Annotated in this window: 106 protein-coding genes and 1 pseudogene (2 of these 107 only partly in view); 48 read left to right on the top strand and 59 right to left on the bottom strand. The window is 61.5% G+C overall.

All coding sequences use genetic code 11. The features are described 5' to 3' along the window. Positions 1-267: the beginning of an ABC transporter permease gene (locus AEYBE204_RS26515; RefSeq protein WP_023461465.1), read on the bottom strand. It extends 864 nt beyond the left edge of the window; the window shows 267 of its 1,131 coding nt (coding positions 1-267); the start codon lies at positions 265-267; its stop codon lies off the left edge, out of view. A gap of 216 nt (positions 268-483) precedes the next feature. On the opposite strand from AEYBE204_RS26515, the gene AEYBE204_RS26520 reads away from it, so the two are divergent. The 6 genes from AEYBE204_RS26520 to AEYBE204_RS26545 all read left to right on the top strand — a co-directional run bounded on the left by AEYBE204_RS26520 (position 484) and on the right by AEYBE204_RS26545 (position 6,160). After that, on the top strand, positions 484-1,434 hold the full coding sequence (locus AEYBE204_RS26520) for a bifunctional helix-turn-helix transcriptional regulator/GNAT family N-acetyltransferase (protein WP_023461466.1): 951 nt from the start codon (positions 484-486) through the stop codon (positions 1,432-1,434). Positions 1,435-1,605: 171 nt separating this feature from the next. Continuing rightward, complete coding sequence (gene flgF / locus AEYBE204_RS26525; protein ID WP_023461467.1) at positions 1,606-2,355, top strand: flagellar basal-body rod protein FlgF; 750 nt, start codon at positions 1,606-1,608, stop codon at positions 2,353-2,355. A 13-nt stretch (positions 2,356-2,368) separates the two neighbouring features. Next, the gene (flgG, locus tag AEYBE204_RS26530; RefSeq protein ID WP_023461468.1) at positions 2,369-3,157 is read left to right on the top strand and encodes a flagellar basal-body rod protein FlgG; all 789 of its coding nucleotides are present in this window, start codon (positions 2,369-2,371) and stop codon (positions 3,155-3,157) included. Between the two features lie 11 nt (positions 3,158-3,168). Beyond that, the gene (gene flgA / locus AEYBE204_RS26535; RefSeq protein ID WP_023461469.1) at positions 3,169-3,930 is read left to right on the top strand and encodes a flagellar basal body P-ring formation chaperone FlgA; all 762 of its coding nucleotides are present in this window, start codon (positions 3,169-3,171) and stop codon (positions 3,928-3,930) included. A 10-nt stretch (positions 3,931-3,940) separates the two neighbouring features. Next, the gene (gene flgH / locus AEYBE204_RS26540) at positions 3,941-4,663 is read left to right on the top strand and encodes a flagellar basal body L-ring protein FlgH (RefSeq protein ID WP_023461470.1); all 723 of its coding nucleotides are present in this window, start codon (positions 3,941-3,943) and stop codon (positions 4,661-4,663) included. Between the two features lie 186 nt (positions 4,664-4,849). Further along, positions 4,850-6,160 carry an O-antigen ligase gene (locus AEYBE204_RS26545; protein ID WP_023461471.1) on the top strand — a complete coding sequence of 437 codons (1,311 nt, stop codon included), beginning with the start codon at positions 4,850-4,852 and terminating at the stop codon, positions 6,158-6,160. Between the two features lie 212 nt (positions 6,161-6,372). Here AEYBE204_RS26545 and AEYBE204_RS26550 read toward each other — a convergent pair whose 3' ends face one another. Further along, complete coding sequence (locus AEYBE204_RS26550) at positions 6,373-7,449, bottom strand: quinone-dependent dihydroorotate dehydrogenase (RefSeq protein ID WP_023461472.1); 1,077 nt, start codon at positions 7,447-7,449, stop codon at positions 6,373-6,375. Next, positions 7,450-7,953, bottom strand: coding sequence for a histidine phosphatase family protein (locus tag AEYBE204_RS26555; protein ID WP_023461473.1), 504 nt, complete (start codon positions 7,951-7,953; stop codon positions 7,450-7,452). A 373-nt stretch (positions 7,954-8,326) separates the two neighbouring features. Here AEYBE204_RS26555 and AEYBE204_RS26560 point away from each other — a divergent pair, with 373 nt between their 5' ends. Further along, the gene (locus tag AEYBE204_RS26560) at positions 8,327-10,555 is read left to right on the top strand and encodes an outer membrane beta-barrel family protein (RefSeq protein ID WP_023461474.1); all 2,229 of its coding nucleotides are present in this window, start codon (positions 8,327-8,329) and stop codon (positions 10,553-10,555) included. Between the two features lie 145 nt (positions 10,556-10,700). Here AEYBE204_RS26560 and AEYBE204_RS26565 read toward each other — a convergent pair whose 3' ends face one another. Beyond that, positions 10,701-11,456, bottom strand: a complete 756-nt coding sequence (locus AEYBE204_RS26565) for a class I SAM-dependent methyltransferase (RefSeq protein ID WP_023461475.1) — start codon at positions 11,454-11,456, stop codon at positions 10,701-10,703. A 127-nt stretch (positions 11,457-11,583) separates the two neighbouring features. Between AEYBE204_RS26565 and gloB the strand changes: the two genes are divergently transcribed. Further along, positions 11,584-12,348, top strand: coding sequence for a hydroxyacylglutathione hydrolase (gloB, locus tag AEYBE204_RS26570; RefSeq protein ID WP_023461476.1), 765 nt, complete (start codon positions 11,584-11,586; stop codon positions 12,346-12,348). 209 nt (positions 12,349-12,557) lie between these two features. Here the strand turns inward: gloB and AEYBE204_RS26575 are convergent, their stop codons facing one another. The 3 genes from AEYBE204_RS26575 to AEYBE204_RS26585 all read right to left on the bottom strand — a co-directional run bounded on the left by AEYBE204_RS26575 (position 12,558) and on the right by AEYBE204_RS26585 (position 15,639). Beyond that, on the bottom strand, positions 12,558-13,322 hold the full coding sequence (locus AEYBE204_RS26575; RefSeq protein ID WP_035441756.1) for a DUF4908 domain-containing protein: 765 nt from the start codon (positions 13,320-13,322) through the stop codon (positions 12,558-12,560). A gap of 243 nt (positions 13,323-13,565) precedes the next feature. Beyond that, positions 13,566-14,291 (bottom strand): acetoacetyl-CoA reductase, encoded by a 726-nt coding sequence (phbB, locus tag AEYBE204_RS26580; protein WP_023461479.1) that lies wholly within the window; start codon positions 14,289-14,291, stop codon positions 13,566-13,568. Positions 14,292-14,445: 154 nt separating this feature from the next. After that, positions 14,446-15,639 carry an acetyl-CoA C-acetyltransferase gene (locus AEYBE204_RS26585; RefSeq protein ID WP_031230078.1) on the bottom strand — a complete coding sequence of 398 codons (1,194 nt, stop codon included), beginning with the start codon at positions 15,637-15,639 and terminating at the stop codon, positions 14,446-14,448. A 408-nt stretch (positions 15,640-16,047) separates the two neighbouring features. On the opposite strand from AEYBE204_RS26585, the gene phaR reads away from it, so the two are divergent. Both phaR and AEYBE204_RS26595 read left to right on the top strand, forming a co-directional pair. Beyond that, positions 16,048-16,695 carry a polyhydroxyalkanoate synthesis repressor PhaR gene (gene phaR / locus AEYBE204_RS26590; protein WP_023461481.1) on the top strand — a complete coding sequence of 216 codons (648 nt, stop codon included), beginning with the start codon at positions 16,048-16,050 and terminating at the stop codon, positions 16,693-16,695. A 73-nt stretch (positions 16,696-16,768) separates the two neighbouring features. Further along, positions 16,769-17,023: a hypothetical protein gene (locus tag AEYBE204_RS26595; RefSeq protein WP_023461482.1), complete on the top strand. Its 255-nt coding sequence runs from the start codon at positions 16,769-16,771 to the stop codon at positions 17,021-17,023. A 237-nt stretch (positions 17,024-17,260) separates the two neighbouring features. On the opposite strand, the gene AEYBE204_RS26600 is transcribed toward AEYBE204_RS26595, so the two are convergent. Beyond that, entirely contained in the window at positions 17,261-17,713 is a 453-nt protein-coding gene (locus AEYBE204_RS26600) for a hypothetical protein (protein ID WP_023461483.1), read from the bottom strand. Between the two features lie 100 nt (positions 17,714-17,813). After that, on the bottom strand, positions 17,814-18,545 hold the full coding sequence (locus tag AEYBE204_RS26605) for a glycosyltransferase family 2 protein (protein WP_023461484.1): 732 nt from the start codon (positions 18,543-18,545) through the stop codon (positions 17,814-17,816). Between the two features lie 206 nt (positions 18,546-18,751). On the opposite strand from AEYBE204_RS26605, the gene AEYBE204_RS26610 reads away from it, so the two are divergent. From AEYBE204_RS26610 to AEYBE204_RS26620, 3 genes are all read left to right on the top strand, one after another. Continuing rightward, on the top strand, positions 18,752-20,485 hold the full coding sequence (locus AEYBE204_RS26610; RefSeq protein WP_023461485.1) for a glycosyltransferase family 39 protein: 1,734 nt from the start codon (positions 18,752-18,754) through the stop codon (positions 20,483-20,485). Between the two features lie 63 nt (positions 20,486-20,548). Continuing rightward, entirely contained in the window at positions 20,549-22,030 is a 1,482-nt protein-coding gene (locus AEYBE204_RS26615; protein WP_023461486.1) for a DUF1800 family protein, read from the top strand. 1 nt (position 22,031) lies between these two features. After that, complete coding sequence (locus AEYBE204_RS26620; RefSeq protein WP_023461487.1) at positions 22,032-23,222, top strand: DUF1501 domain-containing protein; 1,191 nt, start codon at positions 22,032-22,034, stop codon at positions 23,220-23,222. Positions 23,223-23,441: 219 nt separating this feature from the next. Here AEYBE204_RS26620 and sugE read toward each other — a convergent pair whose 3' ends face one another. Then, on the bottom strand, positions 23,442-23,759 hold the full coding sequence (gene sugE / locus AEYBE204_RS26625) for a quaternary ammonium compound efflux SMR transporter SugE (protein ID WP_031230082.1): 318 nt from the start codon (positions 23,757-23,759) through the stop codon (positions 23,442-23,444). 811 nt (positions 23,760-24,570) lie between these two features. Next, entirely contained in the window at positions 24,571-25,131 is a 561-nt protein-coding gene (locus AEYBE204_RS39405) for a PH domain-containing protein (RefSeq protein WP_023461489.1), read from the bottom strand. A gap of 121 nt (positions 25,132-25,252) precedes the next feature. On the opposite strand from AEYBE204_RS39405, the gene AEYBE204_RS26635 reads away from it, so the two are divergent. Continuing rightward, positions 25,253-26,410 carry an AAA family ATPase gene (locus tag AEYBE204_RS26635; RefSeq protein ID WP_023461490.1) on the top strand — a complete coding sequence of 386 codons (1,158 nt, stop codon included), beginning with the start codon at positions 25,253-25,255 and terminating at the stop codon, positions 26,408-26,410. 55 nt (positions 26,411-26,465) lie between these two features. Here the strand turns inward: AEYBE204_RS26635 and fumC are convergent, their stop codons facing one another. Further along, positions 26,466-27,860 carry a class II fumarate hydratase gene (gene fumC, locus AEYBE204_RS26640; protein WP_031230086.1) on the bottom strand — a complete coding sequence of 465 codons (1,395 nt, stop codon included), beginning with the start codon at positions 27,858-27,860 and terminating at the stop codon, positions 26,466-26,468. Between the two features lie 460 nt (positions 27,861-28,320). Between fumC and AEYBE204_RS26645 the strand changes: the two genes are divergently transcribed. Next, complete coding sequence (locus AEYBE204_RS26645; RefSeq protein ID WP_155908280.1) at positions 28,321-29,370, top strand: DUF262 domain-containing protein; 1,050 nt, start codon at positions 28,321-28,323, stop codon at positions 29,368-29,370. A gap of 721 nt (positions 29,371-30,091) precedes the next feature. After that, entirely contained in the window at positions 30,092-30,694 is a 603-nt protein-coding gene (locus tag AEYBE204_RS26650) for a hypothetical protein (RefSeq protein WP_155908282.1), read from the top strand. 96 nt (positions 30,695-30,790) lie between these two features. Here AEYBE204_RS26650 and AEYBE204_RS26655 read toward each other — a convergent pair whose 3' ends face one another. Beyond that, on the bottom strand, positions 30,791-32,635 hold the full coding sequence (locus AEYBE204_RS26655; protein WP_023461494.1) for an ABC transporter ATP-binding protein: 1,845 nt from the start codon (positions 32,633-32,635) through the stop codon (positions 30,791-30,793). Positions 32,636-32,725: 90 nt separating this feature from the next. Between AEYBE204_RS26655 and AEYBE204_RS26660 the strand changes: the two genes are divergently transcribed. Further along, positions 32,726-33,154 (top strand): MAPEG family protein, encoded by a 429-nt coding sequence (locus AEYBE204_RS26660; RefSeq protein ID WP_023461495.1) that lies wholly within the window; start codon positions 32,726-32,728, stop codon positions 33,152-33,154. A 257-nt stretch (positions 33,155-33,411) separates the two neighbouring features. Here AEYBE204_RS26660 and AEYBE204_RS26665 read toward each other — a convergent pair whose 3' ends face one another. After that, positions 33,412-34,239, bottom strand: coding sequence for a hypothetical protein (locus AEYBE204_RS26665; RefSeq protein WP_023461496.1), 828 nt, complete (start codon positions 34,237-34,239; stop codon positions 33,412-33,414). Between the two features lie 94 nt (positions 34,240-34,333). Here AEYBE204_RS26665 and AEYBE204_RS26670 point away from each other — a divergent pair, with 94 nt between their 5' ends. Together AEYBE204_RS26670 and AEYBE204_RS26675 are read left to right on the top strand one after the other, a co-directional pair. Then, positions 34,334-35,203: a 50S ribosomal protein L11 methyltransferase gene (locus AEYBE204_RS26670; RefSeq protein ID WP_031230088.1), complete on the top strand. Its 870-nt coding sequence runs from the start codon at positions 34,334-34,336 to the stop codon at positions 35,201-35,203. A gap of 65 nt (positions 35,204-35,268) precedes the next feature. Continuing rightward, entirely contained in the window at positions 35,269-36,201 is a 933-nt protein-coding gene (locus AEYBE204_RS26675; protein WP_023461498.1) for an SHOCT domain-containing protein, read from the top strand. Here the strand turns inward: AEYBE204_RS26675 and AEYBE204_RS26680 are convergent. Beyond that, positions 36,198-36,728, bottom strand: a complete 531-nt coding sequence (locus AEYBE204_RS26680) for a hypothetical protein (RefSeq protein WP_155908284.1) — start codon at positions 36,726-36,728, stop codon at positions 36,198-36,200. The genes AEYBE204_RS26675 and AEYBE204_RS26680 overlap by 4 nt on opposite strands. 76 nt (positions 36,729-36,804) lie before the next feature. Here AEYBE204_RS26680 and AEYBE204_RS26685 point away from each other — a divergent pair, with 76 nt between their 5' ends. After that, positions 36,805-38,634, top strand: a complete 1,830-nt coding sequence (locus AEYBE204_RS26685; protein WP_023461500.1) for an aminopeptidase P family protein — start codon at positions 36,805-36,807, stop codon at positions 38,632-38,634. Between the two features lie 118 nt (positions 38,635-38,752). Beyond that, complete coding sequence (locus tag AEYBE204_RS26690) at positions 38,753-39,019, top strand: hypothetical protein (RefSeq protein ID WP_023461501.1); 267 nt, start codon at positions 38,753-38,755, stop codon at positions 39,017-39,019. Between the two features lie 267 nt (positions 39,020-39,286). Here AEYBE204_RS26690 and ligA read toward each other — a convergent pair whose 3' ends face one another. From ligA to ruvC, 19 genes are all read right to left on the bottom strand, one after another. Then, positions 39,287-41,377: an NAD-dependent DNA ligase LigA gene (gene ligA / locus AEYBE204_RS26695; protein ID WP_023461503.1), complete on the bottom strand. Its 2,091-nt coding sequence runs from the start codon at positions 41,375-41,377 to the stop codon at positions 39,287-39,289. Positions 41,378-41,520: 143 nt separating this feature from the next. After that, the gene (recN, locus tag AEYBE204_RS26700; protein WP_023461504.1) at positions 41,521-43,230 is read right to left on the bottom strand and encodes a DNA repair protein RecN; all 1,710 of its coding nucleotides are present in this window, start codon (positions 43,228-43,230) and stop codon (positions 41,521-41,523) included. Positions 43,231-43,279: 49 nt separating this feature from the next. Continuing rightward, the gene (locus AEYBE204_RS26705; protein ID WP_023461505.1) at positions 43,280-44,185 is read right to left on the bottom strand and encodes an outer membrane protein assembly factor BamD; all 906 of its coding nucleotides are present in this window, start codon (positions 44,183-44,185) and stop codon (positions 43,280-43,282) included. A gap of 110 nt (positions 44,186-44,295) precedes the next feature. Then, a complete protein-coding gene (gene lpxC, locus AEYBE204_RS26710) occupies positions 44,296-45,189 on the bottom strand; it encodes a UDP-3-O-acyl-N-acetylglucosamine deacetylase (RefSeq protein ID WP_031230090.1) in 894 nt (297 codons plus the stop codon). Between the two features lie 249 nt (positions 45,190-45,438). Then, the gene (gene ftsZ, locus AEYBE204_RS26715; protein WP_023461507.1) at positions 45,439-47,100 is read right to left on the bottom strand and encodes a cell division protein FtsZ; all 1,662 of its coding nucleotides are present in this window, start codon (positions 47,098-47,100) and stop codon (positions 45,439-45,441) included. Between the two features lie 478 nt (positions 47,101-47,578). Further along, positions 47,579-48,937 (bottom strand): cell division protein FtsA, encoded by a 1,359-nt coding sequence (gene ftsA, locus AEYBE204_RS26720; protein ID WP_023461508.1) that lies wholly within the window; start codon positions 48,935-48,937, stop codon positions 47,579-47,581. 22 nt (positions 48,938-48,959) lie between these two features. Further along, entirely contained in the window at positions 48,960-49,796 is an 837-nt protein-coding gene (locus AEYBE204_RS26725; protein WP_023461509.1) for a cell division protein FtsQ/DivIB, read from the bottom strand. A 307-nt stretch (positions 49,797-50,103) separates the two neighbouring features. After that, positions 50,104-52,014, bottom strand: a complete 1,911-nt coding sequence (gene ftsH, locus AEYBE204_RS26730) for an ATP-dependent zinc metalloprotease FtsH (protein WP_023461510.1) — start codon at positions 52,012-52,014, stop codon at positions 50,104-50,106. A gap of 70 nt (positions 52,015-52,084) precedes the next feature. Next, positions 52,085-53,443, bottom strand: a complete 1,359-nt coding sequence (gene tilS, locus AEYBE204_RS39410) for a tRNA lysidine(34) synthetase TilS (protein WP_023461511.1) — start codon at positions 53,441-53,443, stop codon at positions 52,085-52,087. A 29-nt stretch (positions 53,444-53,472) separates the two neighbouring features. Continuing rightward, positions 53,473-54,372 (bottom strand): tetratricopeptide repeat protein, encoded by a 900-nt coding sequence (locus AEYBE204_RS26740; protein ID WP_031230096.1) that lies wholly within the window; start codon positions 54,370-54,372, stop codon positions 53,473-53,475. Between the two features lie 194 nt (positions 54,373-54,566). Then, positions 54,567-55,130, bottom strand: coding sequence for a peptidoglycan-associated lipoprotein Pal (pal, locus tag AEYBE204_RS26745; protein ID WP_023461513.1), 564 nt, complete (start codon positions 55,128-55,130; stop codon positions 54,567-54,569). A 276-nt stretch (positions 55,131-55,406) separates the two neighbouring features. Then, the gene (gene tolB, locus AEYBE204_RS26750; RefSeq protein WP_023461514.1) at positions 55,407-56,726 is read right to left on the bottom strand and encodes a Tol-Pal system beta propeller repeat protein TolB; all 1,320 of its coding nucleotides are present in this window, start codon (positions 56,724-56,726) and stop codon (positions 55,407-55,409) included. A 69-nt stretch (positions 56,727-56,795) separates the two neighbouring features. Next, positions 56,796-57,596, bottom strand: a complete 801-nt coding sequence (locus AEYBE204_RS26755; protein ID WP_155908286.1) for a hypothetical protein — start codon at positions 57,594-57,596, stop codon at positions 56,796-56,798. A gap of 8 nt (positions 57,597-57,604) precedes the next feature. Continuing rightward, positions 57,605-58,084 (bottom strand): ExbD/TolR family protein, encoded by a 480-nt coding sequence (locus AEYBE204_RS26760; RefSeq protein WP_023461516.1) that lies wholly within the window; start codon positions 58,082-58,084, stop codon positions 57,605-57,607. A 15-nt stretch (positions 58,085-58,099) separates the two neighbouring features. Beyond that, the gene (locus AEYBE204_RS26765; RefSeq protein WP_023461517.1) at positions 58,100-58,807 is read right to left on the bottom strand and encodes a MotA/TolQ/ExbB proton channel family protein; all 708 of its coding nucleotides are present in this window, start codon (positions 58,805-58,807) and stop codon (positions 58,100-58,102) included. A 257-nt stretch (positions 58,808-59,064) separates the two neighbouring features. Beyond that, positions 59,065-59,562 (bottom strand): tol-pal system-associated acyl-CoA thioesterase, encoded by a 498-nt coding sequence (gene ybgC, locus AEYBE204_RS26770; protein WP_023461518.1) that lies wholly within the window; start codon positions 59,560-59,562, stop codon positions 59,065-59,067. A gap of 120 nt (positions 59,563-59,682) precedes the next feature. Beyond that, positions 59,683-60,729, bottom strand: coding sequence for a Holliday junction branch migration DNA helicase RuvB (ruvB, locus tag AEYBE204_RS26775; RefSeq protein WP_023461519.1), 1,047 nt, complete (start codon positions 60,727-60,729; stop codon positions 59,683-59,685). Next, on the bottom strand, positions 60,729-61,340 hold the full coding sequence (gene ruvA / locus AEYBE204_RS26780; RefSeq protein WP_023461520.1) for a Holliday junction branch migration protein RuvA: 612 nt from the start codon (positions 61,338-61,340) through the stop codon (positions 60,729-60,731). The genes ruvB and ruvA overlap by 1 nt, the downstream gene beginning before the upstream one ends. Next, positions 61,337-61,921, bottom strand: coding sequence for a crossover junction endodeoxyribonuclease RuvC (ruvC, locus tag AEYBE204_RS26785; protein WP_023461521.1), 585 nt, complete (start codon positions 61,919-61,921; stop codon positions 61,337-61,339). The genes ruvA and ruvC overlap by 4 nt, the downstream gene beginning before the upstream one ends. Before the next feature lie 199 nt (positions 61,922-62,120). Between ruvC and AEYBE204_RS26790 the strand changes: the two genes are divergently transcribed. From AEYBE204_RS26790 to AEYBE204_RS26805, 4 genes are all read left to right on the top strand, one after another. Continuing rightward, positions 62,121-63,752: a hypothetical protein gene (locus AEYBE204_RS26790; protein WP_155908288.1), complete on the top strand. Its 1,632-nt coding sequence runs from the start codon at positions 62,121-62,123 to the stop codon at positions 63,750-63,752. A 124-nt stretch (positions 63,753-63,876) separates the two neighbouring features. Then, a complete protein-coding gene (locus AEYBE204_RS26795) occupies positions 63,877-64,236 on the top strand; it encodes a hypothetical protein (protein ID WP_023461523.1) in 360 nt (119 codons plus the stop codon). Between the two features lie 77 nt (positions 64,237-64,313). Next, complete coding sequence (locus tag AEYBE204_RS26800; RefSeq protein WP_023461524.1) at positions 64,314-64,673, top strand: DMT family protein; 360 nt, start codon at positions 64,314-64,316, stop codon at positions 64,671-64,673. Positions 64,674-64,677: 4 nt separating this feature from the next. Continuing rightward, entirely contained in the window at positions 64,678-65,349 is a 672-nt protein-coding gene (locus AEYBE204_RS26805; protein ID WP_023461525.1) for a GNAT family N-acetyltransferase, read from the top strand. Here the strand turns inward: AEYBE204_RS26805 and greA are convergent. Then, positions 65,346-65,825, bottom strand: coding sequence for a transcription elongation factor GreA (greA, locus tag AEYBE204_RS26810; protein ID WP_023461526.1), 480 nt, complete (start codon positions 65,823-65,825; stop codon positions 65,346-65,348). The two genes, AEYBE204_RS26805 and greA, sit on opposite strands and share 4 nt — an antisense overlap. Before the next feature lie 136 nt (positions 65,826-65,961). On the opposite strand from greA, the gene AEYBE204_RS26815 reads away from it, so the two are divergent. Then, the gene (locus tag AEYBE204_RS26815) at positions 65,962-66,600 is read left to right on the top strand and encodes a hypothetical protein (protein WP_023461527.1); all 639 of its coding nucleotides are present in this window, start codon (positions 65,962-65,964) and stop codon (positions 66,598-66,600) included. A 19-nt stretch (positions 66,601-66,619) separates the two neighbouring features. Next, positions 66,620-66,985, top strand: coding sequence for a hypothetical protein (locus tag AEYBE204_RS26820; RefSeq protein WP_023461528.1), 366 nt, complete (start codon positions 66,620-66,622; stop codon positions 66,983-66,985). Positions 66,986-67,172: 187 nt separating this feature from the next. Here AEYBE204_RS26820 and ettA read toward each other — a convergent pair whose 3' ends face one another. Beyond that, entirely contained in the window at positions 67,173-68,840 is a 1,668-nt protein-coding gene (gene ettA, locus AEYBE204_RS26825) for an energy-dependent translational throttle protein EttA (protein ID WP_023461529.1), read from the bottom strand. Positions 68,841-68,989: 149 nt separating this feature from the next. Between ettA and AEYBE204_RS26830 the strand changes: the two genes are divergently transcribed. Then, complete coding sequence (locus AEYBE204_RS26830) at positions 68,990-70,135, top strand: FAD-dependent oxidoreductase (RefSeq protein WP_031230103.1); 1,146 nt, start codon at positions 68,990-68,992, stop codon at positions 70,133-70,135. Here the strand turns inward: AEYBE204_RS26830 and AEYBE204_RS26835 are convergent. Then, positions 70,132-70,620, bottom strand: a complete 489-nt coding sequence (locus AEYBE204_RS26835) for a GAF domain-containing protein (protein ID WP_023461531.1) — start codon at positions 70,618-70,620, stop codon at positions 70,132-70,134. The genes AEYBE204_RS26830 and AEYBE204_RS26835 overlap by 4 nt on opposite strands. 354 nt (positions 70,621-70,974) lie before the next feature. On the opposite strand from AEYBE204_RS26835, the gene AEYBE204_RS26840 reads away from it, so the two are divergent. Both AEYBE204_RS26840 and AEYBE204_RS26845 read left to right on the top strand, forming a co-directional pair. Beyond that, a complete protein-coding gene (locus AEYBE204_RS26840) occupies positions 70,975-72,534 on the top strand; it encodes a tetratricopeptide repeat protein (RefSeq protein WP_023461532.1) in 1,560 nt (519 codons plus the stop codon). 11 nt (positions 72,535-72,545) lie between these two features. Then, the gene (locus AEYBE204_RS26845; protein WP_023461533.1) at positions 72,546-73,853 is read left to right on the top strand and encodes a hypothetical protein; all 1,308 of its coding nucleotides are present in this window, start codon (positions 72,546-72,548) and stop codon (positions 73,851-73,853) included. 71 nt (positions 73,854-73,924) lie between these two features. Here the strand turns inward: AEYBE204_RS26845 and AEYBE204_RS26850 are convergent, their stop codons facing one another. The 5 genes from AEYBE204_RS26850 to AEYBE204_RS26870 form a co-directional block, all read right to left on the bottom strand. Continuing rightward, the gene (locus tag AEYBE204_RS26850; RefSeq protein ID WP_023461534.1) at positions 73,925-74,305 is read right to left on the bottom strand and encodes a hypothetical protein; all 381 of its coding nucleotides are present in this window, start codon (positions 74,303-74,305) and stop codon (positions 73,925-73,927) included. 135 nt (positions 74,306-74,440) lie between these two features. Then, entirely contained in the window at positions 74,441-75,199 is a 759-nt protein-coding gene (locus tag AEYBE204_RS26855; RefSeq protein WP_031230109.1) for a YebC/PmpR family DNA-binding transcriptional regulator, read from the bottom strand. A 168-nt stretch (positions 75,200-75,367) separates the two neighbouring features. Further along, positions 75,368-76,201 carry a TIGR00282 family metallophosphoesterase gene (locus AEYBE204_RS26860; protein WP_023461537.1) on the bottom strand — a complete coding sequence of 278 codons (834 nt, stop codon included), beginning with the start codon at positions 76,199-76,201 and terminating at the stop codon, positions 75,368-75,370. Beyond that, positions 76,201-76,920, bottom strand: coding sequence for a 5-formyltetrahydrofolate cyclo-ligase (locus tag AEYBE204_RS26865; RefSeq protein ID WP_031230111.1), 720 nt, complete (start codon positions 76,918-76,920; stop codon positions 76,201-76,203). The genes AEYBE204_RS26860 and AEYBE204_RS26865 overlap by 1 nt, the downstream gene beginning before the upstream one ends. Next, positions 76,917-77,405 (bottom strand): methylated-DNA--[protein]-cysteine S-methyltransferase, encoded by a 489-nt coding sequence (locus tag AEYBE204_RS26870; protein WP_023461539.1) that lies wholly within the window; start codon positions 77,403-77,405, stop codon positions 76,917-76,919. The genes AEYBE204_RS26865 and AEYBE204_RS26870 overlap by 4 nt, the downstream gene beginning before the upstream one ends. A gap of 478 nt (positions 77,406-77,883) precedes the next feature. On the opposite strand from AEYBE204_RS26870, the gene AEYBE204_RS26875 reads away from it, so the two are divergent. Then, positions 77,884-80,175 (top strand): glycoside hydrolase family 3 C-terminal domain-containing protein, encoded by a 2,292-nt coding sequence (locus AEYBE204_RS26875; RefSeq protein WP_023461540.1) that lies wholly within the window; start codon positions 77,884-77,886, stop codon positions 80,173-80,175. 96 nt (positions 80,176-80,271) lie between these two features. On the opposite strand, the gene AEYBE204_RS26880 is transcribed toward AEYBE204_RS26875, so the two are convergent. Beyond that, positions 80,272-80,601 (bottom strand): cell division protein ZapA, encoded by a 330-nt coding sequence (locus AEYBE204_RS26880; RefSeq protein WP_023461541.1) that lies wholly within the window; start codon positions 80,599-80,601, stop codon positions 80,272-80,274. Next, positions 80,602-80,901 carry a hypothetical protein gene (locus tag AEYBE204_RS26885; RefSeq protein WP_023461542.1) on the bottom strand — a complete coding sequence of 100 codons (300 nt, stop codon included), beginning with the start codon at positions 80,899-80,901 and terminating at the stop codon, positions 80,602-80,604. A 300-nt stretch (positions 80,902-81,201) separates the two neighbouring features. Between AEYBE204_RS26885 and AEYBE204_RS26890 the strand changes: the two genes are divergently transcribed. From AEYBE204_RS26890 to AEYBE204_RS26900, 3 genes are all read left to right on the top strand, one after another. Beyond that, positions 81,202-81,411, top strand: coding sequence for a cold-shock protein (locus AEYBE204_RS26890; protein ID WP_023461543.1), 210 nt, complete (start codon positions 81,202-81,204; stop codon positions 81,409-81,411). Between the two features lie 132 nt (positions 81,412-81,543). Beyond that, positions 81,544-82,566 (top strand): class I SAM-dependent methyltransferase, encoded by a 1,023-nt coding sequence (locus AEYBE204_RS26895; RefSeq protein WP_023461544.1) that lies wholly within the window; start codon positions 81,544-81,546, stop codon positions 82,564-82,566. 214 nt (positions 82,567-82,780) lie between these two features. Beyond that, entirely contained in the window at positions 82,781-83,479 is a 699-nt protein-coding gene (locus tag AEYBE204_RS26900; RefSeq protein WP_023461545.1) for a pseudouridine synthase, read from the top strand. 57 nt (positions 83,480-83,536) lie between these two features. On the opposite strand, the gene AEYBE204_RS26905 is transcribed toward AEYBE204_RS26900, so the two are convergent. Then, a complete protein-coding gene (locus tag AEYBE204_RS26905; protein ID WP_023461546.1) occupies positions 83,537-83,956 on the bottom strand; it encodes an EF-hand domain-containing protein in 420 nt (139 codons plus the stop codon). A 209-nt stretch (positions 83,957-84,165) separates the two neighbouring features. Here AEYBE204_RS26905 and AEYBE204_RS26910 point away from each other — a divergent pair, with 209 nt between their 5' ends. From AEYBE204_RS26910 to AEYBE204_RS26950, 8 genes are all read left to right on the top strand, one after another. Further along, entirely contained in the window at positions 84,166-84,927 is a 762-nt protein-coding gene (locus AEYBE204_RS26910; RefSeq protein WP_023461547.1) for a response regulator, read from the top strand. A gap of 67 nt (positions 84,928-84,994) precedes the next feature. Further along, positions 84,995-86,701 (top strand): ATP-binding protein, encoded by a 1,707-nt coding sequence (locus AEYBE204_RS26915; protein ID WP_023461548.1) that lies wholly within the window; start codon positions 84,995-84,997, stop codon positions 86,699-86,701. A gap of 328 nt (positions 86,702-87,029) precedes the next feature. Further along, positions 87,030-88,331: a sorbosone dehydrogenase family protein gene (locus AEYBE204_RS26920; protein ID WP_023461549.1), complete on the top strand. Its 1,302-nt coding sequence runs from the start codon at positions 87,030-87,032 to the stop codon at positions 88,329-88,331. Positions 88,332-88,492: 161 nt separating this feature from the next. Continuing rightward, positions 88,493-89,515 carry a type I glyceraldehyde-3-phosphate dehydrogenase gene (gap, locus tag AEYBE204_RS26925; protein WP_023461550.1) on the top strand — a complete coding sequence of 341 codons (1,023 nt, stop codon included), beginning with the start codon at positions 88,493-88,495 and terminating at the stop codon, positions 89,513-89,515. A gap of 347 nt (positions 89,516-89,862) precedes the next feature. After that, complete coding sequence (locus tag AEYBE204_RS26935; RefSeq protein ID WP_023461552.1) at positions 89,863-90,219, top strand: hypothetical protein; 357 nt, start codon at positions 89,863-89,865, stop codon at positions 90,217-90,219. A 13-nt stretch (positions 90,220-90,232) separates the two neighbouring features. Continuing rightward, entirely contained in the window at positions 90,233-91,426 is a 1,194-nt protein-coding gene (pgk, locus tag AEYBE204_RS26940; protein ID WP_023461553.1) for a phosphoglycerate kinase, read from the top strand. A 110-nt stretch (positions 91,427-91,536) separates the two neighbouring features. Further along, entirely contained in the window at positions 91,537-92,577 is a 1,041-nt protein-coding gene (gene fba / locus AEYBE204_RS26945; RefSeq protein ID WP_023461554.1) for a class II fructose-bisphosphate aldolase, read from the top strand. A 331-nt stretch (positions 92,578-92,908) separates the two neighbouring features. Further along, on the top strand, positions 92,909-93,388 hold the full coding sequence (locus tag AEYBE204_RS26950; RefSeq protein WP_023461555.1) for an Hsp20 family protein: 480 nt from the start codon (positions 92,909-92,911) through the stop codon (positions 93,386-93,388). A gap of 406 nt (positions 93,389-93,794) precedes the next feature. Here the strand turns inward: AEYBE204_RS26950 and AEYBE204_RS26955 are convergent, their stop codons facing one another. From AEYBE204_RS26955 to AEYBE204_RS26990, 9 genes and pseudogenes are all read right to left on the bottom strand, one after another. Further along, positions 93,795-94,118: a VOC family protein gene (locus AEYBE204_RS26955; RefSeq protein ID WP_023461556.1), complete on the bottom strand. Its 324-nt coding sequence runs from the start codon at positions 94,116-94,118 to the stop codon at positions 93,795-93,797. A 30-nt stretch (positions 94,119-94,148) separates the two neighbouring features. Continuing rightward, positions 94,149-94,904, bottom strand: a complete 756-nt coding sequence (locus AEYBE204_RS26960; RefSeq protein WP_023461557.1) for a YafY family protein — start codon at positions 94,902-94,904, stop codon at positions 94,149-94,151. Positions 94,905-95,049: 145 nt separating this feature from the next. Then, positions 95,050-96,303 (bottom strand): pentapeptide repeat-containing protein, encoded by a 1,254-nt coding sequence (locus AEYBE204_RS26965; RefSeq protein WP_023461558.1) that lies wholly within the window; start codon positions 96,301-96,303, stop codon positions 95,050-95,052. Between the two features lie 57 nt (positions 96,304-96,360). Then, positions 96,361-96,786 (bottom strand): bifunctional diaminohydroxyphosphoribosylaminopyrimidine deaminase/5-amino-6-(5-phosphoribosylamino)uracil reductase RibD, encoded by a 426-nt coding sequence (locus AEYBE204_RS40825; protein WP_023461559.1) that lies wholly within the window; start codon positions 96,784-96,786, stop codon positions 96,361-96,363. Positions 96,787-96,981: 195 nt separating this feature from the next. Then, positions 96,982-97,305, bottom strand: a pseudogene (locus AEYBE204_RS41065) (endonuclease domain-containing protein); the annotation flags it as partial. A gap of 112 nt (positions 97,306-97,417) precedes the next feature. After that, positions 97,418-98,155: a 2,3-diphosphoglycerate-dependent phosphoglycerate mutase gene (gpmA, locus tag AEYBE204_RS26975; protein ID WP_023461560.1), complete on the bottom strand. Its 738-nt coding sequence runs from the start codon at positions 98,153-98,155 to the stop codon at positions 97,418-97,420. 38 nt (positions 98,156-98,193) lie between these two features. Continuing rightward, positions 98,194-98,988, bottom strand: a complete 795-nt coding sequence (locus AEYBE204_RS26980; RefSeq protein WP_023461561.1) for an MOSC domain-containing protein — start codon at positions 98,986-98,988, stop codon at positions 98,194-98,196. 119 nt (positions 98,989-99,107) lie between these two features. Continuing rightward, on the bottom strand, positions 99,108-100,181 hold the full coding sequence (gene prfA, locus AEYBE204_RS26985) for a peptide chain release factor 1 (RefSeq protein ID WP_031230117.1): 1,074 nt from the start codon (positions 100,179-100,181) through the stop codon (positions 99,108-99,110). 105 nt (positions 100,182-100,286) lie between these two features. Then, on the bottom strand, positions 100,287-100,889 hold the full coding sequence (locus AEYBE204_RS26990; protein ID WP_023461563.1) for a glutathione S-transferase N-terminal domain-containing protein: 603 nt from the start codon (positions 100,887-100,889) through the stop codon (positions 100,287-100,289). Positions 100,890-101,116: 227 nt separating this feature from the next. Between AEYBE204_RS26990 and AEYBE204_RS26995 the strand changes: the two genes are divergently transcribed. The 3 genes from AEYBE204_RS26995 (at position 101,117) to AEYBE204_RS39870 (ending at position 103,908) form a co-directional block, all read left to right on the top strand. After that, the gene (locus AEYBE204_RS26995) at positions 101,117-103,306 is read left to right on the top strand and encodes a bifunctional diguanylate cyclase/phosphodiesterase (protein ID WP_023461564.1); all 2,190 of its coding nucleotides are present in this window, start codon (positions 101,117-101,119) and stop codon (positions 103,304-103,306) included. 69 nt (positions 103,307-103,375) lie between these two features. Further along, on the top strand, positions 103,376-103,759 hold the full coding sequence (locus AEYBE204_RS27000) for a hypothetical protein (protein WP_023461565.1): 384 nt from the start codon (positions 103,376-103,378) through the stop codon (positions 103,757-103,759). 5 nt (positions 103,760-103,764) lie between these two features. Then, complete coding sequence (locus AEYBE204_RS39870) at positions 103,765-103,908, top strand: type II toxin-antitoxin system ParD family antitoxin (RefSeq protein WP_023461566.1); 144 nt, start codon at positions 103,765-103,767, stop codon at positions 103,906-103,908. A gap of 214 nt (positions 103,909-104,122) precedes the next feature. Here AEYBE204_RS39870 and ispG read toward each other — a convergent pair whose 3' ends face one another. Together ispG and AEYBE204_RS27010 are read right to left on the bottom strand one after the other, a co-directional pair. Further along, positions 104,123-105,241 carry a flavodoxin-dependent (E)-4-hydroxy-3-methylbut-2-enyl-diphosphate synthase gene (ispG, locus tag AEYBE204_RS27005; protein WP_023461567.1) on the bottom strand — a complete coding sequence of 373 codons (1,119 nt, stop codon included), beginning with the start codon at positions 105,239-105,241 and terminating at the stop codon, positions 104,123-104,125. Between the two features lie 71 nt (positions 105,242-105,312). After that, positions 105,313-106,602 (bottom strand): RodZ family helix-turn-helix domain-containing protein, encoded by a 1,290-nt coding sequence (locus tag AEYBE204_RS27010; RefSeq protein WP_023461568.1) that lies wholly within the window; start codon positions 106,600-106,602, stop codon positions 105,313-105,315. A gap of 163 nt (positions 106,603-106,765) precedes the next feature. Here AEYBE204_RS27010 and AEYBE204_RS27015 point away from each other — a divergent pair, with 163 nt between their 5' ends. Continuing rightward, positions 106,766-107,182, top strand: coding sequence for an acyl dehydratase (locus AEYBE204_RS27015; protein WP_023461569.1), 417 nt, complete (start codon positions 106,766-106,768; stop codon positions 107,180-107,182). Positions 107,183-107,262: 80 nt separating this feature from the next. On the opposite strand, the gene AEYBE204_RS27020 is transcribed toward AEYBE204_RS27015, so the two are convergent. Beyond that, positions 107,263-108,057 (bottom strand): SapC family protein, encoded by a 795-nt coding sequence (locus AEYBE204_RS27020; protein WP_023461570.1) that lies wholly within the window; start codon positions 108,055-108,057, stop codon positions 107,263-107,265. A gap of 281 nt (positions 108,058-108,338) precedes the next feature. Next, positions 108,339-110,357 carry a TonB-dependent receptor gene (locus AEYBE204_RS27025; RefSeq protein WP_052019308.1) on the bottom strand — a complete coding sequence of 673 codons (2,019 nt, stop codon included), beginning with the start codon at positions 110,355-110,357 and terminating at the stop codon, positions 108,339-108,341. A gap of 411 nt (positions 110,358-110,768) precedes the next feature. Between AEYBE204_RS27025 and AEYBE204_RS27030 the strand changes: the two genes are divergently transcribed. Together AEYBE204_RS27030 and AEYBE204_RS27035 are read left to right on the top strand one after the other, a co-directional pair. Further along, positions 110,769-111,263 (top strand): Fur family transcriptional regulator, encoded by a 495-nt coding sequence (locus AEYBE204_RS27030; RefSeq protein ID WP_023461572.1) that lies wholly within the window; start codon positions 110,769-110,771, stop codon positions 111,261-111,263. A gap of 172 nt (positions 111,264-111,435) precedes the next feature. Next, positions 111,436-112,632, top strand: a complete 1,197-nt coding sequence (locus AEYBE204_RS27035) for a pentapeptide repeat-containing protein (RefSeq protein WP_023461573.1) — start codon at positions 111,436-111,438, stop codon at positions 112,630-112,632. On the opposite strand, the gene AEYBE204_RS27040 is transcribed toward AEYBE204_RS27035, so the two are convergent. Further along, positions 112,633-114,122, bottom strand: the 3' portion of a protein-coding gene (locus AEYBE204_RS27040; RefSeq protein ID WP_023461574.1) for an NPCBM/NEW2 domain-containing protein. Its footprint extends 403 nt past the window's final position; 1,490 of the gene's 1,893 nt are visible here — the last part of the coding sequence; its start codon lies off the right edge, out of view; its stop codon occupies positions 112,633-112,635. It abuts the gene before it with no gap.

Genomic DNA, 114,122 nt, shown 5'->3' on the forward strand with positions numbered 1-114,122 from the left:
GTTGAACGGCGTCGCCTCGACGACTTCGCTATGCTGGAACAGCAGCGGGATATTACGGCGCGGCTGGCTGGTGCCGAGGCCTTCGGAATCCGGCGGCAGGATCATGATATGCGCCGGCGAGCGGTCGATCGTGGCGCTGAAGTTCTTGCCGATCCCCATGAACATGCCGACCAGCGCCAGCACCAGCAGACCGGCGACCGCCAGCGCGATGACAGCAGCCATGTAGCGGCGCCATTCGTAGATCAGCGTTGATAACGCGAGTGACATAAAACAGGCTTCCCCAGATAGCTTCGCCGGACAGGCTTTGCGGGGAGGCGGTGATCCGCGGTCAAAGATACAGATGGCACCCCGCCCCTCTTCTGGCCTACCTTGGATAGTTTCAATCCTTACGTCCAATTAAATCGCTGTAACGAATGCGATCAGGTCTCTTGAAAATATAAATAACGCGTTATATATCGCGATATACATTAAGGAGCGTGCGACATGGATATCGTCAGCGACATGGGTCCGGTGTTTCTGGGCAGCCGCCTGAAACGACTGGCCGAGCGATTGCAGGCCGATGCAGCGCGCATCGTCAACGAAGCGGGGCTACCGGTGCAACCCACCCATATGCCGTTGCTGGTGGCGCTTGATCGGCAGCCGATGGCCATAGGGCAACTGGTCGAGGTGATCGGCGTCAGTCAGCCCGGTATCACGCGCGGCATCGGGCAGCTTGTCGATATGGGCCTTGTGCAGTCCGAAAAGGGCAAGGATCAGCGTCGCCGCACCGCGTCATTGACCCCGGAAGGTCAGGCGGCGATGGCGCGCGCCAAACATCTGGCCCTGCCGCGCATCGAACGCGGCGTGAAGGAGATCCTCACGGCCCTCGACGGAGATTTCATGGCCGAGATTGGCCGTCTCGAAGCGGTGCTGGAAACACAGTCGCTCTATGCCCGTGCCGGAGACTCCAAACCGGCCCTGACCGTCCGCGAATATAGCTCGGAACTGGCGGCGGATTTTCACGATATCAATGCCGAATGGATCAGCAGCATGTTCCGGCTTGAGGCCACCGACATCGAGGTCCTGCGGCACCCCGAAGACAAGATCATCGCCCCCGGCGGCGCGATCCTCTTCGTCGAAGCCGCCGGTCTGGGTATCGTCGGCACCTGCGCCCTGCAAAAAACCGGTCCCGGCGCGTTCGAGCTGACCAAGATGGGTGTCCGGTCGTCGGCGCGCGGTCTGAAAGCCGGTGAGTTTCTCCTCGACGCCATGATCGCGCGAGCGCAGCTCATGGGGGCGGAGACCCTTTATCTGCTGACCAATGCCCGCTGCGAAGCCGCCATCCATCTGTACGAGAAGCTCGGCTTCCGTCACGACGCGGAGATCATGGCCACCTATGGTGCGCGATATGAACGCTGCGACGTCGCCATGCGCTATGTCGCGCGCGAAGGTTAACGAATGCCTTCGTTAGGGGCGGCGGCAGATTCTGCCGCCCTTTCGCTACCCCTGAATCAGCCCCTACATATTCTCAAGTCTTTTCAATAAATTACGATTTTTTTCCGCTCTGGCACGGCTCTTGCTTCTTGAAAAACATGGTTAACGCCGTTTGTTTCACAGGGAGCCCGCATGGATAACGCCACCTACGTCGCCTTGTCGCGTCAGCTCGTCCTGCGCCGCGAACTGGACGTCACCGCCAACAATCTGGCGAACATGAACACCAGCGGTTACAAGTTCGAGCAGCTTCTGGTCGAAACCGAACCCGGCAAACCCGCCTATAACCTGCCGATCCGCGCCCCCGCCAATTTCGCCTTCGACAAGGGGATCGGTCGCGACTTTTCGCAGGGGTCCTTCATCCAGACCGGCAGCGACTACGACCTCGCCATCGAAGGCGAAGGCGCGTTCTTCGTCGTCAACGGCCCCAGCGGCCCGCTCTATACCCGCGACGGCGCCTTCACGGTCAATTCCGAAGGCGTCCTGACCACGCAGGAAGGCCTGCCGGTACAGGGCGACGGCGGCGAAATCCGCCTGAACGCCGAATTCGGCGCGCCGAGCATCTCCGCCGACGGCATCGTCTCGCAACGTTCCGCCGACGGCACGGTCCGCGTCGGCAAGATCAATGTCGTGCGCTTCGCCAACCTGTCCGACGTGGAAAAGCGCGGCGACAACATGTTCGCGGCGACCTCAAACGCCACACCCGACCCGGCGGGCGACGTCCGCATCCGTCAGGGCATGCTGGAGGCGTCGAACGTCAACGCCCTTACCGAAGTCACCCGGCTGGTCGAGATCAACCGGTCCTACGCCTCGATCTCGAAGGTCATCGACCAGAATCAGGAACTCAACCGCAACGCCATCGAGCGTCTCGGTCGTGTCGCCTAAGGAGTAACAAAACATGCGTGCTTTAAGAACCGCTACCACCGGCATGGCCGCCCAGCAGATGAACGTCGATGTCATCTCGCACAACATCGCCAACATGAACACGGTCGGCTACAAGAAGCAGCGCGCCGAGTTTCAGGATCTGCTGTATCAAAACGTCGAGCGCATGGGCGCGCAGTCGTCCGAAGCCGGGACCGTCGTGCCGACCGGCATCCAGATCGGTGCCGGTGTGAAGACCGGCAGCGTCTATCGCATCCTGACCCAGGGCTCGGTCACCCGCACCGACAATTCCTACGACCTGATGATCGACGGGCGCGGCTATTTTCAGGTCCTGATGCCGTCGGGCGAGACCGCCTATACGCGCGCCGGCAACTTTGCCATCAACGATCAGGGGCAACTGGTCACCGACGACGGTTACCTCGTCCAGCCGCAGATCACCCTGCCGCAGGACACCAAGGAATTCACCGTCTCCAAGACCGGTCAGGTTTCGGTGACGCAGGACGGCGTGACGACCCCGACCGTCATCGGTCAGCTTCAACTCGCCACCTTCTATAACGAAGCCGGGCTCGACGCCATCGGTGACAACCTGTTCCTGCAATCGGGCGCGTCGGGCGCACCGACCATCGCCGCCCCCGGCGACACCGGCTACGGCACGCTGCTGCAAGGCTATACCGAAGCCTCGAACGTCGACGCCGTGTCGGAAATCACCGCCCTGATCGTCGCGCAACGCGCCTACGAAATGAACTCGAAAGTCATCACCACCGCCGACGAAATGCTGTCGGTGGCCGGCAGCCTGCGTAACTAGGGAAACACCTGATGCACCGTTCCGTCTATATGCTGATGCTGGCGGGAACGGCGACCGTGTTCGCCGCCAGCCACACCTATGCGCAAGACAGCGTCACCCTGCGCGCGCAGGTCACCGATGCCGACGGACGCGTCACGCTGGGCGACCTGTTCGACGGCGCGGGCAAGGCTTCGGACATCGTCATCGCCCAGCGCAGGAACCCGTCGATCGTGCTCGACGCCGGTCAGGTGCAGGTGCAGGCGCGTCAGGCGGGCCTGATCTGGACCAACCCGCAGGGGCTGCGCAGGATCATCGTCTCCGCCGGTGGCGACGGCGTCGCAACCGCCACGAAGGTTCAGGCCGGGGCCACGAAAGACGTGCTGGTCTTCACGCGCACCATGAGCGCAGGCGAGATCGTCTCCGCTGCCGACATCGCCTTCAAGCCGGTGCAGGCCCATATGGCGTCGGGCGCGCTGATGCTCGATGCGCAGACCGCCATCGGCAAGAGCGTCCGCCTGCCCGTGCGCGAAGGCGGCATCGTCAGGACATCGGACCTCGCCTCGCCCGTGGTCATCAAGCGCGCCGAACTGGTCAAGGTGACCTGGTCGATGAACGGCATCAGCCTGAGCATGACCGGTCAGGCGCAAAAGGATGCCGCCATCGGCGACGTCGTCATGGTCCAGAACCCGCAGTCGAAAAAGCTGATCGAGGCCGTCGTCACCGGCCCCGGCACGGCGGTCACCGGCGATGCCGCGCTGGCGCTCCGTTCCGACAAACTCTATTCAAGCCGTTGAGGTAGTATCCATGCGTATCCCGTCTCTCGCCGCCTTTGTCATCGCCGCCGCCTCGCTTACGGCCTGCGCCAGCGTCAACGAAGCCGTCTCCGGCCCGCAGCTCAATCCGATGGGGTATCCGTCGCAACTGGTGCCGCAGCAGCAGGTCTATGCGCCGACGCCCCCCGCCGCCTCGGCCAATTCGCTGTGGCGCAGCGGCGCCAAGGCCTTCTTCAAGGACCAGCGGGCCCGCAATGTCGGCGACATCCTGACGGTGCAGGTCGATATCGACGACAAGGCCCAGACCCAGAACACCACCGCCCGCTCACGCGAAAGCGATTACAACGCCTCGATCCCCAAGGTCTTCGGGCTGGAATCGTCGCTGGGGAAAATTTTGCCGAGCGAGTATAATGCGTCGAATGGCTTATCCACCAACGGTTCGACGAACTTCAGCGGCTCGGGCAGCGTCAACCGCGCGGAAAAGATTTCCCTGACCATCGCGGCGGTCGTTACCGGCGTCCTGCCGAACGGCAATCTGATCGTGCAGGGCTCTCAGGAAGTGCGCACCAACCGCGAAGTGCGCGAACTGACGGTGTCGGGCATCGTGCGGCCTGAGGATATTTCGTCGGCCAATACGGTCCGCCACGCCCAGATGGCCGAGGCGCGTATCTCTTACGGCGGCCGCGGCGACGTGACCCGGATGCAGGCCGCCCCGGTGACGCAGAACCTGATGGAAAAGTTCTCACCGTTTTAATCCAAATCATACTCCCCCGCCACGCGGGGGAGGTGGCGCCGAGTGAAACGAGGTGACGGAGGGGGGCCTTGCCGATGTTGAAAAGGCCCCCACCACCACGCCTTTCAGGCGCGGTCCCCCTCCCCACGTGGTGGGGAGGTATTAAGTCGGGTAAGCTTTTTTACCTTTTGCCTTTACCATAAGGCCATGCCCGCCAGGCCCGCCTACGAAGATGACGACTATGTCGCGCCCTATGCGCAGCGAAACGTCGTGCCTTCAACACAGGATACGCCGCTGGACGGGCTGGCCCTTTGGATCTATCGGGCCGAGATTCTGCTCGCCTGTTTCTGCGTCTTCATGTTCACCGAAGCCCTGTGGGCGCCGCTGTTCGCCCCCAACCAGGAAACCGGCGGCGACGTGGCGTGGATGCGGCTCCTGTGGCTGCCGGTCTATGGCCTGACCCTGCTGCTGTGTGCGCTCCGGGCCGACAGGTTCCTGCGCATTTTACCCGCCCTGTTCATGGGCGGGCTGCTGATCGGTTTGTGTTACGCGTCGGGATACTGGTCCATCGACCCCGCCGTGACCAGTCGACGCTCACTGGCCCTCGCCTTTACCACCCTGTTCGGGCTTTATCTGGGGATGCGCTTCAAGGGCTCGGACCTGACCCAGATCGTCGCCCTGACCTTCACCGTCTTGGCGGTCGGCAGCATTCTGGCGGCGCTTTTCTATCCTACGATGGGCGTCCACCACGACATCAATGCCGGGGCGTGGCGCGGCCTGTGGCACGAAAAGAACCAGATGGCCTCGCTGATGACCTTCGGCTTCGTCGCCGCCTGCGCCAGCGCCTTCATCGTCCCCGAACGCCGCACGGCGTGGATCGTGGCGGCGGCCCTTATCTTCTTTCTGGTGGTCATGTCGCGCTCAAAGACCTCGCTGCTGGCCTGTATGCTCAGCCTGTTCGCCATGCCGGTCCTGATGGCGCTGAAACGCGGCGGCATATTGAGCGTCCTGTTCGTATGGGCTGCCGCGACGGTCTCGCTGATCGGCGGGACATTGTTCTTCCTGATGCCCGAAGCGATCTTCAAGGCGCTGGGCAAGGACCCGACGTTGACGGGCCGCACAGAAATCTGGGAGTCGCTGCTGCGTCTGTCGGACAAGCGCCCGTGGCTCGGTTACGGCTACAAGGCCTTCTGGGGGCCGGATTCGGTGCCCAACAAGATCGTCAAGATGGAGACGCACTGGGACGTGCCCTCGGCGCACAACGGCTGGCTGGACCTGCTGGTGCAACTGGGCTGGCTGGGCGTCATACTGTTCGGCAGCGTGCTGGCCATCGCCTTTTTCTGCGCCCTGTTCCGGTTTGCGCGCGTGAAGGACGGGTTTTTTTCGGTGCTGACGCTGTGCCTGTTCAGCTTCCTGATCTTGTCGGAAAGCTTTATTCTGGGACAGAATACGCTGATCTGGGTGCTGTTTATCTGCGCGATGTCGCGCCTGACGGCGAACCGGTTGCAGGACACCTAACTTATACTCCCCCAGTTTACTGGGGGAGGTGGATCGATGCCGCAGGCAGCGAGACGGTGGGGGGCTCGCGTAGATACCGCGAATAAATCTGCGGCCCGACGCGCGCTTTACAATGACCGAGAAGGCCCCCACCACCACATCCGCATCGGCGGTCCGATCACCGACTTCGTCGGCTCGTGCGGTCCCCCTCCCCACAAGTGGGGAGGTATAATTTAGGCGTCCGCCCCTACCGCCTGCGACACGTGCGTGAACCCGTCACGAAGCAACAGATCGACCAGATCGCGCTTGATTTCGTCAACCAGACCCGGCCCTTTGAAAACCATCGCCGAGTACAATTGCACCGCCGAGGCCCCGGCCCTGATCTTGACATAGGCATCGGCCCCCGAGGCGATCCCGCCCGCCCCGATCAGCAGCAACCGACCCTCCGACACCTGCCGCGCTGTGCGCAAGGCCGCCGTCGACAACGCAAAGAGAGGCGCCCCCGACAGGCCGCCGGTCTCGGCCTTCTGCGCCGATTGCAGGGTCTCGGCGCGCTCGATCGTCGTGTTCGACACGATCAGTGCGTCGAGCCCGTGCGTCATGGTCGATTGCACCGTGTCGGCGATCTCGTCTTCCGTCAGGTCCGGCGCGATCTTGAGGAAGATCGGATAGTTCTGCCCGGTCACGCGCACCAGATCGGCGCGCGTGGCGGCAATCTGCGCCAGCAACTCATCCAGATGCGACTTGCCCTGAAGCGCCCGCAGCCCCGGCGTATTGGGCGACGAAATATTGGCCGTGAAATAGCTCGACAGGCCCCACAGGCGCTTCAGGCCCGTGACGTAATCGGCCATGCGGTCGGTGGCGTCCTTGTTGGCGCCGATATTGGCCCCCAGAACGGGACGGCTCACACGCCCGACATAGCGCTCCAGATGCCCGGCGAAGACATCGAGCCCCTTGTTGTTGAAGCCCATGCGGTTGATCACCGCCTCATCCTCGCTCAGACGAAACAGGCGCGGACGCGGATTGCCCTCCTGAGGCAGCGGCGTCACCGTCCCGCATTCGACGAAGCCGAACCCGGCGCGCGACATGGCCAGCGGCACGTCGGCGTTCTTGTCGAACCCGGCCGCCAGACCGACGCAGTTGCGCGCCGATACCCCGCCGCCCGTGCAGGGAAACTCGACCGTCAGTTCCAGCGGATCGTAAGACGACTGAGGCCCCAAACCCGATTTCAAGGCCAGGATCGTCGCCGCATGGGCGTCTTCGGGATCGAGACCGTGCAGGGCGCGGGTGGCCAGCTTATAGATGTCCATTTATTCGCCCAGATCCTTCGGTTTCAGCACGCCGTCATAGAGCGGGCGGCCCGCCACATCGACCTCGAACACGGTCGCCGCCGCCGTGGGATAGGTGCCGCGCACCTTGTCGATCTCGGTCTGCGAGGCCGCGCCCTCGGTCATATAGTCGAGGATCAGATACTGGATGCCCGGATTGTGCCCGATGACCAGCAGGCAGTCGCCCGCCTCCTCATGCGCCTCGACCAGACGGCGCAGGTCGTTGGCGCCGGCATTATACAGATCGTCGCGGCGCTCGGCGTGGATCGGACCCAGCACCGCGTTCACCGCATCGAAGGTCTGCGACGTGCGGTGGGCCGACGACACCAGCGCAAAGTCGGGCTTCAACCCGCGCGCCTTGAGCGCCTCGGCCACCGCGGTGGCTTCACGCACCCCGCGCTGCATCAGGTCGCGCTCGAAATCCTCGCCCGACTCCGCGTCCTTTTCGGCCTTGCCGTGACGCATGACGATCAGATGCTTCATCATATCGAACTATCCTTATTCCCGCGCATATGGCCGCGACTCCGGTCGTGTTTCAAGCCTGTTTTACAGGTGTTTTTCGCGAAAACTCCGGCGCGCGGATTTTACCAAGTAAAACCGCGTCTAAAGCCAATGCAAACCCTTCGCAAATATGACATTCAGATTTAAGCTTACAGACATGTAATGAAAGCGGATCAAAAAGCCTTTATGGCATCGGGTTTTATTGCGCTTCACATTACAAAAACTTAAATCCCCGACCGCTTCACATAAATCGGACAAAACTATATAAGCCGGGTAACGACGGGGGCGGTAAAAACGCGCGTAGAACAGGTTTATGCCTCCCCGGCACCTTATTTTGTTTTTACCCAGAGACCTCCCCATGTCCTCCTCCCTGAATTCCACCGTCAGCTTCGCCGTGCTGGCCTCGCTTCTGCTGGTGTCGGGCGCGCACGCCCAAACCGCACAAACCGATCCGAAAGCCGACCCCAAGGCTGAGGTCAAAACCGAAACCAAGAAGGCGGACGAAGAAACCACCACGGTTACCGTCACGGGGGCCAAGGCGCAGAACCGCATCGACCGTCAGGTCTACGACAACACCAAGAACCCCGACGCCGCTGTCGGCACCGCCGCCGACTCGCTGAACAAGGTGCCGGGCGTCACAGTCGATGCCAACGGCAATGTCGCCCTGCGCGGCAATTCCAACGTTCAGGTCTATGTCGACGGCAAGCCCTCGGCCATGATGTCGGGCGACAACCGCGCCGGCGCCATCCAAGCCATGTCGGGCGGCGACATTTCGTCGGTCGAGGTCATGAACAATCCCGGCGCGCAGTTTTCCTCCGAAGGGTCGGGCGGCATCATCAATCTGGTCATGAAGAAGAACCGTCGTCCGGGCGGCTACGGCTCGGCCAATGTGGCGGTCGGCGACGGTCGCTATAATGGCGGCGTCAGCGGCAGCTACACGGCGGGTAAGGTGTCGTTCAACGGTGGCATCAACTATCGCGAAGACGGTGGCACGGGCAAGTCGACGCGCCGTCAGCGCGCGCTCGACGCCAACGGCAACACCACCTCGCGCACCGAGTCCAATACCATCGGCACGGCCAAGTTCAACAATCTGGGGATCAATGCGGGCGTCGACTATAATCTCGACGACACCAATACCCTGAGCGCGGCCGTCGCCTACAGCCGTCGCGAGGTCAACATCACCGGCAGCGGCGACAATGCGACCCTGAATGCCGCCGGTGTGGTCACGCGCCGGTACGGCAGTCTCGTGCGCGCCGAAAACCCAGGCCAGGACCAGAGCCTCGCCCTGACCTGGAGCCATGTCGGCAAGCTGCCGGGCGAAACGCTCAAGGCCGACCTGCGCATCAGCCGCTCGACCGGCGAAAGCATCACGACCAATACCTTCAACTACACCCTGCCGAGCGTCTCGACGGCGACCGATCGCAAGACCTCGTCGCGCGACCTGTCGAGCGCCGTGTTCAGCCTCGACTACAACCGCCCGGTCGGCACCGATCAGTTGACCACCGGCCTTCAGATCACCCGCGACGACAGCTCCAACCGCAACGAATCGACCGGCACCGGCGCTGACGGCCTCGGCAACGCCCTTCTGACCAATGGGTTCGAGTACAAGCAGACCCTTACCGCCGCCTATATGACCTATCAGAAGCCATTCGGCGAAAAGTGGGTCGTCCTCGCCGGCCTGCGCATGGAAAACCTCGACCTCGACACCTATCTGGTCAATGCCGCCACGCACACCAATATCAACTACACGAAATACAGCCCCAGCCTGTTCGCGACCTACCTGATCTCGGACACCGCCAAGCTGCGCTTCTCCTATGCGCGTCGCCTGCAACGCCCGAACCCGCAATCGCTGAACGCTGCCCTGACCTATAACGATCCGACCAACGTCACCCAGGGCAACCCGAACCTCAAGCCGCAGGAGACCGACTCGTTCGAACTGGGCTACGAAGTCGCCAAGGGCAAGATCAACTATCAGATCCGCGGCTATTATCGCGACAATCAGAACGTCATCACCCAGACCAGCCGCTTCCTGACGGGCAATGTGTTGCTGACGACGCAGGAAAACGGCGGTGAAAGCCAGGCTGGCGGGATCGAGTTCAACTTCAATGGCCAGTTGACGCCGAAGCTGAACCTGACTCTGGGCGGCGATATCGCCCACACCGAACTGACCACTCCGGCGACCGGCAGTCAGGAAGCCGATTCGCTCAATGGCCGGATGAACTTCACCTATAATGCGACGGCCAAAGATTCGATCTCGGTCTTCTTCTTCTCGCGCGGCAAGACCCTCACCGGTCAGGGCTATACCGAGCCCTTCGGCATGGGCAACTTCACCTATGCCCGCAAGCTGACGCCGAAGGCAACCCTGACCCTGACGGTACGCGACCCGCTCAATACCGGCAAGTCGGTCACCTATACCCAGACCAAGACCGTCTATTCGGAATCGAGCCGCAGCCAGCAGGCCTCGGTCATCTATCTCGGTCTGCGCTATGCCTTCGGCGGTCCGGCCCCGGCCAATGCCAACCAGCAACCGCAGATGCGCATCATGGGCGGACCAGGCGGTCCGGGCATGCGCCCCGGCGGCATGTAAGAGATGAGCCTCAGATCGCCGTCTGAGGCTCTAATTTTTAGTCGCGCATTTGATTCCGAAACGAAGTTCGACGCAGTCAAAACCGCTGCACACTTTTCGGAATGCGCTTTAAAAAGCCCGGCTTCATCGCGAAGCCGGGCTTTTCTCATTTGATGTCACATCCCGCCACCGGATGAACCGGCTGAGGCTGCGGCACCCCCAGTGCGTCGCGCAGGTCGTCGATCACCGAGGTCGCGGTGCCGCGAATATTCGAGCGAATGGCGCGCTTGCCCGCTTCCATCAGGATCAACCCGCCCGGATAGGGCCAGATACGCGGCGCCCAGGTCTCAAACGTCTGCGCCCAGCGCAGGCACGAGCGCATCGGCGGCACGAACAGGGCGTGCGACCAGGCCAGAGGCTCAAGCTCGGCGGCCCGCAGCAGATGCTCCAGTTGCGAGCGCGAAAACGGCTGGCCGTGGCCGAACGGCGTCTTTTCGGCATGGGTCCACAGACCGCCGCGCGCCGTCACCGCCAGAATCAGCCGCCCGTTGGTCGTCAGCAGCCGCGAGGCCTCCATCAGGACGCCTTCGGGGTTGGGGGCTTCCTCAAGCCCGTGCATGATGAAGATGCGGTCGAACATGGCCGAGGGAAACGGCGTATAGTGTTCATCGACCAGTACGCAACGGCTTTTCAGACCTTCGGGCCAGATTTCCGCCCCCTGCGCCGCCGGCATGGCCGCGATCACCCGCCGCGCCTCCGCCGGAAACAAGTCGAGCCACGGCGTCGTATAGCCGAGCCCCAGCACGTCGCAGCCGGTCAGGTCGGGCCACGCCTCGTTCAGTTTCGCCGCCACCATACGTCGGGTCACGGCCCCTTCGGGCGTGGCGTAGAAACGGCTCAGTTCGGAAACGGTGCGACGCAACAGTCAAACCTCGGCAAAGGCGGTGGTGTTCCCTATATATAGGGGAGATTAAGCGCATTCCAAAAAGTGTGTAGCGGTTTTTGGATTCAAATGCGCGTCAAGCCAAAGCTTATCAGAGGAAATCGTCGTGTCCGGTTTGCAAATCCACCTCTTTCCCGCCTTAAGCGACAATTACGGCTTCCTCATCCGCGACGGGGCCACGGGTAAGACCGCCTCGATTGACACGCCGGACGCCGATACGATTGCAACAGAGCTGTCGCGTCTGGGCTGGGGGCTCGACTATATCCTCAATACCCACTGGCATCGGGACCATGCCGGTGGCAATCAAGCGCTGAAAGACCGGTTCGGCTGTACGATCTACGGGCCCGAGGAGGTGACGAAGATCGCGCCTCTGGATCATATTTTGACGGGTGGCGACCGGTTTGCGCTGGGCGAGACAATCTTCGACATCCTCGATCTGAAAGGCCACACACTGGGCCATATCGGCTATAGCGCGGCCTCGGAACAGGTGGCCTTCGTCGGCGACTGCCTGTTCCCGCTGGGCTGCGGGCGGTTGTTCGAGGGCACGGCGGAGGATATGTGGGGGAGTTTGCAGCGGATCATGGCGCTTGATCCTGAGACACGGCTTTACAGCGCGCATGAATATACCTTGTCGAATCTGAAATTCGCCGAAAGTCTGAGACAAACAGAAAATCTGGAATCGTTTCCGGTGCTGGAGGCCCGCGCCGCGCAGGTACGGCAACAGCGCGATCTGGGAGAGCCGACGGTGCCTTCGGTATTGGCCGACGAAATCGCCAGCAACCCGTTTCTGGTCTATCCGTTACAGGAAAGCGGCTTCGCGGCACAGGCCGCCAAATTCGGTGAGATCAGAAAACAGAAGGATCAATTCTGACTCCCTCCTCCCTATCGAGCCGTTGGCGAAGATGGGGAGGTGGATCGGCGCGTAAGCGACGAGACGGTGGGGGCGCCGCCGCCGCTAAACCAAGGTCTGAGAGCGCTGAACTTCGGAGTCATCCCCCTCCGTCACGCCTTCGGCGCGCCACCTCCCCATCTTCGCAAGCTCGATAGGGAGGAGGGAGTCAGCGATAACCATTGAGGGAGTCAATGCCCGCTGGTCAGAACCTTGGTCACCATCTTGGACGACGGGCGACCGCCCCAGCCGCGCTTGAGGTCGAGCTTGAGGACCAGAACATTGCCCTCGATCTTGGCGCTGGGCGGACGGCCTTCGATCAGGCGAACCTGCTGCACCGGGGCGAGAAGCTGACGCCCCTTGCTGGTCGCCGACAGGTCGACCATCGCGTCCGCGGTCACGGTGGCGGCGTCGGCAAACAGGAAGTCGGCGCCCGGCGTCTGCACGTCGGCCTCGAAACGGATCAGCCGCGTCAGGGCCGCCGAAGCGCGCTTGGAGGTCCGCACCAGATGCTGAAAGAGTTGCGTCGGTGACATATGGCCGGGCTCGAACGCCTCGGCGCGACCGGCCACCGCGACCGGATCGCCGGTTGGACGGTCCTTGGAGAACAGAATCATGCCACCCCAACGCGTCGCCTTGAGGACCGGCTCGCCCAGATCGTTCTTGAAGATGATATCGCCCATCGGACCGGGCGTCGGGGTCAGGGACCAGACCTCGTTATCGCCGTCGAACTGAATGAGGGGATTGCGCTGGCTGCGGTCGAGCACGAAGCCCTGCCCGCGATCGGTAGTAAAGCGGGCGACCGGCGGCGCGGTATTGGTGCGGCCGTCATTGGCGCTGCTCGGCCCCAGAAGCGAATCCCTCAACGCGCGTTCCGACTGAGCCAAAACCTGGGTCGGGGCCATGCCCGCCAAAGGCAGGAGCAAGGCCAGAATCATCAGGCAAAGATTACGCATGAACAGGGGGCGAACGGCCGGAAACAACGATTTTAACCCACGATATGTCATTGCCCTGAGAGTTAGGCTTGGAAAGGGGCGGAAATTGGACGCGGATAAGATGATTGAAAGGCGCAAATCGTTGTCGCGATAGCCTGTGGCGGTTTTACAACAGCACGCGATGGCGAATGCAAATCGCTCGCATTGAAAACCCCTCCCGGACGAACCGGGAGGGGTAATTTATAACCCACTAATCGAGACGGATCAGCTCGCCATATGCTGGCCACCGTTGACCGCGATGGTCGCACCGGTGATGAAGCTACCCATGTCCGAGGCCAGGAAAGCGACGATTTCGGCAACTTCTTCCGGCGTGCCCAAACGACCGACGGGGATGCCCGACACGATCTTTTCCAGCACCGCCGGCGCGATGGCCGAGACCATTTCGGTCGAGGTATAGCCCGGTGCCACGCAGTTGACCGTGATGCCCTTGGCGGCGGATTCAAGCGCCAGTGCCTTGGTAAAGCCGATCACGCCCGCCTTGGCGGTCGAATAGTTGGCCTGACCGGCCTGACCCTTCTGACCGTTGATCGACGAGATATTGATGATGCGACCGTAATTACGCTCACGCATCCCTTCGATGACCGGGCGGGTCATGTTGAACATCGAATCGAGGTTGGTGTGAATGACTTCCTGCCATGCCTTCTGGGTCAGCTTGTGGAAGAAGCCGTCGCGGGTGATCCCGGCATTGTTGACCAGAACCTCGATGGGGCCCAGCGCCGCTTCGACCTCGGCGACCGCGCGCTGACAGTCTTCGAAATCGGCGACGGAACCCTTGACGACAAAGACGTCGAGTTCTTCGGCAACCTTCTTGGCGGCCTCTTCGTTACCGGCATAACCGGCGGCGACCTTGAAACCGGCGTCCTTGAGACGCTTGACGATGGCCTTGCCGATGCCGCGGGTGCCGCCGGTGACGAGTGCTACTCTGCTCATTTTGTTTCCTTACTTTTCTTCTATAACGCGCTCTCACCGTAAGTCGTCATGGTGAGGCGAAAATGATTAGCTTCCGAGACGCGGAGCGCAGCGTACTTGAGTACGTGAGCACCGCATCGCAGGAAGATGATTATTTGCAGACCACCAGGGCGGCTTACGCGACGGTTTCGACCGTCAGGGCAACGCCCATCCCTCCACCAATGCAGAGGGTGGCGAGACCCTTCAAGGGCTTGCCCGCCGCTTCGGCGCGGCGGTTCAGTTCGAACAGCAGTGTCGTCAGGATGCGCGCGCCCGACGCGCCGATCGGGTGGCCGATGGCGATGGCGCCGCCGTTGACATTGACCTTCGCCGTATCGAGACCCAGTTCCTTGACGACGCACAGGGCTTGCGAGGCGAAGGCTTCGTTCGATTCGATCAAATCGAGATCGGCGACCGACCAACCCGCCTTTTCGAGCGCCTTTTTCGAGGCCGGGATCGGGCCGGTACCCATGATAGCCGGGTCGACGCCCGCCGTGGCCCACGACCTGATGCGGGCCAGCGGCTTGAGACCGCGCGCAGCGGCTTCGTCCGCCGACATCAGCACCAGAGCCGCAGCGCCGTCATTGAGACCCGAAGCATTAGCGGCGGTGACCGAACCGTCCTTGGTGAAGGCAGGCTTCAGACCGGCAATGCCTTCGACGGTCGCGCCGTGGCGGATGAATTCGTCCTTGTCGACCACGGTGTCGCCCTTGCGGCCCTTGATGGTCACCGGCGCGATTTCGGCGTCGAACTTACCGGCCTTCTGGGCGGCCTCGGCCTTGTTCTGCGACGAGACGGCGAACTCGTCCTGCGCCTGACGGGTGATTTCCCACTTGGTCGCGATGTTTTCGGCAGTCTGACCCATGTGGTAGTTATTGAACGAGTCCCACAGGCCGTCGACGATCATGGTGTCCTTGAAAGAGATATCGCCGAACTTCTGACCGTTGCGCAGGAAGGCCGCGTGCGTCGCCTGCGACATGCTTTCCTGACCCCCGGCGATGACGATCCTGGAATCGCCCAAGGCGATCTGCTGGGCCGCCAGCGCCACGGCGCGCAAACCGGAACCGCAGATCTGGTTGAGGCTCCAGGCCGGGGTCGCCTGCGGCAGACCGGCCTTGATCGAGGCCTGACGCGCGGGCCCCTGCCCCTGCGCCGATTGCAGCACCTGACCGAGGATCACTTCATCGATGTCGGCGGCGTCAAGACCGGAACGCTCCAGCACCGCCTTGATGGCGTGGGCACCGAGTTCAGCCCCCGATAGCGAGGACAGGCTGCCCAGAAACGACCCCACCGGTGTGCGGGCCGCCGCCACGATCACCACATCAGACACAGAATTCGACATTCGAAAATTTCCTCATCAATTAAGTAAGCGGGACGCCCTTTGGGAATCGGCGCATTTCGCGCCCGTCCGAACCGTGAAACGTTGGGGAACCTGCCCCAAAGGCATGACGGTGTCACGACACAAAGTGTGTGCAATCTCGGCTAAACACGTGAATTTGACCGGTATTTTGTTCGCACCTGCACACGCTTCACGGTTGATTTACCGCTTTGTGCGACCGCACAAGGGATAAGCACTTGAACATTTGCAAAAATAGCCATTTATTGGAATCAAGCGTTCCGCATAAGCACAAAAAGCCGCGGAAACGACCTTTTCCTTCGCTGTTGCGCAGACTTTCATGCTGCGCAACATGACTGCGAAAGAACGGGTAGGCACATAACCCATACAGGGGGAGAAGACATGACCGAGACCAAGACCAAGTCGAAGCGCCAGGACGGCGACCGCGTCATCATCAAGAAGTACGCCAATCGCCGTCTGTACAATACGGCGACCAGTTCCTACGTGACGCTCGACAACCTGTCGGACATGGTGCGTCAGAACATCGACTTCGTGGTTTACGACGCCAAGACGGGCGACGACATCACGCGCGGCGTGCTGGCTCAGATCATCTTCGAAGAGGAAAGCCGCGGTCAGAACCTGCTGCCGATCCAGTTCCTGCGCCAGCTTATTTCTTTCTACGGCGACTCGATGCAGAACCTGCTGCCGACCTATCTTGAAATGTCGCTCGACGGTTTCGCCAAGCAGCAGGAGCGCTTCCGTTCTCAGTTCTCGCAGGCCTTCGGCGGCGCGCCCAGCCTCGGTTATTTTGACGAGCAGGTATCGCAGAACCTGGCGATGTTCGATCGCGCCATGCGCATGTTCTCGCCGTTTTCCTTCGCACCGGGTGCGGGTGAGACCGCAGGCGCGACTCCGGCGGCGGCCTCTGCTTCCGCACCGACCTCTGCGGCCCCCACCTCTACGACCAAAGACAGCGATCAGGTCTCCGAACTGCGCGAGCAGATCGAGGCCATGAAGGCGCAGATCGATCAATTGGCCACGCGCAAGTGAGCTTTTAACGAATATAGTATATAAGAAACGGACGCAGGGCAGCCTGCGTCCGTTTTCACGTCCGGAACCCCGCATGTCCGATAAGCCGAACCTTCCCGTCCCCGCCGGTCCCGTGGTCGATCACGCGATCCCCCGCGCGCGGCGGGCGAACAAGGCCTATGAGAATGCCGACTATGCCGCACAGGTGCTGGGCGGCGGCGAAAAGCGCGGCCTGCGCGGCGGGCCGGAAACGCTCGACCGGGCAAAAAGCACCTATCTGAAGTCGGAATATTCCGGGCCGAACGATCGCCGCCCCGCTCCGGGTCGCATCAAACAAGAGAAGATTTAAGGTAAACAAGGTTTAACCAAACGGCACGGGTCTTGCAGCGCTTGACGCAATTATTGCGGAGCGTCCCATGCCAAGCCTGTTGCCGATCTTGATGAAAACCTTCGACGTGCTTCTGGTCGCAACGATTTTCACGCTGTTCGCGTAATCTGCTCCAAATTACGGGTGCAGGGTCTGCGACCCTGCAATCTTAAAAACGCGCGTTCGACTCCAAAAACCGCTGCAAACTTTGGAACGCGCTTAACCGAACTCGAAGTCCTTGCGTGCCGTGACGATGGTCACGATGAACCCGGCCAGCACGTCGAGCAGCGTCATGGTCGTCAGCAGGAAGAAGACCGACGTCCCGAACGGACGCAGCAGCAGGAACTCGACCAGACACAGGATGAACAGGATCATCGACAGCGAGTGGTTGACGATGGCCACACTGTCCGACCGCGTCGATTTCAGCATCTCGAAGAACAGCATGATCAGGCCGGTCAGAACGATCACGTCGCCCATATTGACGATCCACTTCGTGCCGTCGGACGGCATGGGTATCTGAAACAGGATATGGGTCAGGCCGTTATAGGCCGAGTTCGGATCGTTGCCGAACATATTGAACAGCGCCACCAGATTATAGACCGCGACGGGGATCAGCAGCATCGGGAAGGCCGTCAGAAATCCAGCTTCCTTCTGCGGGGGGGCACCGGCCATTTGTTTCTTACCTGCGTGGGCGACAACGGAAGTGGTTAATACCGCGTTTCGTTCTTCCTGCCTAGACTTGTCGCTGGCCATACCGCCCCCTGAGGTAATTTTAGACTTCGGTTGTGTTCCCCGGATGACGGTAGCGACGGTTCAGCCACATCACGCCCGGCAAATCCGACAGGGCGACCCACAGCCGCCCGATATTGGTATATTTAGACTGACCCGTCGTGCGGGGACGGTCGTCGACCGGCTCGAACAGGCTACCATAGCCTTCGCGGTTGACCAAGGCCGGGATGTAGCGGTGCATATTGTCGAAATAGGGCAGACGCAGAAACACTTCGCGGCGGATGGCCTTGATGCCGCAGCCGGTGTCGTCGGAGCCGTCATTGAGCATCTTCTTGCGGATGCCGTTGGCCCAGCGCGAGGCCCACTTTTTCGACGAAGTATCCTGACGGCGGCGACGTTCCCCGGCGACCAGACCGATGTCGGGACCGGCTTCCAGCAGACGCTTCGCCACATTCAGCACGTCGGCTGCCGGATTTTGCCCGTCGCCGTCCAGCATGGCGATGATGTGGCCCTTCGCCGCCATGACGCCGGTGCGCACGCCGCCGGATTTGCCGACGTTCTTTTCGTGGTGAAGGACGCGCAGGTTCGGCAGGCTGGTCCTGAGGTCGGTGAGGATGCTCAGCGTATTGTCGCTCGACATGTCGTCAACGAAAATCAGCTCGTAGGCGTCCTGACCCAGACCGTCGTTAAATACCGCTTCCAGTTCCCGCGCGACTTGTACGCACGAGCCTTCTTCGTTATGAACGGCAACAACAACGGACACGGTTATAGGCATAGGTCAGGCACTTTTTTTAAAGCGATATGCCGAAAAGTGTTGAGCGGTTTTCGGCACCAATATCGCGACAAAACGAAAGCGTAAAACGCTGGAGAGAATTGGAGTCTGGCGTCTTAACAGGTTTGGGTTTAAGCGTAAACAGAACACTCGGTTACGGTTTTTTTCAGCCGCGTGCGCGTCTTTTTACCGGTATTTTGGCAGGTCCTATGTCTTCAAACGTCTTCAACAGCCTGACCAAGGGCATGCGCGGTGCGTGGCTGGCGGCGGTGATCGCCTTTCTGGTCGGTCTGCCCTGCGCCATGCTGATTCCGCCGCTCGACCGCGACGAATCGCGCTTTGCCCAGGCGTCGAGCCAGATGCTGGAGACGAAAGACTTCATCAATATCAGCTATCAGGACGGCCCGCGGCACAAGAAGCCCGTCGGTATCCACTGGCTGCAAGCGGCCTCGACCGCGATCACCTCCAATGTCGCCGAGCGCGATATTCTCTCCTATCGCTGGCCGTCGCTGTTCGGCGCGGCGCTGGCGGCGTTTTCGATGGTCTGGGGCGCGGGGATGCTGCTGGCGCGCAAGCCGGAACACGATACCGAAGGCTTCGATGCCAAGCAAACCGCCCTGATCGCCGGTCTGACGTTCGGCGTCTCGTTCCTGCTGTCGTCGGAAGCCTTTATCGCCAAGACCGACGCGGTTTTGTGCGGCTTTACCACCCTGTTTCTGATGGCACTGGCCAAGATCTACGTCACCTATCGCGACCGCACCGACCCGACCGAAAAGCCGAAACTGACCAAATACAAGCTGATCTTCTGGCTGTCGTTCGCCGCCTCTATCCTGATCAAGGGCCCCATCGGGCCGCTGATGTTCGTCGCCACGGCGGGCGCATTAGCCGGTTGGGACCTGCGCACCAAAGACCTCAAAGGCACGGGCCGTCTCGACTGGCTCAAGCACCTCGGCTGGGTGTGGGGCCTGCTGATCACGCTGGTCATGGTCGGGCCGTGGGCCATCGCCATTACGATTGCCACCGACGGCGCCTTCTGGGGCACGGCCATCGGCGACGACTTCGCGCCCAAGCTGGTCTCGGGCTCCGAAGGCCACTTCGCGTGGCCAGGTCTGCATACCCTGCTCCTGCCTTTGCTGTTCTTCCCCGGCACCTTCCTGCTCGGCGGCGCACTGCAAACGGCGTTCACGCGCTACAAAGACCCGGTAGTACGTTTTGCCATCTGCTGGTTCCTGCCGGCGTTTCTGGTCTTCGAGGCCTCGCCGACCAAGCTGGCCCATTATCCGCTGCCGACCTATGGCGGTCTGGCCTTGCTCGCCGCCATCAGCCTGTCGGTGCCGCTGAAGACCTGGGCCAAGGTCACCAATGTCGCGCTCGGCCTGTTTGCCGGGGCGCTGATCACCCTGATCTCGGTCTATGGCCTGACCGAATACGGCAATGCCTCGATCGTGCCGGTGGTGACCATCACCTCGGCCGCCGCCCTGCTGGTGGCCGGTCTCGGTGCCCTGTTCCTGTGGCGTAATCACAAGCTCACCGGCCTGATGTGCCTGCTGGGGGCCGGCGTCGCCGCGCACCTCGGCTTCGTCACCATCCTGTCGCAGCTCAAGCCCCTGTGGATGTCGCGCACGCTGGAACAGACGCTGGTCGATACGCGCCTCGATCCGCGCGAGGGCCTGCACCCCGGTCCGGTCGCCACGCTGGGTTACGCCGAGCCGAGCTTCGTCTTCGCCATGGGGACCAAGACCGAACTGACCGACACCCCCGATCAGGCCGCTGCGGCGCTCCGTCAGGGCCGCCCGGTCTTTGTCGAAGGCCGCCACGATGCTGAGTTCAAAAAGAGCCTCGCCACCGCCGGTCTCAAGGCCCGTACGGTCACCGTCGTCAACGGCTACAACTATTCCAACGGCGACGACGTGAAGATCACGTTGTATCAACTTCAACCGTAGGACCGTAGGGTTATCGCGAAAGCGGGCGTATCATCTGTGTAACAATAATTCAGAGGATGCGCCATGACCCCCGAAACACGGGCCGCCATCGCCTTCAGCCGCTTCGGGCTAGGCGTCACACCGACAGGCTATGGCGGCGCGCTCAGCGACCCGCAAGCCGCGCTCAAGGCCGAACTGAAAGCCCCCCCGGCCCTGTCGGCAGAGCTGTCGCCTATCCAGAAAGACCTCGCTTTCTCTAACGCTCTGCCCGGTTCGCCGGAACTGCTGGTCCAGATCCGCGACTATAATCAGGCGCGCCGGATGATGCGCGAAAAGGCAGCCGACGCGGAAAAGCCTAAAGAGATGTCACCCAATATGATGGGCGATATGGCGGGCGGCATGTCAGGCGACATGACCAAACCCGACCCCAAACGCCAGATGGCCGACGATACCCAAAAACTGCCGCAGGCCGTGCTGCAAGCCGAGGGCAAGGCGCGCATCGACGCGTGGATGAAGGCGCCGATCGGCTTTCACGAGCGTCTGGTGATGTTCTGGGCCAACCATTTCGCGGTGTCGGTCGACAAGGGCATCCCCGTCCGCGTCCTCGCCGGGGCCTATGAACGCGAGGCCATCCGCCCCCACGTGACGGGAAAGTTCCGCGACCTGCTGCTGGCCGCCGAGCGCCATCCGGCCATGCAGACCTATCTCGACAACGACGCTTCGGTCGGCCCCAATTCTCAGGCCAACCGCAACGCCAAACGCGGCCTGAATGAAAATCTGGCGCGCGAAATCCTCGAACTGCATACGCTGGGCGTCAATGGGGGCTACAGTCAGGCCGACGTGACGTCGTTCGCCAAGGTCATCACCGGCTGGGGCGTCGCCCGCACGCCGCGTGCGCTTTCCGACGGCGAAAGCTTCCAGTTCAACGCCCGCGCCCACGAACCGGGCGCGCACGTGGTCCTCGGCAAGACCTATGCCGACGATGGCGAGCGTCAGGGCGTCCGCGTCCTCGAAGACCTCGCGCGGCATCCCGCTACTGCCAAGCATATCGCCACCAAGCTGGTCCGCCACTTCGTTGCCGATCAGCCGCCGCCCGCGCTGGTCGACCGCCTCGCCAAACGCTTTACCGACACCGACGGCGATCTGACGGCAGTCTATACGGTCCTGATCGACGCCCCCGAAAGCTGGGACGCGCCGCGCAGCAAGTTCCGCTCGCCGCAGGAATATCTGATCGCCCTCCTGCGCGCCACCGGTTCGCCCCTGCCGCCGCAACGCCTGTACCAGACCCTGCGCGCCATGGGGCAGCCCCTGTGGCAACCGCCCGGTCCCAACGGCTTCAGCGACATGGCCGCCGTCTGGGCGACGCCCGAAGGCCTCAGCACGCGCCTCGACGTGACCTATCAGTTCGCCGACCGCTACGCCGCCAAGACCGACCCCCGCGACTTCGCCGAGGCGCGTTTGAGCGGCCTCATCACCGACGCCACGCGCAAATCCGTGGCTCAGGCCGAAACCCGCGCACAGGGCCTGTCAATCGTCCTCCTCTCCCCCGAATTCATGAGGCGCTAAGATGAAACAGAATCGCCGCCATTTCCTCGTCACCACCACCGGCCTGTTCGCCTCGGCCTTTTTGCCCAGCACCGCTTTTGCCGCAGGCCGCGATCCGCGCCTGATCGTGATCATCCTGCGCGGGGCGATGGACGGCCTCGCCGCCGTGCCGCCCGTCGGCGATCCCGACTTCGCCGCCCTGCGTCCGCCGGTCTTCGACGGCGATCCGTTGAAACTCGACGGCTTTTTCGGCCTCAACCCCGCCATGCCCAATCTGGCGCGCATGTATCAGGCCAAACAAGCGACCATCGTCCACGCCTCGGCGACGCCCTATCGCAACCGTTCGCACTTCGACGGTCAGGACGTGCTGGAATCAGGTCACGAAAAACCCGGTTTCGCCGATTCCGGCTGGCTCAACCGCTTGCTGACGACGCTCGGCACCTCGGACAAGCTCGACGCCGCGCAGTTGAAGGCCACCAAAGGCCTGTCGGTCGGCACCCTGACGCCGCTGGTCATTCGCGGCGAAGCGCCCCTGCTCGGCTGGGCCCCGTCGCAACTGAAAGACGCCGATGCCGATTTGCCCCCGCGCCTGCTGCGGCTGTACGGCGAGACCGATCCGGCCCTGATGCAGGTTCTGCACGAAGGGATCGAAACCGGCAAGATCGCCTCTGGTATGAAGGACATGGGCGGTGGCGGTGGCGGTCAGACCAGGGCCATGCTCGACATGGCCAAGGGCGCAGCGGCCCTGATGGCGCGCGACGACGGCCCGCGCGTGGCGGCCATGGCCTTCGACGGCTGGGACACGCACACCGCCGAACCGCGCCGCCTGACGCAATTGCTCGGCGGGCTCGATGCGGCGCTCGCCGCGCTCGAAAGCGGCCTTGGAGCGAAATGGAACGACACGGTGGTGCTGGTGGCGACCGAATTCGGCCGCACCGCGCGCTTCAACGGCACGCAGGGCTCCGACCACGGTCAGGCGACCGCCGCCTTCCTCGCCGGGGGTGCGGTCAAGGGCGCTCGCGTCGTCGCCGACTGGCCGGGTGTCAAGGCCTCCGCCCTGTACGAAGGCCGCGACCTTCAACCCACCACCGATTTGCGCGCCGTAGTCATGGGCGTCGCCCGCGACCATCTGGGGGCCGATGTACGCCGGTTGCAGACGGACGTGTTCCCGGGAGCCATAGGCGTGAAACCGGTGGACGGATTAATCGCTTAAAAACATACCTCCCCAACTTGTTGGGGAGCCGGGCGGCCGGTGCCGGGGACCGCACGAGATGACCGAAGGTCAGCGAGATGTGGTGGTGGGGGTTCTGGCTTATTTACGGCAGTGGCCGCTGAAACTCCGCAGGACACCCCACCACCATTGGCTCCGCCAATGGTCCGGCACCGGCCGCCCGGCCCTCCCCGCACTTCGTGCAGGGAGGTATAGGGATGTTTATCCCGCCGTCGCTTTCAATCCGATAATCGCCACCAGCAGCATCGCCAGAAACAGCAAGCGCATCGGCGTCACGGCCTCATGGAACAGCACGATGCCGAGGATCGCCGCGCCCAAGGCCCCGATCCCGACCCACACGCCATAGGCCGTGCCGATGGGCAGGGTCTGAGCGGCCTTGGCCAGCAGGAACATACTGCCCGCCAGCGTCGCCAGCACGAACATCGACGGCACGGGCTTCGTAAAGCCGTGCGTATATTTCAGCCCGATAGCCCAGCAGATTTCCAGCAGACCGGCGATAATCAGATAGACCCACGGCATAGGTATGAACGTCGTCATGACGCGCTCCTTCATTGAGATAACGATGTAAGGGAGCGTCGTCTTGTCTGTCCGTAGTTTCAGTCGCGCATTTGATTCCAAAAACCGCGATGCACTTTTTGGAATACGCTTGGCTACGGTCCCGGTACGGCGCGTCTCGTCGGGAGCGGCATCCTTATAGCTCCCCCTCGTACAGAAATAAAGCCTTGAAGTGCCTCGGAATTTCAGTATGCGAGTGGACACATTACATTCCGTTTAAGAATTACAATAATTTCATTAAATAAATCAAATGATTAAAACGAGTTCATGACGTTCATTTAATTTGAAACTATCTCACCCGTGAGGCATATCGCTCTCACCGGCGGCACACACCGCCTCACACCCAAGCAACCTTAAAGGAATACTCAAATGCAAACCGCCCTGACCCCCACCCTCTTTCTGAGCTTCGCTGCATTTCTTACTGCCGCGCTGCTTCTGATCTAAGCCACTACTCAAACCTCCAAGGATATCACCATGACCAACTATCTGACCCCGATCTTCTTTCTGTCGATCACGGCCTTCTGCGCCCTCGCCCTGCTGTCCATCTAAGGAAATCCACCATGAGCCACGCCCTTACCGCCATCGCCTTCCTGTCGTTCGCCGCCTTCGCGACCGTTGCCCTGTACATTATCTGAACCGGTCCCATCACGAATAAGGTTCCGCGTACAACAGGGGAGACAGCCGATGCGCACCGCACCGCTGCCACGATACAAAACCAAACGGACGGAAGATCGCTCTTCCGTCCGTTTTCCATTTTGCGTGTTATGTAACGGGTTCAGACGTCGCGCCCCGACCGGTCCCGCTCCTTGTCCAGCTGTTCTTCGATCGCCTTCTTGCAGGCGATCGGATCGGCCATCGGCCCGAAGGTCGTCGTCGAAGACCCCGTCCCGGTGATGGTCACATTGCCGAAATTCAGCAGTCGCCCGATCAGACTCTGATAGACGTGAATCGACTCGACCTTGGACAGGCGCTGTTCGCTGGTCGTCCGGCTTAAGAGCCCGAATTTCGACAGCACCCGGCGGTCGGTCAGCACAAAGTCGGAATTGAAATAATAGACGATCGCGCTGAGAAAACTCAGCCCGAAAATCAGACAGAAAACGGCGATACTGATCAGGATCGGGCTCAGCAGATGCGCCCACGACAGGCTCGACTTACGCGCCAAGGCTGCGGAAATATCGGCCAGCAGTCCCGATCCTAAAAAGAAATAGAAAAAACCCACAAAGATCGCATAGAGCCACAACCGGAAAAACGGTTGCAGAAAGATCGCCCAATGGACCTTGGCGTCATAAAGGATCGGTTCGCCCGCGCTCAGCGCGCTATCGACGTATCTGGCCATATGTTCAGTCCCCCATTAACCCTCTCGACTATAGCTCAAACCGTGCGCGCGTCGAGTCCGCCTGTGACCTTGCGTGGCCATAGATAGCCGGTATGGTGATCTATACGCCAGAGACGACACTATGATTACTACCCTTTGCATTGCCGGTTACCGGTCGCTGCGCGATATCCGGCTTGAACTCGACCCCATCAATATCGTCACCGGACCGAACGGTTCGGGCAAGTCGAGCCTGTACCGGTCGTTGCGCCTGCTGGCCGACGTCGCCAACGGTAATATTATCCGCTCTCTGGCGCTGGAAGGCGGGGTGCAATCCGTCCTGTGGGCCGGATCGCTGGCCTATACCGCGGCCATGAAGCGCGGCGCGCAACGCGTGGTGTCAGGTCAGCAGAAGAAACCGGTCAGCTTGAAGCTCGGCTTCGCGATGGAAGATTTCGGTTACGCCATCGACCTCGGCTACCCGATCGCGGCGGGGACGTCGATGTTCAACTACGATCCGCATATCAAGACCGAAAGCCTGTGGTACGGTCAGGTTTTGCGTCAACGCAACGAAATCGCCTATCGCAACGGTCCGATGGTCAAGGTCCGCGACGCTCACCACACCTGGCAGGTCGTCCTGAGTAATCTCGCCACCTTCGACAGCATGATGACCCACGCCAGCGCTCCGACCGACGCCCGTGAACTGCTCATGGTGCGCGAAGCCATGCGCGACTGGCGCTTCTACGACCACTTCCGCTCGGACCGCGACTCCGGCGCACGGCGGCCGCAGATCGGTACGCACACGCCGGTGCTGGACAGCGACGGACACAATCTGGCCGCCGCCGTGCGCACCATCATCGAAATCGGCGACATCGCGGCGTTCAGTACGGCGCTTGACGATGCCTTTCCAGGGGCTTCGGTCGATATCCGTGAGGACGGTGGCTATTTCGAGCTCTACATGACTCAGGCCGGGCTGTTTCGGCCTCTGCGCGCGGCGGAACTGTCCGACGGCACCCTACGGTATCTGCTGCTGATCGCCGCCCTGCTGTCGCCCCGGCCCCCGGCCCTGATGGTGCTCAACGAACCGGAAATGAGCCTGCATCCGGACCTGTTGCCGGCGCTTGGGCGGCTGATCGCGGCCTCATCGAAACGCAGCCAGATCATTGTCGTCTCTCACGCGCCGGAATTGGTCGCCGCCATCGAGTCGGCGGCTCAAGCCAAGCGCATCGAGCTTTACAAGGAAGACGGCGAGACCCTGATTGCCGACCGTGACGAACCGCCGTGGGAATGGCCGTCGCGGTAACAGAAAAGCCCGCACGGCGGACCGCACGGGCTGATTTGCAAACTGCCTTTATGTCTTAGCCCGGCGAAACCATGTTTTCCGGGCGGACGAACTGATCGAACTCCTCGTTGGTCAGGTAACCGCCGCCGACGGCCTCCTCGCGCAGCGTCGTGCCGTTCTTGTGCGCGGTCTTGGCGATCTTGGCGCAGGCATCGTAGCCCAGACGACCGTTCAGCGCCGTGACCAGCATCAGCGAGTTTTCGACGCCCTTGCGGATATTGTCGATGCGCGGCTCGATACCCACCACGCAGTTGTCGGTGAAGGACACCGCCGCATCGGCCAGCAAACGCACCGATTGCAGGAAGTTATAGGCCATGACCGGGTTGAAGACGTTCAGCTCGAAATGACCTTGGCTCCCAGCGAAGGTCAGGGCGGCGTGGTTGCCGAACACCTGCACGCAGACCTGAGTCAGGGCCTCGCACTGCGTCGGATTGACCTTGCCCGGCATGATCGACGAGCCCGGCTCGTTTTCCGGCAGGGCCAGTTCGCCCAGACCCGCGCGCGGGCCGGAACCGAGGAAGCGGATGTCGTTGGCGATCTTGAACAGCGACGCGGCGACCGTATTGATGGCGCCGTGCGAGAAGACCATCGCATCGTGCGCGGCCAGCGCTTCGAACTTGTTCGGCGCCGTGGTGAAACCGAGGCCGGTGATGGCGGCGATCTTTTCGGCCACGCCTTCGGCAAAGCCGATCGGGGCATTGAGGCCGGTGCCGACGGCGGTGCCGCCCTGGGCCAGTTGCATCAGTTTCGGCAGGGTCTGCTCGATGCGCTCGATGCCGTTGGTCAGTTGTTGCGTATACCCCGAAAACTCCTGACCGAGCGTCAGGGGCGTGGCGTCCTGCGTGTGGGTGCGACCGATCTTGATGATCGTCTTCCACGCCTCGGCCTTGTCGTTCAGGGCGTTGCGCAGGGTTTGCAGCGCCGGCAGCAGGCGGTGCGAGATTTCCTCGGCGCAGGCCACGTGCATGGCGGTCGGATAGGTGTCGTTCGACGACTGCGACATGTTGACGTGGTCGTTGGGGTGAACGGGCTTTTTGGTGCCCATCTCGCCGCCGAGGATTTCAATCGCGCGGTTCGAGATGACCTCGTTGGCGTTCATGTTCGACTGCGTGCCCGAGCCCGTCTGCCACACGACCAGCGGGAAGTGCGCGTCGAGCTTGCCTTCGATGACTTCGTTGGCGGCCTGAACGATGGCGTTGGTCAGGGTCGCGTCGAGCTTACCCAGGGCGTGGTTGGTTTCCGCCGCCGCGCGTTTCACGATGCCGAGCGCCCGCACGATCGGCAGGGGCTGCTTTTCCCAGCCGATCTTGAAATTGCCGAGCGAGCGCTGGGCCTGCGCGCCCCAATAGACGCTGTTCTCGACTTCGATGGGGCCGAAGGTATCGGATTCGGTACGGGTAGTTTTGCTCATGACTGGGGGCTCCACGCTAGCGGGGGTGTCCACCACCGGCGCGACCGCCGGAGTCTTATCGGCCTTTTGGGACTTCGATTTTTTCTTACCGAACAACCAGCCGAACATGGAAACACCCCTCCTGAATTTCACCGTGGTTCAGTGGAACATTTGACCGGAAAGTGCAACGGTTTTTACATCTAAGCCCTTACATCCTCCCCTGTAGCGTAGCGTACGGGGGAGGTGTCGCGGCGAAGTCCGCGACGGAGGGGGCCTTGCGATGGCTCCTGTTAAGTGCCCTCGCGGTCATTCGGCGAAGGATTATTGATTGCCACCAAACGTTTTCCCTCTGACCACATCGCACATAGCAGCGCTATCAGCGTTGGTGCCGTTGTGCCATTCTAGATAATACCCATAATTTTATACTGGCACTGCTTATAACAACCGTGTCATTTAAGAAAATGCAACTTTGGAGAAAACGATGGCCAGCATACCTCAGACATACACCATTTCTGATTTTCTCGACTGGCATCGTCAAAAGCAATTGATTTTGGAGCCAAAATTTCAACGCGGCTCTGTTTGGACGCCACAGGCTCAAACATTTCTGATTGACACAATACTTCGCAAATTTCCAATTCCCTCAATCTATCTGAGGACACGCATCAATCCGACCACACAAGGCTCAATACGAGAAGTAGTAGATGGTCAGCAGCGCCTGCGAGCTATAATTGGGTTTGCCTCAAACGAGCTTCGGCTAAGTCAGCGCACGCCAGAAATTGGTGGAATGCGGTACAATGATCTGGATGACCAGGTGAAGGCTGATTTTCTTTCATATGGCATAACCACAGTCCAACTCATTAACGCTTCTGACGCGGATGTGCTGGAGGTTTTTGCTCGGTTGAACTCGTACAGCGTCAAAGTCACACCAGCAGAGTTGCGCCATGCCAAGTTCGATGAACCAGTCAAATGGGCCATTTGGAACACAACGCGAAAATGGGGGGTTCTGTGGGATGAATATCATGTGGTTTCAATTAGAGACAGTGTTCGGCTCAAAAACACAACGCTGATCGCGGAAATGTACATGGCCATGAAGGATGGTATAGGTGACGGTGGCGAGGACAAAGTGACCAGCTTTTACACCTCCCATAAAAAGCTATCAGATGATGATCTTGAACCAATAACCACTCAAATAAATACAACTATCTCAGAGGCAGTTGAATGGTTTGGCACTTTATTAGCCAAAACAACTTTTTTTGATGCCCCGAATTTCTTAATGCTAGTAACCGCTATAGCTTTTGTAAAAGGTATTATGCCCGTTTCGGCGGTATCTGAAAGCGTCAAAGAGGTTCGTGGTGTGGGAGTTAATTTGGATAAAGCGCGTGAGCAGCTTGGCCTTCTAAGCGCCGCAGTGGAAAACGAGGACGTAACTGGGGCGTATTCCGAATTCGTTTTAGCCACTAAAAGTTCGACGCAGCGCGTAAGTTCAAGAAAGGTCAGATTTGCCAATATAGCAAGAGCACTCGCCCGATAATGCTAATACCACTTACGTCGACACTTGAGAAACGTGTAGATGCATTGGCGCTGGAAGCTGGTGATCTATTCAGCTCGCCGCTAACGCCAGCAACACGCAGACAAGCTGAACATTTGGCATTTCAGCTACAAACAACTTGGGAGTTGTATGTTAGAAATTTTGTACTGATATCAGCTTCAGGTCACGGCAGTGACCGAAGTGGCATCGTAGCGTCTAGCCTCCCGTTTAGATATCGCTCCCGTGAGGCGGCGGGGCACTACCTCATTTCTTTGTACAGAAGACGACCGTATGAGCCAGATTGGTATAAGCCGATTGATGCAATTCAAGCTGCCAACCTTTTGAGAATTGGCAATTTCGCAAAATTTGCCAGCGCAGTGGGGTCGACGCCTTGGTTACTAGATGAATTGCGGCTTACACGAAATTTCTTTGCGCATAAATCTAAGAGGTCAGCGTTGCAACTCCGTGCTTTGGGTTGGTTTGCAAGTAGTGACAAAATTTCGGTAGAAACCACAATGACGCCGTACGTAGCAGGCGGGGTTCGCAGATTTGATTCTTGGTGTACTTCGATCAAAGCAGTTGCGAACGGAATGATATAGCTAAATACCGTCCACACCAGATACTTCAGCCGCGCGCCGTAAAAGCGCTAATGTCTCCAAAGGGCCATAACAGGTAATTTCACGTAAGTTATCCCCGCCCACTCAACTCCGTGCATCCTATCCGCATGGCATTGGATGCGCGCACCCCTGAAGAAAAACTGAGCCCGGAGGCACGGCGCGGACATTTGCGCGCCTTTGCCGACCGGATGCTGCTCAGGACCGTGGCGCTGGACGATCCCCAAGACCTCTCCGGCGTCGAGCGCGCCGTGCGCGTGGTCGCTGTCATCGAGCGCATCTACAGCCGCTGCGACCGCGACGAAGGGCAGGCCCCCGATCCGCACAAGCTGCAAACCGAACGCGCCCGCCATCAGGCCGAGGCCGTCAAGGCCCGCGTGAATCTGGCCGGGATACTGGAGTGGGGCGACAAGCGCCAAAAGGCTTTGGGGTCGTGGTGGGACGCTGCCGGAACGACGGTCGAGGCACCGGTCAAGGCGGAAACGCCGGTGGCGGTGCGCGCGACTGAGGCGGTGGTTGCGGTGAAAGCGGCTGAGCCCAAGGTGGCGGATGAGAGTCCGAAGACCTTGCCGGGGCTGACGCCTGCGGTTGATGCGAGTTATGTCGATTATACAGATGCGATCCTCAAGGCGCGGTCCGCGTTGGGACTGCGCGACGTGTCGGTGTCGGAGATCGCGGACACTGAGAAAAGGCCCCCACCACCCCGAGCCTGACGGCTCGCGGTCCCCGGCACCGGCCGCCCGGCTCCTCGCGTGGCGGGGAGGTATTAGAAAGCTCTCTTGCCCTGATACCCCGTAGGGGCGAGGGGATTAATCGGCGATAAACCCGCCCGTTTGTCTGGCCCAGAGGCGCGCGTACAATCCACCCTGCGCCAGCAGTTCCGCGTGTGTGCCGGTTTCGATGATGCGCCCCTTGTCCATCACCACCAGCCGGTCCATCCGCGCGATGGTCGATAAGCGGTGCGCGATGGCGATGACCGTCTTGCCCTGCATCAGGTCGAGCAGGCTTTCCTGAATCGCCGCCTCGACCTCCGAGTCCAAGGCCGAGGTCGCTTCATCGAGCACGAGGATCGGCGCGTCTTTCAGCAGCACCCGCGCGATGGCGATGCGCTGCCGCTGGCCGCCGGAGAGCTTGACCCCGCGTTCGCCGACCTGCGCGTCGAGCCCCTCACCACCCTTGCCGTCGTTGAGGCCGGGGATGAAGCTCCATGCGTGGGCGCGTTCGGCGGCCTCGATGATCTCGGCCTCGGTCGCGTCAGGACGACCATAGGCGATATTGTCGCGGATCGAGCGGTGCAGCAGGGAATTGTCCTGCGTCACCATGCCGATGCGGGCGCGCAGGGATTCCTGACCGACCTGTGCGATGTCCTGACCGTCGATGGTGATGCGCCCGCTGCTCAGGTCGTAGAGCCTGAGGAACACGTTGACGAGGGTCGATTTCCCCGCCCCCGAAGGCCCGACGACGCCGATCTTCTCGCCGGGTTTCAGCGTCAGGTCGATACCGTCGAGCGCGACCGGCCCGCCTTCGCCCGCGCCGTAATGGAAGCGCACGTCGTCGAAGCGGACCTCGCCGTCGCTCACCGTGAGGTCGCGGGCATCCGGCGCATCGGTAACGCTGTGCGGACGGGCGATGGTCTCCATGCCGTTCTGCACCGTGCCGATATTCTCGAACAGGCCGGTGATCTGGAACATGATCCAGCCCGACATGTTGAGCAGCCGGTTGGTCAGGGCCGCGATCATGGCAATCGCACCCACCGTGATGGCGCTGATCCCCCACAGCCAGATGGCCAGCCCGCCCATGCCGATCAGAAGCGCCGCATTGATCACGGCGACATAGGCTTCGAGCGACGAGATCAGCCGCTGCTGGACCTGCCAGGCGCTATTGTTGATACGCAGGCCTTCGCGGACATAGTCGTCCTCGAACTGCGTATTGGCGAACAGCTTGACGGTCTGGATATTGGTATAGCTGTCGACCGTCCGGCCCACAAGCGAGGAACGCGCTTCGGAGCCGGCCTTCGACGCCTCGGCCAGACGCGGGATGAACCACCAGCAACCACCGGCATAGAGCGCGCCCCAGATCGCCAGCGGCCCGATCAGGCGCAGGTCGGCCTCAATGAAGAGATAAAGGGCGCTGACCACATAGACGACCAGATAGAGGAAGGTATCGAACAGGCTGGTCAGGGTGTTGCGCAGGGCGCCCGCCGTGTCGATGACCTTCGAGGCCACCCGCCCGGCATAGTCGTTGCTGAAGAAGCTTAAGGATTGCCGCACGACGTGGCGGTGCGACTGCCAGCGGATCAGCGAGGAGAAGTTCGACTCGACCGCCTGACGCAGGATCAGCGAGTGGAACATGATGGTCAGCGGCCACGCCAGCCCCAGCACCAGCAGCATGCGCACGAAGTCCGGTCCGTGCCGCGTCCACAGGTCGGCGGGCTTGGCCGTGGTCAGGATGTCGATGACCTCGGCGATGTAGCGAAAGACCATGACTTCGGTCAGGGTGGCGAAGAACCCGGCAAGGATCAGGACGATGAACACCGGCCACGCCTGAACGATAAAGCGCCAGTAGAACCGCCAAAGGCTATCGGGCGGCGTCCCCTCATTATAGGAGCGGAACGGGTCGATCAGGGCTTCGAAGCGGCGGAACAGGAATTTCATGGGATTGTCTTAGCGCTCGGCGGGTCAGGCCGTGTCAGTAGCGCAAACCGCCGGGTCGTGCCATGCTGCGGCAAAGAAAAGGGAGGCACCATGCCCAATTCGTTGCTTATACTGTGGCCGGTCGGCGCTCTGGCGGCCCTGACCTTCGTCATGCTAACGGGAATCCTGATCAGCCGCATCGGGGCCGTGCGCAAGCGACAGGTCTCGCCGCGCGACTTCGCTCTGGGGGAATCGAAGCGCGTGCCCGCACGCCTGACCCAGATCAGCCGCAACTATGCCAGCCTGCTGGAACTACCGGTGCTGTTCTATGTGGTTTGTCTGCTGATGATTGTGACGAAGACGGTGTCGGACGTGCAGTTGGTGCTGGCGTGGCTGTTCGTGGCGTTCCGGGCCGCGCATACTATCATCCATGTGACGATCAACCATATACTGCTGCGGTTGTTCGCCTTTGCCAGTTCGGTGACGGTGCTGGTGGTGATGTGGGTGCTTTTTTTCGTCAGAGTGAGCGCGATCGGATAAGCCGGAGGGAGCGGAAATATCGGCGTTGTACCCCTCCGTCACGCCCTCGCTTAGGCTCGGTCGCGCCACCTCCCCACTGCGTAGGGAGGAGGGAGCGTGAGGGGGACGTTATATGTACGCCCTCCTCCCTATCGAGCCTAAGCGAAGATGGGGAGGTGGATCGGCGCGTGAGCGACGAGACGGAGGGGTAATCCCCAAGCCAACAAAAAGCGCGGACGTTGCCGCCCGCGCCTTTAAAACGATCTTTGAAAACCAGCTTACTTCTTGAACAGCCAGTCGAAGAAGCCCTTCTTCTTGACTTCGGTCTGAGCCTTGCGGACCTCCGCCTGAACCTTTTCCGCCTCGACCTGAGCCTTAGACACCGCCTCTTCGACGGCTTCCTTGGCGTCGGCCAGAACCGGCTTGGCCTTCTCGACGGCTTCGTCGATCTTCACCTTGGCCGCCGCGGCGACATCCTCGACCTTGGCTTTCGCTTCGGCGATCTTCGGCTTCGCGGCCTCGACGGCGTCTTCGATCTTGTCCTTAGCCGTATCAACCGCCGTGTCGAGCTTGGCCTTGGCGTCAGCAACGATCGGCTTGGCCGCTTCGGCCGCGTCTTCGATCTTGTCTTTCGCGACGCCCACGGCGGCCTCGGCCTGAGCCTTGGCCTTTTCCAGCACAGGCTTGGCTTTCTTCACGGCCTTGTCGACCTCGGCCTGAGCGGCGTCGATGGCCTTGGCAGCCTGAGTCTTGGCCTTGGCGACGGCGGGGGCGGCAGCGGCCTTGACCTTGGTCGCCTTGGTGGTCGCGGCGGCAGCCTTCTTGGCCTGGGTCTCGACGGTCTTTTCGACCTGCTCGACCTTGGCCTTGGCGACCTTGGTGGCCTTGTCGATCTTGGCGGTCACGGTCTTGGTCGCGGCCTCGGCCTTCTTGGTCGCGGCGGATGCCGACTTGACGGCCTTCTTGGCGGTCGCCTCGGCTGCCGCTACGGTCTTCTCAGCGGTTGCCTTGACCACCGGCGCCTTGCGCGCAATCGTCTTTTTCACCCCGGCATCGGCCGGAATCTCGCTCACCGCCGCCTTGATCGTCTTTTTTTCCGTCGCCATCACTTACTTTCCCATTGGCGTAGGGCTACCCTTACGCGTAAAGACCGTTTGAAATTTTTTCGTCACATCGAATCGGACGTTTCGTATAGCCGTCATGACTTATAATCCACAACAAATCATAGCAAAAGGCCCTCGCCAAGTGGCGGAAACCGCTGCCGAGGCCATCGACGGCGACGCGTGGCTGGAAGGGGCGACCTATTCGATCCTCGAAGAGGACGAAGACCGCAATATCTGGCGCATCGACGCCTTCCCGACGACCGAGGAAGAAGATCAGCGTTTACAGGAACTTCTGGGCGAATATCCGGAACTGACGGTCACGGCGGATCAACTGGCTGATGCCGACTGGCTGGCCATGGCGCTGTCGGGCCTGCCGCCGGTGCGCGCCGGTAGATTCTTCGTGTACGGCATTCACGACCGCGGCAAAAAGCCCCTCAACGCCGTCAATCTGCGCATCGAAGCCGGCGCGGCCTTCGGGACCGGCCACCACGGGACGACCGTCGGCTGCCTGTGGGCCTATAACGACCTGCTGAAAAAGCAGCGCTTCGAGCGCGTGCTGGATGTCGGCGCAGGCACCGGCGTTCTGGCCATCGCCGCCGCCAAGACCGGCACGAAATTCGCCGTCGGCACCGATATCGACGCCATTTCCGTCCGCATTTCCAACGAGAATGCCAAGCTAAACTCGGCGCCGGCGCGGTTTGTCTGGGCCAACGGTCTGAACCACAAGGATGTCCGCAAGGATGCGCCTTACGATCTGGTCTTTGCCAATATTCTCGCCCGCCCGCTGGTTGGTTTGTCGCAGTCGATCAAGACCGCGCTCAAGCCCGGCGGCACGGTGATCCTGTCGGGGCTTTTGCGCACGCAGGAGCGTTTTGTGAAGGCAGCCTATCTGTCGAAGGGCTTCCGCGTCGTGCGTCGCATCCACCGCGACGCCTGGTGCACGCTGGTGCTGGTGCGCGGCGGGTAAGCTTTCCCGATTACTTTTTTGCAGGCTTCGGCTTAGGCTTCGCGGCTTAAACCGGAGCCTTTTAAATGAGCGACACCCATCTGACCGAACTGGAACGACTGGCCGCGCTGCGCCGCGACGGGGCGCTGACCGAAGACGAGTTCCAGCGCGAGAAAGCCCGCCTGCTGCACGACGGCCTCCCACCGGTCAGGCCTGCGCCGGAGGTTATTCCCGTACGGCGACGGCGCGGCGGGTTCTTCGGCTTCCTGCTCAGCCTGTTCTTTATCGCCCTGATCCTGATCGCCATCTGGCTCTTCGTCAAAGACCGCGACGCAGATACCCCCATCGCCCCCGATCACGATACGATGTCGGCGGAAACCCCCGCCTCGGTGCCCACCGCAACCGTCACCACCCTGCCGCCGGATCAGCAACTCAGGAAAGCCACCGACGCCGCGTTTAAAGGGCAGACTACCGTCCGTGCCGCCGAAAGCGTCACCTATATGGGCAAACATCTGGTCTCGGCACCTTTCGGCCCGGTCCTGATCAGCGAAGGCACCGTCGACAATGCGGGTCACGTCAGCGCCGGCAAGGTCGCCGTCCATTACCTCAAACCCGAGGGCGATCATTTCGCCGTGACCAAGGCCTTCTTGCCCGCTTTGGAGAGCGGCAGTTTCGGGCAGGTTGCCGGGACGCAGGTGCGCAAGGAGTTCGCCAGCAACCCGACGCTGGAAACCGACGGCGGCGGCACGTGGCAGGGCTATACCTGTTCGTGGCTGACCCTGACCGAACTGACGCCCGAAGGCCCGGTGGCCCGCGCCACGGTGCCGATGGTTTATAGCAACAGCGGCGCGACGGATAAAAACCCGGTCACCATCGAAGGCAAGATTACGAAAATCGTCGCCAATGCCTCGTTCGACGTGACCTATAGCGGCACGCGGTCCTTCGTCGAGCGCTATGTCCGCAAGGGCGATACCTATGTGCTAGACACTGGCAAGGCGTCGGCGATGGAGACGTGTTAACGGCGTTTCTTTTCCCAGCGCTTCTGAGCATAATATAGTGCCATATCGGCGATATCGTGATCGACCGGAAATGGCCCCCCACCTTCGTCGTGATACTGCCCGTCCCAAGGTTCAGGATGACGTTTGTATTGAAAGGCGCGTATGCCTTGCCTTGAACGTCCGCAGACGGTGCAATAGGCGGGCGCTGTTCCCGTATTGATGCGCGACCAGGTATTGGCGCTTACATGCGTGCCACAGCGGGGACAGTGAAAGTTCAGGTGTTGCGCCAGCAGATAGGTTCCTGCCGCGAACATGGGGGCTGATATGAAAATCGTTTCATCTCCCCACCAGAAACGCAGCACGAGATTGAAGATGAAAACCAGCACGAGATATCCCGCACCGAAATAGAAGCTCAGACACGCGGCCAGCCATGTCCCGAAGGCCAGCAATGTCCCCTGCCCTGACGATGCGCCGAGCATCAGCCCAACAGCGATAAGCAACATCGGTAAAATGAAGTGTGTAAAGGCGGAATGCCGACGATTAAACATGTGCCCCCCGAAAACGCGCGTTTGAAACTAAATCACACCCGGTTATATAGGAGCAAGCATTTTACGAGGCCCCGCCATGACCGCCGATACCGCGCACACCTTTCAGACCTATCACGTCACCACCACCCCCGCGCAGGGCGTGACGAACGTGGCGGCGTTACGGGCGCAGTTGAAGGCTCTCGGGCTCGACGGCCTGATCGTCCCGCACGAGGACGAGCATCAGAACGAATACCTGCCTGATGCCAATGAGCGTCTGGCCTGGGTGTCGGGCTTTACCGGTTCGGCGGGTGCGGCAGTGGTCATGAAAGATTCCGCCACCCTGTTCGCCGACGGCCGCTATACCCTGCAATCGCGCGAACAGACCGATCCGTCGGTGTTCAGCGTCGTCGACTTCACCGCCACGGCCATAGCCGACTATATCGCGGACCTGCCGTCGGACACAGTGCTCGGCTACGATCCGGCCCTGCACAGCCCCAGCGCGCTGCGTGACTTTGAAGCCGCCGCAGCCCTGTCCGGCGTCACGCTGAAAGCCGTCGCGCCCAATCCCATCGATCTGGCGTGGACCCACCGTCCGGCCCAGCCGATGGCATCCGTTGTGCCGCAGCCGTTGGAAAATGCCGGACTGTCGAGCGCCGACAAGCGCGCGGACCTCGCCGCACAGCTCAAGGCGCAGGGCATCAAGGCGGCGCTGATCACCGCTCCGTCCTCGATCGCGTGGCTGTTCAACGTGCGCGGCGGCGACGTCATCCGCTCGCCCCTGCCGCTCGGTCAGGCGATCCTGCGCGACGACGGCTCGGCGGAGTTGTTCCTCGAACCCGCCAAGGTCACCGAAGGCCTGAGCGAGTGGCTCGGCAACGAAGTCACCCTGCTGACGCCCGCCGATATCCCGGCCTCGCTCGGCGCGTTGAGCGGTCAGGCGGTTCTGATCGATCCCAACCTGTCCTCGGCCTATTGGCTCAACGCATTGAAAAGCGCTGGCGCGAAGCCTGTCCCCGGCGACGATCCGTGCCTTGTCCCGCGCGCCTGCAAGAACGCGGCGGAAATCAGCGGCACGACCGAAGCCCACATTCGCGACGGCGCGATCCTCTGTGAATTCCTTTACTGGGTCGCCACCGAAGCCCAAACCACCCTGCCCTCGGAAATCGAGGTGGCGCAGAAACTGGAATCCCTGCGCATCGCGTCCGGTGTGGTGAAGGATCTCAGCTTCGACACCATTTCCGGCTTCGGGCCGCACGGCGCCCTGCCCCACTACCGTGTCAACGAGACGAGCAATATCCGCATCGCGCCTGGCAATCTGCTGCTGGTCGATTCCGGCGGACAGTATGTCGACGGCACGACCGATGTGACCCGGACTATGGCCATCGGAACACCCACCGCCGAACACAAACGCATGTTCACGCTGGTCCTCAAGGGTCATATCGCTCTGGCCACGATCCGCTTCCCCGCAGGTACGACCGGCACGCACCTCGACGTGCTGGCGCGGCAGTTCCTGTGGAATCAGGGCTTCGATTACGATCACGGCACCGGACACGGCGTCGGCGTCTATCTCGGCGTCCACGAAGGCCCGCAACGCATCGCCAAGGCGCTCAACCGCTACGCCCTGCAACCGGGTATGATCGTCTCGAACGAGCCGGGCTTTTACAAGGCCAACGACTTCGGCATCCGCATCGAGAACCTGCAATATGTAAGCCAAGCCGCGCCGATTGCGGGCGGTGAGCGGCCGATGCTGGGCTTCGCCAACCTGACCTGGGCGCCCATCGACCGCAGCCTGATCGAGGTCGCGCTGCTGACCGAGGCCGAGCGCCGCTATATGGACGACTACCATGCCAAGGTGCTGGACCTGCTCACCCCGCGCGTAAAGCCGGACGTTGCAGAGTGGCTGAAAACCGTTTGCGCGCCACTCTAGGTTAATCTTCGGGTAACGAGCTTATCGCGCGCTTATCTTTGTCACTCCGGTCTCGGACTTACCTCTTATCCCCGACTTCGTAAGGTGAGGTAAGTTCGTAGCGTTCCGGAGGGACATCATGCCTGCCACAGCTCATATCAATGGCGTCTTTCAACCCGCCACCGACCGTTTCGGCGACTTCACCATCGGCCACGTCCCGCACAGCGTCGTGTCGCCGGAACGTGAAGCCCGCCGCGCGGTCAGCCATAACTGGCTTATCGGTACCGGCTTTGTCTTCGGTCTGGTCGCCTTCTTTGGCGCAATCAGTCTGATCGACCGCGCTCTGTTCCCGGAACCTGCCCTGAACGCGCAGGAACAGGCCTATTTCGCGCAAGCTTACGACTAGGGTGATGCGCAAAGCAGTTATTGCCCTGCTGACGATGTCCGCACTGTGCCTGAGCGCCTGCTCGACGCCCTGCGACAGCAATCGCGGTGGTAGTCAGAAACCCGGCACCTGCTGGCCCGGCTATTCGCCGAAGGGTTTGCTTTAATTCCTTCGCCTCTCGGGGGAGAAGGTGGCTGAGCATAGCGAAGCCGGATGAGGGGGCTCTGACAGATTAAGCCCCCTCACCCTGCGCTTCGCGCTTCCCTCTCCCCTTAGGGCGAGGGATTTTTAGCCGATAAACGCCAGCCATTCGTCCTCGGTCATTACCTGAACCCCCAGTTCGGCGGCCTTCTTGAGCTTGGACCCTGCGCCCGGCCCCGCCACCACGATATGCGTCTTGGCCGAGACCGATCCTGCTACCTTGGCCCCCAGACGTTCCGCCTGCGCCTTGGCCTCATCGCGCGTCATCTTCTCCAGCGTTCCCGTAAATACGACCGTCTTGCCCGACACCGAAGAATCCGCCGCGACCACCTCGGCGTCCTGCACCGCGACCTGATCGCGGAAGCGCTCGTAAATCCCCAGATTATAGTCGTTGCCGAAGAACTCTATCAGCGCCGCGACTAGCGACGGCCCGACCTGATCCATATTGGCCAGCGCCTCCTTCGTCGCCTCATCAGCTCCGGCCAGTCCGCGCATGGCTTCATGGAAGGCCACTTCCGAACTATAGGCGCGCGCCAGCAGCCGCGCCGTCGTCTCGCCGACGCCCTTGATGCCCAGCGCCGCGATGAAACGATCCAACGGCAGATTGCGCCGATCCTCGATGGCGGTGAACAGGTTGCGCGCGCTCGTCTCGCCCATGCCTTCGCGGTTGCGCAACGGGGTCAGGGACGTCTTGTCGCGCGCCTCCAGCGTAAAGATGTCTGCCGGTTCGCGGATCAGGCCTTCCTCGCTGAATTTCTGCAACTGCTTTTCCCCCAGCCCCTCGATATCGAGTACCTTACGGCTGACGACGTATTTCAGATATTCGACGCGCTGATGCGGACAGGCATGGTCGCCGGTGCAACGCCGCGCCACGCCTTCCTCGCCCTTGAGGTTGGTTTCGCGCACCACCTCGGTTTTCAGCGGGCAGGGACAGAGGGAGGGAAACGCATAAGGTTCGGCGGTCGCCGGACGCTCAGACAGTTCTACCCCGACGATCTGAGGGATCACATCGCCCGCCCTCTGCACACGGACCAGATCGCCGATGCGCACGTCCTTGCGCGCGATTTCATCGGCATTGTGCAGGGTCACGTTCGACACCACCACGCCACCGACCGTCACCGGCTCCAGCCGCGCCACAGGCGTCAGGGTGCCGATACGGCCGACCTGAATGTCGATAGCCTTGAGGTGGGTCAGGGCCTGTTCGGCGGGGAATTTGTGCGCGATGGCCCAGCGCGGCGACCGCGAGACGAAGCCCAGCCGGCGCTGATAGTCCAGCCGGTCGACCTTATAGACCACGCCGTCGATATCGTAGCCCAGTCCCGAACGGTCGAGCATGATGGCCTCATAGACGGTAATCAGGCCATCAGCATTTTCGACGCAGGCCGAACGCGGATTGACCTGAAAGCCCCAGTCGCGGAATTTGGCGAGAGCTTCGGTTTGTGTAGAGACGAAATTGGGGTCTGATATCTCGCCCCACGTATAGGCAAAGAAACGCAAAGGTCGCGAGGCGGTGATCCTGGCATCCAGTTGCCGCAGCGCGCCGGACGCCGCATTGCGCGGATTGGCGAAGGTCTTGGTCCCCTCCTCCACCGCTTTGGCGTTCATGTCGGCAAAGGCCTGCAAGGGGTAATATACCTCGCCGCGGATCTCGATGCGTTCGGGATGACCAGTGCCGCTGAGGACGTGCGGGATGTCGGCGATGGTGAGGACATTTTCGGTGATGTCCTCGCCCGTGCGACCGTCGCCGCGCGTCGCCGCCCGCGTCAGCTTGCCGTTGACATAGAGGATCGAGCACGACACGCCGTCGATCTTGGGCTCGGCGGCAAAACCCAGCGCCTCGTCTTCGGGCAGACGCAGGAAGCGGCGGATGCTCTTCTCGAAATCGGCCACATCGGCGGCGGCGAAGGCGTTGTCGAGCGACAGCATGGGTACGCCGTGGGTGACCGGCGCGAACTTGGTGCTGATCTCGGCGCCGACCTGCTCGGTCGGGCTCTCGATCGTGCGCAGGTCGGGATAGTCGGCCTCAAGCGCACGCAGTTCGCGTTCCAGCGCGTCGTAATCGGCGTCGCTGAGTTCGGGCGCTTCCTGATTGTAGTAGAGATCGCGGTGGTGCTTGATCTCTGCGGAAAGCTGTTCGTGGCGCGCACGCGCGGTGTCAGGTGTGTCGGTCTGAGTCATTTTTTCAAAGCTCCTCCCCTGATTTCAGGGGAGGTGGATTTTGGCGCGGAGCGGCAAAAGACGGTGGGGTTAATGCCGCCGGTTTAACCCCCCTCCGGCTAAAGCCGGTGTCCCCCCTGATAACAGGGGGGATGCTAAATCTGTTACCCCTTCACCAGCGCAATGGCCGCTGCGCGGGCTTCGGGGGTGATTTCGGCACCGGACAACATCCGCGCCAGTTCTTCAAGCGTCTCGTCCTTCGACAGTTGCACGACGCGCGAGCGCACGCCCTCGCCCGTATCGGCCTTGGACACTTTCAAATGCTGATCGCCGCGCGCCGCCACCTGCGGCGAGTGGGTGACCACGATGACCTGAGACGAGGCCGCCAGCTTGCGCAGACGCAGGCCCACGGCATCGGCAACCGCGCCGCCGACGCCCTGATCGACCTCGTCGAAGATCATGACGGGCCCGCGCGTGTCCTCGCCGCCGCGTGTCGCCAGAGCCGCCTTCAACGCCAAAGCAAAGCGCGCCAGTTCGCCGCCGGACGCAATCGCCGCCATGCCGCCCCAGTCAGCACCCGGATTGGTGCGCACCTCGAAAGCCACGACATCGCCGCCATTCGCTCCGTATTTTTCCGGCTCCAGCGACCGGATGGCGACGCGAAACGCCGCCTTGTCCAGTTTCAGCGGCACCAGTTCGGCCATGACCGCACGGCTCAGTTGCTCGCCCGCTGCCACGCGTTTGGCGCGCAGGGCCTCGACCGCGGCATGGAAAGCCGCTTCCGCCGCCTTGATCTCGGTATGCAGCTTACGCAGTTGCGCGTCGGCGTCCTCGATTTGACCCAGGGACTGCGCCATCTTGGCCCGCGTCGTCGGCAGATCTTCGACCAAGACATTTAGCTTACGCGCCATGGCCCGCAGCGCGAACAGGCGCTCCTCGACCTTATCCAGCTTGCCCGGCTCGACGTCGAGCGCATAGCCCGCCGCGTCGATCAGGGCGATCGCCTCGTCAGCCGCGATCAGGGTGCGGTCGAGCGCTTCGGCGGCCTGAGATAGCGCCGTCAACACGGCATTGCCCTCGGTCGCCCCGGCCTGCTGGGCGCGCGTCCGGGCGTGGTCGAGCGCGCGGAAGGCCTTGGCCAGACGCTGCGATAACTGATCGCCGCCGATGGTCGTCCGCGCCTCGTTGATGTCTTCCAGCGCCCGCTCCGACGCCCCCAGTAGCGAGCGTTCCGAGGCCAGTTGCGCCTCTTCGTCCGGTTGCGGGTTGAGGCGGTCGAGTTCCTGCAAACGCAGGGTCAGTTCCTCGATTTCGGCGGCGGCGTTTTCCGATTGCCGCTTGAGGTCGCGATACTGGTCGCGCAGGCCTTTCAGCGTCCGATAAGCCGCCGAAGTCGCCGCCAGCGCCCCTTCGCACGACCCGTAATTATCGAGCATAGCGCCGTGGGTGCGCGGATCGAGCAGACCGACCGTCTCGTGCTGACCGTGGACCTCCAGAAGGCTGTCGCCCAGCGCCTTGAGTACCGCGACCGACACGGACTGATCGTTGACGAAGGCCTTGGAACGCCCGTCGCGGCTGACCACGCGGCGCAGCAGCAGTGGCTCCCCGGCAGCGAGCGCCAGCCCCTTGTCTTCGAGGAAATCGTAAAGCGGATGGTCAATGCCAAGCTCGAACTCCGCCGTTACCGAGGCCTGCGGCGCGCCATTGCGGATCAGGCCCGCGTCGCCGCGCGCGCCCGTCGCCAAACCCAGCGAATCGAGAATGATGGATTTACCGGCCCCGGTTTCCCCGGTCAGCACCGACAGGCCGGAGCGGACATCGAGGTCCAGCCGGTCGACAAGCACGACGTCCTGAATCGAAAGGCGTGTAAGCATGGAATCCCTGATACCAAAAGGCCTCCGATTTTCATCGAAGGCCATCAGATTACATCGGGTTGATGCGGCTTAGCCAGCTTTTTTTCTCTTTTTGTTCTTTTTTCGCCGGTTTATCGTTGGTGCGTTCCGCGATAGGCAGCGGCTTGATGTCCATCGCCTGACCGCGCTCCTTCATCAGCTTGTAGGCAGCGGCGTACCAGCGATCGCCGGGGTAGTTGTAACCCAGCACGGCGGCGTTGCGATTGGCCTCGTCCGTAATGCCCATCATCAGATTGGCTTCGACCAGACGATACAGGGCTTCCGGTGCGTGGCTGGTGGTCTGATACTTGGTGATCACCGTCTTGAACCGACCGAGCGCCGCCAGCGGCTGATTGTCGGACAGGTAGTAACGCCCGATTTCCATTTCCTTGCCGGCCAGCTGATCGGAGACCATGTCCAGCTTCACCTGCGCGTCGCGGGCATATTCGGTACCCGGATAGCGTTGAACGATCTCGCGCAGATAGGATTGCGCCGTTTCGGTATAGGCCTGATCGCGGCCGACATCGACGATCTGCTCGAAATAGTTGATCGCCCGCATATAGTAGGCATAGGGCGTCAGGGTCGAGCCGGGATAGAGCTTGATGAAACGCTCCGCTGCCGCGGTCGATTCCATGTAGTTGTTCGCCTGATAGTTGGCGTAGATTTCCATGACGATCGAACGGCGCGACCATTCCGAATAGGGGTGCTGGCGTTCGACTTCTTCGAAATAGTCGATGGCCTCGTTCCAGCTCTTCTGGTCGAGGCGCGTCATGCCCATATTGTAAAGCGATTCGACCGGACGCTCTTCGTAGACCAGACGGGTCGCCGGGGCGCGCTTGCCCGCACAGCCCGAAAGCGCGGTCGTTGCGGCCAGTGCGGCAAGCGCGATGAGGCCTGCTTTCTTGAGAGAAGAGGTCGACTTGGAGATGGCCGGCACGGTATATCCTCACTTCATCGGGCGCGATGACCCGACAGGCTTAACGATTTATGGAGGATAGCTCTACAATAGGCATCGGCAAACGCCAACTGCTTTTCGCAAAGCCCCGCTTAGCCCGCCTGTTGCAGCGACGGGGCGCGGGTCACCACGCGGTAGGCCTCCGGCTGCGACAGTAGTTCGCGAACGACGGCATTATTAAGGCCGTGACCGGCGCGAATTCCTTCAAACCTGCCAAGAAGCGGCATGCCCAGGACGTACAGGTCGCCGATGGCGTCGAGCGCCTTGTGACGGACGAATTCGTCGACGAAACGCAGGCCCTCGGCGTTCAGGACGCGGTCGCCGTCGATGACGACGGCATTGTCCATCGACCCGCCACGGGCCAGACCGGCGGCACGAAGAGCCTCGACGCCTTCGATGAAACCGAAGGTACGGGCAGCGGCCAGTTCGGTGCGGAAGCTTTGCTCGGTGACAACCAGATCGACTTCCTGATGACCGATGACGGCGGAGTCGAAGTCGATTTCGAAGTGCATCTCGAAACGGTCGCAGGGCAGCAACGAGGCGCGCTTGTCGCCTTCGATGACCGTGACCGGCTTGAGGATTTCGATGAAGCTTTGCGGCAGGAACTGACGGCGGAAACCGGCCTGATCGAGCAGTTGCACGAAGGGCAGCGACGAGCCGTCCATGATCGGCACTTCCGGGCCGTCCAGTTCGATCTGCGCATTATCGACGCCCAGCGCCGACAGGGCGGCCATCAGGTGTTCGATCGTCGAGACCGACACGCCCGCGGCATTGGTGATGACGGTGCCCAGACGGGTCTGAGTCACAAGGTCGGCACGCGCCGGAACGCGGTTGTCGCGATCGGTGATGTCGGTGCGCACGAAGACGATACCGGCACCGGCCTGGGCCGGGCGCACGGACAAACGCACACGCTGACCGGTGTGCAAACCGACACCGGCGCAGATGGCGGGAACCGCAATCGTATGTTCGTGATGATCAGGCGACATGTACGCAAAACCCAGATAAGAGACGCGGAATCCTTCCGCATGGGTCATCTTATACCCCTGCACGGGGGGTGGGCTCAACTAAACATGAATTACGGTTTGTAACGCTGAAAATAAGGCCAATTAAGGCTTTGCGGCCACAGCATGGTCAAAATCGTTGAGGAATTGTTACCGAATTTACTATGTCCGTTAAACATGAAAAAGCCCGCTGTTTCCAGCGGGCCAGATCAGAACTTATCGTTCGTATCCGTCTTAGTTGGCCAGTCGGCGAAGAAACGACGGGATTTCAAGATCGTCCTCCACCTCCGCGGTCTGTTGCGGCTCGACGCGCGGCTGAGGGGCCGGTTGCGCCTGCGGTGCCGGGGCATAGGATTGCGGTTGAGGCGCCGGTTGACGGTAGTCGGGCGCCGGGGTCTCGTTGCGCTGACGGTTCGGGAACAGGCCACGCCACAGGCCGCCACGGTTGTCGTCTTCGGCCAGCGGACGCTGTTGCGACTGCGGCGCGCGAACCGGATCCTGAGGGCGCACGGTGCCGTAACCACCGACCGGACGCTGCGGGATTTCACGCGATTGCGCCGGAGCCGGTGCCTGGACCGGGGCGGCAGGGATATCGAACTCGTCCTCGACCGACGGATCGATGATCTTGGCGATCACGCGGGCTTCGGGTTGTGGCTGGTATTGCGGCTGCGGGGCCGGGGCTGCGGGGCGCTCGTCGAATAGGTTCGGGCGAGCGGCCGAAATCGTCGGCTCCGGGCGTAATTCCGGCTGCGGCGCCGGAGCGGCCTGCTGAACCGGCTGGGGCTGAGGGGCCGGTTGCGGCGCGGGCGCGGCAGCCTGAACGGGTTGTTGCACCGGTTGGGCGGCACCCGGACGGCCCGGCGTGATATAGACCGACTGACGCGGGTTCTGCGACACCGATTGCTGGACCGGTGGTTGTTGCTGGGCGGCGGCGGAGTCCATGCCGGTCGCCACGACCGAAACGCGCAGCTTGCCTTCCAGCGTCGGATCGAAGGCCGCACCGAAGATGATGTTGGCGTCCGGATCGACTTCCGACGAGATGGCGTTGGCCGCTTCGTCGACTTCGAGCAGGGTCATGTCGAGACCGCCGGTGACGTTGACCAGCACGGCCTTCGCGCCCTTGAGCGAGGTTTCGTCCAACAGCGGGTTGGCGATGGCGTTCTGAGCGGCTTGCAGCGCGCGGTCGTCGCCCGAGGCCTCACCCGTGCCCATCATAGCCTTGCCCATTTCGGACATGACCGAGCGCACGTCGGCGAAATCGAGGTTGATCAGGCCCGGCAGGACCATCAGGTCGGTGATCGAACGCACGCCCGAATGCAGGACCTGGTCGGCCATGCCGAAGGCTTCGGCAAAGGTCGTGCGTTCGTTGGCGATGCGGAACAGGTTCTGGTTCGGGATGACGATCAGGGTATCGACATAGCGTTGCAGTTCGGCGATGCCCGCATCGGCCAGACGCATACGGTGACGGCCTTCGAACATGAAGGGCTTGGTCACCACGCCGACCGTCAGGATGCCGCGTTCGCGCGCCGTCTTGGCAATGATCGGGGCCGCACCGGTACCCGTGCCGCCGCCCATGCCGGCGGTGATGAAGACCATGTGCGCGCCTTCGAGGTGCTCGGCGATCTCATGCGCCGACTCTTCGGCGGCGGTCATGCCGACTTCGGGGTGCGCGCCCGCGCCCAGACCCTGCGTCAGGGAGACGCCCAACTGCACGCGGCGGTCGGTCTTGGCGAACTGAAGCTGCTGGGCGTCCGTATTGGCGACGACGAATTCGACGCCTTCCAGACCGGCCTCGATCATGTTGTTGACGGCGTTGCCCCCGGCACCACCGACTCCGAACACAACGATACGAGGCTTGAGTTCCGTGGCGCGCGGCGCCGAAAGATGAATAGCCATGTGATCAGACCAACCTTCTATTACCCCCGGGCGGGGAACCCTGTCATCGGGCGTCAAAGCTTTCGCTAATTCTTCGACCTTGGCGCTTTCATTGAGAAGCTCCATCAGACATCGAATATGCTTAATGAATAGTTACCGGATAACTTGAGTCGCGCCGTTTTGAAGGGGGAAAGATAATAAAATTTAACGAAAGTTACCAACTTATGAATTTTGCGCGCCGATTGAGTCGAAGGTGAGTCAAAAATGACTCACAATCCCCGCCAAGTTCGCCATTTTGCTGACAAAATAGTTAACAGGCCTTCATTATTATACGCAAAACCCTTAACACAGAATCATCCACAGGCTACCGTATCCGGATCACATTGACGCGATCATAACCTCGTTTTATCTGTGGATGAGTCCGGTAGCGCTTGGCCATGGCAGACGCAAAAACGCCCGCTGAACCAGCGGGCGTTTTGAGTAGCGAAACTGAACTGTCTCAGAGATTCTGGCGCAGCCAGTCCATGACGCGGGTGACAATCGGTCCGCTTCCGGCGCTTGAGGTGTCCTTGGTCGACAGGCGCGCGGTCATGATCTTGCGCGCCGGCACCACGTCGCGCGGCCCATAGAGCGTGCGCAGGATGACCCCCGCGCAGGCCGAGAAGGCCGGACCCGCCGCGGCGTCGGCCAGATGCGGCACGCGCTTGGGCTTGCCCAGCCGCACCGGGCGGTCGAACACCCGTACGGCCAGTTCGCGCACACCGGCCAGTTGCGATGCCCCGCCCGTCAGAACGATGCCCGCGCCGGGATCGATCATGACGCCGGAGGCTTTGAGCTTTTCGCGCAGCAGTTCGAAGGTTTCCTCCACGCGCGGCGCGATGATCCCCTTGAGGATCGAGCGCGGTACGGAGATCGGGGCCGCACCGGCGTCGTCGCCGCGCGGCGGGGCTTCGACCATTTCGCGGTCTTCGTTGGCCGAGGCGATGGCCGAACCGTGCAGGGTCTTGACGCGCTCGGCCCCGGCCAGAGTCGTCGACAGGCCGCGCGCGATATCGGCGGTGACGTGGGCGCCGCCGACGTTCAGGCAATCGACGTGGATCAGCGAACCGTTGCAGAACACCGCCGCTGTGGTGCACGACGCCCCCATGTCGATGCAGATGGCGCCCAGTTCTTTTTCGTCCTCTTCCAGCGCCGCAACGGCGGCGGCCAGAGGCGCGGAAACGATGGCCTGCACCTCAAGATGCGCCATGCCGACGCACTGCATGATGTTGTTGAAGACATTCTCGTCGATGGTGACGACCAGCAGTTCCAATCCTAGCGAACGGCCGGTCAGGTTACGCGGGTCGCGCACGCCGCTCTGCCCATCGACCGACCACGAGACCGGCAGCAGGTGGATAGTGCGGCGGTTGGGGAAGCGGACCTGCGCCAGACCCGAGGCGATGGCGCGGTTGAGGTCTTCGTCGGAGACGGGCTTGAGGCCCAGCGACACCTGCGCGAAGACGCGGTGCGAGGCGGTCTGCGCGCCGGGGACCGAGACGCGGACGCCCTGCACCGAGACATTGGCCATGGCTTCGGCGCGCTCGACGGCCTGAGCGATGGCGGTGGCGGCGGCTTCCATGTCGATGATGCCGCCCGCGCGGATACCACGCGACTGCACGTAGCCGACGCCTGCCACGCGGATCGAATTGTCAGACGTGCGCACACCGTCGGGCTTCATGATGAAACAGCCGATCTTCGACGCGCCGAGATCGAGCGAAGCCACCACCCCCGGCGTGACCGACATGCGGGCGGCGGCCTCGTTGCGGCTGCCGTTTTTGGCCATTTCCTTGGCCAGTTTACGATCTTCAAGACGCGACATGGGAACTTCCTAAGGGCGGCAATCAGGAATTTTCAAAAGGTTTGACGACCAGGGCACCGGGATCGCGCAGATCGATGACCGCCAGTCCCTGATCGAGGATGCGCTGCTGGCTGATCAGGACGTCGAGGCGGTTGAGCGCGTCTTCCTGATCAAGCGCGGGCAGCTTGATAATGGTGTTGTTCTTCAGGCGAATATCCCAGCGGCGCGTGTCGACGCGCACATAGGCCCAGACGCGCGATTGCAGTTCGGGCCGCGCCTGAAGCAGTTGCACGATCTCCGACGCCGACTCGTTGGCCCCCTCGCCGACCAGCAGCGGCAGGTCGCGGAACTGTGCCTCGTGCGCTTCGGGGATGACCTGACCCGTGTCGTCGATGACCTGGGTCTTGCCCTGAAACTGCCAGACGGCCAGACGCGGACGCTCGGTAACGGTGATGATCAGCTGATCCGGCAACTGACGGCGGATGACGGCGGACTTGACCCAGCCGATGGCTTCGACGTCGGCCTTGACCTTGTTGAGGTCCATCAGGGCGATCGGCTGACCGCGCTCGAACTTCAAGGCCCCCTTGATGTCGCCGCGCGCCACGTCGGACACGCCTTGCAGACGGACATTTTGCAGATTGACGCCGATGGCGGCGATGCGACCGTCGGTAAAGTTGACGATACCGGTGCGCAGCATCTCGGCACGACCGCCGGTCAGGAGAACGACGCTCATCAGCATGGTAATGCCGCCGAAGGCCAGCCACGCGGTCAGCTCGTTCGGCATGGCCACGCCGCCGATCAGTTTAAGCTTGCCGGACTCACGCGCGCCCGAACGTTTCGGGGCGGCTTTGGCGGGGGCTTTGCTTTGCGGAGCTACCATTCCTGTATTAGGTTGGCGGCGGCCCCCTCTGACGACGGCAGGCATATTCTGTCCTCGGTTCGTGACACAGTCGCATCCCCTACACGGACTGACGCCACCGGCCCTTTCAGGGCAAATGCGGACAGACCAAACGCAGGATGCTAAGCGCCCCAGAAAACCAGAACGGCCTTAACAATGTGATAACGGAATCGAGTCCGTGCAGGTTTTCATCAACCATGTTTGCAGGTGCGTCATAAATACCGGTGATAGGCCAGGAACAAAAAAGCCTGCCTCCGAAGAGGCAGGCTTTGACGGTAGGCTTTAAGGCTTACGCCTGTTCCCTGACTTCCGGAACGCCGGTGTCGGGTACGACCGGCACGGGCATCGGATCGTCGGTCGTCGGCACCGCCAGATGGGTGGCGTTTTCCAGAAGTACGCCGGTTTCCTCGTCGCGGATGATCTCTTCGCCGCGCAGAACCTTCTCGATCTCTTCCCCGGTCAGGGTTTCGATTTCGAGCAGGGTCTTGGCCAGTCGATGCAGACCGTCCATGTTTTCGGTCAGGATGCGCTTGGCGTCGTCATAGCCGCCCTTGACCAGACGCTTGACTTCGCTGTCGACCAGTTGCGCCGTCGCTTCTGACGTATCGCGGCCCAAAGCGCCGTATTCGTCTTCGCCCTGCTTGTAATCGACAAAGCCCAGTTCGTCGGAATAGCCCCAGCGGGTGACCATCGCCTTAGCCAGACGCGTCGCCTGCTGGATGTCCGAAGAGGCCCCGGACGTGACCTGATCCTTGCCGAAGATCAGTTCTTCGGCGACGCGGCCCGCCATAAGGATGGCCAGACGCGAGGTCATCTGCACGTAGTTCTGCGAGTAACGGTCGCCTTCCGGCAACTGCATGACCATGCCGAGCGCCCGGCCGCGCGGGATGATCGTCGCCTTATGCACCGGATCGGCCTCAGGCGTTTTCAGGGCCACGATGGCATGGCCGCCTTCATGATAGGCGGTGTTCTTCTTTTCCTGTTCGGACATGGCCATCGACTTGCGCTCGGCACCCATCAGAACCTTGTCCTTGGCGTCCTCGAAGTCCTTCATGGTGACCAGCTTGCGGTCCTTGCGCGCCGCCATCAGCGCCGCTTCGTTGACCAGATTGGCCAGATCGGCCCCGGAGAAGCCCGGCGTCCCGCGCGCTATGACCTTCACATCGACATCGACGGCCAGAGGCACATGGCGCATGTGGACGCGCAGAATGGCTTCGCGACCGGTCAGGTCGGGGTTCGGCACGGTCACCTGACGGTCGAAGCGGCCCGGACGCAGAAGCGCGGAGTCGAGCACGTCGGGACGGTTGGTCGCGGCAATGATGATGATGCCTTCCTGAGCCTCGAAGCCGTCCATTTCGACCAGCAACTGGTTGAGGGTCTGTTCGCGTTCGTCGTTGCCGCCGCCATGACCGGCGCCGCGGTGACGACCGACGGCGTCGATTTCGTCGATGAAGATAATGCACGGCGCGTTCTTCTTGGCCTGTTCGAACATGTCGCGGACACGCGAGGCGCCGACGCCGACGAACATTTCAACGAAGTCCGAACCGGAGATCGAGAAGAAGGGCACGCCGGCTTCACCGGCCACGGCGCGGGCCAGCATGGTCTTACCGGTACCCGGAGGGCCTACCAGCAATGCGCCTTTGGGGATCTTGCCGCCCAGCTTCTGGAACTTGGTCGGGTCTTTCAGGAAGTCGACGACCTCCTGCAATTCTTCCTTGGCCTCGTCGACGCCGGCAACGTCGGCGAAGACTACCTTGTTCTTGTGCTCGGTCAGGAGACGCGCCTTCGACTTGCCGAAGCCCATCGCCCCGCGACCGCCACCCTGCATCTGACGCATGAAGAACAGCCAGATACCGATGATCAGGATGATCGGCAGCAAACCGGTCAGCAGCGAGACGAGAAACGGTGTGGTGACCGTCTTCATATCGACCTTGACGCCCTTGGAATCGAGCCAGTCGGCGGTGTCGCTGTTGGGGTACGGCGTGACGACCTTGAACTTCTGCTTCTGGTTATCGGTGACCAGCGCCTGATCGCGATCGAACTTGGCGTCGACGATTTCGCCCTTGTTCACGCGCTCCTTCAGCAACGAGTAGCTCATTTCCTTGGGCGCCGCCGGATAGGTGTTCTTGTTGACGACGGCGTAGCCGACCGCCAGAACCGCCAGCAGGATACCGACAATCGTCAGTGCACGAAAATTCATTCCCTAGCCTTTTCAACAGGGCCCCGATACCGGCGACCCGAATAACTGTTTTCCCTATATAGGGGTGCTTTTAGCGGCGCGCTACGGTTTCCATCCCGAAATCCGCATCGGCTTCGTTCCGAATCTGTCCCAGCGCGGCCTTCAGGCGCGTATGGACGAGACAGTGCAAATCTCCTGCCGCGAAAAGCCGCGGTTCGCCGTTTATCAACCGAACCGGCAAAGAAGCCCGCACCAGCGACGGCAAGGCGGCGATTTTCTCACGATCGCGACGTTGCAAACGTTTGGCATGGCCACGCAGAGGCACAATATCGTCGGTCTGCGCATAAACAGGCAATCGGAAACGTCCGTCCCAGATATCTCCGCAGCGCTGCGGGACCGTGCCATTGCGGGTCATGTCGCCCGTCTCGCGACAGATCAGCAGGCTGTCTTTTTGTCGTTCGATACGCGCCCCGCAGAGGGTGAACGAGGTGCGTCCAGTGTTGAGTCCGTCGATAATCGCCGTAATTTCACGGGTTGACGGCAGCTTTTCTCCGCCGCCCGCGCAGACGATCATGGCCGAGAGAATGGGGACAGAGGGGATATGATCGAGTCGAAAAGCCCCGGCATCGTGCAAATGGCTTGCCCTCTCCCCCCCTTCGGGGTCCCCCTCCCCCGCTTTGCAGGGGAGGATGAACGCGCCTACATCCTCCCCTGTAGCGCAGCGTACGGGGGAGGTGTCAGCGCGCGTAGCGACGCTGGCGGAGGGGGCATTCACTTGTAATGCCTGACGCACTTTTGCCCTGAGGTAAGCCGGATTTTCGTTCGCCGGATCGTCGATATAGCCGACGCCCGCCGCTGTCAGCCATGCGCGCAACCGCGCGCGCGACACGCCAATCAGCGGACGGAAATAAAACACACCCTCGCCTTCCAGCCAGAACGGCGCGGGCGACCACAGACGCGGCGACCCAACGCTGGAGCCGGTCGCGCGCATGGCTTCGGCCTCTGTGCCGTCATTGGCATTGTGCCCCAGACAAACCACGCGAATACCCTTTTCACGCGCCGCGTTCAGAATGAGACTATGCCGTGCGCGCCGCGCCGCCGCCTGAATCCCTGTCGCAGGCTTGTCACCCGTCCAATGCAGGGGTGTAAAGCCGATACCCATATCCGCACACAGATCGGCCACGCCCTGCGTCCAGCCCGCACTCAGCGGATTGAGCCCGTGATCGACGCAGAACACCTCCAGCGGCCTTTGCCCCCACAGCATAAGCGCCATCAGCAGCGCCACGGAATCGCCGCCGCCGGATACCGCGACGCCCACCGGCTTGTCGGGGGCCCCGTTCAGATATTCCGGAAACAAACAAAGGCTGGCGGCGATATCGGGGAAATCCCCCAGCGTCGCGGCCAGCCTTTGTCTTACATCGTCAGAATTTTGACGCGCATTTGATTCCAAAAACCGCTGCACACTTTTTGGAATGCGCTCTAGGCGCACTTGCCCTTGGTCGCCAGCGCCTTGGCCTGCGACTTGATCGGTGCCGACGCGGTCGCGGCATAGCGCTTGTTGAACTCGGTCAGGGCGACGCAGGCCTTCGGCGCATCGGTTTGACCCAAAGCCGCCGCCAGCTTGACGGTCGCTTCGGGCGCCCAGCTCGTCTTGGGCCAGCCCTTGAGCGAGGTCGCATAGGCGGCGACCGAACCCGATACATCGCCACGCGTCGAGCGGATCTGGCCCAGACGGAACCAGGCTTCGGCGGCTTGGGGCGCGGTCGCCCACTTGGTCGTGAATTCGGTAAAGGCGCGCTCAGCGTCTTCCATGCTGCCGTTGGTCAGGAGACTATAGGCCTGATCGAAGTCACCTTCGGCGGTGCCGGTAGTCGGCGGCGGTGGTGGCGGACCGGCCAGAGCCGCATCGATGTCTTTCAGGTGCGCGTCCTGCATATCGACGCGCTTGGTCAGGGTGTCGAGCCGCACTTCCAGCGCCTGATTTTTCTGCGCCAGCTGGGTATTGGCGTAGCGCGCCTCCTCCAGTTGTCCGGTCAGGGTCGTGATCTGCTGCGCCTGATCGTCGACCTTGCGCGACATCGTGGCCACCGTCGCCTGAAGCGCCACGACTTCGGGATCGGGCTCGATCAGCGCTGGTGGGCCGGGGTTCTTGGCGTTACGGCCTTCGTACTTGCTGATGGCGTTTTCCAGCTTGCGCACATTGCGATCGAGACGTTCAAGACGCTTCTTGTCCCACTCGATCGGCGGCCCCTTGTCGGCGTCGTCCTGATCGATGGAGAATAACTGGGCCTGCGCTGGTACGGCCAGGGTCAACGGCGCGGCAACGGCCAGAGAGAGCGCCAATCCGGAGATAACAGCCTTCAGATTAAGTCTGGTCATGGTCATCCTAAACATGATCGCCGCAGCCCCCTTAATCGCTACGCGATACGGCATAGCAAAACTTACGAAAATTAATAACGGCGCAATTTTATCTTGTCGAGCCTAACGATTTAACCCGGCGAAATTAAGACTGGTAATCGCATTAAAAAAGGGCCGGTTTGCACCGGCCCTTCTGATCTATAGCTGCCGGAAGCTTACTTGGCGCCTTCGGTCAGGGTCGTGTGACCGTTACGGTTTTGCGCCCAGCCGTCTTCGTTGGCTTCGGTATTGATCGGGTTTTCCTTGCCGTAGGAAATGGTGGCGATACGCGCCGGCACCACGCCCTTGGAGGTCAGGTATTGCGACACGGCCTCGGCGCGGCGGGCGCCCAGAGCGAAGTTGTATTCGCGCGTGCCGCGCTCGTCGGCATTGCCTTCGATACGGATCTTGACGGCCGGATAACGGACAAGCCACGCAGCCTGCTTGTCCAGGATTTCCTGAGCGTCGGTACGGATCGACGACGAGTCGAGATCGAAGAAGACGCGGTCGCCGACATTGACGACGAAGTCCTGCTGCGAGCCCGGTACGACGCCGACCGGAGCGATGGGCTTTTCGACGGGGTCTTTCTTCGGCGGCACGTACGGCGCGACCTCTTCCTTTTCGACCGGCTTGGCCGGGGTGTCGATCACTTCCTTCGGCTTGGAAGAACAGGCGGCCACCGAAGCGGTGACAAACGTCACCAACATGAGTTTCGCAATCGTTTTGGTGGAGATGGACATAAGCAATCCCTTCATCACTATAATTAATGTTTGGTCCGGTCCCAGAGGCCGGAGCCCGATCACCGAGGTTTAAACTCTACAAACGGCATGTCAGGGCAATGCCCCTCACACCTATAGTTACAATTTGTAACACGCACATTACGGCCATATTGCGGCGCACACTAGATTCTATTGAGACCATCGTTACGCTCAAAAGCCAATAACAAAGGCGTTATTCCGTTATTTTCCGCATCCCTTTTTTATGGGGTGAGGCTTTTAGGACGCCCTATGAACCCTCTACTTCAACCGCGGCGACCAGGCTGGGTCTGACGCACCGCCCGGATAGGGAACTGCGCGTTCGATACGACCCGTTACCTCGACGGTCCACAGCGACGGCATGGCCCCCGGCGGCTCGCGGAAGAACATGATGTAGCGGCCGTTCGGCGCCCAGGTCGGACCTTCTTCGAGGTAGGACGAGGTCAGCAGCTTTTCGCCCGAACCGTCAGGGCTCATCACGCCGATAGAGAAACGCCCGCCCGATTGCTTGGTGAAGGCGATCAGGTCGCCCTTGGGGCTATAGACCGGGGTCGAATAGATGCCGCCACCGAACGACAGGCGGCGCACGCCCGACCCGTCGAGGTTCATGGCGTAGATTTGCGGCGAACCGCCCCGGTCGGAGTTGAACACGATGGTCGAGCCATCCGCCGAAAAAGACGGCGAGGTGTCGATGGCCGGTTCGCGCGTCAGGCGCTTCGTCGAGCGCGACCGCAGGTCCATCACATAGATGTCGGTATTGCCGCCCTGCGCCACCGAGAAGGCGAGCTTGGTACCGTCCGGCGAGAAGCGCGGCGCGAAGACCATGCCCTGAATCTGACCGACCGATTCCTGACGACCCGTTTCGATATTGAAGATATAGATGCGTGCGCTGTCGTCGCGCAGCGCCATATAGGCCACTTCCTGCGAGTCGGCGGAAAAACGCGGCGTCATCACCTTGTACGAACCGTCGGTCAGGTAGGACGGATTGGCCCCGTCCTGATCCATGATGGCCAGACGCTTGACGCGCTTGCCGCGCGCGCCGCTTTCGGCGACGAAGACGATGCGGGTGTCGAAATAGCCCTCTTCGCCGGTCAGCTTCTCATAGATGGCGTCGGCGATCTTGTGCGCGATACGACGCCAGTTTTCCGGCGTCGCCGTCAGCGACATGCCCAGAAGTTGCTTTTCAGAGAATATATCCCACAGGCGGAAATCGACCTGCAACCGCCCGCTGGCATCGACCGTCGCCAAACCGTTGGCCAGGGCCTGAGCGTTGATCGTCTTCCAGCTGGTATAGGCTGGCGTCGCATTGACGTCGAGGTTCTGCTCGATAAAGGCGTTCGGATCGATCGGCTTGAAAAAGCCCGAGCGCTCCAGATCGGCCATGACGACGCGCGAAATCTTGTCGCCGAGATCGCTGCCCGAGGCATTGATGTCGATGGCGATGGGCATGGGTTCGATGACGCCTTCGGTGACTTCGCCTTTCAGCGGAGTCTGTGCGAAAGCGACGGTCCCGGCCATGGGCACCAATGCCACCACGGCGGCGGCAAGCCAGATATTCAGACGTTTCATAAACGGTTTCATGACGCCTCCCTAAGCGCATTCCGAAAAGTGCAAGGCGGTTTTCGGATCAAATGCGCGACAAAATAAATTCTATCGGCCCTTACAGGCCAGATCGCCGCGGAAGGTAATTTCCAGCGGCCGGTTATACAGTTCCTCAGGCAGGCCCGTAAACAGCTCGCCCTTTTTCACCGCGGCCTGAGCGCGCACGGCGGCGGCCTCCCATACCAGATCGCTGCGACGGTTCGTCCAGTCGGGTCCACGAATAACGCGGCCATTGGGCGAAATGGTGAAGGTGATTTCCGGATTGACCTTGTCGGCACCCGGCACGTCGCAGTTCGGCGACCATAGCCGTTGCAGCTTGGCGACCACCTGATTGAGCGCTACCCCGGCATCGACCTGCGCATTGCCGCGCTGTGAAGAGCCGTCGGTCGGTTTCGGCGTCGGACGCGCCGGGGCCTTGGTGTTCGACTTCGGCGGCGAAGACTTGGTCTGGCTGAGCGCGTCGAGGTCGAGCGTTTCCGGCTTCGGCTTCTTCATTCCGTCCTTCGACGGCGGCGTCTTGACGGGCTTCGGCGGTTCTATCTTTTTCGGTTCCGGTTTCTTGGTCTCTTTCTTGACTTCCTGAACCGGCTGTTTCGGCGCGGGCGGGGTCGGCACCGGGTCGGGTTCCGGCTGAGGCACGGGTTCGGGCGGCGCGGGTTCCGGCACCGGCTCCAGCACGGCCTGCTCGTCCTTCGGCGCGGCGGCCATCGCCTGTTCCGGAATCTCCGTGACCAACTCGACCGGCACCGAGGTTATCGGCACGGCTTCGGGCAGGCTCTGCCAGTTCAGGAAGGCAAGCGCCAGCAATCCCGCGTGCAGGAGAATAGATCCAAGAAGGGCGCGTCCCATCTTCATGCTCAGGGCGCCGCCTCGGTTTTCGCAGTTGCATCCGCCTTACCCATGCCGTCGGTCAGCAAATTGATCTTGGTAAAACCTGACACAGACAACCGGGCCATGACCTTGGCCACCGTCTCGTAAGAGGCGGCCCCTTCGGCACGGACATAGATCGGCTTCGACGTATCGTTGTCGGTCATGGCCAGCAAGCGCGGCGTCAATTGCTCGAAGGTGGCGGCATCTTCACCCACATAAAGTTCGCCGTCTTTTTTGATAGACACGGTGATCGGGTCGCCTTCATCCTTCAAAGCGGTCGCTTCGGTCTTCGGCAGTTGCAGCTTGATCCCCGGATTGAGCAGCGGTGCCGAGATCATGAAGATGATCAGCAGCACCAGCATGACGTCGACCATCGGGGTGACGTTGATTTCCGACAGCGCGCCGCGCCGTCCCCGGCGCCTGCCGCGCCGTCCGCGTCCGGCGCTACCGGCTGAACCCATGGCCATGGCCGTACCCTCCCTTTACCGCGTGCCGCCGAGCTTATCGCCTAGGCGACGGGTCACCGAGACCATCAGTTCGTCGGCAAAGCCTTCGAGGCGGCCGGTGAAGCGCGCCACCTTCGCGTTGAACAGGTTGTAGGCGATATAGGCCGGGATGGCCGCGCCCAGACCGATGGCCGTGGCGAACAGCGCTTCCGAAATGGCCGGCGCGACGGTCGCCAGATTGGTGTCGCCCTGCGACGCGATGGCCGAGAAGGCGTTCATGATGCCCCAAACCGTGCCGAACAGACCGACGAAGGGCGAAGCCGTGGCGACGACCGCCAGCAGGCTCAGCCCGTCTTCCATCACATCGGCTTCGGTGGCGATGACGTGGTTCAGTTCGCGGTCGATCTGCGCCACCAGAAGGTCGCCCTGGCTGGCCGAAATCGTCTTGCCCTTATAGTCGCCCCAGGCCGAAGTCACCGCGACCAGCAGCTTGGGGAAGGGTTCCTTCGGCTGGGTGCCGTGTTTCGCGGCGATGTCTTCCAGCGCCCGACCCGATGACAGTTCAGCCTCGAACCCGGCGGCCTCCTTGTTGAGCTTGCCCAGCTTGAGCGTCTTGTCGATGATGATCGCCCACGACCACAACGAACCGACGGCCAACAGGATCATGACACTCTTGACCACCCAGTCGGCGTGTACGAACAGGTCGATAAAGCTGAGCGATTCAGCGACGGGGGCGGTTTCCATGAACGACTCCTCAGAAAACGGTCGGGCGAGCTTTAAAACGGCGATAAAGATATAGCGCGACGGATAAATCCACGACACGCCTCACCGGAGAGAGGCGATACCTTAACCATGCTCAAAAAATTTTAAAGGCGCAAAATGGACAAATGAAACGGGTTCCGTAAACGCAGAACCCTTATGGGACACACCATGCCCGAAAGCTGGTGACATTAATATGGCGAACGCGGTACAAATTTCGGGATAACGGGTATTGTAAGAAATTACCCCGCCGCGGTCGGCTGGCTACCGCGCTGATATTCCGGCAGGAACTTGGTCCGCACGATATCGAGCAGACTTTTCGGCAGACGGCGCGGGCGCGAGGCCATGTCGATACAGACCAGTTGCAGCTTGCCGCTGCACAGCAGCTTACCCTTGCACTCGATGCGCTGTGTCAGATAGAAACGCGCGCCCTGCCCGTAATCGATTTCGGAGCGGACCCACAAAACATCGTCTATACGCGCCGGTGCTTTATATTGCACGGTGACCTCCGCCACGGCAAAGGCCAGCGGGTCTTCGCCCTTTGCCAGTTCGGAGTGGTGAATATCGAGGCAGCGCATGAAATCGGAGCGCCCGCGCTCGAAATATTTGAGATAGTTTGCGTAATAGACGACGCCGGAAAAGTCGGTGTCTTCGTAATAGACACGGATCGGCAGGGAATGGGTGCGTCCGTCGATAAAGCCCGACAGCGCGCCTTCGACCAGATAATCGATATCCTTCATACGCCGCCCCGACTGCCAAACACAAACTACAGAGTCACAGGAATCCTAACGCGAGACAGGGGATTCGGCTATCTCTTTTTGCACTGCAAGGTACGACCGTGGGACGAAAGCCACAGTTCTTTAATTATCGAACAGATCACCCATCGGCGGCGCGACCGACCCATTCGGCGGCGGCGTCAGCCCCAGATGCGTGTAGGCCCGCGCACAGGCCATGCGTCCGCGCGGAGTGCGCTGGATGAAGCCCTGCTGCATCAGATAGGGTTCGATCATGTCCTCGACGGCGTCGCGCGCCTCGGCGATGGCAGCGGCGATAGTCTCCAAGCCGACCGGTCCGCCATTATAGTTCTCGATCATCGCCATCAGGTAGCGGCGATCGAGCTGATCCAGGCCCGACGGATCGACCTCCAGCCGGGCCAAGGCCCGCGCGGCAACCTTCTTGTCGATGATCTCGGCCCCTTCGGCGGTGGCGAAGTCGCGCACCCGGCGCAGCAGACGACCGGCGACGCGCGGCGTGCCCCGCGACCGCGAGGCGATCTCCAGCGCCCCGTCTTCGCTGAGCGTCGCGCCCATCTTGCGCCCCGTGCCGATGATGACACGGACCAGTTCTTCGGGCGTATAGAATTCAAGCCTGAGCGGGATGCCGAAGCGGTCGCGCAGCGGCTGAGACAAAAGACCGGCCCGCGTCGTCGCCCCGACCAGCGTGAACGGCACCAGATCGATGCGCACGGTGCGCGCCGCCGGTCCCTCCCCGATGATCAGGTCCAGCACATAGTCTTCCATCGCCGGATAGAGGATTTCCTCGACGGTAGGCGACAGGCGATGGATTTCGTCGATGAACAGGACGTCGTTCGGCTCAAGGTTCGACAGGATGGCCGCCAGATCCCCGGCCTTGACCAGCATGGGGCCAGAGGTCGCGCGGAACCCTACCTTCAGTTCCTTGGCGACGATCTGCGCCAAAGTCGTCTTGCCGAGACCCGGCGGGCCGTAGAACAGGACGTGGTCCAGCGCTTCCTTGCGCGCGCCGGCAGCCTGAACGAAGACCTTGAGATTGGCCTTGAGCGGGCCTTGCCCCACGAAATCGTCGAAGGTCTGCGGCCTGAGCGCACGGTCCTGCGCGAAACGCTCGACCTCGTCGTCGGTCGGTTCGCCTGAAATGATGCGCGCCATTATCGTCCTATTACCTTAAGCGAGGCGCGGATCACCGCCGCCAGTTCCGCTTCGGGGCCCAGTTCGCGCACCGCAGCCTCGACGGCCTGACGCGACTGCGCTTCGGAAATCCCCAGCCCCATCAGGGCCGCAACGCTTTCGCCATTGACACTGGCCACCGGCGCGGAAGCCGCCGCCGTGTGCCCGATTACCGGCACGAAGCCTTCGGTAACGCTGAGCGACTTGCCTTTCAGTTCGATAACGATGCGTTGGGCCAGCTTGGGCCCGACACCATTGGCCTTGCCGACGCGGCTCTTGTCCTCGGTCGCCACGGCCTGAGCCAATTCCTGCGGCGTCAGGATATCGAGCACCGACAGGGCGGCCTTGGGGCCGACGCCCTGCACGCCGAGCAATTGCTGAAACGTCTTGCGCTCGTCCTTCGACAGGAAGCCGTAAAGCCGCGTGCCGTCTTCGCGCGTCTGGCTTTCGATATGGAGGATGACCTCGGCGCCATTGGCCATATTGGCCAGACTGCGCACGCCGCACTTGACGATGTAGCCGACGCCGCGCACCTCGACCAGCGCCTCGTCGTCCTCGATTTCCAGCAATATACCGCGCAGCCGTCCGATCATGCCGCCGTCCTCTTAGTCTTTTTAAGTGGTCGCGCCTCTGATTCCGAAAACCGCTCAACACTTTTCGGGAGGCGCTCAAGATTCCGCATCTTACGCTTATGCGCATGGGTGATCGCGCAGGCCAGCGCATCGGCCATATCCGCCGTCAGGCCGTTCTCCGCCGTCGCCGCGCGCGGCAGCAGGCGCTTGACCATGAACAGGATCTGATCCTTGTCGGCGCGACCCGCGCCCACGACCGACTTCTTGATATCGAGCGCCGCGTATTCGGCCACGCTCAGGCCCGCCCGCGCCGGGGCCAGCATGGCGGCCGCCCGCGCATGGCCCAGTTTCAGCGTTGAGGACGGGTTCATATTGACGAAGGTCTCTTCGATCGCCGCTTCGTGCGGCTTATATTCGGCAACGACCTTCTCCAGTGCCTCGAACAGATAGAGCAGCCGCACGGAAAGATCGGCCTTGTCGTCGGGCAGGATGACGCCGTGCGCGACCCAGTTCAGCCGCGCCCCGTGCATGTCGATAATGCCCCAGCCCAGCCGCCTCAGGCCGGGGTCGAGCCCGATGATCCGAATCCCGTTGTTCTCCATTCGTTCAGACTAGCCGAGGCCGATCCCGCGCGCAATCGGCAATTCTTGCCGTCATGGTGTTGGCGTATGGTTTGCAACACTCGCTCAAATAAGGCCGGAATCGGGCAATCCGCCCGCCTTTGGCACAAGAACCAATTGTCAACGGCCCGTCCTTGGGGTTAAGGTTTCATTTAGAACTGAGTTTTGGGGGTTTATGAACATGCCGGAGACCACGGGTCACAGCCGCGCCAATGCAGGATTGTTCATAGGTTTGAGCCTAATCGCCGCCGGTCTGGTGGCGCTGGCCCTGATCAAGGGCGGCGCACCGCTGAGCGCCGGCCTGTTCCTCGGCGACTGGATCGACTGGGCGCGCATCGCGCCGACCATGTCGGGCCTGCTGGTGCTGGGCGTGCTTCTGTTCCTCGTCGGCGTCGTGGGGACGCTGGTCAGCCTGATGACGCCCAAGTCGATGAAGCCCGTCCGCAAGCCGCGCGTCGCAAAGGCCGAACGCCCCGCCCCCGTCGCTGAAGAAACGCCCGCGCCTGAACCGGTGGTGCCGCCCGCGCCGCAACTGGTCGCCGACAATACGCGCAAGGCCTCGCTGCGTTTCGAAGCCCCTGCCCCCGCATCGTATGTGCCGCCGATAGTGGCTCCGGTCGTCGAGCCGGTCGAGACCGTCAGCGCCGAAATCATACCGTTCCGTCCGGAACCCGTCACCGAGCCCGTAACGGAATCCGTCGCTGAATCTGCACCTGAACCCGTGGTCGAAACGACCGAGGTCGAGCCTGCCGATCCCATCGCCGCCGCCCTGCTCGCCGAGGCGCCGGACAAGACAAACGACGCCTCGCCGCCCGCCGACATCAATGCGGTCATCAACTCCGCCATGCGCTTCATGGAGTCTCCCGCCCCCGCCGTGGTGACCAGCGTCGCCGAGGTCCATGCGGCCCGCGTAGAAGCGGATGAGCCCGTCAAGTCAACGGCGGAATACAAGGCCCTGTCCGAAGCCCTCGACCTCAGCGGCGGTGACCCACTGCTCGATTCCGTCGTGCTGGAACCCACCGCCGAAACGCCGCCGGTCGATCCGCAAAGCGAGATCAAAACCGCCGTCCATACCGCGCTTACCGAATGGCCGGACAGTACCCGCGCCATCGCCGAGGGCGAACTGAGCGTCCGCGTCGAACAGCTTTATCGCGACAATGCCATCACCAGCCGCGACGCCTTCGCGCGTCTGAGCCGCGGCGACCTGAACGGCGCGGCGGACGTCATCGAACAGCAGGCCGGGGAATGGGCTGCTGCCGGTCTGGCGCCTCAGGCCGCCGAGATGTGGCGCATCTACGGCGCGCTGCATATGGGCCGCGACGACGCCAACGCCATGAAGGCCTATGAGCAGGTGTCGGCGCTCGATCCCGCCGACGGCAATATCCATATGTACCTCGTCCACCGCTACCGCATGGCCGAAGAGACGCCAAAGCTGCTGCCGGTCATCGGCAGGGCGCTGGGCGTCGTTACCGACCGCGACACGCGTCTGGACCTGCTCACACAATATGCCGACCTGACGCAAAAGGCCGGGCACCTCGGCCACACGGCGCAGGCGCTTGAAGAACTAAGCCAGATCAAGGGTGTGCAATCGGCTGAGGCGCCCGACAACCTGCAACTGCGCTCGGCCCACGCCATTTCGCTGGCCAAGCTGGCGCAATTGCGTGAAATGCAGGGCGAACGGGCCAAGGCTGCACCCTTGTATCAGCACGCCCATCGCGTCTTTGCCGAATTATCCGCCCGCGTGCCGGACCACGCCGGATTAAAAGCGATGGCCGAAAACGCCCGTAAAGATGCTGAACGCCTTACGGCATAACCGTTTAGTAAATGTGTCATTCTTGTCGCATTAAATTTCATTAATTTTTTACTTGCGGCTTTTTCACAACAATGATTACCTCCGTGACAGCGTTACGCATTTAGCGTTTTCAGGGGCTATCCACATGCGATTGAAGCTGGCTATCTTGACGTTGTGCGTTGTTGCCGCTCCGGCGACCGCCGCCATCAACCCCTTCGATGGCAAGGCCGACAGCTATAATCCCAGCCCTCAGGCCTATACCTGCCTCGGTGCCTTGACCTACGCCATGAAGCACCCGGATAACGGCAAAAAGGCCTTGTCGCCGCAGGACTATATGAAGGCGCGCAATCACTGGAGCGTCCATCCGTCGCTCAACCCCTCGACCCCGATTGACGTGCAGTCCGAAGATTCCGCCGTCACCATCATCGACATGGACCCCAAGAAACGCGACAAGCTGATCAAGCGTTGCGTTCAGGATTCGGGCTACCAGCCGCCGAGAGCTTAGAGTTCAGAGCCTAAAGCCGGATTGCACCCCCAAGGCATTGTGAATAAGGATGAGCGGTCCTTTGCCGCGAGTCGTCCATGCCATCCTTTTCTACACTTCATCCGGCGCTTGCCACCGTCCTGCTGCTGATCGCCTCCAACGTCTTCATGACGTTCGCCTGGTACGGGCACCTCAAGGACAAATCGCAAAAACTGTGGGTGGCGATCGCTCTAAGCTGGGGCATCGCCTTTTTCGAATACTGCCTGATGGTGCCGGCCAATCGTATCGGCTATGGCACGTTCAATGCGGCGCAGCTCAAGACGATTCAGGAAGTCATCACCCTGAGCGTTTTCGTCGTCTTTTCCGTCTTTTATCTGGGCGAAGCGATCCGCTGGACGCACGTGGTCGGTTTCGTGCTGATCGCGGCGGGTGCCGGGTTCATCTTCTACAAGGGGTAAAGCGATGACCCACGTCCTCGACCGTCCCGTGTGGAATGCGCTGACCAGCGCCTGGGCCGACCGGTCGCAAGGCACGGCGGCGGTGCGACAACTCGATCCCGCCTTTGGTCCGTTTGCCGCTGCGGCTGACAGGGCCGCCCCCTCTCTCACCGACCTGACGCCCGGCCCGGACGGCCTGTGGATCGTCGAGCGAGAGCCTTTCAATGCACCTGAAGGCTTTATTATCGCCCGTCAGGCGACGCTCAATCAGATGCTGGCCAAATCCGTCACGCCCGGTGCTGTTGATTTCGATATCATACCGCTGACCGATGCCGACGGCCCGGAAATGCTGACACTCGCACGTCTCACCAAGCCGGGGCCGTTCGCTGCGCGTACCCACGAACTGAGCGCCTTTATCGGCATCAGGCACGAAGGCCGCTTGGTGGCCATAGCCGGAGAGCGGATGCGGATGCCGGGCTTTGCCGAGGTCAGCGCGGTATGCACCCATCCCGACTTTCGCGGGCGGGGCTATGCGCCGGGCCTGATGCGTCAGGTCATGCAGCGCATCCTCGATCGGGGCGAGCAGCCGTTCCTGCATACCTATCGCGACAATCCGATCGCCATCAGACTGTATGAATCGCTGGGTTTCGAATACCGCGCGACGATGAGGCTGACGATTTTAGACAAGCCTGATTAGCGAATCGCCGTGATTTCGACCGTCGCGCCAGACACCTGTCCTTCGTCGCCGACTTCGCGGCCCATCAGCGCACGCGCCATAGGCGAGACATAGGAGATCAGGCCCTGCGCCGGATCAGCTTCATCCTCGCCGACGATGCGATAGGTCTGTTCACGACCGTCCTCACGCAGGATATCGACCGTGCAGCCGAATACGACCTTGTCCGGCGCGCTGACCGGCTCGATGCGTTGGGCCGACCCCAGCCGCGCCGTGTAATAACGCAGATCGCGTGTCGCGCGCGCCATCGCCGTCCGGTCGTCGCTGATGTCCGACGCTCCTTGCGCCGTCGTATAGGCCAGCCGGGCCGCAGCAAAGGCGGCTTCAAGCTGCGCCAGCCCTTCGGGTGTCACCAGATTGGGATGCGCAGAAATGGGCCGATCCGGCAGATTGGCGGCAGCGGCTTCGTGGTCTTCGTCTTTAGTAAAGGCAACGCTCATGGGATATTATAGAGCCGTGCAATGAGCATTGGCAACGTCACCTTGCCTAGCGTGCAGATACTAACGACGGTTTTTGGTGGTTTTAAATGCCATATGCCTTAAGCTGGTTTGGATTTAGCGCACCCAGGGGAACGTGATGCTGATGAAAATCATAAAAGCCATCGGCTGGCTCGGACTTATGCTTTGTCTGATATTTCTGTTGGAATTGCGTCAGTCATCGCGGAACGGCAACCTCTCGCCAACGATGGAAGTCGTTGCCAATATGATTTTAGTGCTTGGTTTAATTATAATTTTCTGGTTTCAACGTGCGGGTGCCAGAAAATCCAAAACCCGAAAGACAGCCCATTTATATGAAGACGGTTTCAATCCATATCCACGTCATCTGACCGGTTATGGCGAAACAAAAGATTCTCTTGAAGATTACAGTCTGTCGCGGCTGGTCTTGATCGGTTTCATTCTGGCGTACGGATTGTGGGGCAGCCTTATACCGCCTGATCTGTTTCCGGTTACGCATCAATATATCGGTTTGGGCATATTGGCAGTGAGCTTCATTTATTGGCTGGCCTTAGCCATAAGGCTGCGCAGCTTTTTCAAGCCGGTATTGAGGCTATTGTTCGCCGTTATCATTTTTGCCGTCAGTCTTGTGGTCTATGCCTGTGACCTGCTCACTCTGACGCTTGAAAACAATCCCTACGACCCTGTCGTCGGATCGCTTATTGCCGCATGGGCGCTGGTCGCCAGCACCTTGGTATTTAAAGCGAAAAGGCGGATCTGATATGGCGGAAAATGAGTGAATGCAGATGATATCGGCTTTACAAATTGATGAAACCGAAAGAGGTCTGGTTATCGACATAGACAGCTGGTCCAAGCTTGTCGCGTTTCAAACCATTGTACTTTCGGCCAAATTTCCCGAAACCGGCACAGCTAAGGCAGAGGTTCTACTCAGTCCGTTTGTAGAACAACTGGTCGATGCCTGTCGCGAAAAATTGGCCAAAGAAGAACCTTGGCCAGCCGGTCACCACTTTGCCTCTGATGATCCATTCGTGCTTGCCGTTACAGCCACGGTCGATGAATATATTCAGCAACATGACCTGCACACCGAGCGCCAAACGCTTTTGATCCGGGCTTTAAAACCCCATACGGTCGAGGGCTTAAATTGAAGCTTGTCAGTAGATTTCATCTGACACGATACCCCTCTGTCACGCCTTCGCTAAAGCTCAGCGCGCCACCTCCCCACTGCGTAGGAGGAGGAAGACAATAATACAGGCGAGGATGCACGATCCCCGCCTGTTGTCGTAACGCTAATTTCGCCACCCGCTCCAAGTCAGGGGTGTAGGGCCTGTGGCCCTACCGGGCGAACTTCTGGAACTTGATACGCTTGGGGATCAGGCTGTCGGTGCCCAGACGGCGCTTCTTGTCCTCTTCGTACATTTCAAAGTTGCCTTCGAACCATTCGACGTGACTGTCGCCTTCAAACGCCAGGATATGCGTCGCCAGACGATCGAGGAACCAGCGGTCGTGGGAGATGACCACGGCGCAGCCCGCGAATTCTTCCAGCGCCTCTTCGAGGGCCTGAAGCGTTTCGATATCGAGGTCGTTGGTCGGTTCATCGAGCAGGATGACGTTGCCGCCCGAAGCCAGCGTCTTGGCCAGGTGGACACGGTTGCGCTCACCGCCGGACAGGAGCCCGACCTTCTTCTGCTGGTCGCCGCCCTTGAAGTTGAAGCCACCGACATAGGCGCGCGAATTGAGTTCGCGCTTGCCGACCACCATGACGTCGGTGCCGCCGGAAATGGCCTGCCAGACGGTGTGTTCGGGGTTCAGGTCGTCGCGCGACTGATCGACATAGGCCAGCTTGACGGTTTCGCCGAGCTTGATCGTGCCGGCGTCGGGCTGTTCGACGCCGGTGATCAGCTTGAACAGGGTCGATTTGCCGGCGCCGTTCGGGCCGATGATACCGACGATACCGTTGGGCGGCAGGCGGAAGGTGAGATCCTTGAACAGGACCTTGTCGCCGAATTCCTTTTCGAGGCCGTTGACCTCCAGCACCAGATTGCCGAGGCGCGGCCCCGGCGGGATGGTAATGGTGGCGTAGGACTGCGCCTGACGCGCGTTTTCCTGTTCGCGCACCATGTCGTCATAGGCCGCCAGACGGGCCTTCGACTTCGACTGACGGGCCTTGGCACCCGAACGAACCCATTCCAGTTCCTTGGTCAGGGCGCGCTGACGGGCTTCGGATTCGGACTGCTCCTGCACGACGCGCTTCTGCTTCTGCTCCAGCCAGCCGGAATAGTTGCCCTCGTAGGGCACGCCCTTGCCGCGGTCGAGTTCCAGCGTCCACTTGGTCACCTGATCGAGGAAGTAGCGATCGTGGGTGACGAGGATGACGCAGCCAGGGAAGTTTTCGAGGTGGTGCTGAAGCCAGGCGACCGATTCCGCATCGAGGTGGTTGGTCGGTTCGTCCAGCAGGAGCATGTCGGGCTTCGACAGCAGCAGACGGGCCAGAGCCACGCGGCGCTTTTCACCGCCCGACAGCTTGGTGACTTCGCTGTCGTTCGGCGGGCAGCGCAGGGCGTCCATGGCCATTTCGATGCGCGAGTCGATATCCCACAGGTCACCGGCGTCGATCTTTTCCTGAAGGGCGTTCATCTCCTCCATCAGCTCGTCGGTATATTCCTCGCCCATCTGCTCGGCGACCTTGTTGAACCGGTCGAAGGTCTTCTTTTCCTCGCACCAGTCGATGACGTTTTCCCAGACGGTTTTGCTGTCATCCAGATGCGGCTCCTGTTGCAGGTAGCCCATCTTGGTACCGTCGGCGGCGCGCGCCTCGCCGGAAAATTCCTTGTCGATCCCGGCCATGATCTTGAGCAGGGTCGACTTACCCGAACCGTTGACCCCGACCACACCGATCTTGGCGTCGGAATAGAAGGAGAGCCAGATGTTTTCGAAGACCTTCTTACCGCCGGGGTAATGCTTGGTCAGGCCCTGCATCTGGAAAATATATTGCTGCGCCATGCGTGCGGCACCCTTTGAATCTTGCGTGTGGGATGAGTTGTGCGCGGTGTAGCCGTCCGCGCCTAAAATCTCAAGGCTTAATCCGATTGATGCGATTGCCAAGCGTCCATTGTCCGGGCAATCTTGCTGCGCGCGCAACGGGGGCAAGGATGGATCGTCGGCGATTGATACAGTTGGGCACGGCGGGCCTGATCGGCGCCGCCCTGCCCGCGCGGGCACAGACGGCGGGCGGACTCGTGCCGCTACGATTGTCGCCATCGGAAATATTCAAGATCACAGTGTGCCTCAGGCCGTTTCGCGCGACGGGTCCGCGCATCGAAGCCGAAAAGATCGGCGGCAAGACCATCATCCACAACTACGGCCACGGCGGGTCGGGTTGGTCGCTGTCGTGGGGATCGGCGGCCGAAGCGCTTCGACTGGCGCCCTCAAGGCCACTTTTGGCCAAACCACAAAAAGTCGCGGTGATCGGCGCGGGCGCCATCGGCCTGACTCAGGCCCTGGCCGCGCAGCGCGCCGGGATGCAGGTGACGATCTATGCGCGCGAGCGGTATCCCTTCGTGCGATCCGGCGGGGCGACGGGCAGTTGGACGCCGGATTCGCGTGTGGCCCTGACCTCGGCGGCACCTACCGGTTTTGCCGATCAGTGGGAGCGCATGGCGCGGCGGTCATGGACGATGCACAATGCCTATTTGGGATTACCGGGCGCGCCGGTCGAATGGATGGATCATTACCATTCCAATAGCGAGATGGACCCGGCCTTAATCCCGGCGAACCTGCCGCCCGATCCGGGCTGTGTCTATCTGAGCAACCGCTTACACGGCACCATACCCCGCGGCCACATGGTGGATCGCGAATTGCATCCCTTTAACGCCGAACTGGTGAATGTGCGTCCAACCCTGATCTTCAATATTGCCGCCTACGCGCATCAGCTTGAGCAGGACTTCCTGATCGCTGGCGGGCGCTTCGTCCCGGCGGATTTCGCCTCGCCGAAGGACGTGGCGCGCCTCCCCGAAAAGGTCATCTTCAACTGCACGGGCTATGGCGCGCGGACGCTGTGGAGCGATGAGACGATCCTGCCCGTGCGCGGTCAGATCGCCTGGTTGCCGCCGCAAGCGGATGTTCACTACGGTTTTCGCTACAAGGGCATCATGGCGATGGCGCGGCGAGACGGCATCATCGTCCAGCAGGTCGGGCCGCACGACGGACTGGGCTGGAACGACGCCAACGAAGCGCCTGACATCGACCACGCGCGCCTGACGGTGGCGCAGTTTCGCGACGCCTATAGAGTGGTTTAAGCGCTAAAAACCGCCGCCAGAATATCCTCCAGATGCTCCCGGTCGGTCTCGTCAAAAGTCGAGTATGACTCCGAATCGACATCGAACACGGCGATCAGTTCGCCCGCCTTATCGAAGACCGGCACGACGATCTCGGAATTGGTGCGGGAATCGCAGGCGATGTGCCCCGGAAAGGCGTGGACATCCGGTACGATTTGCGTGGTTCTTTCACGCGCTGCCGCCCCGCAGACGCCGCGTTTGAAGTCGATTCTCAGGCAGCCCAGCGTTCCCTGATACGGCCCCACAACCAGTTCATCGACGCCTTGCGCCTTCTTTACCTGATCGACGATGTAAAACCCCGTCCAGAACCAGCTCTCGAAGGCCTGCGAGGCCAGACAGGCGATCGAGGCCATCTGCGCCACGCGGTCGAATTCGTTATCCAGAACCGACAGGATTTCCTTTTTAAGGGACTGATAGATTTCCGTTTTCTGAGACGCGGTGAGCATATTTTACCTGTGACGCTGGCATTTGATGCGCATTTTTCGCGCATACGGGGAAATTATAAAAACCCGATACATATTTATCGGCTTCGACACGAAATCGGGCACTAATCGTCACTTCATTAACACTTTTTTCTGGCCAAGGCCTGCGATTTAACGCATGTTGTCCCCGTTATTCGAGGGGTTGAACGACAGTTCGGGGCAAGGACGTTTTCGCGACAATCTGGCAACGCTTGACCGCTATATCTGCGGCCTGCCGGTACGGTGCTTGACAGTCCACGCAATCCCTCAGAAAAGATTTTGTTAACCATATTTTGCCGACGCATGTCGGGGCGATGCGTGATGTCAATGAGCAAGGACATGAGGTCCGGCGATACCGGTCGAAAGACCAGCCGCCTGACCGAACGGACGACAGCGAACCGCGCGCCGCTTCGGGCCGCGTCCCTGTTGCTGTTGACTGCCCTCACCTTGCCGCTGGCCGGTTGCGACGTCTTCGTTGACTGGCCCGGTGGCGGCGGTGGCGACGCCGCGCGCGGTATGACCGGTTGCCCGCGTCCGCCGATGGCCGATGCCGGCGGGTTCAACGATCAGGAACGGGCGATCCGCTACTTCCGCAAGCACGCCTTCGCCAACGACTTCTTCTCGCAGCTTGAACTGGCCAACCGCTATATGGCGGTGCGCGCGACGGACAAGAACCTCGAAGACCCGATCGAGGCCTCGGTGTGGCTGGTCATGGCTTTGACCAACCCGGAAGGCTTCGCGCCGATCAACCGCACGCTCAAGAACGGGCAGATGGCCTCGCGCTTCGACAAGTGCCGGGCGGTCGAACGCGCCAACGCCTATCGTCAGCTTGAGCGCAACCTCGAGCGGATGGACAATTCCGAGCGCGACAAGGTCCGCGACCGCGTCATCTATATACAGGCGCAACTGGGGGCCGACGGTTTCCGGACGCTGGGCCGTCTGTATGACGCCCAATACGGCCCGATGGGTGAGCCCGCCGACAACCGCGAAGCCGTGCGCGCCATGATGCGCAACCCGGTCGACGGTCGCCCGAACGTCATTTCGCTGTTCCAGCGTAACGATGTCGACGCCTATCTCTATAACTACAAAGCGTCCGAAACCGGCGATGTCGGCTCCTACGTGATGCTCAAGGATTTCGAGCGCTCGTCGCCCGACCGCAACCGCTACGGGGCCTTCGTCGAAGCGAAGGCCAAGCGCTGGGTCGCGCCCTACGAGTTCTATCCGCCGACGGCACCGACCGGCGGCGTACCGCACTCGGACGAGAGCCGCCCGCGCAACGACGCCTACGAATACGCCCTGTCGCGCATGGACGAACTGCCGTTCATCCACGTCTGGCGCGCGCTGGTCTATCTCGACCTGGCCCAGCCCGGCCCGCCGCCGGGCGGCGCCTATAACCGCGTCAGCGATCAATATCACGATCAGGGTCCGCTCGGACCCAACGACGGCGATCTTCAGCCGGTTCAACGCCCCGAAGCGCCGGTCAGCAGCGGCCCCGGTCGCGTCTCGCCGCAAACACTTGCCGCCCTGCGCGGGATTTTGGGCCGTCCCGACGGGGCGCGCCTGACCAATCTCGACAAGGTGCGCGCCATTCAGCTGGCCGCGACCAACGGATCGAAGGACGCGCAGCTGGTGCTGGCGGTCATGTATTCCGAAGGCGTCGGCGTCCCCGCCGACTATGCCCGCGCCTATTACTGGTATCAGGAGGCCGAAAAGCAGGGCTCCGCCGAGGCGCGCTTCGCCATGTCGACCTATTTCGCGCTCGGCCTCGGCGGTGTTGCGGATCAGGACAAGGCGTCCGCCGTGGTGCTGCGCCTCGATTCGGCGCTGGCCGGGTACAAGCCGTCGGCCTCGCGCCTGCAAGCCGTTCTGGCGCAGGTGTCGGCCAATCCGGGACGATGAGGGACATGACCATGAAAACCGCCATCACCCGCATCCTTACCGTTGTCGCCGCCGCCTTCGCGCTGGCCGCCGCCGGTTTCACCGCCGCGCCCGCCGCCGCGCAATCGGCCTATACGGGCTATAGCGCCGCCCGCACCGAAGGCCTGACCCGTCCGTGCTTCGGCGTGCTGCTCGACTATCAGCTCAAGACCTGCCACGGCAAGGTCTATAAGCCCAAGCCACGCTACGGCTATTACGGCTCGACCTGGAACGCGACGATCAATTGCGACACCGCCCGTCAGGCCTATGTCGAAGAGACCGTGCGCCGGATGCGTCCGGGCGGCGTGATCAAGCTGATCGCACGCAACCGGTCCTGCGTGGCCAGCCTGCTGATCAATAACCGTATCACCATTATCGGCGAAAGCAGCGATCCGCGCCTGCCGGTGCTGGTCGCGCCGGACGGCGAATCCTGCTTGCGCATCAACCCGGCCGCCGATCGCGTCGTGCTGAAAAACATGATGATCGAGTCGCGCCGCGGCGGGCAATCGGCCTGTATCTACGCCTCGAACGCCGAAGTGACCCTGCAAAACACGACCATCCGCTATGAAGGCGACAGCGCCGCCCTGCACATCGCCGGCGGACGGCTGAACCTCATCTCATCCTTCATCGTAGCCAAGACGCGCACAGTGGCCGTAGCCGTGAATTCAGCGCAACTGTTCGCCGAACAGACCGGCATCACCTCGACCTCGGGCGGGCTCTATGCGGTGTTGAACGGCGACTCGCAGATGCAGGGCGTCACGGTGCAGCAACTGGCCGACTGGCGCGGGTTCGAGCGCGGTGAAGGCGCCGTCGGCATCGAGATCAAGCTCGACTCCAGCGACTCGATCCTCAACATGGACGACATGCGCGTCGAATTCTTCGCCGAGGCCATCCAGCTGTCCGGCGCGGGCGAGGCCCTGCTGTCGCGCTCGCTGATCGACTATTCGACGCACGGCATCACCTCGGCGCTCAACCGCGTACGCATCATCGACAACAAGATTCTGTCGGAAGAGATCGCCATCAATATCGACAGCGGCACGGGCTTTATCGGCACCAATCAGATCGCCCGCGTTCATACGGCGGGCATTCTCGCCTCGTCGCGCGGTGAAATCCGCGCCGTGGACAATCAGATCGACGCTTCGCCGGAAGCCTGCCCGAACCTGAAATGGGGCAATCTCGACCCGGCGCAGCGCACCTGCACCCCGTGGTACAAGGGCTCGGAATTCGACATCCCGTCCGACGCCACCAAGCAATATATGTTCAGCGAATACTGGCCGCGCCTGATGGTCGCCTCGAAATAAGCCGTTGACTGACCCGCAATAAAAAACCCCGCCTCATCGAGGCGGGGTTTTTTATGTCTGTCGGGCGAAACCTACTTCTTCCACCACCAGCTGTTCTTGGGCTTTTCGGGTGCCGGACCGCCACGGGCCACAGTCGCGTCGGTGCAGGTGGTCGGACGCGAGCCGCCTACCTTGCCTTCCATACCGAGCGCCGTGGCATCGGGCTTGTTCTGGGCCGTGACGGTGACGACCTTGCCCTCCTGATTGAGGTGGACCTCGGTCTTGCTCTGCGAGTCGTAGGTCATGACCTGCGGGGCCTGACCGGTCGGCTCGAACTGCTGGACGCAGGCCTCGGCCTTTTGCGCCTGGGTGCGGTTATCTACCGGCACATAGGCATAGTTGGGATCGCTGCACGCCGACAGGCCTCCGCACAGAAGACCGGCTCCCCCCAAGATTACGGCAACGCGTTTCATACCAATCCCTCGAAAATGGTTAACGGCGCATACTGACACAGATTGCGGGTGAGACAAGCCTTTGCCGACACGAAAAACAGTCTGTCGTTTCCGCGCAACGAAAAAGGCGGCCCCTTACGATCCGCCTCTCAATATTTACGCCCCCAGCGCTTCCAGCTCTTCGTCCGAGATGTCGAAGTTGGCGTAGACCGCCTGCACATCGTCGTCGTCGTTCAGCGCATCGAGCAGCTTCATCAGAGTCTTGGCCGGATCGCCGGTGATCGGCGACAGGGTTTGCGGCTTCCAGATGAACTTGGTCGACTTCGGGTCGCCCAGAACTTTCGAGATCGCTTCGGTGACGGCATTGAGATCTTCATAGGCGGTGAAGATCAGGTGACCGCCCTCTTCCGGGTCCTCGTCGGTTTCAACGTCGGCGGCACCGGCTTCGATGGCGGCGTCCATGATGGCGTCGGCGGAACCGGCCTTCAGCGGGTATTCGATCTGGCCCAGACGGTCCCACATGAAGCTGACCGAGTTGCTTTCGCCCAGATTGCCGCCGTGCTTGGAGAAATACGAACGGACATTGCCGCCGGTGCGGTTGCGGTTGTCGGTCAGGGCCTCGACGATGATGCCGATGCCTTGCGGACCGAAGCCTTCGTAGCGGATGTCTTCGAGGGTATCCGCATCGCCGGCGACGCCCTTCTTGATGGCGCGGTCGATATTGTCCTTGGGCATGGACTCGGCCTTGGCGTTGTTGACTGCCAGACGCAGGCGCGGGTTCATCGCCGGGTCGGGCATACCCGACTTGGCGGCGACGGTGATGTCGCGCGACAGCTTGGAAAACAGCTTGGAACGCACGGCGTCGGCGCGTCCCTTCTTGTGCATGATGTTCTTGAATTTACTATGGCCAGCCATAAGTCCTCACTCACAAATAAAGTCTTCGGCCAAGGCCGAATACTTTTTTGTGTTTATCAATATCGAGGAAAATTCTCTCGGGGCGGCCCTTCGAGAATTTTCCGCATGTTTGCTTTTATGGGAGTACGACCCGTCGTCGGAGCCTTACATCACCGAAGTGCGTTGCTTCTAAACCGAAACCTGCAACTCTGGCAACACCGTCTTGAGGCGGCCGCCGACGCGGATCGGTTCTATACGCGTGGCCAGGCCCGTCTTGTCGTCGGTTTCGACGAAGACACCGCACACGGTCGCCGGACCCGAAGCGGGTTTATAGCGCTCCTTGCCGATGCGGGTGGTGAAACGACGCAGGGGTTCTTCCTTGTCCATACCGATGACGCTGTCGTAGTCGGCGCAGGCCCCGGCATCCGTCTGATAGGCCGTGCCGCCGGGCAGAATCTGCGCGTCGGCGGTCGGGACATGGGTGTGCGTCCCGATGACCAGCGAGGCGCGGCCGTCGCAGAAATGCCCCATAGCCATTTTTTCCGAGGTGGCTTCGGCGTGCATATCGACCACGACGGCATCGGCGACGAGGCCGAGCGGTGCGCCTTCCAAAGCCTTGTCGACGGCGGCGAACGGATCGTCCATCGACTGCATGTGGACGAGACCCAGTACGTTCATCACGACGATACGCTTGCCCGACGCCGTCTCGAACAGATTGACCCCGCGCCCCGGCACGTCGGCCAGCGGCGGATAGTTCAGCGGCCGGATCAAACGCGGCTCGCGCACGATATAGGTCAGGGCTTCCTTCTGATCCCACGAATGGTTGCCCAGCGTCAGGCAATCGGCCCCGGCGTCGAACAATTGCCGTGCGGTGTTTTCCGACACGCCGAACCCGGAGGCGGCGTTTTCGGCGTTGACGATGACGAATTCGAGGTCGAGGGCGCGTTTGATGAACGGCAGGTGCTCGGTCAGACCGTCACGGCCCGAACGGCCCACCACATCTCCGAAAAAGGCAAAACGCATTAAAAGGTCTTTCTAATCTCGGTGAGCCCGCGCTCGGTCAGCACGGCGTCGAGACGCTGATCGTGGGGTTCCATGGGGACCTCGGCGATTTCCTGACCGGAAAACCCTATGCCCCACAGCATCAAAGGTCTCTCCTTAACCGGTTTCACCGCCTTAAGATAGTGTAAAGCCCGGTCGTAGAATCCGCCGCCATAGCCCAGTCGCCCGCCCTGTTTGTCGAAAGTCAGAAGCGGCACCAGAACGATATCGGGCAGGACTTCGGCGGCATCCAGGGAGGGCTGCCAGATGCCGTAAGGGCCTTCGACCAAGGGCGCGATTGGATCGTAGGCACGAAAGATCATTTGCATCCCCCCTGATATCAGGGGGGAAACCGGCGAAGCCGGAGGGGGGTTAACCGACGGTGATAACCCCACCGTCTTCGGAACCTTCGGTCCCGAATCCACCTCCCCTGATATCAGGGGAGGTGCTAAAATTAAGGGCGGCACTAAACACGGCAAGGCCAGCGCATACCCTCGCGCGTGAAAGCGCATCAGCAGCGGCAGGGGATCGATCTCGCTCTGCATCGGATGGAAACCGGCGACCACCGCGCCCGTTTCGGGCCAGTCGCCCCGCGCCTCGAACGCTGCGGCCAGCGCTTCACCGGCCTGCGGATCGGCCGCCGCCAAGGCCGCGCGTCGCGCCTTCATCTCTTTACGCAAAGCCGCCTTTACATCCTTCACAGCAGCCGCCCGCCCTGTTCCAGTTCCAAGAGATAGGCCTTGGCCTCCAGACCGCCCGCAAATCCGGTCAGCTTGCCCGACGCACCGATGACGCGGTGACACGGCACGATGATGGAGATCGGATTGCGGCCATTGGCGGCCCCCACCGCGCGCATGGCCGCAGGGTTACCGAGTTGCCGCGCCAGTTGCCCATAGCTGCGCGTTTCACCGAACGGAATACCGCTCAAGGCGTCCCAGACACTTTTCTGAAATGACGTGCCCTGCGCATCGAGCGGCACCGTAAAGACCGTGCGTTCACCCGCGAAATATTCCCTTAATTCCTGTTCGGCCTGGGCGAGGATCGGCGTATCGCCCTCCTCCAATGCTTTCAGCGGCACGCGGTTCGGCTTGTCGTCTTCCCACAGCACGGCCACCAGACCTTTATCGCTGGCCACTAGAGTAAGCTTGCCCATCGGCGAGGGCAGATATTTAAAGACAAAGGCCATTCGTCCCTCGTTTCGCACAATAAAAAACCCCCGGTGTTCCGGAGGTCTTTTATGTAATGTGGCGGCGCCGCGTATGAACCGTTGCGAAGCGTTTAAATCCACTCAGGACCTGACTAGTCAGGTGGGAACCATGTGATAAGGGCCACGGCCCTAGTCAGGGACAGTCCCCGTTCTAAGAGATTAAGGTCAGAAGGATTAGGTGATCGCTGACGTGAGCCGCAGCAAGACCCGCCGACGGCTAATTTAGGCCTTCCCGCTCCCAGTTACAAGGGGGAAGCCGCATCGCTTTCGCAAAGCCGTCATAAAGCGCAGGACACGGGGTTATGTCCTGCGGCCCCGGTTCGGCTGCCGTAAAGGACATGGCGACTGTCGGTACGCCACACAAAAAAGACATCGATGTCATAAAAAATGACTTCACAGACATTCAATCTCGTCATATGACTAAGGCAATAAAAAAACAGGTTCAGGAAACATCTCCATGCGTCATGAGAAACCGCGCCTTCTGGCGTCCGCCGCGCTTGCCCTCGCCCTGATGGCTGCTTCTACCGCCCCGACTCTGGCGCAGACCCCGCCCACCGCTGAGGCCCCGAAAGCCCGCCCGTGGATGAATCCGGCGCTCGATGCCGATACGCGCGCGGAACTGCTGCTCAAGGAGATGACACAGGGCGAAAAGCTGACCCTCGTCTTCGGACACTTCGCCTCGAACGGCGACTGGATCAATGCGCGGGGCGACATCAACGGCCTGAACTGGAAACAACCGAAGGAAAGTCGTCATCAGTCGGCGGGCTTCGTCTACGGCGTGCCGCGTCTCGGCATCCCCAACCAGTGGCAAACCGATGCGGGTACCGGCGTCGCATCGCAGGCCGGGGACAATCCGCGTCAGCGCACCGCCCTGCCGTCGGGGATTCTGACGGCGGCGACCTGGGACCGCACACTGGCCTTCGCCGGCGGGGCGATGATCGGCAAGGAGGCGCGCCTGTCGGGTTTCAATGTGCAGTTGGCGGGCGGCGTCAACGGCACGCGCGATCCGCGCAACGGCCGCAATTTCGAATATGGCGGCGAAGACCCGCTGTTGTCGGGCGTCATCGTCGGCGAGCAGATCCGCGGTATCCAGTCGAACCACATCATCTCGACGGTCAAGCATTTCGCGCTGAACGGTCAGGAAACCAACCGCTTCACCCTGTCGTCGAATATCTCGGATCAGGCGGCGCGGCAGTCGGAACTGCTGGCCTTTCAGTTCGCCATCGAGGTCGGCGATCCCGCCTCGGTCATGTGCGCCTATAACCGCGTCAACGGCGTCTATGCCTGCGAAAGCGATTACCTGCTCAACGAGGTCCTGAAAAAAGACTGGGGCTATAAGGGCTATGTCATGTCCGACTGGGGCGCGACCCATTCGAGCATCCCCGCCGCCAATGCCGGGCTGGATCAGCAATCGGGCTATCCCTTCGACCGCTCGCCCTATTTTGCCGGGGCGTTGCGCGAGGCCGTCGACAACGGCTATGTCACGCCCGCCCGGCTTGATGACATGGCGCGGCGCATCCTGTGGGCCATGTTCGACACCGGCCTGATCGACCATCCGATCGCCGAGCAGGTCACCGATACGGGCATCGACTTCGACGCCCACGCCAAGGTGACTCAGGCCGACGCCGAAGGCGGGATCGTCCTGCTCAAAAACACCGGCGGCTTGCTGCCGCTGAGCGCCACCGCAAAGAAAATCGTTGTCATCGGCGGCCATGCCGACAAGGGCGTCCTGTCCGGCGGCGGCTCGTCCCAGGTCTATGGCCGCGGCGGTAATCCGGTCGCCGGGATGGGTCTTGGGCCGTCGGGTTTCCCCGGCCCGCTGACCTATTACCCGGACTCGCCGGTCGCCGCGCTCAAAACCCGCACCAAGGCACAAATCGTCTATCACGACGGCAAGGACATCAAATCCGCCGCTCAGGCCGCCAGAGGTGCCGACGTCGTCATCGTCTTCGGCACGCAGTGGACGGGCGAAGCGCTCGATGCGGAACTGAAGCTCGACGGTAATGGCGATGCCCTGATCGACGCCGTGGCGCGCGCCAACAAAAAGACCGTCGTCGTGCTGCAAACCGGCGGGCCTGTGTTCATGCCGTGGCTGGCGAAGGTCGGCGCGGTGGTCGAGGCCTGGTATCCCGGTACGCAGGGCGGCACGGCCATCGCCCGCGTCCTGACCGGCGAGGTCTCGCCATCGGGCCGCCTGCCCGTCACCTTCCCGGCGGCGCTCGATCAGTTGCCGCGCCCGAAGCTGGACGGCGACCCAAAGGACAACAACCTGCGCACCGAGGTCGATTACAATATCGAAGGCGCGGCGGTCGGCTACAAATGGTTCGACAAAAAGGGTTACAAACCGCTGTTCGCCTTCGGCCACGGCCTGACCTATTCGAGCTTCGGCTATACGGGCCTGACGGCGACCGCCGGTGATCGGCTGAGCATCACCTTCACCGTGACCAATACGGGCAAGGTCGCCGCCGCCGACGTGGCGCAGATCTATGTCGCGGCCCCGGTAAACGCCAGGTGGGAAGCGCCCAAGCGCCTCGGTGCGTGGGACAAGGTCGCGCTGGCGCCCGGCGAATCGAAAACCGTGACGGTCAGCGTCGATCCGCGTCTGCTGGCGATCTTCGACAGCGCGTCGAAGACATGGAGCATCGCGGCGGGCGAGTATCAGGTCATTCTGGCGAAATCGGCTACCGACCCGGTCAGCATGGTCAAGGTGACGCTCGCGGGGCAGAAATATGATGTGAGGGGGAAGTAAGGTCTTGGGGGCACCGCCCCCAAACCCCGATTGTAGAGCATGCTGCGAAAAAGTGGAAACCGGTTTTTCGCATCAAGCATGCGACCATCAAAAAATCTAGACCTCGCCGACCAGCTTTTCCAGCCGTTCGGCGGCATCGGAAATCGCAAACGCCGCCTTGCGCTCGATCTCGAAGGCACCCGCCGACATGCGGGCCTGCGCCGACTGCGCGGCTTCGAGTTGCGTCTTCAGCTCTTCCATCTCGTCGATCAGCAGCAGCGACGCCATCAGGAACAGGCGCACCTCACCGATCGAGCCGATATCGGACACCACCATCTCGACGTGCTCGTCGAAGATGCGGGCCAGTTCCTGCACACGGGCTTCCTGACCATCGGCGCAGCCGACCATATAGGGCTTGTTATTGACCTTGACGGTAACCTCGGCCATCTACGCTGCCTGCTCGCTGAGGATTTGACGGATATCCTTGGCCGCGATGCCCAAGGCTTCGAACGCGCCGCGCGACGCCTCTTCCAGAAGCTTTTCGCGCGATTTCAAGGCCTCGATCTCGGCCTTGAGGCGCGCCGCCTCCGCCGCATCGACCAGATCGAGCGAATCGGCCGGCAATTCGCCCGCCTTGACCTGAAGCGCCTTGACCCGGCTCTCCAAAGCCCCAAGGGCATTGTCCAGACGTTCGACCGCCGAAGCGAGACTGGAGCCCGCAGGCACCGTGTTCTGAGCATTTTCCATGGCTTGTACCTTACTTCCACTGCGCCGGTTTAACAAGCCATCCAGCCTGTCAGGCGAAAAATGAACCCCGTCGGTTTGCTAGCGTCAGAATGTGGCCATTCCCCGGCAGGGCCTGAAACCGTTTGCCTCAAGTCCGTGTGATCGCCGGATTGGGGTTTGACGCCCTGTCCTAATGCCTATAAGGTCCGCGCCATCGACTATTTGAACTGCAACTTTGTTTTTGCGGCTTTGAGACAAAACCGTAGCGGCGAACTTCCATTCAATTATCGAGATATCTAGTTACCATTGAAAGGGTTCGTCATGAGCACAGGTACGGTTAAGTGGTTCAATTCCACCAAGGGTTATGGTTTCATTCAGCCGGACGACGGCAGCAACGACATCTTCGTGCACATCTCGGCCGTTGAGCGCGCCGGTCTGCGCGGCCTGAACGAAGGCCAGAAGGTCTCGTTCGAACTGGCCCGCGACAAGCGTTCGGGCAAGATGTCGGCTGAAAACCTGCAAGTCTCCTAAGACTTCACGGATTTTATTCAAGCTCTGAAAAGCCGCTCCGCATGGGGCGGCTTTTTTGTTGCCTTATCCCTTCTCCTCGCGAGCGGGGAGAAGGGATAGCCATGTGCGCCCCTTTGTGCCATAGGCTCCCGCATGATCGATCCTGTATTAGATACCCTGCTGTTGCCGTTCGAAGATGGCCACCTCGACTGGCCAGAATCATCCGCTCTGTTCCTGCGCGCGCGCTACGGCCACGCCCTGCAAACCCTCGATAAGGCAAAACTGATCGCCGATCAGAGCTTCCGGCCCGATTTCGAGACCCTGAAACGCGCCGGCTTTACCGTGCGCGAACACGACGACGGCGCGACCTACCCGCTCGTCCTCGTCCTGCCACCGCGTCAGCGCGAGGAATACCGCGCGCTTCTGGCTCGCGCCGTACAGACGACGCGACCGGGTGGTATCGTGCTGGCCTGCGTGTCCAATCTCGAAGGCGCCAAGACCGTCGAAAACGACCTCAAGGCGCTCACCGGCAATATAGCCAGCCTGTCGAAGAACAAGTGCCGCGCCTTCTGGGCGACGGTCGATGAGGGTCGTGACACGGACCTGATCGAAGCCTGGTTGCAACTGGATGCCCCGCGCCCGGTCGTGGACGGCCGTTTCGTCAGCCGTCCCGGCCTGTTCGCGTGGGATCGGCTGGATGAGGGTTCGCAACTGCTGGTCAAAAACCTGCCGGTGCTGTCCGGTGTCGGGGCCGATCTCGGCGGCGGCTTTGGCTACCTGACCGACGAAGTCCTGCGCAAATCGCCCGGCGTAACGCGCATAGACCTCTATGAGGCCGAGCGCCGGGCGCTGGATAGCGCGGCGGAGAACCTGAAAGACTTCGGCGACCGCGTTGCCCTGCACTGGGCCGATGTGACGAAAGGCATCACAGGCGGCCTGGACTTCATCGTCGCTAATCCGCCATTTCACACAGGGCGCGCCGATCGCAACGAACTGGGTCAGGCCTTTATCCGCTCGGCAGCAGCGGCGCTGAAAGCCGGCGGGGCGTTCTATATGGTCGCCAACCGCCACCTGCCCTACGAAGAGACGCTGAAAGCCGCGTTCCGAACGGCGGTGCTGATCGCCGAGAACACCCATTACAAGGTGTACAAGGCGATCAAGGGCAACGCGAAGTGAATTGCCCGTCCTTATACCTCCCCGCCTGCGGGGAGGGGGACCATTTGCAAAGCAAATGGTGGTGGGGTGGATTGTAAGCGATGCCACAAATATATCTGTTGAGCCTAGGTTAAAGGCACCCCACCACCGCATCTAGCGCTGCGCGCGTCGTGCGGTCCCCGGCACCGGCCGCCCGGCTCCCCGCACAAGTGCAGGGAGGTATAGGAAAACGCTAATGCGCCTGATCAAACTCCTGTCCAACCTCGGTTACGGCTCGCGCAAGGAGGTGCAGAAATATATCCGCATGGGTATCGTCACCGACGCCGACGGCACCGTCCTGAAAGACGACGCGAAGACTGCGCATGAGGATATCCGCTTCAACGCGCGCAAACTCGATCCGGCGCACGGCGTCGTCCTGATGCTCAACAAGCCTACCGGCTATGTCTGTTCGCTGAAGGATACCGGCAAGCTGGTCTACGAACTGCTGCCGTCACGGTTTTCCGAGCGCAAGCCGGTGCTGTCGACCGTCGGACGACTCGATGCCGACACGTCGGGGCTGTTGCTGTTCACCGACGACGGCGACTATCTGCACAAGATCATCTCGCCGAAGAACCACGTCGCCAAGATCTACGAGGTCACGCTGGCCCGCCCGCTCGAAGGGCACGAAGCGGCGATCTTCGCCTCGGGCGAGCTGATGCTGGAATCGGAAAAGACGCCGCTTAAACCGGCGCAGATGGCACAGACGGGCGAAAAAACCGCCCGCCTGACCCTGTATGAAGGCCGCTACCATCAGGTGCGGCGGATGTTCGCCGCCGTCGACAACCATGTCGAGGCCCTGCACCGGGCGCAGATGGGCGATCTGACGCTCGGCGGGCTGGAACCCGGCAAGTGGCGATTGCTGACGACAGACGAACGCGACAGCTTAATTTCTTAGTGGTCGCAGGCTTGGCGCGAAAACCCGGTTTCCACTTTTTCGCAGCATGCTCTGAACCTACTTAGGGCCACAAGGCGGCGGGCCGCGATGGTCGCCGCGCAAGCCTTTTCCGCCGTGACGAATCCGAACGCCTTCGCCGCGCGCCGGTTTTTCATCTCCGTCGATAAAGCCGTTCTTATTGGTATCGATCTCGGCAAAATGCGCCCTGGCCGGGGCGAGAAACTCATCGAGCGACACCTTGCCGTCGGCATTGGCGTCCACCTTTGGCGGGCCGCAGTGCGTGTCGGCAAAGGCCTTGAATTCCTCCGGCGTCAGCTTGCCGTCCTTGTTCGAATCGATGTCCTCGAAGGCGGGCGGATGCGGCGGGCGATCCGGTTTGGGCGGTGCGGGTTGCGCCAGGGCGGGCAAGACGAAAACCGGCACGGCCAGCAGCGGCACGACCACCGCCGCAGCGGCCAAAAAGAGACGTTTGAACATGGGAACTTCCTCCTAAAGCGCAGGTGGACTCCCTGCGCGACACCCAAAGATGGGAGCGTTCACACTAGCTCCCGCACATTGCGCGCGAATTTCACAAAACGCTGTAATATGACTGAATTATGGCGCATTATGTCTGCGCAGACATTCAAAAGTCGTGGTCGTGGGTCATAAAGGCCACATCTGTAACCGCATTATCCGAGTTCTCATCCATGCCGCTCGACGTCGCCCCCAATACTTCTCAAGCCGCCTCCGACCCCGCCACCCTGCCCTCCTCCCGTATCCTTGTCGTCGATGACGATCTCGATCTGCGCGAACTGATCAGCGGCTTTCTCAGCCAGAACGGGTTCGAGGTGCATACCGCCGCGTCGGGCCGCGACATGGACAAGGTACTGATGCGCGGCGATATCGGCCTGATCGTGCTCGACTACATGATGCCGGGCGAAGACGGCCTGTCGATCTGCAAGCGCCTCAACCAGAAAAACGGCCCGCCGGTCATCATGCTGTCGGCCAAGGGCGAGGAAGTCGACCGCATCGTCGGCCTTGAACTGGGCGCCGACGACTATCTGGCCAAGCCGTTTCACCCGCGCGAACTTCTGGCGCGTATTCGCGCCGTCCTGCGCCGGGGCGAAGGCCGCGGTAACGGGGACAAGTCGCCGCTGACCACCTTCTTCGGCTGGTCGCTCGACAATATCAAGCGCACCCTGATCCGCCCCGATGGCGTACAGGTCGCCCTGTCCAATGCCGAGTTCGAGCTGCTGCGCGTCTTCCTCGACCGTCCGGGCCGCGCCCTGACCCGCGACCAGATCCTCGACTACCTGCATGGCCCAAACAGCGAGAACTTCGACCGCGCCATCGACGTGCAAATCTCGCGCCTGCGCCGCAAGCTGAACGACGACAGCGCCAATGCCGACGGCGAGGAAATCATCCGCACCATCCGCGGCATCGGCTACATGTTCCGGCCCCTGAAATAGTTCTTTAATGCCTTCCGCCTTCCGCGTACCCCGCCTGCGTTTCCCCGGCTTTCTCCGGGGGCTGCCCGTGTTCTCGCACGTCATAGGCCTGTGCCTGTTCGTGCTGGTGGCCGCCATGATGATCAACACGCTGGTCGTCATCTTCATGCCGCAGCCCAAGCCATCGGGCTACACCATCGCCGAAGTGACCCAGGCGCTGAAAACAGGTTCGGTGAAGTTGCCGAACGGGCGCACGCTGAGGGCCGAGACGCTCAAAGCCCCACCGGAATTCATCAAGCGCACCGAGGCGGAACAGAAACAAGGCTGGGGCGGCCCGCAAGGCGGCTCGTTTGAGACCTTCTTCCGTCAGCGACTGGCGCAATCGCTGGGGGTCAAGGAAACCGACGTTTTCATCGGGCGTCCCTCGGAGTTTCGCAACCGCTACCGTTTCAACGGTCCCCGACCCGGTGACGACCGGCCTGATGATCAAAGACCGGGTGGAGAATTGCGCGGCGGAGAACCGCGTCAGGTCATCATGTTCAATCCCGAAATGATGCGGGAAGCAGGACCGCAATCTGGCGCAGGGCCTCAGATGGGACCGCCGGAGGATAGCCCCGACGGTCGGGAAGGTCCGGCCTTTACCGGTGGCCCCGTCTTTACCGGTGGCAAGGCCGGTGTGGGGCCTGACCCGCGTTCCGGGCCGCCGATGGACGGTCGTCCGCAGCCGCAAAATCGTCAGATGCCGCCTGGAAATCAGGGAGCCGGAAATCAGGCCGGAACGCCGAACGGCGTGCCGTTCCCGCAACCCACCCTGCCGACCAATTTCAACGAACAGGTCACCTTTCCCGCCTTCCATGCCGCGGTGAAGATGCCCGACGGCACCTATCGCAGCCTGATCCGCCCCCGCCGCTGGCTTGAGCCGTGGCAGATCAACCTGCTCACGGGATTCGGCCTGACGGCGTTGCTTATTGCGCCGTTCGCCTGGTTGCTGTCGCGCCGCCTGAGCAAGCCAATCATGGCCCTGGCCGAAGGGGCGGAGGAACTGGGTTTCGACACCACGGCCAGTCCGCTCAAGGTGCGCGGTCCTGCCGAGGTGCGTCAGGCGACCGAGGTCCTCAACGCCATGCAGGTTCGCATCCGCAAGCACGTCGAAAGCCGCACCGCAGTGATTGCCGCCATCGCCCACGACCTGAAAACGCCGCTGGCGCGGTTGCGTCTGCGCATCGAGACCCTGCCCGCGAAAGATCGTGAAAAAATTGCGCAGGACATCAATCATATGGACAGTCTGATCCGCTCGGCGATGAACTTTGCGTCCGCCGACCGCATGGCGCAGCAGGTCGTCCGCCTCGACCTCAGTTCCCTGTCCGAAAGCCTCGCCGAGGACATGGCCGAACTGCACAATATCAGTATCGGTCACATCGAGCCCGGCCATACGGTCATGGCCGACAGCGTGGCGATGAAGCGCATCCTGTGCAACCTGTTCGAAAACGCCCACCGCTATGCGGGCGGCTCGAAACTGGCCCTGCGGCGCGAAGGCGACTGGATCGTGGTCACGGTCAGCGATAACGGCCCCGGCGTGCCCGAAGCCGAGCTGGAAACCGTGTTCGAGCCCTTCCATCGGCTGGAGTCGTCGCGCAACCGCGATACCGGCGGCGCGGGTCTGGGCCTCAGTGTGGCACGGACCTTATCCGAAGCGCATAAAGGGACGCTCACCCTGCGCAATCGCCATGCCGGCAATACGCCGGACGGTGACATCGAAGGGCTGGTCGCCGTATTGAAACTGCCTGCGGCCTGATCTGAATCGCAATGATTTAGCTGCACTCCCTCCTCCCTGTGCGAAGCATGGGGAGGTGGATCGGCGCCGACAGGCGACGAGACGGAGGGGGCGACGAAGTCGCAAAACCTCAAACGCCAGTGTCTGACATTCTGACGGAGTCATCCCCCTCCGTCAGCTTCGCTACGCTCGCTGCCAACGCTGGCGAAAGCTATACTTTCGCTGGCGCTATACCCCACTTCGTAGGGAGGAGAGAGGCACGCTGAATGGCGATTCTATCCGACCTACTTCCTCATTTTTTTCTTACAGGCTCGCGAACATACCTTCAGGATCAACTGAGGACATCACCATGCGCGCCGCCGTACCTGCCTTGCTTATTGCCTCCCTGTCGCTTGCCGCTTGCGGCGAAACCGCCAAGCTCAGCATCGAAAAGGGTCAGGGGGCCAATCCCGAACTACCCGCGCCGAACAAAACCCTGATCCCCACCGTCAAGGTCGCCGATGCGGTCGGCTGGGCGGCGGGCGAGATGCCGATCGCAGCACCGGGTCTCACGGTCACGGCCTTTGCGTCCAACCTCGATCACCCGCGCTGGGTCTACGTCCTGCCCAATGGCGACGTGCTGGTCGCCGAAACCAATGCTCCGCCCAAGCCGGAAGACGGTAAGGGCATCAAGGGCTTCGTGATGGGCCTGACCATGAAAAAGGCCGGGGCGGTCACCAAATCCGCCAATCGCCTGACCCTGCTGCGCGACGCCGACGGCGACGGCGTGGCCGAGGTGCGCACCGTCTTCGTCAGCGGTCTGAATTCGCCGTTCGGCATGGCGCTGGTCGGCGACCGGCTCTACATCGCCAATGCCGACGCCGTGGTCAGCGTCCCCTATGCGACGGGCGACCTGAAAGCCTCGGCCGCACCGCAGAAACTGACCGACCTGCCCGGCGGGCCGATCAACCACCACTGGACCAAGAGCCTCGTCGCCTCGAAGGACGGCAAGTTCCTCTATGCCGGGATAGGGTCTAATTCCAATGTGGCCGAAAACGGCATCGCCGCCGAAAAAGACCGTGCCGCCATCCTGCAAATCGATGTCGTGACGGGTGCTCGGACGGTCTATGCGTCCGGCCTGCGTAACCCCGTCGGCATGGACTGGAACCCGGCGTCCGGCGCGCTTTGGGTCGCGGTCAATGAGCGCGACGAGATCGGCTCGGACCTCGTGCCGGATTACATGACTTCGGTGACGCCGGGCGCGTTCTACGGCTGGCCCTACAGCTATTACGGTCAGCACGTCGATGCCCGCGTCAAGCCGCAGAACCCGGAGCTGGTCAAGAGCGCTATCAAACCCGACTACGCGCTGGGGCCGCATACCGCGTCGCTCGGATTCAGTTTCTACACCGCCGACCTGCTGGCGCAATATAAAGGCGGCGCTCTGATCGGTCAGCACGGGTCGTGGAACCGCAATCCGCCGTCGGGCTACAAGGTCGTCTTCGTGCCGTTCAATGGTGCCACCCCCGCCGGTCCGCCGCAGGATGTGCTGACCGGTTTCCGCACCGAAGACGGTAAGGCCAAGGGCCGCCCGGTCGGCGTCACGGTCGATGCCAAAGGGGCTATTCTGGTCGCCGACGACGTCGGCAATATCATCTGGCGCGTGGCGAAATAGGCGCTGTTACCTGACGAAACCAGACGTGCAGCCGATACCGATACCATATTCCGCATGTTGGCATTTTGGGCTTGACTTGACGCCTTTTAGGCTCAAAACCGAAAGCGCAAAAATGCGATGACGCCGCTCTTTTGGCGGCCCGGAATATAGGAAACTGGCACATGACGTTACGTGTGGCGATTAACGGATTTGGTCGTATCGGCCGTCTGGTTTTGCGTTCGATCATCGAAAACAACCGCTCGGATATCGAAGTGGTCGCGATCAACGATCTCGGTCCGGTCGAGACCAACGCGCACCTGCTCCGTTACGACTCGGTACACGGCAAGTTCCCCGCCGAGGTGAAGGTCGAGGGCGACAGCCTGATCATCACCGCCAACGGCAAGACCTATACGCCGATCAAGGTCACCGCGATCAAGAACCCGGCAGAGCTGCCGCATAAGGATCTCGGCGTCGATATCGCGTTCGAATGTACCGGCATCTTCACCTCCAAGGAAAAGGCCTCGGCCCACATCGAGGCCGGTGCGAAGAAGGTCATCATCTCGGCCCCCGGCGACAATGCCGACAAGACGATCGTCTACGGCGTCAACCACGACACCCTGTCGGCGGAAGACACCGTCATCTCGAACGCGTCGTGTACGACCAACTGCCTGTCGCCGGTCGCCAAGGTCCTCTCGGACCTGTGCGGCATCGAGCGCGGCTATATGACGACGATCCACTCCTATACGGGCGATCAGCCGACGCTCGACACCATGCACAAGGACCTCTACCGCGCCCGCGCGGCGGCGCTGAGCATGATCCCGACCTCGACCGGCGCCGCAAAGGCTGTTGGCCTCGTCCTGCCGCACCTGAAGGGCAAGCTGGACGGCTCGTCGATCCGCGTCCCGACCCCGAACGTCTCGGTGGTCGACCTCAAGATCGTGCCGACCCGTCCGGTGACCAAGGAAGAGGTCAATGCCGCCATCATCGCCGCCGCCGACGGCCCGATGAAGGGCGTGCTGGCCTATACGGACGAGCCGCTGGTCTCGTCGGACTTCAATCACAACCCGGCGTCCTCGACCTTCGCGCTGAATCAGACTCAGGTTATCGACGGTCAGTTCGTGCGCATCCTGACCTGGTACGACAACGAATGGGGCTTCTCGACGCGCATGGCCGACACGGCTCTGGCGTTTGCCAAGTTCCTGTAATGAAGAAAAGGGCGACTTTTTGGATAATTATTCAAGGGGTCGCCCTTATTCTTACGACCTTTGTGGCCGCGCATGGCATGTCCGTTCTGTGCCTGATCCGAAGCCCCGGCATTCAGGGTCCGCACGATGGGTTGAGAGTTGGCCCTGGTCCTGAGATACCCGGTGCCGTTTATACGGGATTTTTCGTCGTAACCATCATATGGGTGGTACTAGCCTTTCTGTTCGCCCTTCGTAACCGAACCCGACTTGGTTTGAGCCTGTCGATTGTTGCCTTTCTCATTTTTATATTTAATGCCGAGCGTACGCTCACGCTTGCCTATCCTGTTTGCAACGCTTTTTGAGGCCTCATGACCTTGAAGACACTCAAAGGCAAACCGTCCTATCTGGCGATTTCAGGCTGGATTTTCGCAGGCTACGTGGCCGGGTTATGCGCCCCGTTCATCGCACTATACGCCTATTTCGCGCTGGGCCTGTCGGATTGGTCCACGGTTTCGGACGACGCCGCCAAACCGCTGGCGTTTCTGATTTCAGCCTTGCCGCTCTTTTTCCTGATGACGGCCATTGCGCTTCATTTTAGAAAGCGTCGATACTCCTTTTTCAGCCTCCTAGCGGCCTTGGCTTTCCTGTCCGTCCCTGCGGGCTTTTATGCGGGATGGGTCTCGGCGCAAATTCTTATGAACTACGGCATAGATTTCAGACTTTAACGAAAGTTTTTCGATGACCTTCAAGACCCTCGACGACGTAAACGACCTCAACGGCAAGACCGCGCTGGTGCGCGTCGATTTCAACGTGCCGGTCGAAGACGGCCGGATCACCGACGATACCCGGCTTAAAGTGGCCTTGCCGACCATCGAAAAGCTGCAAAAACTTGGCGCGAAGGTCGCGCTGCTGGCGCACTTCGACCGCCCCAAGGGCAAGGTCGTGCCGGAAATGTCGCTGAAGTTCGTCGCCCCCGCCCTGTCGGCCCTGCTCGGCACGACGGTCGCCTTCGCCGATGACTGCGTCGGCGACGATGCTGCCGACGTGCTGAAACTGCTGCCCGCCGGGGGCGTGGCGCTTTTGGAAAACGTCCGCTTCCACGCGGGCGAAGAGAAAAACGATCCCGACTTTGCCGCTAAGTTGGCCGCGCTCGGTGACATCTACGTCAACGACGCCTTTTCCGCCGCGCACCGTGCCCACGCCTCGACCGAAGGCGTCGCCCGCCTGATCCCGGCCTATGCGGGCGAGTCGATGCGCCGCGAACTCGATGCCCTGAACGCCGCCCTCGGTGCGCCGGTGAAGCCGACCATCGGCATCGTCGGCGGCTCGAAGGTCTCGACCAAGCTCGACCTGCTGAAAAATCTGGTGGGCAAGCTCGATGCGCTGGCCATCGGCGGCGGCATGGCCAACACCTTCCTCTACGCCCAAGGGCACGAGGTTGGCGGGTCGCTGTGCGAGAAAGACCTGAAAGACACCGCGCTCGATATCCTCAAAGAGGCCGAGGCCAAGGGCTGCAAAATCCTGCTGCCGGTCGATCTGGTCGTCGCCACAGAATTCAAGGCCCACGCCGCCAACCGTACCGTCGATCTGGGGGCCGGGCTTTCCGCCGATGACAAGATTTTCGATGCGGGGCCGAAGACCGTCGCCATCCTGAAAGACGTCATAGCCAATTCCAAAACGCTCATCTGGAACGGCCCACTGGGTGTGTTCGAACTACCGCCCTTCGATACGGCGACCGTCGAGGCCGCCAAATTCGTTGCTGAACAAACCAAATCGGGTAAACTGGTTGCGGTCGCGGGCGGCGGTGATACTGTCGCGGCCCTCAACCATGCGGAAACCGCTGCCGACATGACCTTCGTGTCAACGGCGGGCGGCGCGTTCCTCGAATGGATGGAAGGCAAGGAGCTTCCCGGTGTGGCGGCTTTAGGCTGAAACATATAACAACACGATTTTTAAAGACATTTACGGAAGACGGTCCTAATAGAACCTCAATCGACCCAAGGCCGGTCTTCCGTACAGAGCATTGAAAGAGGGAAATTATCATGGCTCGCATCAGCTTGCGTCAGCTTCTCGACCACGCCGCCGAAAACGAATACGGCGTCCCGGCGTTCAACATCAACAATATGGAACAGGGCCTGTCCGTCATGGACGCGGCGCGTAAGGCCGAAAGCCCGGTTATCATTCAGGCCTCGCGCGGCGCGCGCACCTATGCGCACGACATCATGCTGACCAAGATCATCGACGCTCTGGTCGATATCTACCCGGAAATTCCTCTGGTCATGCACCAGGACCACGGCAATTCGCCGGGCACCTGCGTCAGCGCGATCCAGAACGGCTTTACTTCGGTCATGATGGACGGCTCGCTGATGGCCGACGCCAAGACCCCGGCAGATTATGACTACAACGTCAATGTGACCAAGACCGTCGTCGACTTCGCCCACGCCTGCGGCGTATCGGTCGAAGGCGAGCTGGGCGTGCTGGGCTCGCTGGAAACCGGTATGGGCGAAGCCGAGGACGGCCACGGTGCCGAAGGCGTGCTCGACCACTCGCAACTGCTGACCGACCCGGATCAGGCCGTCGACTTCGTTGCCAAGACCGGCGTCGATGCGCTGGCCATCGCGATGGGCACCTCGCACGGCGCCTACAAGTTCTCGCGCAAGCCGGACGGCGAAGTGCTGGCCATGCACGTCATTTCCGAAATCCACAAGCGCCTGCCGAACACGCACCTGGTCATGCACGGTTCGTCCTCGGTGCCGCAGGACCTTCAGGACATCATCAACGCCTACGGCGGCGCCATGCCGCAAACCTACGGCGTTCCGGTCGAAGAACTGCAAAAGGCCATCAAGATGGGTGTACGCAAGATCAATATCGATACCGACTGCCGCATGGCCATCACGGGCGCCGTGCGTAAGTTCCTCACGGAAAATCCGGACAACTTCGACCCGCGCGGCTATCTGAAGCCTGCCAAGGCCGCGATGGAGCAGGTGTGCTACGATCGCTTCGTACAGTTCGGCACCGCCGGCAATGCCTCGAAGATCAAGGCCAAGCCGCTGGCCAGCATGGCGAAGTATTATCTGTCGTAATCTTAACCCCCTCGCCCCTACGGGGAGAGGGCTGGGGTGAGGGGGAATGACCCGGTGGTGGTTCCCCCCTCACCCGGCCCTTTGGGCCCCCCTCTCCCCCAAGGGGCGAAGGAGTATTCAAAAGAGCGCAAGGCCCTGAGCCCTGCGCTCTTTTTTTTCCACATCCCTCTTGAAGACGCTCAACCCTTCCCCAAATCTATTTCTGTGAGGCGCCGATACCGGGCCTTGCCTGGACCGTTTCATCGCCCGTGACCGGGGATGCGAAAACGATCCAAACCTCAACTCAAGGCAGCTCACGCGCTGTCGATCTCGCTTATGCAAGGAGACTTTCATGCGTACCCAAATCGATTTCTCGCCCCTGTACCGCAGCGCCGTTGGCTTCGACCGTCTGGTCAGCCTCCTCGACAGCGCCGCCGCGACCTCTCAGGCCCCGGGCTGGCCGCCGTACAATATCGAGCGCCTCGCCAAGGCCGACGAAGCTGAGGGCGATTCCTACCGTATCGAAGTGGCCGTCGCCGGCTTCCGTCCCGATCAGCTCAGCATCGAGGTCAAGGAAAACGTCCTGACCGTATCGGGCAAGAAGGATGCCGAAGACACCAGCCGCACCTACCTGCATCGCGGTCTGGCCGAACGCAGCTTCGAGCGCCGCTTCCAGCTGGCCGACCACATCCGCGTCACCGAAGCCGAACTGGCCAATGGGCTGTTGACGATCGACCTGACGATCGAAATCCCCGAAGCCAAGAAGCCGAAGCAGATCGCCATTAAATCCGCTTCGCCCATCGTGCCGCAAATTCTTGAGGCCGCCGAGTAAGGCTCTTTTTCTAGTAAGCGTTAGCTCAAGACGTACTGAATTCCCGCCACCCTTCGATCGGGGTGTTTCAGTGCCCACGGCACCGGTTTCGGTGCCAACTCTCCGATCGGAAAGGGGCCGCGTTTGCGTATCTCTCTGACGTGAACGCGGCCCTCCCTATCTTTTGTTCTCCCCTCCAAACTCACGCCGGAAGCGCATCCCCTCGCTTCCGGCGTTTTTTATGCGTGGATACTAAGTAAGAATTGACCACGGATAAGGCACGGATGCCGGTGCTGCGCACCGGCTGACACGGATAAGTCGAGTCCGTGGAACCACCGATGCTACGCCAAGGACATCCGTGTTCGCCGCGCTTGCGCGGCATCCGTGCCTTATCCGTGGTTAAATTTAAACAGGCGCAACCAACACCTTAAGCACAGAAGACATGCAGGCGGTGGCCGTCCGGGTCTTCGGCCCAGAAATCCATGCCATTGACACCGCGTGTCGGAATTTGCGTCAGCCGCACGCCCTTGTCCCACCAGTGTTCGTAGGTCGAGATCACCGCCGCTTCGTGGCGCAGCCGGATGCCGATCTCATGCGCACGGCCCTCACCCGCGCACAACCGCAAACGCTGCCCGCCGAAGCGGAAAGCCACAGCACCGTCGTCGTTCTCGGCTTCGATATTCAGCAAACCCGCATAGAAGGCCGCGCTTTTCTGTGGATCGCGGACGTTCAGGATAATGGCGTCGGTCATGGCTAATCCCCTTAGTGGTATGAGGATAAGTTATGCCGTCTCCCTGTCAGTTCCTGTCAGCACCGCGGCCTCTTCGGCGCGATGCCGAGCATAGATGGCATCCTCGACCTCTCGCCACTGCTTGAGCAGGGTTAGTCGACGCGTCGGATAGCGCTGCTCGCAGACGCGCATGTCGCGAATGCGATCCGAACGGAAATGGCGGAAATCGCCGCGTAGTTCACACCACCCGACCAGCAGCCGTGACCGCTCGTAAAAGCCAAGCGCGATCGGCCAGACGATGCGCGCCGTGACGACTTCGTTCACATCGCCATAGTCCATTTCCAGCTTGCGCTCGGACTTCAGCGCCTGACGGATCAGGCGCAGATGCGCATCCTCGAACTCACCGACCTGGGCGTCGCGCCATTGCGGCGGTACGATCAGGCCCGTCGTTTGCAGGCTATCCCGCATATCGTCGGGCAGGACGACGCTGATCTTGGCCAGGGCATTGAGCGCCGCAGACGACAGGCTGGTATCGGTGCGGCTGGCCACCCATTTGACGCCCAAGGCGATCGCCTCGATCTCCTCGTGCGACAGCATCAGCGGCGGCAGCATGAAGCCCGGCCGCAGCAGAAACCCGACCCCCGCCTCGGCCTCGATATCCGCGCCTTGCCCGCGAAGGGCGTCAATGTCGCGATAAAGCGTGCGCAGGGAAATATCGAGTTCCTGCGCCAGCGCTTCGCCCGTCACCGGATAGCGGTGCCGCCTGAGAATTTGCAAAAGATCGAGAAGACGCGCCGCCCGCGACATGAGTTCAGTCCCCTATCCGAGGCGAGTCCCTTCGCCGCCGAATGATTCCAGATATCGCAAATTTGAGAACTTTTCCAGAACAAAACGTATTTTTTGGTCGCGATATTGTAGCCGAAAACCGCAAAACACTTTTCGGCATATCGCTCTAAGCGGCAATTTTGCCCTTCAACCCGACGCACACCACATTGAGCAGGCTTTCCAGATTCATCTGCGCCCGGTCGAGGTTCGAGCGCGACAGGTCTGCCCCGTCGAGCTTCACCATTCTCATGTCCGCGCCTTGCAGATTGACGCCGCGCACGCGCGCCTCGCTCAGATCGGCGGGAAACAGACGGTCGTTACCGAGGTTCAACGGCCCCAGATTGGCGCCTTCGAGGTTCGAGCCGTCGAGCCGCGCGCCTTTCATCTGCACCCCGCGCAGGTCGGCCCCGCGCAGGTCGCAGTTGCGCAGATCGGCCCCTTGCAACTGCGCGCCTTGTAACTGCACGCCGCGCATGTCGAGGCCATAGAACACCGCGCCCTTGGCCGACAAAGCCGTCAGGTTCAGGCCTTTGATCGATTTCAACGCCCGCAGATCGGCCTTGTCGAAGGTCGAGGGCTTGCCCTCTTTGCCGACGCTATCGACCCACACCGCATGATCCTTGATCATCTCGTCGTAGGGCAGGCTGGTAATATCGGTGCCGGCGGCCTTGTCGGTCAGGATGCCGCTGAGATCGGCCTTGCTGGCGTTCCAGCTCTCGGTCTTGGTGCCGATCATCACCGCGTCTTTGAGCGACGCGCCGGTGACGTCGGCCCCCGACATATCCGCGCCCGACAGGTCGCAGTTTTCCATGATCGCCTGTTTCAGGTTGGCCCGGACCAGCTTGCACGACTTCATGATGGCGTCGGTAAAGTCGGCCTTCATGGCCTGAATGCCCGATAGCTTCGAGCGCTCCAGATTGGCCCCGCGCAGGTTGGTGAACCCGGCGTCCGATATGCGCGCCGAGACCTCGACATAGGCCAGACCCGACGCTTTATCCGGCAGGGCCAGCGCCCCTTCGCGCAGGTCGGCCTCGAACAGGTCGACGTCCGACAGGTTGGCCCCGCGCAGGCATGCCCCCCGCAAATCCGTCCGCCGCAAGGAGGCGCGGCTGAGATTGGCCATCTGCATATCGACGCAGTAGAGATTGGACTGGTCGAGCTTCGCGCCACTGAGGTCGGTGCCGACCATGATGGCGGCCGTGAAATCGGCGTCGCTGAGGTCACGCCCCTTGAGGTCGAGACCGGAGATATCCGACCATGCAAAAACGGCCCGCGCGCCCCCCGGCTTCATGGCCTTGAGGCGCTCGTGCTTCTGGCAAATCTGATCGACCTGGGCCTGAGTCAGCTTGGCATAGCGTGACTGGCCGGACGTTGCACTCATGAGCCTGAACGGTTTCGCGTTAAAAACAGAGGCTCAGTATGGGGCTAAATGGTTAACTTAGCGCTTAACCGGCAGGTTGTTTATGAAGTCCGCAATGAGCGCGGCGCATTCGTCGGCCATCAGGCCGGTTTCGACCGCGATCCCGGCGGCTTTCAGACGCTCGGTGCCGATGTGCGAGGCGTAGGGCGATGGGTCTTCGCAGGCGAAGACGACGCGTTTGACGCCCGCTTCGACCAGAAGCTGCGAGCAGGAACAGCCACCGTTCGAGCGCTCGCCGCACGGTTCCAACGTGACATAGGCCGTCGCGCCTTCGGCCTTGTTGTCCAATGTCGCCAATGCCGCTTCTTCGGCATGGGGCCGCCCGCCATCGCCGGTCGCGCCCTCCGCGATGACCATGCCATCGCGGATGATGACACAGCCTACGGAAGGATTGGGAATAGTGCGTCCCAGTTGGAACAGACCGATTTCGAGCGCGCGCTGCATGTAACTTGTATCAGCGGAGCAATCCCCCTCACCCCAACCCTCTCCCCCAAGGGGAGAGGGGGTTAACGTTCTTACCCTCGCCCCTTGGGGGAGAGGGTTGGGGTGAGCGCCGGGTGAGGGGGCTGCCGCCGGGTGAAATTGAAACTCACGTGAGTCCACGCGCTCGGTAATACGGCCATCGATAACAGCCGCTAAAGTTTCAAGAACCGTATCCATATTATTCAGCACGTCCGAGTGCCAAAATCGCGCGACTGACCAGCCTTCGGCGTTCATGAAGACATTGCGCTTACGGTCATGCTCGGATTCGATATGTTGACTGCCGTCAACTTCCACGACCAGTTTCAATTCGCGACAAGCAAAATCAGCGAAATGCGGGCCTATCGGCTCCTGACGTCGAAACTTGATACCTGTCTGCTTATTTCGCAGCCTCAACCACAACCGCCCCTCTGCGGTATTATCGACTTTTCGCAAAGCCCGCGCACATGCGATCTGATCAGGCGACGGCTTTTCCTGAAACATAGAGCCCCCTCACCCGGCGCTTCGCGCCACCCTCTCCCCATTGGGGCGAGGGTAAAAAACGCCCCCTCTCCCCTGCTGGGAGAGGGTTGGGGTGAGGGGGAAAACCACGAACTTACGCCTCTTTCGGGACGCCGTGTTCGGCCAGAACCGGCACCGGATTGGCGCGGCCCTCGTCGAGATACTTCGCCGCCAGAGGCTTAAGCGCGTCGTCAAGTTCGATAACCAGCGGGTTAGACGTCGGCACCTCAATTTCCAGAATCTCCGCCTCGCCCAGATTGAACAGCAGCTTGATGATAGCGCGGATCGAATTGCCGTGCGCCGCCACCAGCACCGTGTCGCCCGCCTTCAAGGCCGGGGCGATGTCGCTTTCCCAGAACGGCAGGACGCGGTCGAGCGTCGTCTTCAGACTCTCGGTCACCGGCAGGGTCGCGCCCGTATAGCGACGGTCCTTGGCGAAGGCGTATTCGCTTTCGGCGCCCAGATCGGGCGGCGGCACGTCGTAAGACCGGCGCCAGATCTTGACCTGATCCTCACCGTGCAGGGCCGCAGTCTCGGCCTTGTCGAGGCCGGTCAGGCCGCCGTAGTGACGCTCGTTCAGACGCCAGTCCTTGATCACCGGCACGTAGCTTTGGCCCGCCGCGTCGAGCGCCAGATTGCAGGTGCGGATAGCGCGCGTCAGGACCGAGGTGAAGGCGCGCGAAATCTCAAGCCCTTCCTTGGCGATCAGTTCACCGCCCTTGATCGCCTGCTGCTCGCCCTCGGCGGTCAGGTTGACGTCGACCCAGCCGGTAAAACGATTTTCGAGGTTCCACTGGCTCTGGCCGTGGCGAAGCAGAATGAGTTTGGGCATCCGGACACCTGTCTGATTTAAGTATCCAAGCTATAGGATCACTCGACCAGAGGGTCAACCGGATCGCCCGCGCGAATCCGCCCGCCCTCGATAATCCGGCAATAGATACCGCAGTCACGGTGACCGTAATGCTCCCACAGCGCCGTGACGATTTCGGCATCGCGCTCGGCGGTGTCGGGGTTCACATGCGTCGCCACGCAGCGGACGATGGGCTTGAGCACTTCCAGCAACGGACCGTCATCACCGATACGGATTTGCTTGCCGACCCACTGATGGTCCTCGAACGCACTCCACCCTTCGACCCAGATATTGGCGCGCAGCCGTTGCGGGTCCAAGTCCCGGCCCATCCGTTGCGACAGATCGCGCAGACTGTTCAGATTGAGGATCGACACAAACCCCTTGGCCGAGTCGGTAAAGCGATAACGGTCGATCACCCCTTCGCGGATATCGAGAAAGCGCAGAGGCTGGGCGACCGGATCGTAATCCTCATGCGCCACCAGCACGGTTTCGACGTGGCGCTCCAAGGCGTGCCGCCCGGCGTCGTTGGTCAGGTCGAAGGCGCGGTCCCCTATATAGAGTCGCTCACCGACCTCGTCGTAGCGGGTGCGCAATCGCGCCACGGCGGGATAGCGCGCCAGCACGGCGTATTTCATCTTGGACAGGAACTTCGGTTCGGCCTTGTCGTAGCCGGAATGCCCGACCTCCAGCGCAAAGATGCGGTCGAAGGGAAAGAAATGATCGGCGATCAGACAGGTGTCCTCGACCCGTTCAGGCGTAAAGCCCTTGATCGGATACCGCCACAGGGAATCGATGGTGCCATTGGTGGGGTGCATCCGTTCCGCTCCAACATCCGGGTGCAGGGGCGAGCCCCTGCAATCTTTTTTCAGCGCGCATCTTAATCGGAAACGAAGTTCGGCGTAGCCAAAACCGCAATGCACTTTTCCGGATGCGCTTATCCCAACTCCTCCGCCAGCATGGCCAGACGTTCGGCCTGATCCTCGTTGATCAGGGCGTTGATCATCTGATCCATGTCGCCTTCCATGAACTGCGGCAGGTTATAGAGCGTCAGGTTGATGCGGTGGTCCGATACGCGGCCCTGCGGATAGTTGTAGGTGCGGATGCGTTCCGACCGGTCGCCGGAGCCGACCTGCGATTTACGCGCATCCGAACGCGCGGTGTCGAGCGCCGTGCGCTGCTGATCGTAAAGACGCGCCTTGAGGTTGCGCATGGCGATGGCGCGGTTCATGTGCTGCGATTTTTCCGACGAGGTCACCACGATGCCCGACGGCATGTGGGTGATGCGCACCGCCGAGTCGGTCTTGTTGACGTGCTGCCCGCCGGAACCCGAGGCACGGTAGGTGTCGATGCGGATATCCTTGTCGAGGATTTCGATTTCGACGTCCTCGGCTTCGGGCAGAACAGCCACGGTGGCCGCCGAGGTATGGATACGACCGCCCGCTTCGGTGGCCGGGACGCGCTGAACACGGTGGACGCCGGATTCGAATTTCAGCTTGCCGAACACGCCCTCGCCCGTCACCGAGGCGATAATTTCTTTGTAACCGCCCGCGTCGCCTTCGCTGATAGAGTCGATTTCGACGCGCCAGCCCTGAGACGCCGCATAGCGCGAATACATGCGGAACAGGTCGCCGGCGAAGATCGCGGCTTCGTCGCCACCGGTCCCCGCGCGCACTTCAAGGATGGCCGAGGCGTTCTCGTCCTTGTCCTTGGGCGCCAGCAGGAGCGCCACGCCATGCTCCAGTTCGGGGAGTTTGGTTTTCAGTTCCTGAAACTCTTCCTGCGCCAGCGGCGACAGTTCGGGATCGTTGAGCGCGATCATTTCCTCAAGCTCAGGGGCCGAGGCGCGCGCCTTGAGCAGCGCGGTGACGGCGTCGACCACAGGCTTAAGCTCCGCGTGTTCCTTTGACAGCTTGACGATCTCGGTGCCGTCGGTCGCCGATTCCATGCGCGCCTCGATCATTTTGAAGCGATCGACGACCTGATCGAGTTTGGCCTGCGGCAGATGTATCAACGGAAAAACCTCGGCGGTGGCGGGTGATAGGAAGAGGCCCCTCACCCTAACCCTCTCCCCGTAAACGGGGCGAGGGGATTTAAGGAAAGGAGCCGTATAAACTTAAGACGGATAGGTGTCGATAAAGGATTGGCGTTTTTCCAGCGTCGCGGTCAGGGCCGCAACTTTCGGCGCGTTGGCCAGCCAGTCGATATCGGGAAAACGGAACACCGCATAGGTCGCCGCAATCGCTACCGACATCTCGGCCAGACCGTATTCTGCGTCGTCCACAACCGCCGGACAGACTGCTTCTATGGCGGCAAACCCGCGATGTATCCCCTCTTCCCAGCGCTTCAGCCAGAAAGCCGAACGTTCGCTTTCCGGGCGGCGGGTTTCGATCACCCGCTTGACGCTGGCTTCCAGCACGCCCTGCGTCAGGGCCATGAGTTGCCGCGCGGCCCAGTAGGCCTCGCCTTCCGGATAGAGGGCAACCTCGCCATAATGCGCCACCAGCCATTCGCAGATCAGGGTCGAGTCGATGAAGGTTTCGCCCGCGTCGGTCACCAGCGCGGGAATCTGGGCAAAAGGGTTAACGGCGACGTGGTCCGGCGCGCTGTCGGTGGTCACCACCGGCACCATTTGCACCTGATCCGTCAACGCAAGCTCTTGAACAAGGATGCGGCACTTTCGCGCAAACGGCGATCCGGAATTGATAAACAGCTTCATGAGCACCTCCGCGAGAATATGGCCTGAATGCGGCGCAACCCTTTGCACGTCAAGGGAAATTCATCACACAACCCCGTCCATAACTCTATAAATCCTTAAAAACAAAAGTTTTTTCATTTGTCATAATTTTAAGGGTTTGCCGGTACGGTGCCGTATTATCAGTTCCCGTAACTCAGAATGAGATCCTCGTGAAACGAGACCGGAGTGAATTAAGACTTTTGACCCCCATGACCGTCGTGGTGGTCGCGGCGATGTGCGCCCTGATCGGCTCACTGTGGATGTGGGCGGTGCAGACCGACAAGGCCAGCCTGACGCGCGAAGAAAACCTCGTCCGCGTCGGCATCAATGTCTATGCCGAAAACAACGCCCGCCTGATGGCCCCGATGACCATCTGGAGCACGGCGGTCGAAAACACGGCGGTCAAGTTCAACCACACCTGGGTCGCCGACAATTACGGCAGCTATTTCGAGGAATATCTGGCCTATGAGCGCACCTTCGTGCTCGATGCCGCCGATAAGCCGGTCTTCGTCTGGCACGACAAGGCCGAACGCAACCCCGAACTCTATTCCGAATTCAAGGGCCCGGTGCAGAACATGGCGCTGGCCCTGCGCCAGAAATACCGCGAGCAGCGCGCCGCGCACCTGCCGTTCAAATCGCGCAGCAACGCCATGTCGGGCCTCGCCGTCGCCAACGGACATATCTATATGCTGGGCGCCAGCCTCGTCCTGCCGGACGAGCACGACGAGCGCCTGAATCAATATACGCCCTATATGGTGGTCGGCGTCCATCAGATCACCCCGGCGGAGTTGATCGAACTGGCGCACCAACACATGCTGGCCGATATTTCGCTGGTCAAGCCGGGACAGATTCTCGACGCCCGCGCCGCGCGTCTCGCCTTTCACGACGTCAGCGACGAGACAAAAGCCGAACTGACCTGGATGCCCGACCGCCCCGGTCAGACCATGTTCATCCATGCGCTGGTTCCCGTCCTGTTCGTGGGTTTCAGCCTTGGTGCTATCGCGCTGCTGCTGCTGTTCCAGACCAACAAGACCGCCCGCAGCCTGATCGCTTCCGAAGCGCGCGCCAAGCATATGGCGCTGCACGACAACCTGACCGGCCTGCCTAACCGCACCCTGTTCGCCGACCGCCTGACCCAGGCGACCGAGCGCCTGCGCCGTCAGGGCGGCCACGTCGCCGTCTTCTGCATCGGGCTCGACCGCTTCAAGGACGTCAACGACACGCTGGGCCATTCGGCCGGCGACGAACTGATCCGCGTCAGTGCCAGCCGCATCGCCGGGATGATCCGTTCGGGCGACACCCTGGCGCGGCTGGGCGGCGACGAATTCGTCATCATCCAGACCGACACCGACCCGTCGTCCGCCGCGGCCCTCGCCAAGCGCGTGCTGGAAAACCTCAGCGGCAATGTTACGCTGGAAAGCGGCCAGGTCTATTCGTCCTGTTCGATCGGCGTCACCTTGCTGCACGAAGGCGACATCGAGGCCGCCGAAGCCCTGCGTCAGGCCGACCTCGCCCTTTACCGCGCCAAGGAATCCGGCCGTGCCCAGTTCGCCTTCTTCGAGGTCGAAATGGACGCCACGATCAAGCTGCGCAAGCAACTGGAAACGGGCTTACGCGAAGCCATCCACGTCGAGGCCATCGAGGTCGTCTATCAGCCACAGGTCGACCACTACGGTCACATCGTCGGCGTCGAAGCGCTGGCCCGCTGGACGCATCCGACGCGCGGCCCGATCAGCCCGGCCTATTTCGTGCCGCTGGCCGAAGAGTGCGGCCTGATGATGGAGCTGGGGACGCTGATCATGAAACGCGCCATGCTCGACTCCAAGCGCTGGCCGGGACTGAAGGTCGCGATCAACGTCTCGGCGACGCAACTGCGTTCGCCGCGCTTCATGCCCGAACTGAAGGCGCTTCTGTCGGAAACCGGCGTCGAGCCGCGCCATATCGAGATCGAGATCACCGAAGGCGTCCTGCTCAACGACGATACCTCGACCCAGCACACCCTGAACGCCCTGCGCCAGATGGGTTTCTCCATCGCGCTCGACGATTTCGGCACGGGTTATTCGTCGCTTGGTTACCTCAGCCGCTATCCCGTCGACAAGATCAAGATCGACCGCTCGTTCGTGTCGAATCTGGGCGTCGATCCGGACGCCGAGGCGGTAATCCGCGCCATCATCAAGCTGGCCAAAGCGCTGAACCTCAACATCGTCGCCGAGGGCGTGGAAACCAAGGCCCAGCGCAACATCCTGCGTCAGGCGGGCTGCGCCATCATCCAGGGCTATCTGTTCTCCAAGCCCGTGGCGGTGGGCGAGATCGACCTGATGCGCGACGCCCAGCCTCAGGCGCAGGTGACGCACATCAACCGCGCCCGCGCCCGTCATGTGGGGGTTTTGAGAGGCTAACAACCTTTGTAAGACGATGTTATGCGAAAAGCGGATATGCTGTGGGAAACCTGATAAGAGGAAATTCCCATGCGCAAATCCGCTTTTTCCGTCTGTGTACTCGGTCTCGCCCTGCTGTCGGGCTGTTCCAGCTATATTCAGGGCGGCGACCTGATCCGTCCCAACGAAGCCACCGGCACACTGCGCCTGACCAACGATACCGGCGCACCGATCGGCGTCGTTCTGGTGTCGAACTGCAACCATTCGACCTATGGCCTGAACCGCTTGCCCAAAGACTATTCGATCCCCAACGGCGGCTATTACGATTTCAAGGTCTCGGCGGGGTGCTGGGACGTCAGCGCCGGGCGCGTTCTGGGCCACAATAGCTGGTCCGAAGGCCGCAAGCGCGTGACGGTCAATGCCAACAGCATCACCAACCTCACCTCGCAGACTATGTCGGAAAAGCGGAACTAAGCTTCATGGAAGATCGCGAAATTCGTCTCAACGCTTTACGCGCGCATCTTGCCGAAGGGGCGGAAGACGCTCGGCAGGGCAAGTTTGTCGAATATGATCTCGACAACTTCATCGCCGAGATGGACGAAGAAACAAACGCTTCAGACTGACCGCCATGAGAAAATCATACCTCCCCGGCGTGCCGGGGAGGGGAACCATGAGCGGAGCGAAACGAAGTTCGGCGAAGCCAATGGTGGTGGGGTGGTCTTGCGGAGATTCAACAACCACTGTCATAAGAAAGCAAGAACCCCCACCACCACATCTCACTCACTGCGTTCGCTCGTGCGGTCCCCCTCCCCAACAAGTTGGGGAGGTATAATAAGACTAAACCTCTACCGCCGCTTTTGCCGCGTGGGCTTCGACCAGTTCGACGATATGTTCGATCATATCGTCATTGCCGATCTTGTGGTCGGGCTTGCCGGCCATATAGACCATGCCCGCCCCGGCCCCGCCGCCGGTGAAGCCGACATCGGTATAGAGCGCCTCGCCCGGCCCGTTGACGACGCAGCCGATGATCGACAGCGACATCGGCGTCGAAATGTGCGCCAGCCGTTCCTCAAGCTTGGCCACCGTATCGATGACGTTAAACCCCTGACGGGCGCAGGACGGGCAGGCGATGATATTGACACCGCGGTGACGCAGCCCCAGCGATTTCAGGATATCGAAGCCGACCTTGATCTCCTCGACCGGATCGGCGGCCAGAGAGACGCGGATCGTGTCGCCGATCCCGGCCCACAGCAGATTGCCGAGCCCGATGGCCGATTTGATCGTCCCGGTACGCAGCGGTCCGGCCTCGGTCACCCCGATATGCAGCGGGCAGTCGATGGCGTCAGCCAGGGCCTGATAGGCGGCCACGGTGAGGAAGACGTCCGACGCCTTGACCGAAATCTTGAACTCGTGGAAGTCGTTGTCGCGCAGGATATTGGCGTGGAACAGGGCGCTGTCGACCATAGCGTCGGGGCACGGTTCGCCGTATTTTTCCAGCAGTTCTTTTTCCAGCGACCCGGCATTGACGCCGATACGCATCGAACAGCCGTAATCCTTGGCCGCCTTGATCACTTCGCGCACCCGGTCGGGCGAGCCGATATTGCCGGGATTGATGCGCAGGCAGGCCGCCCCCGCCATGGCCGCCTCGATGCCGCGTTTGTAGTGGAAATGGATGTCGGCGACGATCGGCACATTGACCTGACGGACGATCTCTTTCAGAGCGACGGTGGATTCGACGTCCGGACACGAGACGCGGACGATATCGGCCCCCGCTTCTTCGAGGCCGTGAATCTGACGCACGGTCGCATCGACATCGTGCGTTTTCGTATTGGTCATAGACTGCACGGTGATCGGGGCGTCGCCGCCGACCAGCACTTTACCCACCCTGATCTGACGGCTCTTGCGGCGTTCGATCATGCGCCAGGGGCGAACGTGGGTGTGGTCGTGCGAACTCATAGGATACATTCTATAGGAGAAATCTTGCTCCTATTTAGGCGCTTCCCGGCCTTTGCGCTACATTTAGTTCGTTAATTTTGAGGGGGCGGCGTCTGGGCCAAGGTTTCCGGCGCCGGCTGGATCACGATCGGTTTCTGCGCCGGGACATAGGGCAGCGGCCCGTCGCGCTGTTCGATCTGAGGCGTCTGGATCGGCGCCGGGGCCTGATCGGTTACAGGCGCGGCGTTAGGCGGCTTGAGGGGCTGACGCGTGCCACCCGCCGCGCCGGGCTGGGCATCCATCAGTTTTGCCGTGGCCGCCGCCTTGGCGTTGAGCTTCGAGATCGGCGTGGCGTTGAGACTGCCCGCGCCGCCGGAATAGGTATCCATCATCCCGGCGAATTCGCCGTTGTAATAGACTTCGATCGCCTTGGGGTCGCCGACATCGACGATCAGCGGGATGCTCGACACCTGAGGAATGCGATAGGCCTCGCCCGCCCCCAGCTGGCGCGCGAAATAGACGGTTCCATCGGGACCGCGCATGACCAGATTGACGCTTCTCGCGGCCTGAATCGTTACGGCGGACTCCGCGGGGATCGCCCCATAGACGGCACCGCGCGGATTGAAGGCCTTGCGCATCTGAAGCGCTTCGGCGGCCGGGGCGACCTGATTGTTCTGGGCCGCGCGCTCGGCATCGATGGCGGCAAAGCCTTCCTCAAGACCGGGCGTGTAATAGGGTACGGGCACGTCCTGATCCTTGGGCGCCGCCGCCGACTGCGTCAGTTGCAGGGCATCGCGCACCAGCGGCACGCCCGGCGACCACTGGCGCGAGGTCAGGTCATTGCCCGCCGCCTGGCCTGTCCCGCCTTCGGGGGTACGCTGGAACAGGTTCCACGCCACGACCGCCACGATGACTCCCAGCGCAATGCCGCCATAGACCTTGTAATTGGGCTTGAGATCCTCGAACGCCGAGCCCACGGGGGCGCGCAGGCGATCCGACTGCGGGTCGGCAAACGACCGCTTGAACATGTCGGCCAGCATTTCCTCGTCCAGCCCCAGCGCCTTGGCATAGGCCTTCACATAGCCGATCGAAAAGGCCCGCGACGGCAACTGGTCGTAGGCGGTTTCTTCAAGCGCTTCGAGGTAGGCGCGGCGCACACGGGTGATGTCGGCGACCTGCGCCAGCGAATAGCCCTGCGCCTCGCGCGTATAGCGCAGGATATGGGCCAGGGCGTGCGGATCGGCGGCCAGTTCTTCGGCGCGCGCGCGCCCACCGGCCATGGCCTGACCCTGCGCGGCGGCGGCGGCGTCGCGTTCGGCGGTCAGGAACAGGCCCGTATAGGCCTCGTCCTCAAGCACCGTGATGTTGTCCTGCGTCGCCATTGAATCCGTCTTACTCGTACTGCACTGCCGCACGACCAAAACACAGGCCATGCCCCAAATCAATACGCCAGAAGCCTATTCCTGCCCTGTGTGCAAAACCATTGCCGAACGCGCCAACTCGGCCTAGAAGATTTTCACCGTATTCCCTGTGTAAGGATGTTTCATGCCCGCTGCTTTCGACGATTTGTGGATCGGTCAGGTCGCCTCCATCGGCGCCGGTGTCGTGTCTCAGGAGGATCTCGACAAATTTTGCAGCACCTATGCCCCCGGCTGGAACACGCAGGACGGTCTGCCTGACGCGCTGATCTTCACCCTGTGGTCGCGACTTGAAACCGAAGCGGCGACGACGTGGCCGCAGACCAAGCGCCTTGCCGTCGATGCCCTGCGCTGGTCGCGCAATCCCCCGGCGGGCGAGTTGCTGCGCGGGCGGCTGACCATAATGGGCAAGGACGCGGTCGGCGACACCAAGGGCGTCGTCATCGCCCAGCACGATCTGCTGGATGAGGCGGGCCGACTGGTCTTTTCGTGCCTGACGCGGACGGTGTTCCAGCGCAATCCGATGGCCCCTGAAGCAGATTAAGCTTTAAGATTTGACCACGAAAAACAAAACCCCGGAAGCGACAGCCTCCGGGGTTTGTTATTTTAACACGGCAATCAGCCTTAGTTGACGGTCGCGCCGCCGAGGCCCTGATTGCGCTCGATCGTCAGAGCGATCAACTTGTCCCAGGCCAGCAGCGAGGTCAGGTGCGCATAGATGTGCATCAGGGCGCCGTTGTCGCGCAGTTCGACCAGCTTTTCGCCCGACAGCTTGTTCAGCTTTTCTTCGTCGATGGCGAAATATTCGGCGATCTTTTGCGGCTCGCCCGGCGTGCCGTCCGGATTGGCCGGGCGGTAGATGGTTTCGCGCGGGGCGAACAGGTCGAGTTCCTTGAGCAGGCCGACGAAGGATTCCGTGCGGCGGCGCTCGTTCTCGAAGTCCGAGCAAAACTGCATGGCGTTCTCGACGAAGGCCGACGGCTTGTCGCCTTCGAAGAAGGGCACGTCCGGATTGTTGGCGGTGACGACCGGCGATTGCGTGTCGACGCAGAGGATCAGGCGCTCGGCCTGCTCGTCATTGGCAAAGACGAACGGATAGCGGCGGGCAAACGCCGGCAGGTAAGCGTCCGAACGGAAGACGCCTTCGGGCGACACGAACATGTTCTGACCGGCGGCCAGACCCATCGCCGCGACCGGCATCATGGATTCGCCGATGAAGACGATCGGGTAGCTCAGCGACGCCGCCGGGAATTCGGCGACCGTCAGCGGCACGACATTGGTTTCCGCCACGAAGGCGTGCGGCGTGGCCGATGCGCTGATGCCGAGCGAACCGTGGGCTTCCACGCTCAAGGGCTCGGGGTTCTTGTAAAACAGCACGTTCCCTGTGAGGAGGTTTTGATCAGACGGAGCTTGTTCCATGGTCGCTCTTTATCGGTAAGGTTTAAAAACTGAAGGAACATCGCTTCTAGCCCATGCCTGCGGGGGGACGCAAGCGGCACATCGGTTTGAGAGAAAGCAAAATGCGAGATTCGCCTGCTCTGCCTCCTCCCTATCGAGCCATAGGCGAAGATGGGGAGGTGGATTTTGGCGCGAAGCCACAAAAGACGGAGAGGGCGAAGCATACGGCGTCACCCCCCTCCACCACTCGCTAGCGCTCGCGGTCCCCCTCCCCATGCCTCCGGCACAGGGAGGAGAAGACATCAGAACCGGTACGTCAAACCCGCACGCAGGTTACGCGCCGCGCCGACCATGATGTCCTTTTGCACCGAGGTATGCTCGCGCACCTCTTCGTCGGTCACGTTGCGCAGTTCGGCGAACAGCGAGACGTTTTTATTGACCCAGTACGAACCGAACAGATTGACCGTTGTATAACCGTCGGTCGGTAGCTCGAACTCGGCCAGATCCTTATCGGCGGCCTGAACGTGACGCACCTCGATATGGGTCTTCCAGCGCTCGCCCTCGTAACCGACCGTCGCGGTCAGGGCCGACGGCGAAATGCGGGCGATATTGCCCAGATCGCTTTCGCCCTTCACGTAGTCGTAAGCCAGATCAAGGCGCACGACGCGCGCGCCCTGGCTCCACAGATTGACGCCGCCTTCGAGCTCGAAGCCGTAGAATTCGGCATCGGTCTGGACGTAGCGATAGACCGGCAAACCGTCTTCCTCGTCACCGGTCGGGCGCAGGTCGATGAAGCCGTCGAAGGTCGACGTATAGAGGTGAGCATCGAACGTAAACGCCGAGTGCTGATCCATCAGCCAGTGGCCGGTGGCCTCAAGGCTGTAGCCGACTTCGGAATCCAGCGTCCGGCTGCCGATCTCATAGGCCCCGGTTCCGGCGTGCGGGCCGTCGGCCAGCAGTTCGACGTCGGACGGTGCGCGCTCCGACCGCGTCAGGCTCAGGCCGAAGAAGGCGTGGTCCGACGGCTTGTAGAAGCCGCCCAGTGAGGCCGAGATATTGTCGAAATCTTTCGAGAACCCCGCTGCCGTAATTTCCTTGCGGTCGAAGCGCGCCCCGCCTTCGACGCCCCAGCCGCCCTTATCGAGGCGATATTGTGCATAGACACCCGCTTCGTCGGTCGTGGTCGAGGGCACGAAAGCCTCAGCGCCCACGGCTTCGAAATCGCGCGACAACAGGTTGAAGCCGACCGCGCCGGACACGTCGCCCATCTTTGAGCGCAGCAGGTTGACGCGGACTTCATGGCCGGTGGAGAAGAACTGAGTCCCCGTCTCGTCGCCCTCGAATTCGGTATGGTGATAATCCGTATAGCCCGCATCGGCGGTCAGCTTGTTGAAGCCCGCGACATCGACATTGAACGACGAGCGGACATCGTAACGCGTCTGTTTCAGGCCGATGGTGACCGGGCCTTCCGCGTCTTCGCCCTCGTGTTCGTGACCCGGCACGCCGTACAGCGTATCGGTTTGCTTGACGCCGAAGCCGACAAAGCCGAAGTCACCGATATAGGACAGGCCCGCCCCGTAGGTTTTCAGATCGACGGCGGAATTGGCCTGATGATCCGAGGTGTCCGGCGCTTCGCCTTCGGCATCGATCAAGCGGCGCGATTCCGGCCCGACCGGGGTTTCATAGTCGTCGCTTGTGCGCTTCACGGCATCGAAAGCGAAGACCCACGGTCCCTGCCCGACCTTGGCGTTGAGGCCCAGTTGCTTGCCGTTATCGACGCTGGAAGCCTGAGCCGTAAAGCGGCCCTCGACGCCGTCCTTCGCCACTGTGGTCGGGATACGGTCGTCGATGATATTGACGATGCCGCCGATAGCGTTGCCGCCGTAGATCAGGGCCGATGGGCCGCGCAGGACTTCGATGCGCTGAGCCTCCATCGGATCGGTCGCCGTGGCGTGGTCGGGCGACACCGCCGAAGCGTCCACCGCGCCCATACCGTTGTTCAGCACCAGCACGCGGAAGCCGTCGAGGCCGCGGATGACCGGGCGGCTGGCCCCCGGCGCGAAGGCCGAGGAGCGCACGCCCGGCAGCGTCGCCAGCATGTCGCCGAGGCCCTGCGCGGGTTTCTGGTCGATGGCGGCGCGGTTCAGCACGTCGACATTGCTCATCAGGGCGTCTTTCGACACGCCATAGGCCGTGCCGGTGACGATAACCTCGGTGATCTCCTCGTCTTTTTTGGGGGCGTCCTGAGCGGCGGCAGCGCTCGCAAAGGCAAGAACGGACAGGCTGGTGGTCAGGGTCAGCAGCGTGCGGGACATAGACATTCGGGGAGGCTCCAGAGATAGCAGAACGGGCGCAAACACACAGATACGCCCTAGATTTACCTCACTGTTATGTAATAACATAATTCATGTCAAGCGAGCTTTCGCCTGAATATTGCTTATCGACACGAGTCTCCCTACATAAGGGTCCGTACTCGATTAGGATTTGAGGCGTGATATGAGTGAAATGAGTCCAGTTTCAGGAGCAAAAACGAAGGAAGAGCCGCCCCTTTCAAGTTTTTGCGACGCCAAAATGGACGCTTTTCACCATACCCTTTCAGGGCGCGGCGAAATTTGTGCCCGGATACGTCGTCTGTCGCTTGTGGAGTTCACTCCACGGCGCGCCAAACTCCTGCCCGGGCACAAATTTCGCGTCGCGTCACGCCCGAAACCTAATCGAGTACGGACCCTGACATGAGCACGGCCTGCGATCACGATCACGACCATCATGACCACCATCTCGATGCCGGGGGCGTAGAAGCGCGTCTGGCCGAGGCGCGTAAGCTGTGCGAGGCGCAGGGCGAGCGCATGACCGCGCCGCGTCAGCGGACCCTGGAACTGATCCTCAGCCAGAACGCGCCGATGAAGGCCTACGACGTCATCGATCGCTTCCACCCCGACGGCGCGGCCAAGCCGCCGACCGTCTATCGTGCGCTGGGTTTCCTTGAACAGATGGGCCTGATCCACCGCATCGAGAGCCTCAACGCATTTGTGGCCTGCCAGGGTCATGACCACGACCATGATCACCCGGAACCCCACTCGGCGGCGTTTCTGCTGTGCGAGTGCTGCGGGCAGAGCGAGGAAGTCATGCTCGACCTCAGCAGCATCGATCGCAAGGCGGCCGCCAGCGGGTTCAAAGTGCGGCGCATCACGCTTGAGGCCAAGGGCCTGTGCAAGGCCTGCCAGTAGCGCGTTTTCGCCTGCCGCACGAAAAATCGTATTTCCTTTTATCCGGTTTTCTGCCTTTCTTGACGGCCCTGTATTAGGCTGTTCGCCCCTATTTGTGCCCCGATTTGTGCATTGCGTAAGAAAACCGTTCATACCTTTGGTTTAGATTGAGATCACAACCGAAAAGGTCACGATGTCAGCCGCCACCTTGCAATCCCTCGATCCCGCCTCGTTGCGGACTATTCTGGACCTGCACGTCAAGTACAAGGCGGCGCGGGCGGGCGGGCAACTGGCCAATTTCGCCTATATCGACCTGACGGGCGTCAATCTCGAAGGCGTGGACCTCAGCGACGCCATCTTCACCGGTGCCTGCCTCAACGGCGCGTCTCTGAAAGACGTCAATCTGACGCGCGCCAATCTGTTCGGGGTCGATCTGCGCAATGCCGATCTGCGGTTCGCCACGCTCGACCGCGCCGACCTGCGCGGGGCATGTCTGCGCGGGGCCAATCTGACCGGGGCCAGCCTGATCCGCTGCGACCTGCGCGAAGGCCAGATCGCCTTCAAGGACGAAAAACACGGCCTGCGCCTGATGAAGCACGAAAAGCGCGCCGGGGAACTCGACTACGCCATCCTGTCGGGAGCCGATTTGTCGGGCGCGCGGATGACCGGCACGATGGCTGTGTCCACCGATTTCCGCGACGCCCAGCTCACCGGCGCGATCCTCAGCCACGCCAAGCTGCGCAACGCCTCGCTCGACGGCGCGAACCTGTCGGGCGCCAATATGTCCTCGGCCGATATTTCCGGCGCCTCGCTTAAAGGCGCGGTGATGGTCGACACCGACACCGCCGGGATGATGACCCAGGACGCCGACCTGAGCGACGTGCTCACCGCGCCGGTCAGCGTCTATATCGACAACGAACCGCTCGACGATCTGCTCGATGCCTATGAACTGTGGTGCAAGACCGGCGGGGCCAAGGGCGCGACCCAGACCTTTGCCAGCATCGATTTCCGCGCCACCAAAACCCTGACCGGGCGCAACCTGACGGCGGCGCAGATGTCAGGCGCGATCCTCTATGGCATGGATATGCGCGGCATCCAGCTTCAGGGGGCGAACCTGTCGAACGCCGATCTGCGCGGCGCGAACCTCAGCGGGGCCGACCTGCGCGGGGCGCGGCTGGCCGGAGCCAAGATGACCAAGGCCAATCTCGACGGAGCAGACCTGTCGCCGCTCAATCTGGGGGGCGACCGCCTGATGCGCACCGACATGACCGGCGCGATCCTCAACCATGCCAATCTGAGGAACGCCGACCTGACGCGCGCGCGGTTGCTCGAAGCCCGCCTCGACGAAGTCCGCGATCAAGGCTGCAACTATACGCTGGCCGAACGGTAATCATTTATCAAATCGCGCGTCGCCCCACACGGTGGAGACCGCCGCGTCCTTGTCGGCCTGCACGATCAGTTCGACGACCTTGACGCCCGCCACATCCGCCGTGAGTTCCGTCGCCGCCTCACCATAGGCCAACGGTTTCGACTCGGCCAATAAACGCCCGTCGCCATAGACCTGAAACGTCACGGCGGCCTTACGGTTGCGCGTCGCGGCATCGACGCCCACAGAGGCCACAAAGCGCCGGTATTCGCCGTTCGCCTGTACCTCCATCCGTGAGCCGGACAGGATACCGATCCCATAGGCAAAGGCCTTTTCGCCGACGGTCAGTTCGGTGCCGTAAGGGCTGGCGTCGGCCTGAGCGCCACCCCAGCCTGCGTACATCGGCGTGTCGCCGCCACGTCCGGCGCTGAGGCGCGTCGGCTGATAGATATGCGGATCGCCTTCCGGGAAGGGAATGCCGTCCGCCGCCACATTGATGCGCCCCGGGATTTCCGACAGATAGGTCCCCTGCCCCAGCCGGTGCGTGCCTTCCGCTTCGAAGACGAGGGTTTCATGCGCGCCCAGCGTAAATTTCTGACTGCCGGTAAAGGCGGGCAAGGTGTCCTTGGTCCAAAGATTGCGCAGGACCACCGGCTTTGCGGCATCGAACTTCAGGTCGCGCGCGGTCAGGGACACCGTTTTCGCCGCCTCGCTGCGGTTGAACAGGGCGACGGCTGTCTTACCATTGCTCAGAGTCTTGACCAGAATCTGCACGTCGTCCGACCGATAGGCCAGCACGGCCTGATGGCCGCCTTTGTCCTGATTGACGGCCACAAGGTCGGCATTGCCCCAGATATCGATCAGCGCTTTCGGCGCCCCGCGCAGGTCGTAGCCGATCAGCAGCGGTGCATTGAGCATGGCCCACAGGGCGAAATGGCTCTTCGCTTCGGTCATGTGATTGACGTCGAAATCGCCCTTGCCGACAAACAGCATATCCGGATCGTTCCAACGCCCCGGTCCGGCGTACAAGGGCCGCGTCACGGCGCTATCGAACGAATGCAGCATCGAGCCCCAGGTCGGGTTGATGTCGTAGCTGGTGCGCCACAGATTGCCGACGTCCTTGCCCCAGGTCCGCACATCGGCGCGGCCCCACGAACAGATCGACAGGACGTAGTCGTTGTCGGGATTGTACTTGCGCAGGGAGTCCGCCACCTCGACATACATGGCCTTGAGGTCTTCGGGCTTGTCGAGCGCCGGACGGTCTCTCGCGATCAGCGGTTCGCGGACGCGGTAACCGGGCGTGGTGATCACCTTGGCCGTCGCCGTATAATCGGCCACCCCGCAGGCATCGATCTTGATATAGTCGAAACCCCAGTCGGTGAAGAACAGCTTCAGGTCCTGATCGACGTGGCCTTCGAGGCCGACTTCGCGTTCGGCCACCGTGCCTTCGGGCAGGTTCGGCGATTTCAGATCCCAGGCCTGCGAACAGGCATTGCGGCCGATCTCGGAATAGA

It is taken from the genome of Asticcacaulis sp. YBE204, assembly GCF_000495855.1.
Taxonomy (GTDB): domain Bacteria; phylum Pseudomonadota; class Alphaproteobacteria; order Caulobacterales; family Caulobacteraceae; genus Asticcacaulis.

Coding starts and splice junctions, on each gene's coding strand:
- AEYBE204_RS26615 (WP_023461486.1), top strand. CDS start 20,549: ATGACCCCCGAAACACGGGCCGCCATCGCCTTCAGCCGCTTCGGGCTA.
- AEYBE204_RS26920 (WP_023461549.1), top strand. CDS start 87,030: ATGCGCGCCGCCGTACCTGCCTTGCTTATTGCCTCCCTGTCGCTTGCC.
- AEYBE204_RS26680 (WP_155908284.1), bottom strand. CDS start 36,728: ATGTTTAATCGTCGGCATTCCGCCTTTACACACTTCATTTTACCGATG.
- AEYBE204_RS26855 (WP_031230109.1), bottom strand. CDS start 75,199: ATGGCTGGCCATAGTAAATTCAAGAACATCATGCACAAGAAGGGACGC.
- AEYBE204_RS26655 (WP_023461494.1), bottom strand. CDS start 32,635: ATGAAATTCCTGTTCCGCCGCTTCGAAGCCCTGATCGACCCGTTCCGC.
- ftsH (WP_023461510.1), bottom strand. CDS start 52,014: ATGAATTTTCGTGCACTGACGATTGTCGGTATCCTGCTGGCGGTTCTG.
- AEYBE204_RS27000 (WP_023461565.1), top strand. CDS start 103,376: ATGCGCAAATCCGCTTTTTCCGTCTGTGTACTCGGTCTCGCCCTGCTG.
- ligA (WP_023461503.1), bottom strand. CDS start 41,377: ATGACTCAGACCGACACACCTGACACCGCGCGTGCGCGCCACGAACAG.
- AEYBE204_RS26690 (WP_023461501.1), top strand. CDS start 38,753: ATGCCTGCCACAGCTCATATCAATGGCGTCTTTCAACCCGCCACCGAC.
- ruvA (WP_023461520.1), bottom strand. CDS start 61,340: ATGATCGGACGGCTGCGCGGTATATTGCTGGAAATCGAGGACGACGAG.
- AEYBE204_RS26520 (WP_023461466.1), top strand. CDS start 484: ATGGATATCGTCAGCGACATGGGTCCGGTGTTTCTGGGCAGCCGCCTG.
- flgF (WP_023461467.1), top strand. CDS start 1,606: ATGGATAACGCCACCTACGTCGCCTTGTCGCGTCAGCTCGTCCTGCGC.
- AEYBE204_RS26790 (WP_155908288.1), top strand. CDS start 62,121: ATGCCGGAGACCACGGGTCACAGCCGCGCCAATGCAGGATTGTTCATA.
- AEYBE204_RS26990 (WP_023461563.1), bottom strand. CDS start 100,889: ATGAAGCTGTTTATCAATTCCGGATCGCCGTTTGCGCGAAAGTGCCGC.
- fumC (WP_031230086.1), bottom strand. CDS start 27,860: ATGAGCAAAACTACCCGTACCGAATCCGATACCTTCGGCCCCATCGAA.
- flgA (WP_023461469.1), top strand. CDS start 3,169: ATGCACCGTTCCGTCTATATGCTGATGCTGGCGGGAACGGCGACCGTG.
- AEYBE204_RS27020 (WP_023461570.1), bottom strand. CDS start 108,057: ATGGAACAAGCTCCGTCTGATCAAAACCTCCTCACAGGGAACGTGCTG.
- AEYBE204_RS26755 (WP_155908286.1), bottom strand. CDS start 57,596: ATGGGACGCGCCCTTCTTGGATCTATTCTCCTGCACGCGGGATTGCTG.
- AEYBE204_RS26545 (WP_023461471.1), top strand. CDS start 4,850: ATGCCCGCCAGGCCCGCCTACGAAGATGACGACTATGTCGCGCCCTAT.
- AEYBE204_RS26610 (WP_023461485.1), top strand. CDS start 18,752: ATGTCTTCAAACGTCTTCAACAGCCTGACCAAGGGCATGCGCGGTGCG.
- AEYBE204_RS26870 (WP_023461539.1), bottom strand. CDS start 77,405: ATGGCCTTTGTCTTTAAATATCTGCCCTCGCCGATGGGCAAGCTTACT.
- AEYBE204_RS26635 (WP_023461490.1), top strand. CDS start 25,253: ATGATTACTACCCTTTGCATTGCCGGTTACCGGTCGCTGCGCGATATC.
- AEYBE204_RS26665 (WP_023461496.1), bottom strand. CDS start 34,239: ATGGCGACGGAAAAAAAGACGATCAAGGCGGCGGTGAGCGAGATTCCG.
- AEYBE204_RS40825 (WP_023461559.1), bottom strand. CDS start 96,786: ATGCAGCGCGCGCTCGAAATCGGTCTGTTCCAACTGGGACGCACTATT.
- AEYBE204_RS27015 (WP_023461569.1), top strand. CDS start 106,766: ATGCCCGCTGCTTTCGACGATTTGTGGATCGGTCAGGTCGCCTCCATC.
- AEYBE204_RS26830 (WP_031230103.1), top strand. CDS start 68,990: ATGGATCGTCGGCGATTGATACAGTTGGGCACGGCGGGCCTGATCGGC.
- AEYBE204_RS26765 (WP_023461517.1), bottom strand. CDS start 58,807: ATGGAAACCGCCCCCGTCGCTGAATCGCTCAGCTTTATCGACCTGTTC.
- AEYBE204_RS26805 (WP_023461525.1), top strand. CDS start 64,678: ATGACCCACGTCCTCGACCGTCCCGTGTGGAATGCGCTGACCAGCGCC.
- pal (WP_023461513.1), bottom strand. CDS start 55,130: ATGTCCATCTCCACCAAAACGATTGCGAAACTCATGTTGGTGACGTTT.
- AEYBE204_RS26800 (WP_023461524.1), top strand. CDS start 64,314: ATGCCATCCTTTTCTACACTTCATCCGGCGCTTGCCACCGTCCTGCTG.
- AEYBE204_RS26845 (WP_023461533.1), top strand. CDS start 72,546: ATGAAAACCGCCATCACCCGCATCCTTACCGTTGTCGCCGCCGCCTTC.
- AEYBE204_RS26600 (WP_023461483.1), bottom strand. CDS start 17,713: ATGGCCGGTGCCCCCCCGCAGAAGGAAGCTGGATTTCTGACGGCCTTC.
- AEYBE204_RS26960 (WP_023461557.1), bottom strand. CDS start 94,904: ATGTCGCGGGCGGCGCGTCTTCTCGATCTTTTGCAAATTCTCAGGCGG.
- AEYBE204_RS26760 (WP_023461516.1), bottom strand. CDS start 58,084: ATGGCCATGGGTTCAGCCGGTAGCGCCGGACGCGGACGGCGCGGCAGG.
- AEYBE204_RS26860 (WP_023461537.1), bottom strand. CDS start 76,201: ATGCGTTTTGCCTTTTTCGGAGATGTGGTGGGCCGTTCGGGCCGTGAC.
- AEYBE204_RS26965 (WP_023461558.1), bottom strand. CDS start 96,303: ATGAGTGCAACGTCCGGCCAGTCACGCTATGCCAAGCTGACTCAGGCC.
- AEYBE204_RS26560 (WP_023461474.1), top strand. CDS start 8,327: ATGTCCTCCTCCCTGAATTCCACCGTCAGCTTCGCCGTGCTGGCCTCG.
- AEYBE204_RS26910 (WP_023461547.1), top strand. CDS start 84,166: ATGCCGCTCGACGTCGCCCCCAATACTTCTCAAGCCGCCTCCGACCCC.
- phaR (WP_023461481.1), top strand. CDS start 16,048: ATGACCGAGACCAAGACCAAGTCGAAGCGCCAGGACGGCGACCGCGTC.
- AEYBE204_RS26645 (WP_155908280.1), top strand. CDS start 28,321: ATGGCCAGCATACCTCAGACATACACCATTTCTGATTTTCTCGACTGG.
- AEYBE204_RS26650 (WP_155908282.1), top strand. CDS start 30,092: ATGGCATTGGATGCGCGCACCCCTGAAGAAAAACTGAGCCCGGAGGCA.
- AEYBE204_RS39870 (WP_023461566.1), top strand. CDS start 103,765: ATGGAAGATCGCGAAATTCGTCTCAACGCTTTACGCGCGCATCTTGCC.
- AEYBE204_RS26880 (WP_023461541.1), bottom strand. CDS start 80,601: ATGGCCGAGGTTACCGTCAAGGTCAATAACAAGCCCTATATGGTCGGC.
- AEYBE204_RS26895 (WP_023461544.1), top strand. CDS start 81,544: ATGATCGATCCTGTATTAGATACCCTGCTGTTGCCGTTCGAAGATGGC.
- AEYBE204_RS27035 (WP_023461573.1), top strand. CDS start 111,436: ATGTCAGCCGCCACCTTGCAATCCCTCGATCCCGCCTCGTTGCGGACT.
- flgG (WP_023461468.1), top strand. CDS start 2,369: ATGCGTGCTTTAAGAACCGCTACCACCGGCATGGCCGCCCAGCAGATG.
- AEYBE204_RS26835 (WP_023461531.1), bottom strand. CDS start 70,620: ATGCTCACCGCGTCTCAGAAAACGGAAATCTATCAGTCCCTTAAAAAG.
- flgH (WP_023461470.1), top strand. CDS start 3,941: ATGCGTATCCCGTCTCTCGCCGCCTTTGTCATCGCCGCCGCCTCGCTT.
- AEYBE204_RS26950 (WP_023461555.1), top strand. CDS start 92,909: ATGCGTACCCAAATCGATTTCTCGCCCCTGTACCGCAGCGCCGTTGGC.
- AEYBE204_RS26955 (WP_023461556.1), bottom strand. CDS start 94,118: ATGACCGACGCCATTATCCTGAACGTCCGCGATCCACAGAAAAGCGCG.
- AEYBE204_RS26555 (WP_023461473.1), bottom strand. CDS start 7,953: ATGATGAAGCATCTGATCGTCATGCGTCACGGCAAGGCCGAAAAGGAC.
- AEYBE204_RS26900 (WP_023461545.1), top strand. CDS start 82,781: ATGCGCCTGATCAAACTCCTGTCCAACCTCGGTTACGGCTCGCGCAAG.
- AEYBE204_RS26980 (WP_023461561.1), bottom strand. CDS start 98,988: ATGCACCCCACCAATGGCACCATCGATTCCCTGTGGCGGTATCCGATC.
- AEYBE204_RS26595 (WP_023461482.1), top strand. CDS start 16,769: ATGTCCGATAAGCCGAACCTTCCCGTCCCCGCCGGTCCCGTGGTCGAT.
- AEYBE204_RS39405 (WP_023461489.1), bottom strand. CDS start 25,131: ATGGCCAGATACGTCGATAGCGCGCTGAGCGCGGGCGAACCGATCCTT.
- AEYBE204_RS27025 (WP_052019308.1), bottom strand. CDS start 110,357: ATGTCTATGTCCCGCACGCTGCTGACCCTGACCACCAGCCTGTCCGTT.
- AEYBE204_RS26850 (WP_023461534.1), bottom strand. CDS start 74,305: ATGAAACGCGTTGCCGTAATCTTGGGGGGAGCCGGTCTTCTGTGCGGA.
- ruvB (WP_023461519.1), bottom strand. CDS start 60,729: ATGGCGCGCATCATTTCAGGCGAACCGACCGACGACGAGGTCGAGCGT.
- AEYBE204_RS26685 (WP_023461500.1), top strand. CDS start 36,805: ATGACCGCCGATACCGCGCACACCTTTCAGACCTATCACGTCACCACC.
- AEYBE204_RS26995 (WP_023461564.1), top strand. CDS start 101,117: ATGACCGTCGTGGTGGTCGCGGCGATGTGCGCCCTGATCGGCTCACTG.
- pgk (WP_023461553.1), top strand. CDS start 90,233: ATGACCTTCAAGACCCTCGACGACGTAAACGACCTCAACGGCAAGACC.
- AEYBE204_RS26935 (WP_023461552.1), top strand. CDS start 89,863: ATGACCTTGAAGACACTCAAAGGCAAACCGTCCTATCTGGCGATTTCA.
- AEYBE204_RS26575 (WP_035441756.1), bottom strand. CDS start 13,322: ATGCGTAATCTTTGCCTGATGATTCTGGCCTTGCTCCTGCCTTTGGCG.
- lpxC (WP_031230090.1), bottom strand. CDS start 45,189: ATGTCGCCTGATCATCACGAACATACGATTGCGGTTCCCGCCATCTGC.
- AEYBE204_RS26660 (WP_023461495.1), top strand. CDS start 32,726: ATGCCCAATTCGTTGCTTATACTGTGGCCGGTCGGCGCTCTGGCGGCC.
- gap (WP_023461550.1), top strand. CDS start 88,493: ATGACGTTACGTGTGGCGATTAACGGATTTGGTCGTATCGGCCGTCTG.
- fba (WP_023461554.1), top strand. CDS start 91,537: ATGGCTCGCATCAGCTTGCGTCAGCTTCTCGACCACGCCGCCGAAAAC.
- ispG (WP_023461567.1), bottom strand. CDS start 105,241: ATGAGTTCGCACGACCACACCCACGTTCGCCCCTGGCGCATGATCGAA.
- phbB (WP_023461479.1), bottom strand. CDS start 14,291: ATGAGCAGAGTAGCACTCGTCACCGGCGGCACCCGCGGCATCGGCAAG.
- AEYBE204_RS26670 (WP_031230088.1), top strand. CDS start 34,334: ATGACTTATAATCCACAACAAATCATAGCAAAAGGCCCTCGCCAAGTG.
- AEYBE204_RS26885 (WP_023461542.1), bottom strand. CDS start 80,901: ATGGAAAATGCTCAGAACACGGTGCCTGCGGGCTCCAGTCTCGCTTCG.
- ettA (WP_023461529.1), bottom strand. CDS start 68,840: ATGGCGCAGCAATATATTTTCCAGATGCAGGGCCTGACCAAGCATTAC.
- ftsZ (WP_023461507.1), bottom strand. CDS start 47,100: ATGGCTATTCATCTTTCGGCGCCGCGCGCCACGGAACTCAAGCCTCGT.
- AEYBE204_RS26740 (WP_031230096.1), bottom strand. CDS start 54,372: ATGACCAGACTTAATCTGAAGGCTGTTATCTCCGGATTGGCGCTCTCT.
- AEYBE204_RS26795 (WP_023461523.1), top strand. CDS start 63,877: ATGCGATTGAAGCTGGCTATCTTGACGTTGTGCGTTGTTGCCGCTCCG.
- AEYBE204_RS26840 (WP_023461532.1), top strand. CDS start 70,975: ATGAGGTCCGGCGATACCGGTCGAAAGACCAGCCGCCTGACCGAACGG.
- AEYBE204_RS26675 (WP_023461498.1), top strand. CDS start 35,269: ATGAGCGACACCCATCTGACCGAACTGGAACGACTGGCCGCGCTGCGC.
- AEYBE204_RS26605 (WP_023461484.1), bottom strand. CDS start 18,545: ATGCCTATAACCGTGTCCGTTGTTGTTGCCGTTCATAACGAAGAAGGC.
- AEYBE204_RS26890 (WP_023461543.1), top strand. CDS start 81,202: ATGAGCACAGGTACGGTTAAGTGGTTCAATTCCACCAAGGGTTATGGT.
- AEYBE204_RS26820 (WP_023461528.1), top strand. CDS start 66,620: ATGCAGATGATATCGGCTTTACAAATTGATGAAACCGAAAGAGGTCTG.
- recN (WP_023461504.1), bottom strand. CDS start 43,230: ATGCTTACACGCCTTTCGATTCAGGACGTCGTGCTTGTCGACCGGCTG.
- AEYBE204_RS27010 (WP_023461568.1), bottom strand. CDS start 106,602: ATGGCGACGCAGGACAACATCACGGTGCTTGAGGACGAGGCCTATACG.
- ruvC (WP_023461521.1), bottom strand. CDS start 61,921: ATGGAGAACAACGGGATTCGGATCATCGGGCTCGACCCCGGCCTGAGG.
- AEYBE204_RS26875 (WP_023461540.1), top strand. CDS start 77,884: ATGCGTCATGAGAAACCGCGCCTTCTGGCGTCCGCCGCGCTTGCCCTC.
- ybgC (WP_023461518.1), bottom strand. CDS start 59,562: ATGAAGGATATCGATTATCTGGTCGAAGGCGCGCTGTCGGGCTTTATC.
- greA (WP_023461526.1), bottom strand. CDS start 65,825: ATGAGCGTTGCCTTTACTAAAGACGAAGACCACGAAGCCGCTGCCGCC.
- gpmA (WP_023461560.1), bottom strand. CDS start 98,155: ATGCCCAAACTCATTCTGCTTCGCCACGGCCAGAGCCAGTGGAACCTC.
- tolB (WP_023461514.1), bottom strand. CDS start 56,726: ATGAAACCGTTTATGAAACGTCTGAATATCTGGCTTGCCGCCGCCGTG.
- AEYBE204_RS26620 (WP_023461487.1), top strand. CDS start 22,032: ATGAAACAGAATCGCCGCCATTTCCTCGTCACCACCACCGGCCTGTTC.
- AEYBE204_RS26725 (WP_023461509.1), bottom strand. CDS start 49,796: ATGGTAGCTCCGCAAAGCAAAGCCCCCGCCAAAGCCGCCCCGAAACGT.
- sugE (WP_031230082.1), bottom strand. CDS start 23,759: ATGCCGTGGGTCTATCTGATTATCGCCGGTCTGCTGGAAATCTGCTGG.
- AEYBE204_RS26815 (WP_023461527.1), top strand. CDS start 65,962: ATGCTGATGAAAATCATAAAAGCCATCGGCTGGCTCGGACTTATGCTT.
- AEYBE204_RS26905 (WP_023461546.1), bottom strand. CDS start 83,956: ATGTTCAAACGTCTCTTTTTGGCCGCTGCGGCGGTGGTCGTGCCGCTG.
- AEYBE204_RS27030 (WP_023461572.1), top strand. CDS start 110,769: ATGAGCACGGCCTGCGATCACGATCACGACCATCATGACCACCATCTC.
- ftsA (WP_023461508.1), bottom strand. CDS start 48,937: ATGTCGCGTCTTGAAGATCGTAAACTGGCCAAGGAAATGGCCAAAAAC.
- AEYBE204_RS26550 (WP_023461472.1), bottom strand. CDS start 7,449: ATGGACATCTATAAGCTGGCCACCCGCGCCCTGCACGGTCTCGATCCC.